This window comes from Asanoa sp. NPDC049573 (assembly GCF_040676615.1).
GTDB lineage: Bacteria > Actinomycetota > Actinomycetes > Mycobacteriales > Micromonosporaceae > Asanoa.
This window is the reverse complement of sequence record NZ_JBFAPI010000002.1, coordinates 457,033-547,691: the sequence shown is the minus strand read 5'-3', so window position 1 is coordinate 547,691 and position 90,659 is coordinate 457,033. Positions and strand designations below refer to the sequence as shown.

Annotated in this window: 92 protein-coding genes and 2 pseudogenes; 55 read left to right on the top strand and 39 right to left on the bottom strand. The window is 71.1% G+C overall.

The window, feature by feature from the left end; translation table 11 throughout:
* Positions 1 to 586: 586 nt before the first annotated feature.
* Both AB0J74_RS06205 and AB0J74_RS06200 read right to left on the bottom strand, forming a co-directional pair.
* Entirely contained in the window at positions 587 to 1,090 is a 504-nt protein-coding gene (locus tag AB0J74_RS06205) for a hypothetical protein (RefSeq protein WP_363445216.1), read from the bottom strand.
* Positions 1,091 to 1,162: 72 nt separating this feature from the next.
* The gene (locus tag AB0J74_RS06200; RefSeq protein ID WP_363445214.1) at positions 1,163 to 2,125 is read right to left on the bottom strand and encodes a Gfo/Idh/MocA family oxidoreductase; all 963 of its coding nucleotides are present in this window, start codon (positions 2,123 to 2,125) and stop codon (positions 1,163 to 1,165) included.
* Positions 2,126 to 2,164: 39 nt separating this feature from the next.
* On the opposite strand from AB0J74_RS06200, the gene AB0J74_RS06195 reads away from it, so the two are divergent.
* Complete coding sequence (locus AB0J74_RS06195) at positions 2,165 to 2,998, top strand: NUDIX hydrolase (protein ID WP_363445212.1); 834 nt, start codon at positions 2,165 to 2,167, stop codon at positions 2,996 to 2,998.
* Here AB0J74_RS06195 and AB0J74_RS06190 read toward each other — a convergent pair.
* The 7 genes from AB0J74_RS06190 to AB0J74_RS06160 all read right to left on the bottom strand — a co-directional run bounded on the left by AB0J74_RS06190 (position 2,985) and on the right by AB0J74_RS06160 (position 9,356).
* Positions 2,985 to 5,252 carry an excinuclease ABC subunit UvrA gene (locus AB0J74_RS06190; RefSeq protein ID WP_363445211.1) on the bottom strand — a complete coding sequence of 756 codons (2,268 nt, stop codon included), beginning with the start codon at positions 5,250 to 5,252 and terminating at the stop codon, positions 2,985 to 2,987. The genes AB0J74_RS06195 and AB0J74_RS06190 overlap by 14 nt on opposite strands.
* 31 nt (positions 5,253 to 5,283) lie before the next feature.
* Positions 5,284 to 6,078, bottom strand: coding sequence for a hypothetical protein (locus AB0J74_RS06185; RefSeq protein WP_363445209.1), 795 nt, complete (start codon positions 6,076 to 6,078; stop codon positions 5,284 to 5,286).
* Between the two features lie 68 nt (positions 6,079 to 6,146).
* The gene (locus AB0J74_RS06180) at positions 6,147 to 6,467 is read right to left on the bottom strand and encodes a DUF1416 domain-containing protein (RefSeq protein ID WP_363445207.1); all 321 of its coding nucleotides are present in this window, start codon (positions 6,465 to 6,467) and stop codon (positions 6,147 to 6,149) included.
* 5 nt (positions 6,468 to 6,472) lie between these two features.
* Entirely contained in the window at positions 6,473 to 7,321 is an 849-nt protein-coding gene (locus AB0J74_RS06175; RefSeq protein ID WP_363445205.1) for a sulfurtransferase, read from the bottom strand.
* A 151-nt stretch (positions 7,322 to 7,472) separates the two neighbouring features.
* On the bottom strand, positions 7,473 to 7,550 hold the full coding sequence (locus AB0J74_RS06170) for an Ms5788A family Cys-rich leader peptide (RefSeq protein ID WP_363445479.1): 78 nt from the start codon (positions 7,548 to 7,550) through the stop codon (positions 7,473 to 7,475).
* A 79-nt stretch (positions 7,551 to 7,629) separates the two neighbouring features.
* On the bottom strand, positions 7,630 to 8,412 hold the full coding sequence (locus AB0J74_RS06165) for a DUF2993 domain-containing protein (protein WP_363445203.1): 783 nt from the start codon (positions 8,410 to 8,412) through the stop codon (positions 7,630 to 7,632).
* 41 nt (positions 8,413 to 8,453) lie between these two features.
* Positions 8,454 to 9,356, bottom strand: coding sequence for a hypothetical protein (locus AB0J74_RS06160; RefSeq protein WP_363445201.1), 903 nt, complete (start codon positions 9,354 to 9,356; stop codon positions 8,454 to 8,456).
* A 243-nt stretch (positions 9,357 to 9,599) separates the two neighbouring features.
* On the opposite strand from AB0J74_RS06160, the gene AB0J74_RS06155 reads away from it, so the two are divergent.
* The 3 genes from AB0J74_RS06155 (at position 9,600) to mshD (ending at position 12,460) form a co-directional block, all read left to right on the top strand.
* Positions 9,600 to 10,307 (top strand): response regulator transcription factor, encoded by a 708-nt coding sequence (locus AB0J74_RS06155; protein ID WP_363445199.1) that lies wholly within the window; start codon positions 9,600 to 9,602, stop codon positions 10,305 to 10,307.
* A 169-nt stretch (positions 10,308 to 10,476) separates the two neighbouring features.
* Entirely contained in the window at positions 10,477 to 11,526 is a 1,050-nt protein-coding gene (locus AB0J74_RS06150) for a polysaccharide deacetylase family protein (RefSeq protein ID WP_363445198.1), read from the top strand.
* A gap of 16 nt (positions 11,527 to 11,542) precedes the next feature.
* Positions 11,543 to 12,460, top strand: a complete 918-nt coding sequence (gene mshD / locus AB0J74_RS06145; RefSeq protein ID WP_363445196.1) for a mycothiol synthase — start codon at positions 11,543 to 11,545, stop codon at positions 12,458 to 12,460.
* On the opposite strand, the gene AB0J74_RS06140 is transcribed toward mshD, so the two are convergent.
* Complete coding sequence (locus AB0J74_RS06140) at positions 12,452 to 12,949, bottom strand: anthrone oxygenase family protein (protein WP_363445194.1); 498 nt, start codon at positions 12,947 to 12,949, stop codon at positions 12,452 to 12,454. The two genes, mshD and AB0J74_RS06140, sit on opposite strands and share 9 nt — an antisense overlap.
* A 280-nt stretch (positions 12,950 to 13,229) precedes the next feature.
* On the opposite strand from AB0J74_RS06140, the gene pstS reads away from it, so the two are divergent.
* Genes pstS through AB0J74_RS06115 form a run of 5 tightly spaced genes read left to right on the top strand, consistent with a single transcriptional unit; the run spans position 13,230 to position 19,589 of the window.
* A complete protein-coding gene (pstS, locus tag AB0J74_RS06135; protein WP_363445192.1) occupies positions 13,230 to 14,336 on the top strand; it encodes a phosphate ABC transporter substrate-binding protein PstS in 1,107 nt (368 codons plus the stop codon).
* Between the two features lie 41 nt (positions 14,337 to 14,377).
* Positions 14,378 to 15,496 (top strand): phosphate ABC transporter permease subunit PstC, encoded by a 1,119-nt coding sequence (gene pstC / locus AB0J74_RS06130; protein ID WP_363445190.1) that lies wholly within the window; start codon positions 14,378 to 14,380, stop codon positions 15,494 to 15,496.
* 5 nt (positions 15,497 to 15,501) lie between these two features.
* Positions 15,502 to 16,581 (top strand): phosphate ABC transporter permease PstA, encoded by a 1,080-nt coding sequence (gene pstA / locus AB0J74_RS06125; RefSeq protein WP_363445477.1) that lies wholly within the window; start codon positions 15,502 to 15,504, stop codon positions 16,579 to 16,581.
* A 19-nt stretch (positions 16,582 to 16,600) separates the two neighbouring features.
* Positions 16,601 to 17,377, top strand: coding sequence for a phosphate ABC transporter ATP-binding protein PstB (pstB, locus tag AB0J74_RS06120; protein WP_363445188.1), 777 nt, complete (start codon positions 16,601 to 16,603; stop codon positions 17,375 to 17,377).
* A 55-nt stretch (positions 17,378 to 17,432) separates the two neighbouring features.
* Complete coding sequence (locus AB0J74_RS06115; protein WP_363445186.1) at positions 17,433 to 19,589, top strand: histidine kinase; 2,157 nt, start codon at positions 17,433 to 17,435, stop codon at positions 19,587 to 19,589.
* Here the strand turns inward: AB0J74_RS06115 and AB0J74_RS06110 are convergent.
* Complete coding sequence (locus AB0J74_RS06110; RefSeq protein WP_363445184.1) at positions 19,476 to 20,081, bottom strand: response regulator transcription factor; 606 nt, start codon at positions 20,079 to 20,081, stop codon at positions 19,476 to 19,478. The two genes, AB0J74_RS06115 and AB0J74_RS06110, sit on opposite strands and share 114 nt — an antisense overlap.
* 107 nt (positions 20,082 to 20,188) lie before the next feature.
* Between AB0J74_RS06110 and AB0J74_RS06105 the strand changes: the two genes are divergently transcribed.
* Positions 20,189 to 20,743 (top strand): dihydrofolate reductase family protein, encoded by a 555-nt coding sequence (locus AB0J74_RS06105; RefSeq protein ID WP_363445182.1) that lies wholly within the window; start codon positions 20,189 to 20,191, stop codon positions 20,741 to 20,743.
* Here the strand turns inward: AB0J74_RS06105 and AB0J74_RS06100 are convergent.
* Both AB0J74_RS06100 and mtfM read right to left on the bottom strand, forming a co-directional pair.
* Positions 20,724 to 21,317 (bottom strand): FABP family protein, encoded by a 594-nt coding sequence (locus AB0J74_RS06100; RefSeq protein WP_363445475.1) that lies wholly within the window; start codon positions 21,315 to 21,317, stop codon positions 20,724 to 20,726. The two genes, AB0J74_RS06105 and AB0J74_RS06100, sit on opposite strands and share 20 nt — an antisense overlap.
* Positions 21,314 to 21,418, bottom strand: coding sequence for a small membrane protein MtfM (mtfM, locus tag AB0J74_RS06095; RefSeq protein WP_275408206.1), 105 nt, complete (start codon positions 21,416 to 21,418; stop codon positions 21,314 to 21,316). The genes AB0J74_RS06100 and mtfM overlap by 4 nt, the downstream gene beginning before the upstream one ends.
* A gap of 23 nt (positions 21,419 to 21,441) precedes the next feature.
* Between mtfM and AB0J74_RS06090 the strand changes: the two genes are divergently transcribed.
* Both AB0J74_RS06090 and AB0J74_RS06085 read left to right on the top strand, forming a co-directional pair.
* Entirely contained in the window at positions 21,442 to 21,804 is a 363-nt protein-coding gene (locus AB0J74_RS06090) for a DsrE family protein (protein ID WP_363445180.1), read from the top strand.
* The gene (locus AB0J74_RS06085) at positions 21,804 to 22,424 is read left to right on the top strand and encodes an SAM-dependent methyltransferase (protein ID WP_363445178.1); all 621 of its coding nucleotides are present in this window, start codon (positions 21,804 to 21,806) and stop codon (positions 22,422 to 22,424) included. Before AB0J74_RS06090 ends, AB0J74_RS06085 begins: the two co-directional genes overlap by 1 nt.
* A gap of 47 nt (positions 22,425 to 22,471) precedes the next feature.
* Here AB0J74_RS06085 and AB0J74_RS06080 read toward each other — a convergent pair whose 3' ends face one another.
* Positions 22,472 to 23,905, bottom strand: coding sequence for an MFS transporter (locus tag AB0J74_RS06080; protein WP_363445176.1), 1,434 nt, complete (start codon positions 23,903 to 23,905; stop codon positions 22,472 to 22,474).
* 129 nt (positions 23,906 to 24,034) lie between these two features.
* Here AB0J74_RS06080 and AB0J74_RS06075 point away from each other — a divergent pair, with 129 nt between their 5' ends.
* The 7 genes from AB0J74_RS06075 to AB0J74_RS06045 all read left to right on the top strand — a co-directional run bounded on the left by AB0J74_RS06075 (position 24,035) and on the right by AB0J74_RS06045 (position 29,294).
* Positions 24,035 to 24,685, top strand: coding sequence for a helix-turn-helix domain-containing protein (locus AB0J74_RS06075; RefSeq protein ID WP_363445174.1), 651 nt, complete (start codon positions 24,035 to 24,037; stop codon positions 24,683 to 24,685).
* A 23-nt stretch (positions 24,686 to 24,708) separates the two neighbouring features.
* Positions 24,709 to 25,137 (top strand): Fur family transcriptional regulator, encoded by a 429-nt coding sequence (locus AB0J74_RS06070; protein ID WP_363445172.1) that lies wholly within the window; start codon positions 24,709 to 24,711, stop codon positions 25,135 to 25,137.
* The gene (locus AB0J74_RS06065; RefSeq protein ID WP_363445170.1) at positions 25,134 to 26,219 is read left to right on the top strand and encodes a folate-binding protein; all 1,086 of its coding nucleotides are present in this window, start codon (positions 25,134 to 25,136) and stop codon (positions 26,217 to 26,219) included. Before AB0J74_RS06070 ends, AB0J74_RS06065 begins: the two co-directional genes overlap by 4 nt.
* A gap of 22 nt (positions 26,220 to 26,241) precedes the next feature.
* On the top strand, positions 26,242 to 27,081 hold the full coding sequence (locus AB0J74_RS06060) for a 3-keto-5-aminohexanoate cleavage protein (RefSeq protein WP_363445168.1): 840 nt from the start codon (positions 26,242 to 26,244) through the stop codon (positions 27,079 to 27,081).
* 22 nt (positions 27,082 to 27,103) lie between these two features.
* Positions 27,104 to 28,054: an asparaginase gene (locus AB0J74_RS06055; protein ID WP_363445166.1), complete on the top strand. Its 951-nt coding sequence runs from the start codon at positions 27,104 to 27,106 to the stop codon at positions 28,052 to 28,054.
* 74 nt (positions 28,055 to 28,128) lie between these two features.
* Positions 28,129 to 28,728: a helix-turn-helix transcriptional regulator gene (locus AB0J74_RS06050; protein WP_363445165.1), complete on the top strand. Its 600-nt coding sequence runs from the start codon at positions 28,129 to 28,131 to the stop codon at positions 28,726 to 28,728.
* Positions 28,728 to 29,294: a hypothetical protein gene (locus AB0J74_RS06045; protein ID WP_363445163.1), complete on the top strand. Its 567-nt coding sequence runs from the start codon at positions 28,728 to 28,730 to the stop codon at positions 29,292 to 29,294. Before AB0J74_RS06050 ends, AB0J74_RS06045 begins: the two co-directional genes overlap by 1 nt.
* A gap of 63 nt (positions 29,295 to 29,357) precedes the next feature.
* Here the strand turns inward: AB0J74_RS06045 and AB0J74_RS06040 are convergent, their stop codons facing one another.
* The 5 genes from AB0J74_RS06040 to AB0J74_RS06020 are packed head-to-tail and all read right to left on the bottom strand — an operon-like array spanning position 29,358 to position 32,001.
* The gene (locus AB0J74_RS06040) at positions 29,358 to 30,095 is read right to left on the bottom strand and encodes an alanyl-tRNA editing protein (RefSeq protein WP_363445161.1); all 738 of its coding nucleotides are present in this window, start codon (positions 30,093 to 30,095) and stop codon (positions 29,358 to 29,360) included.
* Between the two features lie 11 nt (positions 30,096 to 30,106).
* Positions 30,107 to 31,000 (bottom strand): alpha/beta fold hydrolase, encoded by an 894-nt coding sequence (locus AB0J74_RS06035; protein WP_363445159.1) that lies wholly within the window; start codon positions 30,998 to 31,000, stop codon positions 30,107 to 30,109.
* Positions 30,997 to 31,311 (bottom strand): DUF2516 family protein, encoded by a 315-nt coding sequence (locus AB0J74_RS06030; RefSeq protein WP_363445157.1) that lies wholly within the window; start codon positions 31,309 to 31,311, stop codon positions 30,997 to 30,999. Before AB0J74_RS06030 ends, AB0J74_RS06035 begins: the two co-directional genes overlap by 4 nt.
* A gap of 46 nt (positions 31,312 to 31,357) precedes the next feature.
* The gene (locus AB0J74_RS06025) at positions 31,358 to 31,564 is read right to left on the bottom strand and encodes a hypothetical protein (RefSeq protein WP_363445155.1); all 207 of its coding nucleotides are present in this window, start codon (positions 31,562 to 31,564) and stop codon (positions 31,358 to 31,360) included.
* A 56-nt stretch (positions 31,565 to 31,620) separates the two neighbouring features.
* Positions 31,621 to 32,001, bottom strand: coding sequence for an MmcQ/YjbR family DNA-binding protein (locus AB0J74_RS06020; RefSeq protein WP_363445153.1), 381 nt, complete (start codon positions 31,999 to 32,001; stop codon positions 31,621 to 31,623).
* A gap of 46 nt (positions 32,002 to 32,047) precedes the next feature.
* Here AB0J74_RS06020 and AB0J74_RS06015 point away from each other — a divergent pair, with 46 nt between their 5' ends.
* Positions 32,048 to 32,530 (top strand): GNAT family N-acetyltransferase, encoded by a 483-nt coding sequence (locus AB0J74_RS06015; RefSeq protein WP_363445151.1) that lies wholly within the window; start codon positions 32,048 to 32,050, stop codon positions 32,528 to 32,530.
* 54 nt (positions 32,531 to 32,584) lie between these two features.
* Here AB0J74_RS06015 and AB0J74_RS06010 read toward each other — a convergent pair whose 3' ends face one another.
* Entirely contained in the window at positions 32,585 to 33,109 is a 525-nt protein-coding gene (locus AB0J74_RS06010; RefSeq protein WP_363445149.1) for a hypothetical protein, read from the bottom strand.
* A gap of 880 nt (positions 33,110 to 33,989) precedes the next feature.
* Between AB0J74_RS06010 and AB0J74_RS06005 the strand changes: the two genes are divergently transcribed.
* The 5 genes from AB0J74_RS06005 to AB0J74_RS05985 all read left to right on the top strand — a co-directional run bounded on the left by AB0J74_RS06005 (position 33,990) and on the right by AB0J74_RS05985 (position 37,560).
* Entirely contained in the window at positions 33,990 to 34,472 is a 483-nt protein-coding gene (locus AB0J74_RS06005; protein WP_363445147.1) for a hypothetical protein, read from the top strand.
* A 6-nt stretch (positions 34,473 to 34,478) separates the two neighbouring features.
* Positions 34,479 to 34,961 (top strand): hypothetical protein, encoded by a 483-nt coding sequence (locus AB0J74_RS06000; RefSeq protein WP_363445146.1) that lies wholly within the window; start codon positions 34,479 to 34,481, stop codon positions 34,959 to 34,961.
* Complete coding sequence (locus AB0J74_RS05995) at positions 34,958 to 36,142, top strand: hypothetical protein (RefSeq protein WP_363445144.1); 1,185 nt, start codon at positions 34,958 to 34,960, stop codon at positions 36,140 to 36,142. The genes AB0J74_RS06000 and AB0J74_RS05995 overlap by 4 nt, the downstream gene beginning before the upstream one ends.
* 80 nt (positions 36,143 to 36,222) lie before the next feature.
* On the top strand, positions 36,223 to 36,612 hold the full coding sequence (locus AB0J74_RS05990; RefSeq protein ID WP_363445142.1) for a hypothetical protein: 390 nt from the start codon (positions 36,223 to 36,225) through the stop codon (positions 36,610 to 36,612).
* Between the two features lie 60 nt (positions 36,613 to 36,672).
* Entirely contained in the window at positions 36,673 to 37,560 is an 888-nt protein-coding gene (locus AB0J74_RS05985; protein ID WP_363445141.1) for a hypothetical protein, read from the top strand.
* Here AB0J74_RS05985 and AB0J74_RS05980 read toward each other — a convergent pair.
* From AB0J74_RS05980 to mshA, 3 genes are all read right to left on the bottom strand, one after another.
* Positions 37,557 to 38,240, bottom strand: coding sequence for a peptidase E (locus AB0J74_RS05980; protein WP_363445473.1), 684 nt, complete (start codon positions 38,238 to 38,240; stop codon positions 37,557 to 37,559). The two genes, AB0J74_RS05985 and AB0J74_RS05980, sit on opposite strands and share 4 nt — an antisense overlap.
* Before the next feature lie 273 nt (positions 38,241 to 38,513).
* Positions 38,514 to 39,014: a YbjN domain-containing protein gene (locus AB0J74_RS05975; protein WP_363445139.1), complete on the bottom strand. Its 501-nt coding sequence runs from the start codon at positions 39,012 to 39,014 to the stop codon at positions 38,514 to 38,516.
* Complete coding sequence (gene mshA, locus AB0J74_RS05970) at positions 39,008 to 40,366, bottom strand: D-inositol-3-phosphate glycosyltransferase (protein ID WP_363445137.1); 1,359 nt, start codon at positions 40,364 to 40,366, stop codon at positions 39,008 to 39,010. The genes AB0J74_RS05975 and mshA overlap by 7 nt, the downstream gene beginning before the upstream one ends.
* 168 nt (positions 40,367 to 40,534) lie before the next feature.
* On the opposite strand from mshA, the gene AB0J74_RS05965 reads away from it, so the two are divergent.
* The 3 genes from AB0J74_RS05965 (at position 40,535) to AB0J74_RS05955 (ending at position 42,584) form a co-directional block, all read left to right on the top strand.
* A complete protein-coding gene (locus AB0J74_RS05965; RefSeq protein WP_363445135.1) occupies positions 40,535 to 41,347 on the top strand; it encodes an SDR family NAD(P)-dependent oxidoreductase in 813 nt (270 codons plus the stop codon).
* A 44-nt stretch (positions 41,348 to 41,391) separates the two neighbouring features.
* Positions 41,392 to 42,171 (top strand): class I SAM-dependent methyltransferase, encoded by a 780-nt coding sequence (locus tag AB0J74_RS05960; protein ID WP_363445471.1) that lies wholly within the window; start codon positions 41,392 to 41,394, stop codon positions 42,169 to 42,171.
* Between the two features lie 80 nt (positions 42,172 to 42,251).
* The gene (locus AB0J74_RS05955; RefSeq protein WP_363445133.1) at positions 42,252 to 42,584 is read left to right on the top strand and encodes a hypothetical protein; all 333 of its coding nucleotides are present in this window, start codon (positions 42,252 to 42,254) and stop codon (positions 42,582 to 42,584) included.
* A gap of 139 nt (positions 42,585 to 42,723) precedes the next feature.
* Here AB0J74_RS05955 and AB0J74_RS05950 read toward each other — a convergent pair whose 3' ends face one another.
* Positions 42,724 to 43,812 carry a UDP-N-acetylmuramate dehydrogenase gene (locus tag AB0J74_RS05950; RefSeq protein WP_363445131.1) on the bottom strand — a complete coding sequence of 363 codons (1,089 nt, stop codon included), beginning with the start codon at positions 43,810 to 43,812 and terminating at the stop codon, positions 42,724 to 42,726.
* 71 nt (positions 43,813 to 43,883) lie between these two features.
* Here AB0J74_RS05950 and AB0J74_RS05945 point away from each other — a divergent pair, with 71 nt between their 5' ends.
* From AB0J74_RS05945 to AB0J74_RS05930, 4 genes are read left to right on the top strand one after another with little or no spacing between them, the layout of a single operon-like run.
* A complete protein-coding gene (locus AB0J74_RS05945; RefSeq protein ID WP_363445129.1) occupies positions 43,884 to 44,645 on the top strand; it encodes a maleylpyruvate isomerase family mycothiol-dependent enzyme in 762 nt (253 codons plus the stop codon).
* 4 nt (positions 44,646 to 44,649) lie between these two features.
* Positions 44,650 to 45,678, top strand: a complete 1,029-nt coding sequence (locus AB0J74_RS05940; RefSeq protein ID WP_363445128.1) for a LacI family DNA-binding transcriptional regulator — start codon at positions 44,650 to 44,652, stop codon at positions 45,676 to 45,678.
* A gap of 58 nt (positions 45,679 to 45,736) precedes the next feature.
* Complete coding sequence (locus AB0J74_RS05935; protein WP_363445126.1) at positions 45,737 to 46,252, top strand: SigE family RNA polymerase sigma factor; 516 nt, start codon at positions 45,737 to 45,739, stop codon at positions 46,250 to 46,252.
* Positions 46,249 to 47,370, top strand: coding sequence for a hypothetical protein (locus AB0J74_RS05930; protein WP_363445124.1), 1,122 nt, complete (start codon positions 46,249 to 46,251; stop codon positions 47,368 to 47,370). Before AB0J74_RS05935 ends, AB0J74_RS05930 begins: the two co-directional genes overlap by 4 nt.
* Here AB0J74_RS05930 and AB0J74_RS05925 read toward each other — a convergent pair.
* Both AB0J74_RS05925 and AB0J74_RS05920 read right to left on the bottom strand, forming a co-directional pair.
* On the bottom strand, positions 47,350 to 48,573 hold the full coding sequence (locus tag AB0J74_RS05925) for an MFS transporter (protein WP_363445122.1): 1,224 nt from the start codon (positions 48,571 to 48,573) through the stop codon (positions 47,350 to 47,352). The two genes, AB0J74_RS05930 and AB0J74_RS05925, sit on opposite strands and share 21 nt — an antisense overlap.
* 40 nt (positions 48,574 to 48,613) lie before the next feature.
* Positions 48,614 to 49,903 (bottom strand): MFS transporter, encoded by a 1,290-nt coding sequence (locus AB0J74_RS05920; protein ID WP_363445120.1) that lies wholly within the window; start codon positions 49,901 to 49,903, stop codon positions 48,614 to 48,616.
* 152 nt (positions 49,904 to 50,055) lie between these two features.
* Between AB0J74_RS05920 and AB0J74_RS05915 the strand changes: the two genes are divergently transcribed.
* Positions 50,056 to 50,805 carry a phosphoglyceromutase gene (locus AB0J74_RS05915; RefSeq protein WP_363445118.1) on the top strand — a complete coding sequence of 250 codons (750 nt, stop codon included), beginning with the start codon at positions 50,056 to 50,058 and terminating at the stop codon, positions 50,803 to 50,805.
* Here the strand turns inward: AB0J74_RS05915 and phoU are convergent, their stop codons facing one another.
* Entirely contained in the window at positions 50,806 to 51,459 is a 654-nt protein-coding gene (gene phoU, locus AB0J74_RS05910) for a phosphate signaling complex protein PhoU (protein WP_363445469.1), read from the bottom strand.
* A gap of 221 nt (positions 51,460 to 51,680) precedes the next feature.
* On the opposite strand from phoU, the gene AB0J74_RS05905 reads away from it, so the two are divergent.
* Both AB0J74_RS05905 and AB0J74_RS05900 read left to right on the top strand, forming a co-directional pair.
* Positions 51,681 to 52,973 carry an ATP-binding protein gene (locus tag AB0J74_RS05905; protein ID WP_363445116.1) on the top strand — a complete coding sequence of 431 codons (1,293 nt, stop codon included), beginning with the start codon at positions 51,681 to 51,683 and terminating at the stop codon, positions 52,971 to 52,973.
* A 12-nt stretch (positions 52,974 to 52,985) separates the two neighbouring features.
* Positions 52,986 to 53,669 (top strand): response regulator transcription factor, encoded by a 684-nt coding sequence (locus AB0J74_RS05900; protein ID WP_363445114.1) that lies wholly within the window; start codon positions 52,986 to 52,988, stop codon positions 53,667 to 53,669.
* A 13-nt stretch (positions 53,670 to 53,682) separates the two neighbouring features.
* Here AB0J74_RS05900 and AB0J74_RS05895 read toward each other — a convergent pair whose 3' ends face one another.
* Positions 53,683 to 54,558 (bottom strand): hypothetical protein, encoded by an 876-nt coding sequence (locus tag AB0J74_RS05895; protein ID WP_363445112.1) that lies wholly within the window; start codon positions 54,556 to 54,558, stop codon positions 53,683 to 53,685.
* Between the two features lie 74 nt (positions 54,559 to 54,632).
* Here AB0J74_RS05895 and AB0J74_RS05890 point away from each other — a divergent pair, with 74 nt between their 5' ends.
* Both AB0J74_RS05890 and AB0J74_RS05885 read left to right on the top strand, forming a co-directional pair.
* On the top strand, positions 54,633 to 55,577 hold the full coding sequence (locus AB0J74_RS05890) for a Ppx/GppA phosphatase family protein (RefSeq protein WP_363445110.1): 945 nt from the start codon (positions 54,633 to 54,635) through the stop codon (positions 55,575 to 55,577).
* Positions 55,578 to 55,638: 61 nt separating this feature from the next.
* Positions 55,639 to 56,439: a sugar phosphate isomerase/epimerase gene (locus AB0J74_RS05885; protein ID WP_363445108.1), complete on the top strand. Its 801-nt coding sequence runs from the start codon at positions 55,639 to 55,641 to the stop codon at positions 56,437 to 56,439.
* Between the two features lie 28 nt (positions 56,440 to 56,467).
* On the opposite strand, the gene AB0J74_RS05880 is transcribed toward AB0J74_RS05885, so the two are convergent.
* Positions 56,468 to 57,001 (bottom strand): CGNR zinc finger domain-containing protein, encoded by a 534-nt coding sequence (locus AB0J74_RS05880; RefSeq protein ID WP_363445106.1) that lies wholly within the window; start codon positions 56,999 to 57,001, stop codon positions 56,468 to 56,470.
* A 137-nt stretch (positions 57,002 to 57,138) separates the two neighbouring features.
* Between AB0J74_RS05880 and AB0J74_RS05875 the strand changes: the two genes are divergently transcribed.
* From AB0J74_RS05875 to AB0J74_RS05850, 6 genes are all read left to right on the top strand, one after another.
* Positions 57,139 to 58,059: a proline dehydrogenase family protein gene (locus AB0J74_RS05875; protein WP_363445104.1), complete on the top strand. Its 921-nt coding sequence runs from the start codon at positions 57,139 to 57,141 to the stop codon at positions 58,057 to 58,059.
* 53 nt (positions 58,060 to 58,112) lie between these two features.
* Positions 58,113 to 59,423 carry a hypothetical protein gene (locus AB0J74_RS05870; RefSeq protein ID WP_363445102.1) on the top strand — a complete coding sequence of 437 codons (1,311 nt, stop codon included), beginning with the start codon at positions 58,113 to 58,115 and terminating at the stop codon, positions 59,421 to 59,423.
* A 203-nt stretch (positions 59,424 to 59,626) separates the two neighbouring features.
* Positions 59,627 to 59,833, top strand: a complete 207-nt coding sequence (locus tag AB0J74_RS05865; RefSeq protein ID WP_116068240.1) for a helix-turn-helix domain-containing protein — start codon at positions 59,627 to 59,629, stop codon at positions 59,831 to 59,833.
* A gap of 217 nt (positions 59,834 to 60,050) precedes the next feature.
* Positions 60,051 to 60,152: an AURKAIP1/COX24 domain-containing protein gene (locus tag AB0J74_RS05860; protein WP_007465623.1), complete on the top strand. Its 102-nt coding sequence runs from the start codon at positions 60,051 to 60,053 to the stop codon at positions 60,150 to 60,152.
* 113 nt (positions 60,153 to 60,265) lie between these two features.
* Positions 60,266 to 61,327 (top strand): NAD-dependent epimerase/dehydratase family protein, encoded by a 1,062-nt coding sequence (locus AB0J74_RS05855; protein ID WP_363445100.1) that lies wholly within the window; start codon positions 60,266 to 60,268, stop codon positions 61,325 to 61,327.
* 46 nt (positions 61,328 to 61,373) lie between these two features.
* Entirely contained in the window at positions 61,374 to 62,444 is a 1,071-nt protein-coding gene (locus AB0J74_RS05850) for a lysophospholipid acyltransferase family protein (protein ID WP_363445098.1), read from the top strand.
* Positions 62,445 to 62,570: 126 nt separating this feature from the next.
* Here the strand turns inward: AB0J74_RS05850 and AB0J74_RS05845 are convergent, their stop codons facing one another.
* The 3 genes and pseudogenes from AB0J74_RS05845 to AB0J74_RS05835 all read right to left on the bottom strand — a co-directional run bounded on the left by AB0J74_RS05845 (position 62,571) and on the right by AB0J74_RS05835 (position 65,883).
* A complete protein-coding gene (locus tag AB0J74_RS05845; protein ID WP_363445096.1) occupies positions 62,571 to 63,446 on the bottom strand; it encodes an HAD-IB family hydrolase in 876 nt (291 codons plus the stop codon).
* A 378-nt stretch (positions 63,447 to 63,824) separates the two neighbouring features.
* Positions 63,825 to 64,691, bottom strand: a pseudogene (locus AB0J74_RS05840) (DUF5667 domain-containing protein); the annotation flags it as partial.
* Between the two features lie 124 nt (positions 64,692 to 64,815).
* Positions 64,816 to 65,883, bottom strand: coding sequence for an ECF subfamily RNA polymerase sigma factor, BldN family (locus AB0J74_RS05835; RefSeq protein ID WP_363445094.1), 1,068 nt, complete (start codon positions 65,881 to 65,883; stop codon positions 64,816 to 64,818).
* A 457-nt stretch (positions 65,884 to 66,340) separates the two neighbouring features.
* On the opposite strand from AB0J74_RS05835, the gene AB0J74_RS05830 reads away from it, so the two are divergent.
* From AB0J74_RS05830 to AB0J74_RS05820, 3 genes are read left to right on the top strand one after another with little or no spacing between them, the layout of a single operon-like run.
* Positions 66,341 to 67,882 carry an AMP-binding protein gene (locus AB0J74_RS05830; RefSeq protein ID WP_363445092.1) on the top strand — a complete coding sequence of 514 codons (1,542 nt, stop codon included), beginning with the start codon at positions 66,341 to 66,343 and terminating at the stop codon, positions 67,880 to 67,882.
* Positions 67,875 to 68,117, top strand: a complete 243-nt coding sequence (locus tag AB0J74_RS05825) for a glutaredoxin family protein (RefSeq protein ID WP_363445090.1) — start codon at positions 67,875 to 67,877, stop codon at positions 68,115 to 68,117. Before AB0J74_RS05830 ends, AB0J74_RS05825 begins: the two co-directional genes overlap by 8 nt.
* Complete coding sequence (locus tag AB0J74_RS05820; protein ID WP_363445088.1) at positions 68,114 to 68,761, top strand: HAD hydrolase-like protein; 648 nt, start codon at positions 68,114 to 68,116, stop codon at positions 68,759 to 68,761. The genes AB0J74_RS05825 and AB0J74_RS05820 overlap by 4 nt, the downstream gene beginning before the upstream one ends.
* Here AB0J74_RS05820 and AB0J74_RS05815 read toward each other — a convergent pair.
* Together AB0J74_RS05815 and AB0J74_RS05810 are read right to left on the bottom strand one after the other, a co-directional pair.
* Positions 68,758 to 69,402: a response regulator transcription factor gene (locus AB0J74_RS05815; protein ID WP_363445086.1), complete on the bottom strand. Its 645-nt coding sequence runs from the start codon at positions 69,400 to 69,402 to the stop codon at positions 68,758 to 68,760. The two genes, AB0J74_RS05820 and AB0J74_RS05815, sit on opposite strands and share 4 nt — an antisense overlap.
* Before the next feature lie 58 nt (positions 69,403 to 69,460).
* A complete protein-coding gene (locus AB0J74_RS05810) occupies positions 69,461 to 70,768 on the bottom strand; it encodes a sensor histidine kinase (protein WP_363445084.1) in 1,308 nt (435 codons plus the stop codon).
* A gap of 300 nt (positions 70,769 to 71,068) precedes the next feature.
* Here AB0J74_RS05810 and AB0J74_RS05805 point away from each other — a divergent pair, with 300 nt between their 5' ends.
* The 6 genes from AB0J74_RS05805 to AB0J74_RS05780 all read left to right on the top strand — a co-directional run bounded on the left by AB0J74_RS05805 (position 71,069) and on the right by AB0J74_RS05780 (position 77,317).
* Entirely contained in the window at positions 71,069 to 71,824 is a 756-nt protein-coding gene (locus AB0J74_RS05805) for a redox-sensing transcriptional repressor Rex (RefSeq protein WP_363445082.1), read from the top strand.
* Positions 71,821 to 73,128: a glutamyl-tRNA reductase gene (locus AB0J74_RS05800; protein ID WP_363445080.1), complete on the top strand. Its 1,308-nt coding sequence runs from the start codon at positions 71,821 to 71,823 to the stop codon at positions 73,126 to 73,128. Before AB0J74_RS05805 ends, AB0J74_RS05800 begins: the two co-directional genes overlap by 4 nt.
* On the top strand, positions 73,125 to 74,051 hold the full coding sequence (gene hemC, locus AB0J74_RS05795; protein WP_363445078.1) for a hydroxymethylbilane synthase: 927 nt from the start codon (positions 73,125 to 73,127) through the stop codon (positions 74,049 to 74,051). The genes AB0J74_RS05800 and hemC overlap by 4 nt, the downstream gene beginning before the upstream one ends.
* Positions 74,048 to 75,628: a uroporphyrinogen-III synthase gene (locus tag AB0J74_RS05790; RefSeq protein WP_363445076.1), complete on the top strand. Its 1,581-nt coding sequence runs from the start codon at positions 74,048 to 74,050 to the stop codon at positions 75,626 to 75,628. The genes hemC and AB0J74_RS05790 overlap by 4 nt, the downstream gene beginning before the upstream one ends.
* A complete protein-coding gene (hemB, locus tag AB0J74_RS05785; RefSeq protein ID WP_363445074.1) occupies positions 75,628 to 76,611 on the top strand; it encodes a porphobilinogen synthase in 984 nt (327 codons plus the stop codon). The genes AB0J74_RS05790 and hemB overlap by 1 nt, the downstream gene beginning before the upstream one ends.
* Positions 76,612 to 76,837: 226 nt before the next feature.
* Positions 76,838 to 77,317 (top strand): helix-turn-helix transcriptional regulator, encoded by a 480-nt coding sequence (locus AB0J74_RS05780; protein WP_363445072.1) that lies wholly within the window; start codon positions 76,838 to 76,840, stop codon positions 77,315 to 77,317.
* A 48-nt stretch (positions 77,318 to 77,365) separates the two neighbouring features.
* On the opposite strand, the gene AB0J74_RS05775 is transcribed toward AB0J74_RS05780, so the two are convergent.
* The 3 genes from AB0J74_RS05775 to AB0J74_RS05765 form a co-directional block, all read right to left on the bottom strand.
* Positions 77,366 to 80,605 carry a lamin tail domain-containing protein gene (locus AB0J74_RS05775; protein WP_363445070.1) on the bottom strand — a complete coding sequence of 1,080 codons (3,240 nt, stop codon included), beginning with the start codon at positions 80,603 to 80,605 and terminating at the stop codon, positions 77,366 to 77,368.
* A 101-nt stretch (positions 80,606 to 80,706) separates the two neighbouring features.
* Entirely contained in the window at positions 80,707 to 81,726 is a 1,020-nt protein-coding gene (locus tag AB0J74_RS05770) for a GNAT family N-acetyltransferase (RefSeq protein ID WP_363445467.1), read from the bottom strand.
* A 72-nt stretch (positions 81,727 to 81,798) separates the two neighbouring features.
* Complete coding sequence (locus AB0J74_RS05765; RefSeq protein ID WP_363445068.1) at positions 81,799 to 82,977, bottom strand: lytic murein transglycosylase; 1,179 nt, start codon at positions 82,975 to 82,977, stop codon at positions 81,799 to 81,801.
* Between the two features lie 62 nt (positions 82,978 to 83,039).
* Between AB0J74_RS05765 and AB0J74_RS05760 the strand changes: the two genes are divergently transcribed.
* The 3 genes and pseudogenes from AB0J74_RS05760 to AB0J74_RS05750 all read left to right on the top strand — a co-directional run bounded on the left by AB0J74_RS05760 (position 83,040) and on the right by AB0J74_RS05750 (position 87,782).
* The gene (locus AB0J74_RS05760; protein ID WP_363445066.1) at positions 83,040 to 83,246 is read left to right on the top strand and encodes a zinc ribbon domain-containing protein; all 207 of its coding nucleotides are present in this window, start codon (positions 83,040 to 83,042) and stop codon (positions 83,244 to 83,246) included.
* Between the two features lie 274 nt (positions 83,247 to 83,520).
* A pseudogene (locus tag AB0J74_RS05755) lies at positions 83,521 to 86,289 on the top strand (adenylate/guanylate cyclase domain-containing protein); the annotation flags it as partial.
* A gap of 482 nt (positions 86,290 to 86,771) precedes the next feature.
* On the top strand, positions 86,772 to 87,782 hold the full coding sequence (locus tag AB0J74_RS05750; RefSeq protein ID WP_363445064.1) for a potassium channel family protein: 1,011 nt from the start codon (positions 86,772 to 86,774) through the stop codon (positions 87,780 to 87,782).
* On the opposite strand, the gene AB0J74_RS05745 is transcribed toward AB0J74_RS05750, so the two are convergent.
* A complete protein-coding gene (locus AB0J74_RS05745; RefSeq protein WP_363445062.1) occupies positions 87,779 to 88,813 on the bottom strand; it encodes a 2-oxoacid:ferredoxin oxidoreductase subunit beta in 1,035 nt (344 codons plus the stop codon). The genes AB0J74_RS05750 and AB0J74_RS05745 overlap by 4 nt on opposite strands.
* A complete protein-coding gene (locus tag AB0J74_RS05740) occupies positions 88,806 to 90,653 on the bottom strand; it encodes a 2-oxoacid:acceptor oxidoreductase subunit alpha (RefSeq protein WP_363445060.1) in 1,848 nt (615 codons plus the stop codon). The genes AB0J74_RS05745 and AB0J74_RS05740 overlap by 8 nt, the downstream gene beginning before the upstream one ends.
* Positions 90,654 to 90,659 lie beyond the last annotated feature (6 nt).

Below are 90,659 nucleotides of genomic sequence, written 5' to 3'. Positions count from 1 at the left end.
CTGGACGTCTGGGTGGGGGCCTGTCCGCGAGACCGCGGCGATAAGCGGTTGTTTTGTGGGCCTGGACGTCTGGGTGGGGGCCTGTCCGCGAGACCGCGGCGATAAGCGGTTGTTTTGTGGGCCTGGACGTCTGGGTGGGGGCCTGTCCGCGAGACCGCTGCGGTTGGCGGTTGTCTTTTGCGGGCCTGGACCTCTGGGTGGGGGCCTGTCCGCGAGACCGCGCGCGGTTGGCGGTTGTCTTTTGCGGGCCTGGACCTCTGGGTGGGCGCCTGTCCGCGAGACCGCGGCGCTTGGCGGTTGTCTTTTGCGGGCCTGGACGTCTGGGTGGGGGCCTGTCCGCGAGACCGCTGCGGTTAGCGGTTGTCTTTGCGGGCCTGCACGCGTGGGCGGCGGCCGGTTCGCCAGACCGCGGCGGTAGCGGTGGTCCTTGGGTCCCGGACGCGTGGGGGCCTGTCCGCGAGACCGCGCGCGGTTCGCGGTTGCGTCCCGGACGCGTGGGTGGCGGCCTGTCCGCGAGACCACGGTGGTTAGCGGATGCCATTGCGGCCTGGACGTGTGCAGGGACCTGTCCTCGAGACCGCGGTGGTTAGCGGGTGTCCTTGCGGGCCTGGGCGCGCTTGGTGGCGGCCCGGGTCGTGGCGTGGCGCTTGAGGCGGTCCGGCGTGCGATGGCTGCGGTCGGCGACCTGGTCGTCGCGGGGATCGCGGCGGCCGCCCGACGATGGGGGAGGCGGCGGCGGGGTGAACGTGGCCGCGCGGGCCTCGGCGATGCGCTCGGCCTTGAGTTCGCGGGCCGCGGCGCGGGCGGCCGCGGCCAAGCGGCGGCTCACCCGGGCCAGTGCGGCCTCGAAGACCTCGGCCTTGTCGCGGTCGCGGCTGCCCCTCGGGTAGGCCTTGCCGCGGGCCCCGGTGGAGCGCACCCGCTCCGCCGACTGGCGGCGGTAGAGCTTGGTGTATTTGTCCCGCGCCCGGCGCACCCGGGTGTGCAGCGCCACCAGCTCGTCTTCGTCGAGCGGGGCCAGCTCCTCGCCCGCGGTCTCCCGCACCAGCATCTGCTCGGCCTCGGTCATCGATCCGACAAGCGCCTGCATGGCAACCACCCCTCGTGCGAAGACTTCTCACCAATCTTCGCCGCGGGAGCGGGGCAACCGGGCCGGTTTGGGTTAGTACGTGACCCCGATCTGGGCGCGGATCTCGTCGAGCAGGCCCATCACCTCGAGCGTGGTGTCGTGCGGAATCAGGGGGCTCTCCAGCAGGCCGGCATCGAGGCAGCGCTGCACCTCGATCGCCTCGAACTGGTAGCCGTGGCCCTCCTGCGCGCGGGTGACCACAGACGGCGAGGCGCCCGGGCGGTGCAGCGTGTAGGACGTCGTGTGGAAGAAGTCCGGCAACTCGATCCGGCCGCCGGTGCCGGTGATCGTCGCCTGTACGCCGGTCGACCCCAGCAGGCCGCAGGTCAGCGACGCGACCGCGCCCGAGTCGTAGCCGAACAGGATGCCGGTGTTCTCGTCGGTGCCCTCTGGGCCGATCTTGGCCCAGGCCCGGACGTGGTCGGGCGCGCCGAGCACCAGGTGGGCCATCGTGACCGGGTAGACGCCCAGGTCGAGCAGGGCGCCGCCGCCGAGCTCGCGGGCCCGCAGGCGGTGGTCGGGCAGGAAAGGACCATAAATCCCGAAATCAGCGGATACGGTGGTCACGTTGCCGATCTCGCCGGCCGCGATCAGGTCCAGCACCGTGCGTACGGTCGGATTGATTCTGGTCCACATCGCCTCCATGAAGAAGACGCCCGCGTCGCGCGCGGTGTCGACCAGCTCGGCGGCACTGGCCCGGTCGAGCGTGACCGGCTTCTCGCAGAGCACCGGCTTGCCGGCCCGCAGGCAGGTCATCGCCGCCGCGTGGTGCGCCGCGTGCGGGGTCGCGACGTAGATCACGTCAACGTCGTCGTCGGCGGCCAGCGCCTCCCACGAGCCGTGCGCCCGGGGCGCGCCGAAGCGGTCGGCGAACGCCTTGGCCGACTCGATCGAGCGCGACCCCACCGCCGCGAGCTCGGCACCGGGCACGAACCGCAGGTCGGCGGCGAACTTGGCCGCGATCGCGCCGGTTGCCAGAATTCCCCATCGCGTCATGGCCCGCAGGTTAGCCGAGCCAACCGCTAGGCTCTGCCGGTGGTCGAGGAGTTCGAGGTGCCGCCGGAGATCGCCGACCACGCTCGGCGCTTCGCGGCCGAAGGCAGATCCCCCGCGGTGCCCCGCCTGGCCGCGACCGTCCTGCTGCTGCGCCCGACAGCGCCGGCGGGCACGACAGCCGGCGGCTTCGACGTCTACCTGATCCGCCGGGTCGCCGCGATGGCGTTCGGCGGGATGTACGCGTTCCCCGGCGGCGGCGTGGACCCCGGCGACTCACAGGCCGACCTCGGCATTGACCCGGCGGCCCTGGCGCAGCGGCTCGAAACCGACCCCGAGCGCGCCCAGGCGATCGTCTGCGCCGCCGCCCGTGAGGTCTTCGAAGAGGCCGGCGTGCTGCTCGCCGGCCCGACCGCCGACACCGTCGTCGGCGACGTCAGCGGCGACGACTGGGAAGCGGCCCGGCGCGCGCTGGTCGCCCGCGACCTCGGCTTCGCCGACCTGCTCCGGCAGCGTGACCTGACCCTGCGCGCCGACCTGCTGGCGCCGTGGAGCCGCTGGATCACGCCGGAGTTCGAGCCGCGCCGGTTCGACACCTACTTCTTCGTCGCCGCGCTGCCGGGTGGCCAGGTCACCCGCGACGTCTCCGGCGAGGCCGACCACACCATGTGGATCCGGCCGGCCGAGGCGGTGGCCCGGGCCGAGCGCCGCGAGGTGGCCATGCTGCCGCCCACCGTGATGACGCTCAAGCAGGTCGGCGCCTGCCCCGACATCGCATCGGTGTTCGCGGCCGCGGCCGACCGCGAGCCGGCCACCCCGATGACGCCTACGCTCGACCTCACCGGGGATCGCGGCCCGCGGTTCACCTACCGCTGAGGTCGCGCCGCACCGCCTCCGCCGTGTGGGTGTCGGCCTTGCACAGGTCGGCCGGCGTGCCGGTGAAGAGCACCTCGCCGCCCTTGGTGCCGCCCTCCGGGCCGAGGTCGATGATCCAGTCGGCGTTTTTGATCACGTCGAGGTTGTGCTCGATGACGACCACCGAGTTGCCCTGGTTGACCAGCCGGTCGACGATCGCCAGCAGGTGCGCGATGTCGGACATGTGCAGGCCGGTGGTCGGCTCGTCCATGACGTACACCGTGCCGGTCTTGTGCAGTTCGGTGGCGAGCTTGATCCGCTGGCACTCGCCGCCGGAGAGCGTGCTCAACGGCTGGCCGAGCCGCAGATAGTCGAGCCCCACGTCGTTGACCGCAGTGAGGATCGCCCGCAGCTTCTTCTCGGTGAAGAACTCCACCGCCTCGGCCGCCGTCAGTTCCAGCACGTCGGCGATCGACCGGCCCCGGAGGTGGTAGCCGAGCACCTCCTCGGAGAACCGCCGGCCGTGGCAGACGTCGCACGGCGACTTGAACCCGTCCATGAACCCGAGGTCGGTGTAGAGCACCCCGAGGCCCTGGCAGTTGGGGCAGGCGCCCTTGGAGTTGAAGCTGAACAGGCCGGCGTTGACGCCGTTGGCCTTGGCGAACAGCCGGCGGATGTCGTCCATCAGCCCGGTGTAGGTGGCCGGGTTGGACCGGATCGAGGCGCCGACCGCCGACTGGTCGATGTCGATCGCGTCCGGGAATCGGCCGAGGAACACGTCGTTGATCAGACAGCTCTTGCCGGACCCGGCCACGCCGGTGACCACGGTGAACACCCCGGTCGGGATGTCGACCGTGACGTTCTTGAGGTTGTTGACCGTCGCGCCGCGGATGGTCAGCGCGCCGGTCGCGGCGCGGGCGTGCGCCTTGAGCGGCAGCGCGTGCTCCATGCACCGGCCGGTCAGCGTCGGCGCGCCGGACAGTTCGGCGACCGTGCCGGTGAAGACCACCTCGCCGCCGTGTGCGCCGGCCCTCGGTCCCATGTCGACGACGTGGTCGGCGATGGCGATCACGTCCCGGTCGTGCTCGACGACCAGCACCGTGTTGCCCTTGTCGCGCAACTTGACCAGCAACTCGTTGAGCCGCTGCACGTCGTGTGCGTGCAGGCCGATGCTGGGCTCGTCGAAGACATACATCATGTCGGTCAGGCTGCTGCTCAGGTGGCGGACCATCTTGATCCGCTGTGACTCGCCGCCGGACAGGCTGGTCGTCTCCCGGTCGAGCCGGATGTAGCCGAGGCCGATGGTGACCAGGTTCTGCACGCGGTCGGTCAGGCTCTCCACGATCGGGCGCCCGGCCGCGTCGACGGTCGGCGCCAGCTCGCGCAGCGTGGCCAGCAGTTCGGTCGCCTCCATGGCCAGCAGATCGGTGATGTGATAGCCGGCGACCTCGGCGGCCAGCGCCGCCTGGGTGAGCCGGGCGCCCTTGCAGAGCGGGCAGGTGCCGGTCGTGACGAAGCGGAGGAGGACCGCCTTGTTGCGGTCGGACATCGCGCCGAGGTCTTTCTTGATGTAGAGCCGGTTGAACTTGTCGACCAGGCCCTCGTAGGTGGTGTTGATCTTCCCGCCCTGCCACTCGAGCGGGACCTTGCCGGTGCCGTGCAGCAGCCGCTCCATCTCCTCGTCGGTGAACTCGGCGAGCGGCTTGTCGGGGTCGTAGAAGCCGGAGTGCAGATAGCCGTTCAGATACCACCCGCCGGCGGCGAAGTCGGGGTGCAGGATGGCGCCGCCCTTGAGTGACTTCGACCGGTCGAGGAACTTGTCGAGGTCGATGGTGGTGACCTGGCCCAGGCCCTCGCACTCGGGGCACATGCCCTGCAGGTCGTTGAACGAGAACGCGTTGGAGAACCCGACGTAGGGCCGGCCGACCCGGGAGAAGAGCAGCCGGATCAGCGGGTTGATGTCGGTAATGGTGCCGACCGTCGAGCGGGAACTGCCGCCGAGCCGCTTCTGGTCGACGATGATGGCGGCCGACAGGTTGGCGATCGAGTCGACGTCGGGCTGGCCGTAGCTGGGCAGGAAGTTGCGGGCGAACGCGGTGAAGGTCTCGTTGAGCTGGCGCTGCGCCTCGGCGGCGACGGTGTCGAAGACGAGTGACGACTTGCCCGACCCCGACACCCCGGTGAACACGGTGATCTGGCGTTTCGGGATCCGGACGGCGACGTTCTTGAGGTTGTTCTCGCGGGCTCCGATGATCTCGATAAAGTCCGTCTGCACGCCGTACACTGTACGGAACGGCGCCGAGCGGTCAACAGAGTTTCGTCACGTACGCCCGGGTGTCGTGCCCGCCGGTCGGCAGCAGCGCGACCGCCTCGCTAGGGCCGCGCCGGTAGGCGTACGCCTTCGTGGTGTCCAGAACGAGGTCGCCGCCGTCGTGCGCGCGCGCCGCCGCGGGCCCGGCGGTGAGGCCGTGGCCGACCGCCGACGCCGTCACGGTGGGCCCGCCGGCCGGGCACTGCGCGAAGCTGATCGACTCGTCGTCGACCACGCTCGCGCCGAGCGCGGTGAGCAGGTCGCGGGGCCCTGCCTCCTGCGGATATTCCGGCAGCAGGTGCGCGACCGCGGTGTTCACCGGCCGGCAGCCGGTGGTCAGCGTGACCTGCACTTCCTCGGGCGAAATGACCTTGCCGCGGAGTGCGACGAACTCGCCGGCGTCGGCGCGCAGCGCCTTGCGGTCGGTGCTGACCTCGACCAGGTAGGACGCCGGATAGCCGGCGCCCAGCACGGTCAGGAAGTCTTCGGCGCCGCCGGCCGCGGTAAAGAAGCGGACCACGCCGGTGGCGGTCGCGCCGGAGCGCATCGGCGTGATGCGGCAGCCCTCGTTGATCGTGACCGGCATGATCACCGGGACGGTCCGGGGGCCGGCCTGGCCGACCGTCAACCCCAGCGCCCGGTCGAGCGCGCCGACCCCTGCGGCCAGGTCACGCTGCTCGCGCACGGTCGGCGGGTCGGTGCGATGCGAGACGACCGCGAGACCGCCGAGCACGAGGGCCCAGGCGAGCAGGCCGCCGAACACGAGGAGTCGTCGGCGCGTCGCGGTCACCGGGCCATGGTGACATGACGGCGCCCCGGCCGGTGGCCGGGGCGCCGTCGTCGAAGCGTCAGAGCGTCTCAGCCGACGCTGACACCGGTCTCGGTTACGCCGCGGACGGCGGTGACCGTGGTGTCGCCGTTGCCGTGCCGGGACAGCGCCCGCAGGGTCCAGGTGCCCGGAGCGGCGAAGAACCGGAACTGGCCGGCCGGCGAGGTGACCACCTCAGCGGCGAACTCACCGGTGGCGTCGAGCAGCCGGACGTAGGCACCGCCGACGACGGAACCGTCGGGCGCCGTCACGACGCCGGTGATCACCGTTTCCTTCTCGAGGTCGACGCTGGCCGGCATGGGCGCGGACTGGTCGGGTGCCGCGCAACTCGCGTCTACGGGAAGGGTCATGGTCGTCACGCCTTCCCCGGCTCGTCGCCGAGCGCGACCGGCACGCCGACCAGCGAACCGTATTCGGTCCAGGAACCGTCGTAGTTCTTCACGCTGGCGTGGCCGAGCAGTTCCTTGAGCACGAACCAGGTGTGCGAGGAGCGCTCGCCGATCCGGCAGTAGGCGATCGTGTCCTTGCTCTCGTCGAGGCCGGCCGCCGCGTAGATGGCGCGCAGGTCGTCGTCGGACTTGAAGGTGCCGTCTTCGTTGGCGGCCTTCGACCAGGGCACCGAGACCGCGGTCGGGATGTGACCGGCGCGCTGGGCCTGCTCCTGTGGGAGGTGGGCCGGCGCCAGCAGCCGACCGGCGTATTCGTCGGGCGAGCGCACGTCGACGAGGTTCTGCGTGCCGATGGCGCTCACCACCTCGTCGCGGAACGCGCGGATCGTGGTGTCGGGCTCCTGCGCGGTGTAGGCGGTCTGCTCGCGCGCGACGGCGTCCTTGACCAGCGGGCGGGCGTCGAGCTCCCACTTCTTGCGGCCGCCGTCGAGCAGCTTGACGTCGCCGTGGCCGTAGAGCTTGAAGTACCAGTAGGCGTAGGCGGCGAACCAGTTGTTGTTGCCGCCGTAGAGCACGACGGTGTCGTCGTTGCCGATGCCCCGCGCCGAGAGCAGCGCCTCGAACTGCTCCTTGTTGACGAAGTCCCGGCGCACCGGGTCCTGGAGGTCGGTCTTCCAGTCCAGCTTGATCGCGCCGGGCAGGTGGCCACCCTCGTAGGCGCTGGTGTCTTCGTCGACCTCGACGAACACCACGCCGGGGGCGCCGAGGTTCTTCTCGGCCCAGTCGGCCGATACGAGTGCGGTGTCGCGACTCATCAATTCACTCCTGTGTGTGGCTGGAGATGGTGGTGAGTAACGCGCGCGGGGGATGGTCGCCGCTCCACGCGCGTGACCCAGGACTAGGGATCACGGGTACGAGCGACGGCGGCACTGCCGGACGAGTTGGGGGAACCTCAGCTAGCCGCCGTCAGTTGACGGCGCAACACAGGCAGGTGGCCACGCGGCACAGGTCGACCGCGCGCCGTTTGGTGAGGAGCGTCCCCATGCGAACAAACGTTACCAGCCGTGCCCTGCGAGGTCACCGAGCTGACCACCATCCGGGAGTGCCGGAAGGGTGAGCCGGGTCACGAGCTGATCGGCACGTCGTTGGCCGTCGCGGTCACGGCCAGGCCCTCAGGAGTGGGGTGCACCTCTTTGAGCACCATCTGGAACGGCAGGGCCGGCACATCCACGTTGATCGAGATCTGCTTGATGAAGTTGCCGACCACCTGCTGCGCGAGCGGCACGGCCGGCAGCCCTTCGGCGGAGGCGTCGGCGAACCGGATCTGGATCTGCTTCCCCTTGATCGACAGTTCGGCCGAACCGTTGACGGTGAATCGCTGGCCCAGCACCTCGATCGGCGCGCTGGCCACCAACTTGCCCTCGCGCTCGGAGAGCTTGAGGCCGGGCTGGTCGATCAGCGCGGTGACGCTGTCATAGCTGATCGTGCCGGTGCCGTCGACGGTCTTCGCGACCACGTCGCCCTGGCCGCTGCGCAACGTGTCGATCGACGCCGCCACGTCGTGCGCGACCACGTCGAGCTTGGGCAGGCTGACCGAGTCGCCGTTGACGTCGCCCTTCACGTCGCGCATGACGATCGTGATCTTCTCGTAGTGGCCGGCCAGCACCTGGGTCAGGAACGGGAAGCCGCCGACCGACACCTCCGGCGGGGCGGCCTGCGCGTTCTGGGCGGTGATCTCCTGGCTGACCTGCTCGGCGATCTTCTTCTCGGCGAAGTTGGCGGCCACCCGGTCACCCACGACCAGGATCCCGGCGATCACGATCAGCAGCACCAGCAGCGTGATCAACACGCGCCGTCCGCGGCGACGGCGCGGGCGGGTCTCCTCCGCGTAGTAGGTGGTGGTCACCATTCCTCCTCGTTGTCTGGTCTCCTCCTTACCCAGCCGGGTCAGGTCAGGAACAGCACCGTCATGACGTACGCGGCCGGCGCGGCCAGGGCGAAGCCGCCGAGCGGACCCTGCATGTGCCGGGCCACCCACAGCGTCGGCGTGTCGCCGGCCATCTGCCGGCCCGCCTCGGCGTAGTCGACCGCGAGGTCGGCCAGCACCGCGAACACGGCGGTGACCAGGCCGACGACCGCGGCGCTGCTCGGGCTGAACGTGTAGAGGTAGGACCCGATGATGGCGCTGAGCAGCGTCCCGGCCATCGCACCGAAGATCACGCCGGCGGCGCCGCGGGCCACCTGCGGAGCCAGCCGCGGCTTCGGGTAGACCGCGTCGGCCAGCCGGGCGACGACGAGCGCGACCGCGCTGGACGTGACGCACAGGAAGATCACCTGGGTGCCCAGCGGCACCCGGCTCAGCATGATCAGCGCCGCGAACGCGACCACGCCGACGACCAGCGCCAGCGTGGCCCGCAGCGACTCGCTGATCCGCCGGCGGTCGGCCGGCCGGATGACCTGGCTGACCACCGTCGCGGCGATGCCGGCCAGGGCGATCAGGGCCAGCGTCGTCAGCCCGGGCTCGGCCGAGCGCACCGCGGCCAGGTCGCTCCACCCGGCCACGACCAGGCAGATCCCGCCGACCACGAGCAGCGCCGGCGGCCGGGTCGCCATCAGCCAGGCCAGCACGTAGAGCACCTGCACCCCGAGCAGCACCAGGGCGAAGGCGCCGCGGGAGCCAGGACTGCTCGACTGGGCACCGAAGACCAGCCCGACGCCGACGAGCGCGGCGAACGCCGCGATGGCGACCGACAGCGCCGGCCGGACCGGCGTGATCTCTATCTCGTCGAGATCGTCGTCGGTCGGTGTGACGGATTCGGCCGCCGCCTCCGTGGAACCTGAGGGGAACACGGTCCGATCGTGCCAGACCCGCACGAACCAGGGGCACTTCGCGGTGCCCGATCCGCCAGGTCGCTCAGATGAACGGACCGCCACCGCCCGGTTACGGCCTTCTCATCGGTTAAGCTCAGTTCGACTCGCGGAGGGCGTTTACGCAGGCGTAACACGGCTGCGCGAGGCTGGCACCACCCCGTCAGCGAAGCCGGGTTCCCCGCCGCGGCCGCCACGCCGCGTTAAGACGGAGGTGACTGACGCGTGGAGATCCTGCTGCTGGTGACCGCTCGCGCCAGCGAACCGTCGAGCGTGTTGTCCGCGCTCGACCTGCTGCCGCACTCGGTCCGCACCGCGCCCCGCGACGTGCGCACGTTGGTCAACGGCCCCAGCCCCGACGCCGTTCTCGTCGACGCCCGTTCCGAGCTGTCCGAGGCCCGGGCCACGTGCCGGATGCTGCACGCGACCGGGCTGGGCGTGCCGCTGCTGGCCGTGGTCACCGAGGCCGGCCTGATCGCACTCAACGCCGACTGGGGCGTCGACGACGTGGTCCTGGCCAGCGCCGGCCCGGCCGAGGTCGAGGCCCGGCTGCGGCTCGCGGTCGGCCGGCTGACCAACGCCACCAACGCCGCGAACGGCCTGATCCGGGGCGGCGAGCTGACCATCGACCCCGACACCTACGCCGCCAAGCTCAAGGGCCGCCCGCTCGACCTCACCTACAAGGAGTTCGAGCTGCTCAAGTTCCTCGCCCAGCACCCCGGCCGGGTGTTCACCCGCGACCAGTTGCTGCGCGAGGTCTGGGGCTACGACTACTTCGGCGGCACCCGCACCGTCGACGTGCACGTGCGGCGGCTGCGGGCCAAGCTGGGCTCCGAATACGAGTCGATGATCGGCACGGTCCGCCAGGTCGGCTACAAGTTCGTCGTGCCGCCGTCGCGGTCCCTACCCGACAACGAGCTGCTGTCGGTCTGATTCCGGCAAACCCGTTGGAGGCCACGCCGTAACTTCGGGGTGGCCTCCATCGTTTGTCCCATTCTGGTCATATAAAACCCGAAAAATTCATACGCTAGCGCCGTACCCGTATTGAGGAGGCGGCGGTGGCTGGGGTGACCTGCGCGCACGCGGTTGGCCGGTGGAGCTGATGAAGCTCGGACCCACCACCCGGACCCTCGGGCTCGTCACCGTCATCGTCTCGGCGATCCTGGGCAGCTCCTATCTCATCGGCAACGCCACACACGAGGACCACGACAAGGGCAGGACGGCGAGCGGCGAGTACGACGTCGACGCCGCGCGCGGCAACCGGCACCGCGGTGCCGCCGCCGACGACACCCCCGTCGCCACGCCGTCCCGCCGGACCGTGGCCGGCCGGGCCACCTCGCCGCCGAAGGCCGATGTGGCGCCGACCCAGTCGGGCGCGGCGCCGGGCGGCGCGGCACCACAGCGGCAGGGTGTGCCGGCCGCACCGCCCATCCCCGCCGTCTTCAACGAACAGGTCGTCGTTGGCCCGGGCAAGCCGCCGCTGATGCCCGACAGCGCCGGGCCGTTCGGCAGCCGGGTCACCACCGGGACGCTCCAGGTCGCGCTGACTTTCGACGACGGCCCGGACCCGAAATACACCCCGCAGGTGCTCGCGCTGCTCGACGAGTATCAGGTCAAGGCGACGTTCTGCCTGGTCGGCGAGATGGTCGAGCAATACCCACAGCTGGTGCAGGAGATCGTGGCCAAGGGGCACACACTCTGCAACCACACCTGGAACCACGACACCACGCTGGGCACCAAGTCGAAGGCGGCGATCCGGGCCGACATGGTGCGGACCAACGACGCGATCCACAAGGCGGTGCCGGACGCCAAGATCTCCTACTTCCGGCACCCGGGCGGCGCCTGGACCCCGGCGGCCGTGGAGGTGGCCAAGGAACTGGGCATGTCGGCGCTGCACTGGGCGGTCGACCCGGTGGACTGGACCGTCCCGGGCGAGAAGGCCATCGAGAAGGTCGTCGAGACCGACACCGTACGCGGCTCGATCGTGCTGATGCACGACGCCGGCGGCCCCCGTGACGGCACCGTCGCCGCGCTCAAGAAGATCCTGCCCGACCTGCAGGAGAAGCAGTTCGCGCTGGCGGCCCTGCCGCCCGGTGTCGATCCGCCCCTGCTGCACGGCCGCGATCTGCCCCTGCACCCAGGACAGGACTGACGGCTAACGTGATCACGTGACCAACGTGGAGCGGCTCGCCCATCTGGAGGCCGCTGACATCGCGGCGGTGCTCGACCTGGCCTCGCAGGCCAGTGACACCGACGGTGCCTACCCGTTCTCCGAGCACGTCGTGCTGCACATCCGGCATGGCGGCGAGCAGCACGCGGTGCACCTGGTCGTCCGCGGCCCCGACGGCTCGCTGGCCGGCTACGCCCACGTCGACACGACTGACGAGGTCGAGGGCGCGGCCGCCGAGTTGGTCGTGCACCCGCTGCGCCGCCGGCACGGCCTCGGTCGGGCGCTGGTCAACGCCGCGATCGAGGTGGCCGGGTCGCGACCGCTGCGCCTCTGGGCCCACGGCGACCACCCGTCGGCCGGCGCCCTGGCGGTAGAACTCGGCTTCAGCCGGGCCCGGGTGCTCTTCCAGATGCGCCGCTCGCTCTTCGCGCCGCTGCCCGAGCGCGACCTGCCGGCCGGGGTGACCCTGCGCGCCTTCGAGCCGGGCCGCGACGACGAAGACTGGGTGCGGGTCAACGCCCGGGCCTTCGCGCACCACCCCGACCAGGGCCGGTGGACCATCGACGACCTGCGCATCCGGATGGCGGAGCCGTGGTTCGACCCCGCCGGTTTCCTGCTCGCGGTCGACTCCGCGAGCGGCGCGCTGCTCGGCTTCCACTGGACCAAGGTGCACGGCAAGGGCGGGCACCAGCACGACCCCATCGGCGAGGTCTACGTGGTCGGTGTCGACCCGGACGCGCACGGTCGCGGGCTGGGCGGTGCGCTGACCATCGCGGGGCTGCGCTATCTGCGGTCGGCCGGGCTGGACCAGGCGATGCTCTACGTCGACGAGTCCAACACGCCCGCGGTCCGGCTCTACACGGGGCTCGGGTTCGCGGTGTGGGCGACCGATGTGAGCTATCGCCGCTCACAGTGACCGGCCGTATTCGGCCAGTGCGCCGATCAGGCTCACGAACGCCCCGCTGACCAGCCACGTGCGCACGTGGTTCCAGCGCACCCACCTCGCCTCGAACGCGACGCGTACCGCGTGCGGGTCGGTCATCCGCTCCGGGTCGGTGCCGGCCAGCAGGGCGTTGTTGAGCGGGATGTTGATGCCGAACGTCACAGCGAGCTGCGCGGCGTAGAGGACCGCGGCGGCGACGATCCACCAGACCGTGCGCTCGCCTGTGTTGAGCGCCAGCGCGACGAGCGTGAACAGCATCGCGCCCCCGAACGCGAACGCGAACAGGCCATTGAGGATCTTGATGTTGATCTCACGCATCGCGAGCACGAAGGCGCGGTCGTCGGTGCTGGCCAGGCCGCGCATCACCGCGACGGAGAACGCGTAGAAGAGACCGGCGGCCAGACCCGTCGCCAGTGCCGCCAGCGCCAGAAAGCCACCCCGCACGGTCAGCAGTTCGGTCATGCCCATCAGTCTCCGGGCCGCCGGGTGCGCGCTGCCATCGTCGAGACGCTCGCGCCCATACGCCAGCGTCTGCGGTCGGTTCACGGAATCGACATCCCTGGCTCAGCAGGTGGCCACTTTCCTAGCCGGAGCTGTTCACCGCCCGTTCACTCGGGTCCGGGGAGTCGGCTACCTATCCCTCTTAACTTCGCTGGTAGCCGGCCACGCGTCGGCTCAACCCCGGGGGCAGCGGCCTCCGGGATCCTACCGAAAAAACCCGTTTCGAAGGGATATCCCTCAGGTGAAGCTCCAGCGGCACGGCACCATCGCCTGCCTCGCTCTGACGGCGGCACTCGCGCTCAGCGCGTGCGGCTCCGACAACGAGTCGCCCAGCACGCCGGCGGCGAGCGGCGCCTCCACCGCGGCAGCGGACTGCGCTTCCGGCACGCTCAACGCGTTCGGGTCCTCCGCCCAGAAGAACGCCGTTGACGAGTGGCGCAAGGCCTACCAGCAGCAGTGCTCCGGCACGACGATCAACTACGAGCCCAACGGCTCGGGCGCTGGTATCCAGTCGTTCATCGCCGGCACGGCCGACTTCGCGGGTTCCGACTCGGCGCTCAAGGACGAGGAGCAGCCGAAGGCCGACGCCCGGTGCGCTTCCGGCCCGGCGATCCACCTGCCCATGGTGATCGGCCCGGTCGCGGTCGCCTACAACCTGCCTGGCGTCGACGGCTTGCAGCTCAGCGCCGACACCCTGGCGAAGATCTTCGCCGGCACCGTCAAGAAGTGGGACGACGCGGCGATCAAGGCCGACAACCCGAGCGCCACGCTCCCGTCGACCAACATCCAGACCGTGCACCGTTCCGACGAGTCGGGCACGACCGACAACTTCACCAAATACCTGAGCACCGTGGCCGAGGCCAACTGGACCTTCGGCAACGCGAAGGCGTGGAAGGCTCCGGGCGGCACCGGCTCCAAGGGTTCCGACGGCGTGGCCACCTCGGTGAAGAGCACCGAAGGCGCGATCGCCTACATGGAGTGGTCCTACGCCGAGAACGGCGGCCTGTCCAAGGCCAAGATCAAGAACGGCGCCGGTGAATACACCGAGCTGACCGCCGACGCGGCCGGCAAGACCATCGCCGGCGCTCAGGTCACCGGCACCGGCGACGACCTCAAGATGAAGATCGACTACGCCACCAAGACCGCGGGTGCCTACCCGATCGTCCTGGTGACCTACGAGATCGTCTGCAGCAAGGGCACCCCGGCCGACAAGCTCGCGCTGGTCAAGGGCTTCCTCAACTACGCCGCCGGCGCCGAAGGTCAGGGTTCGCTGACCGAGCTGGGCTACGCCCCGCTGCCGACCGAGGTGCAGACCAAGGTCGCGGCCGCGATCAAGAACCTGGCCTGAGAAACCTTAGGAACCGAACCGAAGACGAATCGAGCGAGCAGATGGCCGACAGGCACACCCGCTCGGGCGACGTCAGCACCGGGGGGCCGGGCGTGACCACCAGTCACGCCCGGCCCGCCGGTGCAACGGCGTCGACCGGCGTTCTCGACGGGCAACCGGGTGGCAACGCCCCGGTGCCGCCTGACTTCCGCACCAACGGTGGTGGCCTGGGCGGCGGCGGCGCTTTGCCGCGACGCAAGGGTTTCGGCGCCGAGTCTGTTTTCCGCGTCACGACGCTGGCCGCCGGCACGATGGTCCTGGTCGTCATCGTGGCGATCACCGTCTTCCTGATCGCGAAGGCGGTGCCCGCACTTCGTGCCGACAACACCAACTTCCTGACCACCAAGGAGTGGTTCGCCAACGACACGCCGCCGCACTTCGGCATCGCGGCGCTCGCCTACGGCACGGTCATCACCGCGGTGATCGCCCTGATCGTCGCCGTGCCGATCGCGCTGGGCATCGCGCTCTACCTTTCGCACTACGCGCACAAGCGGATCGCGACGACCCTCGGCTTCCTCATCGACCTGCTGGCCGCCGTACCCAGTGTGGTGTTCGGCCTCTGGGGTCTGATCGTCTTCGTCCAGCCGGTCCGCGACTTCTCGGTCTGGCTCAACAAATACTTCAGCTGGCTGCCGCTCTTCGGCGGCGACGGGCCGTTCGGCCGTTCGCTGATGCTCGGCGGGCTGGTCCTGGCCATCATGGTGCTGCCGATCATCACCTCGCTGTCCCGCGAGGTCTTCATGCAGACGCCGACCGCCAACGAAGAGGCGGCCTGGGCACTCGGTTCGACCAAGTGGGAAATGATCCGCACCGCGGTCCTGCCCTACGGGCGGCCCGGCGTGATCGCCTCGGTGATGCTCGGCCTCGGCCGCGCGCTCGGCGAGACCATCGCGCTCGCGATGACGCTGGGCTTCCTCAACGAGATCACGCCCAACCTGATCAAGAACGGCGGCAACACGATCGCCGCCAACATCGCCAACGGCTTCGGTGAGGCCGGCGAGATCGGCCGTGGCGCGCTCATCGCCTCGGGTCTGGTGCTCTTCACGATCACCCTCATCGTCAACATGATTGCCCGGGCGATCATCTACCGGCGTCGCGAGTTCACGGAGTCCGCCGCATGACCACGATGGCCACCGCGACAGAGTTGCCGGCTCCGGGTCAGGACCCGAAGCTGCACACGAAGAAACTGCCCACCGTCGCGCTGCTCGGCATCGCGGTCGTCGCCCTCGGCCTGTCGGCCGCGCTGGTCTACGGCGCCGGCATCGGCAACTGGGTGCTCGTCCTCGTCATCGGGCTGATCCTCTACCTGGCCGGCGTCTACATCGCGGTCAACGCGATCGAGGGACGGCGGTCGGCGCGCAACCGCACCTGGAGCGCCCTGATCCACTCGGCGTTCGTGCTCGCGGTGCTGCCGCTCGTCTCGGTGGTCTGGACGCTGATCTCCAAGGGCGCCGACCGCCTCGACGGCAACTTCTTCGGCACCTCGATGAACAACATCGGCGCACGCGACCCCGACGGCGGCGCCTACCACGCGATCATCGGCACGCTGGAGCAGGTCGGCATCGCGGCGCTGATCACCATCCCGCTGGGCATCCTCGCGGCGATCTACATCGTCGAATACGGCCGCGGCCGGTTCACCTTCGTCATCCGGTTCTTCGTCGACGTCATGACGGGCATCCCGTCGATCGTCGCCGGCCTGTTCGTCCTGGCCTTCTGGGTGCTGATCGTGTCGCCGTGGTTCAACGACGGCAAGCCGGCCTTCTCCGGCTTTGCGGCCGCGCTGGCGTTGAGCGTGCTGATGCTGCCGACGATCGTGCGTTCGACGGAGGAGATGCTGCGCCTGGTGCCGGCGCCCCTGCGCGAAGGGTCCTACGCCCTGGGCGTGCCCAAGTGGAAGACGATCCTGAAGATCGTCATCCCGACGGCCCTCCCGGGCATCGTCACCGGCATCATGCTGTCGATCGCGCGTGCGGCCGGCGAGACCGCGCCGGTGCTGCTGGTCGCCGGCGGCAGTGCCGCGATCAACTTCAACCCCTTCTCGGCGCAGCAGGGCTCGCTGTCGCTGTTCGTGTTCCAGCAGGCTGGCGACGCCTCGCGCTTCGCACCCGCCCGGGCCTGGACGGCGGCGCTCACCCTGGTGGCACTCGTCCTGATCCTGACCATCGCGGCGAAGCTGCTCGCCCGCCGCAACCGCATCCCTCGCTAGCAACTGAAGGACTGACAACATGGCCAAGCGTGTCGAAGCGACCGGGGTCACCGCCTACTACGGCTCGTTCAAGGCGATCGACAACATCAACCTGCGCGTCGAGCCGAAGACCGTGACCGCGCTGATCGGTCCGTCGGGTTGCGGCAAGTCGACCTTCCTGCGCTCCATCAACCGCATGCACGAGGTGCTGCCGGGTGCCCGGGTCGAGGGCAGCCTGACGGTCGACGACGAGAACATCTACGACAAGGATGTCGACGTCACGGCCGTACGCCGGATGATCGGCATGGTCTTCCAGCGTCCCAACCCGTTCCCCACCATGTCGATCTTCGACAACGTGGTCGCGGGCCTGAAGCTCAACGGCGTGCGGCGCAAGTCCGTGCTCCAGGACGCCGCCGAGAAGGCGCTGCGCTCGGCCAACCTGTGGGACGAGGTGAAGGACCGCCTCGGCAAGCCGGGTGCCGGCCTGTCGGGTGGCCAGCAGCAGCGGCTGTGCATCGCCCGCACGATCGCGGTCGAGCCCCAGGTGGTCTTGATGGACGAGCCCTGCTCGGCCCTCGACCCGATCTCGACGCTCGCGATCGAAGACCTGATGTTCAAGCTGAAGGACCGCTACACGATCATTATCGTGACGCACAACATGCAGCAGGCCGCGCGGGTCTCCGACCGCACGGCGTTCTTCTCGATCGACAAGACCGGCGACCCGGGCCGGCTGATCGAGCACGACTCGACCCAGAAGATCTTCAGCAACCCGAGCCAGAAGAAGACCGAGGACTACATCACCGGCCGCTTCGGCTGATCGCTCGTGGGCCCGCGACCGCCGGTCGCGGGCCCGACATCGATAGGCTCCCGCGATGTCCAGGACCAACCCGGAGCTGTGGCTCGCCCGGCTGGCGGCGACGGCGCTCGCCCTGGGCTTCGGCTTCGGTGGGCTCGTCGGCATCCTCGACAGCGCCCAGCCGACCGCCCATCGGCCGATGGCGCTCGCGCTGCTGGGCGCGCTGGTCCTCCTGCACGTGCGCAACTGCGTCCGCCCGGTCGACGGCAGCCGCCCCGCCGGGTGGCGATGGACGATCGCGGCCCAGGCCGTGCTGACCGGCGCCGGCATGATCTGGTTCGCCGACACCTGGTACGGCAACTCAGGGTTCCTGGCCGCGGCGCTGCTGTTGCTGATCCGCCCGCCGAGGCTGGCCTGGGCCGGTTTCGGCCTCGTCGTGGTCGCACAGTTCGGCCTGGCGCTGCCGGTCCGGCCGACGATCGGCGAGGCGCTCTATCTGGCGGTGGGTCACACGGCCTTCGTGGGCGTCGCGCTCTACACGGTCGCCCGCCTGGCCGACCTGGTCACCGACGTGAGCGACACCAGGCTGGCGTTGGCCGCCGCGGAGGTGGCCCGGCAACGACTGGCGTTCGGTCGTGAGCTCAACGAGCGGGTCGGTGCCACCATGCGCCGGCTGATCCGCCACAGCGAAGCCGTTCTGGCCCGGCCGGACACCGCCGCCGTGCGGGTCGAGTTGGACCAGGCACTCACCATGGCCCGCGCGGCGCTCAACGACACACGTTCGGTCGCCCACGACTACCGCGCCGCGACGTTGACGCCGACCGCGACCGCGACCGCGACCGCGACCGCGACCGCGACCGCGACCGCAACCGCAACCGCAACCGCGACCGCGACCGTGACCGCGACTTCGACGTCGACCGTCACCGCGGCCTCGACGTCGACCGCGACCTCGGCCTCGACGGCCGAAGCCACCGACGCCGCTCCCGACCCCGGCACCGATACCGCCACCGCGCGCCATCCGGCGGCCGACCTCGGCACCGCTGGTGTGGCGGCGCTCGGCATCACGGCGGTCCTGCTCATGATCGTCCCGACCGAGCTGCGGTGGGCGGCGCGGGTCGGCCTGTCGGCCGGCGAATGGGCCCTGCTGGCGCTGGCGCTGACCGCCTTCGTCGCCTGTTACCTGGCCGGCTGCCTGCCGGTGCGCACCGGCGGACGACCGCGCTGGTGGCCGGCGATCCTGCTCGCCACCGGGCTGCTGGCCGTCGCGCCGCTGGCCGTGCTCGCCTTCCCGGTCTGGCACGTGGCGTACTTCCTGCCGGGCCTGACCCTCGTGCTGCTTCGCGGCCCGCTGCGCTGGTTCGTGACCGTTCCGCTGGTCGGCCTCGACGCGGTGCTGTTCCTGTGGGACGCCAACATGGGCGTGCCGACGGCCCTGGGCCTGGCCTACGAGGCGGTCTGGTCCGGCGAGCGGGCGCTGCTGGTGTTCGCCCTCGCCGGCATGGCCGGCCTGACGGCCCGGCTGGTGGCGGCGCGGGCCGAGTTGGCGCGGGCCGCGGTGGTGCACGAGCGGCTGAGGTTCGCGCGGGACCTGCACGACCTGTTCGGATTCAGCCTTTCCGTGCTGGTGTTGAAGAACGAGTTGGCGGTCCGCCTGATCGATCGCGACGCCGGGCGGGCCCGGGCCGAGCTGGCCGCGGGCGTCGAGGCGGCCGAGCGGGCCCTGGCCGAGCTCGAGTCGGTCGCGCTGGGATATCCGGCGATGACCGTCGAAGCCGAAGGCCGCACCGCCCTGGCCGCGCTGTCCGATGCCGGCATCGCGGTCACCGGCGAGATCGCGCCGGGGCCGCTGGACCGGCAGACCGACCTGGTGCTCTCGATCGTGCTCCGCGAGGCGGTCACCAACCTGCTGCGGCACAGTTCGGCGCGGCGCTGCTGGCTGAGCGTCGGGCGCACCGCCACCGCGGTCCGGCTGTCGATCGCCAACGACGGTGCCGAGGGGGCCGGGGAGCCGAGCCCCGGCATGGGGCTGGAGAGCCTCAGCGGTCGGCTGGGCGCCCTGGGCGGACGGCTCACCGCCGAAGCCGCCGGCGATCGCTTCACGCTCGTCGCGACCGTGCCGTCAAAGCCAGCCCTGGTCGGTCGCGATGCGGATCGCGTCGACCCGGTTGCGCGCGTCGAGCCGGGTGATCGCCGACGAGAGGTAGTTGCGCACCGTACCCACGCTGAGGAATAGCACGCCGGCGATCTCGTCGGGTCCGGCGCCGGTCGCGGCCAGTCGCAGCACGTCCACCTCCCGCGCGGGCAACGGATTGTCCGGGGTCTCCAGCGCGGCCAGCGCGAGCTGAGGGTCGATCACCCGATCGCCCGCGGCGATCTTCCGGATCGCGTCCACGAGGGTCTGCGGCGCCGAGTGCTTGAGCAGAAAGCCCGAGACGCCGGCGGCCAGTGCCCGGCGCAGGTGGTCGGGCCGGGACAGGCCCGTCACCACCACCGTGCGGCAGTCCGGCAGCCGTTCCCGCAGCAGCTGCGCGGCCGAGATGCCGTCGAGCCCGGGCAGGTCGATGTCGAGCAGGGCGACGTCTGGCCGCACCCGGGTGGCGGCGTCGAGGATCTCGTCGCCGCGTTCCACGGTGGCCACCACCGTCAGGTCGTCTTCGAGTTCGAGCACCGCCGCCAACGACTCGCGCAGCAGCCGGACATCCTCGGCGATCATCACTTTGATCATGTGAGTTCCTCATCCGGAGTCGCTGAGCGCCGCACTACCCGCGGGGATGCCTGGACAGGAACTCTATCCACACGCCCGACAGCCGGGCCGGTGGAAGGAGAACGACGATGCGCAGGATCATCGCCTCGACATACGCGACGCTCGACGGCTTCATCGACAACCCGCACCTGTGGTCGATGAAGCACAACAGCCCGGACGCCATGAAGTACGCGCTCGAACTCGCCCTCGGCGCCGACACGCTGCTGCTGGGCCGGGTCACCTACGAGGGCATGGCGCAGGCCTGGCCGGCGATGGGCGGCAATCCCTACGGCGACCACGTGAACAGCATCGAGAAGTTCGCCGTCTCGTCGACCCTGCGCGAACCGGCCGACTGGCACAACTCCAGCATCATCCCGGCCGACGAACTGCACGAGCGGGTGACCGAGCTGAAGAACCGGCCCGGCAAGGACATCCTGATCTGGGGCAACGGCCGGCTCACCGACGACCTGGCGGCGCACGGGCTGCTCGACGAGTACCGCGTCTGGCTCTACCCGGTCATCAAGGGCAGCGGGCAGCCGCTGTTCGGGCCGGACAGTGTCGCCGCGCTCGAGCACGTCGACACCACGACGTTCGAGTCGGGTGTCGTCGTGCTCAGCTACCGGGTCAGCCGCCGACGCGGATGAGGCGGGCCGACAGGTGTGGCGACATCGCCTGACCGACGGCGGCCATGTCCTGTGCGTAGAGCAGCGCACCCTCGACGATGCCGAAGAGGCGGTGGCCGGCGGTGACCTCTTTTGCCGTCGGGGTGCGCAGGACCAGGTCGGTCGCCATCTCGACGCGGGTGCCGTCGATCTTGCCGATGTGCATCTCCATGATGCCGCTCGGCGTGGTGAACATGACCTCGAGTTCGCCGGTGCCCTTGCCGTCGACGATGACGGGGCGCCACCAGCCCGACTCCCGGCCGGCCGGCTTGACCGGCAGGTTGTCTTCGCCGATCACCCAGGCCCGCGACTCGTAGTAGAGGAACGGCCGCCCGTCGTGGGTGATCTTGATTTCCTGGCCGTAGTCGAAGTCTTCGATCGTCGGAAAACCGCCCCGCCCACGGCCGCGCCACAGGCCGACGTAGGGCAGCAGCGGCTGCAGGGCGGGGTGCAGGTCCGGGCCCTCGCGGAGGTCGTAGGTCTCCACGAACGGATATGGCTCCACCGGCGGGGCGTTGAGCCACGGCGGGGGTGCGATCGGGTTCTCGTCGGTCACCATCTGCCCCTTGCTACGCGTGCTGCCAGGTAGACCAGGCCACCCGCCAGCGCGCCAAAGCCCGCCACGAGCAGGCTGACGAACCCGATCTCGGTCACCACGCGAACGATCCTATGCTGAGGCAATGGCTCGTACGCTGATCGTCAAGGTCACCGCCGGGGCGGACGCGCCGGAGCGGTGTGCCCAGGCCTTCACCGTCGCCGCCACGGCCGTGGCCGCGGGCGCCGACGTCTCATTGTGGCTGACCGGCGAATCGGCCTGGTTCGCGCTCCCCGGCCGGGCGGAGACGTTCGAGTTGCCGCACTCGGCACCGCTGGCCGACCTGCTCGCCGCGGTGTTGGCCGGTGGGCGGGTCACGCTGTGCACCCAGTGCGCCGCGCGCCGGGAGATGACCGAGGCAGACCTCATTCCGGGCGTACGCATCGCGGGCGCGGCCGCCTTCGTCGAGGAGTGCCTGGTCGACGGCGTGCAGGCGTTGGTGTACTGATGGACTGGGTGCGGTGGCATTCCGCATACGCCGACCCGGCGTCGAGCCTGTCTCAGCGGTTGCTGGCGGTGCAGGCCCAGATCCGGGCGGCGCTGACCGCGGCTCCGGCCGGGCCGATCCCCGTGGTGAGCATGTGCGCGGGGGAGGGGCGCGACCTGCTCGGCGTGCTGGCCGACCATCCGCGCGCCGCCGACGTCTCGGCGCGGCTGGTCGAGCTCGACCCGGTGCTGTGCGAGTCGGCCCGGGTGGCCGCCGAGCCCCTGCCGTCACGGGTCGAGGTGGTCACCGCCGACGCCGGCTGGACCGACCCCTACGTCGGTGCCGTGCCGGCGCGACTGGCGCTGTTCTGCGGCGTGTTCGGCAACATCTCCGACGTCGACGTGGCCGCCACGGTGGCCGCGGCACCGTCTTTCGTGGCTCCGGGCGGCATGGTCGTCTGGACCCGGCATCGCGGCGCCCCGGATCTCGTGCCGCAGATCTGCGAGTGGTTCGAGTCGGCGGGGTTCGAGCAGGTGTTCGTCTCTCCGCGGGACGCCCGCTTCGGGCTCGGCGTGCACCGGTTCGTCGGCGCGGCCCGGCCGCTCGTCGCCGGCCATCGGTTGTTCGCCTTCCAGCGCTGAAACCGGGCCCTCCGTCGCGGAGGGCCCGGTTTCAAGGACACCAGCGGTCAGCGGCGGGCCTTCTTCGGGAGTAGGAAGCCCACGGCGAACGTCGCCGCGGTCAGGCCGAACGCGATCAGCGTCACCCGCTCCACGCCCACGTCGACGTGGCTGAAGAAGACCGTCCCGAGGATCGCGATGCCCAGCGCCGCGCCGAGCTGCTGCAGCGACTCGAGGATCCCGGAGGCCGAGCCGACCTCGTGGTCACGCACCTCGCCCATGATGATGTCGAACAGCGGCACGAAGATCATGCCCATCCCGACGCCGTAGACCAGAAGTGGCGCCAGCAGCTCGCGGGTGCCCACGCCCTCGAGCTGGAACACCGGGTAGAGCACGCCGATCCCGACCAGCATCAACGCCAGTCCGATGTGGAGGATCCGCCGGCCGAGCCGGTGCATCATCGTGCTGCCGAAGCCCGAGCCGAGGAACGCGCCGACCGCCCACGCCGCCATGGTCAGGCTGGCCTTCATCGGGCTGTAGCCGAGCACGAGTTGCAGGAACATCCCGACGGCCAGCGAGAACCCGGCGATCGCACCGAAGAACACCACCACGAACAGCACGCCCGAGGTGTACGAGCGGCGCGTGAAGACGCTCAACTCGACGAGCGGGTGCCGACCCGAGCCGGCCCGCGTCCGGCGCAGTTGCCGCACCGCGAACGCGCCGAACACCGGCACAGACGCGACCATCATCGCGAAGGTCCACAGCGGCCAGCCCAGTTCCCGACCCTGCACCAGCGGGAACACCAGCAACACCATGCCGACCGCGGCGGTCACGGCGCCCGTCACGTCGAGGCGGGTGCGTGCCCGGCTCGCCGGTGCCGCGGGCAGCGCGGCCCGACCGGCCAGCAGCGCGAAGATGCCGAGCGGCAGGTTGATCGCGAACACCATCCGCCAGCCGGTCCCGAACAGGTCGGCGTCGATCAGCGCGCCGGCCACGACCGGGCCGAGGATCGTCGAGAAGCCGATGATCGGGCCGAAGGTGCCGAACGCCTTGCCGATCTCGCGGGGCGGGAAGAGGTCGCGGATCAACCCGAAGCCCTGCGGCACCATCACGGCCGCGAACAGGCCCTGCACCACGCGGGCCGCGATCAGGCTCTCCGGCGACCAGGCCACGGCGCAGAGCAGCGAGGCGCTGACGAAGCCGACGACGCCGACCAGCAGCACCCGCCGCCGCCCGAACATGTCACCGAGCCGTCCGCCGGTCAGCAGCCCGACCGCGAGCGCCAGCGTGTAGGACGCCGCGATCCACTGCAGGCTGGTGAAGCTGCCGCCGAGGGAAGCCTGGATCGCGGGGGCGCCGACGTTGACCACCGTGGTGTCGAGCAGATTCATGATCGTCGCGGCCAGGATCGCGAAGAGGCCGAGCCAGCGGCGCGGCTGGCCGGCCGGGGTGGCGGGCGCGGGCGCTGGCGGGGCGAGGGGTTCGAGGACGACGGTGCTCACAGCAACCTCCGAGCGGAGCGGAATGAACTGTTCCGTCATGAGAGTAGCAGAGCGGAACGATCCGTTCCAGCAATTCGAACCGACCAGAACAGAACTCTTCGTTCCGCATAGGTGATAGCGTTGTCTGCCATGACGACCATCCCGCTGAGCGGCCGGCGAGCCCAGGCCGCACGCAACGACGCGGTGATCCTCGATGCCGCCCGCGAGGTCTTCGTCGCCGACCCGTCCGCGCCGATCGCCGCCGTGGCGCAGAAGGCCGGCGTCGGGATCAGCGCCCTCTACCGCCGCTACCCGAGCAAAGAGGAACTGCTGGCCAAGCTGTGCCTGGACGGTCTGCTGGCCTACGTCGCGATCGCCGAAGAGGCCAACGCCGCGCTCGACGCCGGGGCCGATCCGGCCGAGGCGTTCACGACCTTCATGGTTCGGGTGGTCGACGCCGACACGCACTCGCTGACCCAGCGGCTGGCCGGCACGTTCCACCCCACCGACGAGCACACCCGCGGCGCGATCCGGGCCGGCGAACTCAACCAACACCTGGTCGAGCGCCTGCACGAGGCGCGCGTGGTCCGGCCCGACTTCGCCCTGGCCGACCTGGGCCAGATCTTCGAGATGATCGCGGCCATCCGCTTCGGCGACGACGAGCGCCGCGGCCAACTCCGCCGCCGCTACCTGGCGCTGCTGCTGGCCGGCATCTTCCAGCCGGACGCCGCCCCGCTGCCCGGCCCGGCGCCCTACGTCGGCGAGTTCGCCGGCCGCTGGACCAAGAAGACCGAGGTCTGACAGCGGCGAACTATCATTCGAAGGTGTCGGATTCCTCGCTTGCCGAAGTTCTCCGCGCGCGGGGCCTGCGGCTGACCGCGCAGCGGCAACTCGTCCTGGAAGCCGTCTACCAATTGGGCCACGCCACTCCCGAGCAGGTGCACAACGCCGTCCGCGAGACGGCCGCGGGTGTGAACATCACCACGATCTACCGCACGCTGGAACTGCTCGAAGACATCGGGTTGGTTACCCATACGCACCTCTCGCACGGTTCACCGACGTACCACGCGGCGGGCGGCCATCAACACGTCCACCTGGTGTGTCGGTCGTGTGGCGAGGTGACCGAGGTTGACCCGGCGGTCCTGCAGCCGCTGGTCGACCAGTTGGCTGCCGATCGCGGCTTCCGGGTCGACGTCGGGCACGTGGCGCTGTTCGGCGACTGCGGCGGTTGTGAGGGGCAGGAGCAAGCATGATCGAGACACCCGGTGCAGTCGCTGTCGAGGCGATCGACGAAGACAGCGCCGACCGCGGGGTGGCCGCACACTACGGCGACCCGATGCGCGAGCAGCGCCTGCTCGCCACCGACGTCGGGCTGGTCGACCGTTCCAACCGGGGGATCATCGCCGTGCCGGGCGAGGAGCGGGCCTCCTGGCTGCACACCCTGACCACCCAGCACCTCGCCGACCTCCGGGCCGGGCAGGGCAGTGAGCTGCTGGTGCTGTCCCCGCACGGGCACGTCGAGCAGCACGCGGTGGTCGCCGAGGACGGCACCACCACCTGGCTCGACACCGAGCCGGGCGCGACCGCGGGTCTCCTGAAATACCTCGAGATGATGCGGTTCTTCACCAAGGTCGACCCGCGCGACGCGAGCGCCGAATACGCGATGTTCTCGCTGGTCGGCCCCAACGCCGTCGCCGCCGCGGCCAAGCTCGACGAGAGCCTGGGCACGTTGCGCGAGCCCGACGCGGTCGCCGTACCGGGCGCCAAGTTCTCGGCCGGCGACGCGCCGCCGCGGCCCACCACGATCTACGACGTGCGCCCGCTGCCCGGCGGCGGCTTCGCCCGGCGCACCGCGCTCGGCGTCGACTTCCTGGTGCCACGCGACCAGTTCGGGGCGATGACGCAGGCCGTCCGCGACCGGGGCGTCGCACCGGCGGGCCTGTGGGCCTACGAGGCCACCCGGGTCGCCGCGCGCATTCCGCGGCTCGGCTGGGAGACGGACCACCGCACCATTCCCGCCGAGGTCGACCTGATCGCGCCGGCCGTGCACCTCGACAAGGGTTGCTACCGCGGCCAGGAGACCGTCGCGCGGGTGCACCACCTCGGCCGCCCGCCGCGCCGCCTGGTCCTGCTGCACCTCGACGGCGTCACCACCGACCAGCCGCCGGCCCGGGGCACCGAGGTCACCGTCGACGGCCGCACGGTCGGCTTCGTCGGCACCGCCGTGCGCCATCACGAACTCGGCGCGGTCGCGCTGGCCGTGCTCAAGCGCAACGTGGCCGACGACGCCCCGCTCAAGGTCGGCGAGTCGACCGCGGCGATCGACCTGCCGTAAGGGGTCGTTCTAGGATCGCGCCATGACAACAACGACGTTGATCACGGTGGCGCCGACCGGGGCCGAGTCGGCCAAGGCCGACGTGCCGGCTCTTCCGGTCACGCTCGACGAGCTGGTCCTGACCGCCAAGGAATGTGCGGCGCTCGGCGCCTCGGTGATCCACGTGCACATCCGCGACGAGCAGGCCCGGCCGACGCTCGACCTCGGCCGGCTGCGGGAGACCGTCACGGCGCTGCGCGAGTCGACCGACCTGATCGTGCAGCTCTCCAGCGGTGGCGCGGTCACCGACCCGGAGGCCGACCGGCTGCGAGTGCTCGACGCCGCCCCCGACATGGCCTCCTGCACGATGGGCACGGTCAACTTCGGCGACGACGTGTTCCTCAACCGCTGGGAGTTCATCGTCGACCTGCACACCCGGATGCAGGAGCGGGGCATCGTCCCTGAATACGAGATCTTCGACCTCGGCCACCTCGCCGCGCTGGAGCGGCTGCTCGGCAAGCACGGGCTGCCGGCCGGCGGGCACGTGCACGTCGACTTCGTGATGGGCGTGCCGGGCGGGATGCCGGGCACCACCGCCGCGCTGGTCGCCTGCGCCAACGAGGTGCGCAACCTGCCCGAGGGCACCACGTTCTCGGCCACCGGCATCGGCCGCACGGCGATCCCGGTGCTGCTCGCGTCGCTGTCGGCCGGCGGGCACCTGCGGGTCGGCATGGAAGACACGGTCACCTACGCCAAGGGCCGCCCGGTCGAGTCCAACATGCAACTCGTCGCCCGCGCGGTCGGCTTCGCGCAACTGGCCCAGCGCCCGCCGATGACCCCGCTGGACGCGCGTGAGCTGCTCGGTCTGCCGACCAGCCGCTGAGCCGAGAGGTACGGTCGCTGGCATGGGCAAGTTCTACGAAGGCGGCGTACGCCTCGCCGAGGTCGTTCGTTCCGGCTTCCCGGAGGGTTACCACCACGGTTCCGTGGTGGTCCTCGACACGACCGGCACGACCGTCGCCACCGCCGGCGACGTCGAGTCGCCGATGTTCCCGCGTTCGTCCAACAAGCCCATGCAGGCGATCGGCATGCTCCGTTCGGGCCTGCGCCTCGGCGACCCGGCCGACCTGGCCCTGGTCTGCGCTAGCCACTGGGGCCAGGACATCCACGTCAGCCGCGTCCAGGCGCTGCTGTGGAAGGCCGGCCTCGACGAGTCGGCGCTGCGCTGCCCGCCCGACATGCCGCTCGACCCGGCCGCGGCCGCCGACGTGATCCGGGCCGGCGGCGGCCCGTCGCGGATCCAGATGAACTGCTCCGGCAAACACACCGGCATGCTGTTGACCTGCCAGGCCGCCGGTTGGCCGACCGAGGGCTATCTGCAGCCCGAACACCCGCTGCAACAGGCGCTGGCCGCCGCGGTGGCCGACGTCGCCGGCGAGGAGATCGTGGCCACGGCCGTCGACGGTTGTGGCGCCCCGCTGCTCGGTCTCTCGTTGACCGCGCTGGCTCGGGGCTTCCTGCGGCTGGTCGACGGCACTGTCGAGTCAGGACCGGCCGACGCGATGCGGGCCAACCCCGACCTGGTCTCCGGGCGCGACACCACGGAGAGCAACCTCATGCGGGCCGTTCCCGGGATGCTCGTCAAGGCCGGGGCCGAGGGGGTCATGGCGGTCGCCGTGCCCGGTGCGGGTGCGGTGGCGATCAAGATGGACGACGGTGCCCACCGGGGCAACCGGCCGGTGCTGGTCTCGGCGCTGCGCCGGATCGGCGTCACCGGTGCGGCCCTGGAAGAGGTCGCTGACGTGGCGGTTCTCGGCGGCGGAACGCGAGTGGGAGAGCTGCGCAGCCTCTGGTGAGACGCACGACACTTTGCTAACTGCGGTTAGCGTTTCGCTTGCAGGAGCTAGCAGGCGGCGCTACCGTCGTACCCATGCCCTCGAAAGATCTGCCCCGCGACGTCGGCGGGTTCATCCGCGATCTGCGGCGTAACGCGCAGATCTCGCTCCGGCAGCTCGCCGAGCAGGCGGGCGTCAGCAACCCCTACCTGAGCCAGGTCGAGCGCGGGCTGCGCAAGCCCAGCGCCGAGGTGCTTCAACAGCTCGCCAGCGCACTGCGGGTCTCCACCCCGGTGATGTATCTGCGCGCCGGCCTGCTGGAGGAGAAGGAGGGGTATGGCGTGCTGACCGCGATCGCCGCCGACTCCGAGCTCACGATCGCGCAGAAGCAGTCGCTCAGCCAGATCTACGAGACGTTCCGCCGCGAGAACGCGCGCCACGCGGAAGCGGAAGCGGAGACGGCCAAGCAGGCCGAAGCCGCGAGTGAGGCGGCCGCCCTTGCCGCCCGCGCAGCCGACGCCGCCGCGGCCGCGGCCGGTCGGGCCGCCGGTGGGCCCGCGGAGGCCCCGACCGGCTGGCCCGGCGAACCAGAAGCCACCCCAACACCGCCGGCGAAGAGCCGGCCGGTGGTCAAGAAAACGGCCAAGAAGGCCGTGAAGAAGGCGGCACCAAGGGCCGCCGAGGAGGAGAACTGATGTCCCAGCCGAAGACGACCCGCATTCCGGCACCGTTGTACGCGGCCGCCGGCGCCGGGGAGTTGGCGTTCCGCCAGCTGCTCAAGCTGCCGGCCTACGCCAACGACCTGGGTGACAAGGCCGCCAACAACGGCGCTGAGCTGCGCCAGCAGGTGATCACCACGACCGCCGAGCTGCAGAAGCGGGCCACCGCGGCCTACCGGCAGGCCAACGAGCGGGCGGTCAAGCTGCGCAAGGAAGACCTCGACATGGACCGGCTGCGCGATCTCGCCATGCGGCAGGCCGGGCAGTTCGCCGTCGGAGCGCAGGAGCTCCAGGAGCGGGCGATCTCGTTCTACACCCAGCTCGTCGCGCGTGGCGAGAAGGTCGTTGGCACCGGTGTGGTGCAGGCGGCCGACACGGTGCAGGCCGACATGATCGAGACCGAGAAGCCGGCCAAGCCGGAGAGCAACGGGCACACGCCCAGCAGCAACGGCCACGGCGGCCTCGGCACGTCGGAGACCAAGCCGATCGCGAAGAAGACCGTCACCCCGCCGAAGAAGAACACCACCCCCAACACCAAGTAGCGGCACGCGTCGCGAAAGAGGGGACCGACCCGGCCGGCCGGTCCCCTCTTCGCGTGCCTGGGATCAGTCGGCGATGCGTACGCGTACCCGCCGATTGGCCTTGCCCTTGCTTTCGACCTTGACGACCTGGACCCGGCCGATCTGGCGGGTCGACGCGACGTGTGTGCCGCCGTCGGCCTGCACGTCGAGGCCGACGATGTCGACGATCCGGATCTCCTGCTCGTCGGCGGGGATCAGGTTGGACTGGGTGCGGATGATGTCGGGCAACACCAGCGCCTCCGCCCGCGGCAGCACCTTCACGGCGACCGCCCGGTCGGCGGTGACCTCGGTGTTGACCAGCTCCTCCAGCTTGACCTTGAAGTCGGGCGGCACCTCGGGCAGGTTGAAGTCCATCCGCGCCTCGCCCGGCTCCATGTTGCCGCCGGTGACCAGCGCGCCGAAGTCGCGGAACACCACGCCGCAGAGCACGTGCAGCCCGGAGTGGGTGCGCATCAGCATCGTGCGGCGGGCGTCTTCGACAGCGCCGGTGACCGCGGTGCCGGCCGGCGGCAGCGGGTCGCCCTCGGCGGGCAGCAGGTAGAGGTCGTCACCCTTGCGGGTGCCGACGATCCGGGTCTGGGTGCCCTGCCAGAGCAGGGTGCCGTGGTCCGGCGGCTGGCCGCCGCCACCGGGGTAGAAGGCCGAGCGGTCCAGCACGATGCCCTCGTCGGGCGACGAGTGCAGCACCGTGCACTCCCACTCGCGCAGCGTCGGGTCGCTCAGGTCGAGACGGTGTGTGCGGCCATGTTCGGAAACGCCCATGACCGGGCAGACTACTCCGGCGCGTTGAGGAACTCGGAGATCCGGGCACGCAGGTCGGCCCGCGCTGTCCAGAGCACGCCGGGCCGGTCGTAGACGTGCAGCGTGGCGTTGGGCAGCACGGCGGCGAGCCGCTCGGCGACCGCGACCGGGTGCAACTCGTCGCCGGCGCAGCCGATCACCAGGGCGCGGGCAGCGACCCGGTTGAGCCGCGTCGGATCGGCGATGGCCACCTCTTCGGCCAGCGAGGCCAGGTCGGCGGCCAGGCCGTCGCGCATCAACTGGTCGATCCGCTGCCGCAGGTAGGCCCAGATGGCCGGGGTGCCGCGCAGGTTGGGCGGGATCTCCGTGGAGATCGCGTCGGCGACTGCGGAGACGTCGCCCGCCTCGACAGCGGCGGCCAGGGTGGCCAGCCGGATCTTGACGGCGGCCGGGCGCGGCAGGTCGAGCACCGCGGGCAGGAAGAAGACCAGCCGATCGAACCGGTCGGGGCTGTCGGCCACCAGTCGGGTCAGCGCCCCCGCGCCGAGGCTGACCCCGAGCGCCCGGGTCGCACCCGACAGGTCGGCGATCGCCCGCAGGTCACGGGCCAGGTCGGCGTAGGTCCAGGGCCCGGCGGGCGCGTCGGACCGGCCGTGGCCGCGGAACTGGAAGAAGACCCTGCGCCCGTCGACGGCGCTGCCCAGCGGGCGGGTGACCGCGATGCCGTTGGCCAGGCCGTGGGCGAACACCGTGGTCGGGGTGCCGGTGCCGGTGACGAGGCGCTCGAGGCGCACCCCGTGTGGGGTCGCCACCAGCTCGGTTTCGGGCTCGGGCAGCGTCGGGCGCCCGCTGCGCGGTGCGCTCGGGCCGGGGCCGTAGGTCCGCGGGCCACCGTCGGGCGGTGGTGGCCAGCGGAAGTCCCTCACCAGAAGCCTTTGCCGTCAGTCAGGTCTTTGAGCCCGACCCGCACGTCGAGCAGGTAGACAAGTGCGGCGCCGATGCCGACCAGCCGGAACAGGCTGAACGTGCCGAACGGCAGCAATGACAGCAGCAGGCAGATGCCCAGGATGGCCAGCCAGCCGCCCTTGGGCAGGGTGCCGATCGCCGGGAAGGCGTCGGTGCGTTGGGTCAGGCAGTGCACGAACGCCACACCGATCAGCACCAGCGAGAGGACCAGGAAAAATATGTTGATGCCGCCCAGGACATTGTCGTAGAAGATAGGCGCGCTCGTGGGCATGCCCCTAAGCGTACTTCCGCGACGGCGACCTGGGTGCCGCGCGCCGTCAGCGCTCGGGGATGTAGCGCCACGGCGGTTCACTGCCGGGCGCGTCATCGGCGACGTAGGTCTCGGTGACCTTGACGTCGCCGTCAGGCCCGGTCCAGCGCCACTCGTGGGTCAACGGGCTCGGCGGCAGGCCGTCGGTGATCGGCACCTCGATCTGAGTGCCGTCTTGCGGCCCGCCGATGACCGGAATCCACGCTTTTGCCATGCTCCGATCATCGCTGGGCGATCTCAGACCCGCAGCCAAATCGCGCCGATCTGCCCTTAGACCAGCGCCCCCAACTTCTTCGGCGCCATGATGCGGTAGCTCTCGGTCAGCAACTCACCCACCTCGACCCAATCGGTGCGGCGGCCGAACGTGATGCCGACCACGTTGCCGCCCCAGTCGGCCCGGAAGTAGGGAGGCCCCCCGTTGGCGAATGCGGCGACCTCGTCGTCAGGGGCCCGGAAGGTCATCACGACCAGCGGCTTGCCGCGGGCCCGGGGATGGTCGGGGTCGAGGGTGTAGACGTGGGCGAAGGTGCGCTGCCGGATCCGCCAGCGCACCCCGACCCAGGCCGCCTCTTCGTAGGCCTCGGGCAGCCCGAGACAGACCGGCCGAAGCCGGTCAAGAACCTGCGGTGGCACGTCGCCTGGCGCGGACACGGAAAGACCGTAGCGCCGCCCTCCGACACTTCCGTAGCCTCGGCGCATGCCGAACGTAACCCTCCGCCCGGCTTCAGACGACGACGCCGACACGATCGCGTCGATCTGGCGGTTGGGCTGGGCCGACGGCCATCTCGGCAATGTGCCGGATGCCTTGGTCGCCCTCCGCACGCCGGAGTCGTTCCAGATCCGTGCGGTCGAGGGATTGCCGCACACGACGGTCGCAGTCGTCGGCGAGGCGGTGGCCGGCTTCGTGATGGTGGTAGATGACGAGGTCGAGCAGGTGTACGTGGCCCGGGCCCACCGTGGTTCCGGCGTCGCGGGGGTGCTGCTCGCGGAGGCCGAGCGACTGGTCGCGGCCGAGGGTTATCGGGAGGCCTGGCTGGCGGTGGCGCCGGGCAACGCGCGGGCCCGAAGCTTCTACGAACGAAGCGGCTGGTCCGACGCGGGGTTGTTCGACTACCCAGCCAGCACCGCCGACGGTCCGATCCAGGTCCCTTGCCACCGCTACGTCAAGGCGGTCGGCTAGCGCGAAAGCGCCCCGCACCTCCGAAGAGATGCGGGGCGCGTGCCCTGCCGACGATTAGAGGGAGTTCGCGGTCACCTTCCACTTCGACGTCAGTGCCTTGCCCTGGCAATCGTTAGGGGCGCTGTCGGCGAGCCAAACCACCTCGACGATTCGGATCGTCGCCGTGCCATCAACGCCCCCGGACTTCGCCGGCACCGTGACGTTGTTCCCGGATCCGCCGGCGCCGTCATCGATGCTGACAGCGCCGACGTTCAGCGCAGTGGTGCAGCCGGCGGGTCCGCCAATCGTGAAGCTCACGTTCTGAACGTCAGTGTTGGTGACCTTTACCGGGACCTCGTTGGAGTTGTTGACCGTCATGACGATGCTGGCCTTGTGATTAGCGCCCGGCCACAGCGAGGTCTCCCCCGCCTTGTACTCGGTGGACGTGATCCCGACCGTCAACGGCGCCATGTCGGCTGCTGAGCCGGACACAGGCCCGGTGTTCACGAACTCGCTGAACGCGTAGGCAACGCCGCCTGCGCCGAGAACGCCAGCTACAGCAAGGGATGCGGCGAGGATTCGCTTGTTTCGCTTCTGCATTGGGAGAGTGCCTTTCGGGGCTTGCTGGCTTGACCGGCAAGTCGGGGACCAGCGGGGAAATGGGCGGGATCGCCGTTGCCGGTCCCGATGGGCCGTACTGGCGACACGAGCAACTTTGCCGTATCCAGGTCGAATGTCGGCATAGAGAACACGGTCCCTGGTTGTTCACCGACAAGCGGTTCTGCCGGTCGGACCAGGTGAATGGCGCCGCCGGACTGGATGACCCTGAATAGGTGACGAGGCAATAACGCGATTAATGCTCGACATGGGTGTCGGGATTCCGCGCTTGTTAAGCGCGCCTATTAGGAATTGAGTGGTGCTGAGAATTGCTCTCGGCGACCGCCGAAGAGCAGAGCGCCGACGGTTTGCGAGAACGGCTCGGAAAAATCGAAGATCCGCTGAAGCAGCAGGTCAGGGGCGCTATGGGCGTACTCCGCTGGTGGGGCCGGAAACGATGTGGTAGCCAGGTGTTTTCGCAGGTCAGGGCACATCTTCGCGATCACGAAACGTCTTTAAAGCGGACTTAACGGGCATATTGGGTCGCTCTAAGGGGTTAGGCCGTCAGGGCCTAGTTGGGGAATTTGTGCACAGAGAAGGTGGGACGGTTGCTTGTTGAGCAGAAAGCGTGGCCTCGGGCATTGTTGTTCTCGGCGCCGGACCGCCTCCACCGGGCCGGCGCCATCGAGATTTTCTTTCGCCCAATTGAGCACCGCTTTGAAAGGACCTTCCGGTATGCCACCGCGCGTCGAGATCGGGGCGAAGTCCGCCAGTCCGCGCGGCCGCGTCGGCTCAAATCTCGTGGCGACTGCCAGCCACTCCGGCCACAACGCGGCCTGACCGCCGAGCCGTCGAAACCGCACTCGGTAGGAGCGAACGTCCTATGCGCAACGTCTCTCAGCGCACCGCCGTCATCACCCTGGTCGTCGTCATCATCGCCGGCATCGCCAGTGTGGCCTGGGCGGCGTGGTCGGTCACCGGAAGCGCGACGGCGACCGTGGCCGCCTCGGAGGTGACCGCGTTGCAAGCTACGGCCAGGCCGACGGGTCACCTCTTCCCGGGCGGCAGTGCGGCCATCGAGGTCAGCGTCACCAACCCCAACGAGTTCGCCGTCGAGGTGCAGTCGTTCTCGCAGGATCCGCGGGTCACCGTCGACGCGGCACACGCCAAGGCCGGATGCGCGGCGAGCAGCGTGCGGCTCAAGCCGACCAAGTCTGCGATCGCCCAGCGGGTCGACGGCGACGGCGGCACGAAAACCTTCGTGGTCCAAGACGCCGTCGAGATGGTCGACAGCGCGCCGCAGTCGTGCCAGGGCGCGTCCTTCGAGATCACGCTCGCGCTGGCCGGCGTGAGCCTGCCGGACTAAGAGCCGGTGAAACTGCCCACGGCGCTCGGCGCCGTCGCACTGGCGCTCACCCTGGTGGGCGTGGCGGCCGGTTCGGCCGCCCAACCAGCCGGGGCCGACCTGCGCCTGTCCGGCGCGGGCCGGCCCTGGCCGGGCCTGCGACCCGACGGGCCGCGCACCTTCACCGTGGAAGGCGCGCCGGTCTCCGGCCTCTATCCGGGGGCAGAGCGGTCGGTGCCGGTGCTGGTGCGCAACCCCTACCCGTTCGACCTGCGGATCACCAGCCTCGGCGCCGAGGTGGCCGAGAGCTCCCGGCGGGAGTGCCCGGCCCGCCCGGGCAACCTGACCGCCGGCCCACACCAGGGCGATCTGCCACTGACGGTGCGCGCCCTCGAGGCGCGCCAAGCCGGTTCGATCCCGTTCCGGATGCCCATTTCGGTGACCGACCAATGCGTGGGGGCCACCTTCACCATCCGGATCACCGGTGTAGCGACGAAGGTGAACAAGTGAAGCGACTGATCGCCACCTCTCCGGCCGTGCTCGGCGGAATCGCGGCCGTCACCCTGGTCGCCGGTGCCGGCGCGGCCATCGCCGCGTGGCGCGTGCAGAGCGAAGAGGTCGTGCTGACCGCTGGAACGGCGACCCTGTCCAAGGGCAACAAACCGGTGGTCGCGGCCGACGGCAACCTCGTCACGGTCTCCTGGACGCCCAACACATTCGGTGAACGCAAGGTCGACAGCTATCGGATCAAGCGGTACGACCTGAGCGGCGCCGCGCAGCGGCCGCACGGCGACTGCGAGGAGAACGTCGCCAAGGAGACCTGCACCGACTCGAAGGTGCCGGCCGGATCGTGGCGATACACGGTGGTGCCGGTCAAAGCCGGCTGGACCGGGCCCGAGAGCGAGAAGAGCGACGCGGTGCTCGTGGCCGCCGACGGCAAGGCGGTGGTAATTCCCGACCCGCTGGTCGTCAAGTCCGCCGGTCCCGCCGCCGGGCCCGCGGTCGTGCGACTCGGTGACCCCGCCGACCCGACCGTCGCCACCACCGAACTGGCCAACCAACCGCCGATGTGGACGCTGCAACCCGGCGCGGACGGTGTGCTCGGCAAGGACGACACGCTGACCTATGCCGGGAGTGCGCCGGTCGACCCCGACTCGATCATCAAGGGTTGGGACGGCAAGGAGAAAGCGGTCACCGTGGTGGCCAAGGCCTCCCGGCCGGGCCATTCCGCCGCGCTCACCGTCGACGACGGGACCACGCGGGTGTTCGGGCCGCTGGCCGTGCCGGATCAGACGGTCGCGGCCGACACCACCTTCACCGCGACGCTCGCCGCCGGGCAGGGTCGGATCGTCGTCACGGTCGGTGCGCCGCAGGTGGCGCCGGGGCCCGACGAAGCGGCGCCCGCGCCGGCGCAGCCCACCGAGACCAGCCCGGGGCAGCCGGCGCAGGAGCCCGAGACGACGGGGCCGAGCGGGCCCGGTGATACGCCCAGCCCCACGGAGCCGAGCAGCGGCACCGAGGAGACCGTGACCGACCCGCCGACCGGCGGCACCGATCCGGGTGGGCCCACCGAGGGGCAGCCGGAGACACCGCTGACCGACACCGGCGCCGCCGGGACGCCGGCGGCGACCGCCCAGGTCACGCCTACGGCGACCGGTGACCCGGCCGTCGTGCTCCTCGCGGCGGTGTGACCGGGAAGGTCGACGAGGATCTGACGACCTGGGAGCTGACCGGCCGTAACCTGGCAGCGGCCCGGAGCGGTGTAACCGGTGTGCAGCTCACGCCGAAGAAGATCCTCGCGCTGATGCTCGGGATCGGCCTGCCCGTGGTGATCTCCGCCGGCTGGGCGCTCGGCCAGCGCGGGGCCGCGGAGCCCGCCGCCGACGGGGCCGGTGCGATGGGTGCCGCCCCCGAAGAGCAAGCGCCGACGCCGGCCGCGCAGTACGACGTCTACGACGACGGGCCGGTCGTGGTCCCGCTGGCGAGTACGGCCGTGACGCCCACGCCGGACCCGTCGGCCGGGGCCAGGACGACCGCCGGGCCCCGGCCGCATCCCAGCACCGCCACCAGCGTCGTGCCCGAGGACGAGACGCCGAGCCCGGAGCCGAGCGCCACCGAGGAGCCGACGCCGCAGCCGAGCGCGTCGGCGAGCGACGACTAGGGCAACGCGAAACCGCGCAAACCGCTCACCAGGGCGGGCGGCCGGCCGTACCTTCAGGGCATGGGGCTGGTCTTGGCGATCGTTTCGGCGATCTGCTACGGATCGGCTTCCGTCTTCCAGGCGATGGCGGCCCGGCGGTCGCCCGCCGGCGGCGAACAGGTCGACGCCAAGTCGCTGATCAGGGTGGTGGCGCAATGGCGCTACATCCTGGGCCTGGGGCTTGACGGGCTCGGCTTCGTCTTCCAGTTCATCGCGCTGCGCAGCGTGCCGATCTTCCTTGTCCAGGCGGCCCTCGCCGCCAGCCTGGCGGTCACCGCCGTGATCGCCATTCCGCTGCTCAAGCTCAGGCTGGGCGCCATCCAGTGGGGCGCGGTCGGCGGCGTCTGCGTCGGTCTCGCGTTGCTCGGCGTCTCGGCCGGCCACGAGAACGCCGACCAGCCCTCGTGGGGCTTCCGGATCGGCGTGACGATCGCCGTACCCGTGCTGGCCCTGATCGGTCTGGCCGCCCTCAAGCTCAAGGAGCCCGTGCGGGCCGCCAGCCTCGGCCTGGTCGGTGGCCTGTTCTTCGGCATCGTCGCGCTGGCCGCGCGGTCGATCTCCGATGTCGAGTGGACGGACTGGTTCACCGGGCCGGAGATCTACACCCTGGTGGTGGCCGGCGGCCTCGCGTTCGTGTTCTACACGATCGGCTTGCAGCGGGCCTCGGTGACGACGGTGACCGCCGGCCTGGTGATCGGCGAGACCGTGCTGCCGTCGGTGGTCGGCGTGATCGCGCTCGGCGACAGCACCCGCCACGGGTTCATCCCGGTCGCGGTGGTCGGTTTCGCCGTGGCGGTGGCGTCGAGCCTGATGCTGGCCAGGTACGGGAGCCTGGAGGAGCCCGACGACGAACCGGCGACCGCCGCGAAGGGGACCGGGACCGCCGAGTTGCAGGCCGACAGCCCCTAGATCTGCCGGGCGCCCAACGGCCGGTGCACGCCGGGCTCGACCCGGTAGGCGTCGGCGCCGGGCACCGAGGTGACCGCCTCGGCCAGCGTGGTGCCCACGAAGTGCAGGCCGGTGCCGTCGTCGGTGGCATACCCGGAGGGCAGCGTCCCGTCGTCGATCAACCGCTGGAAGAGCGCCCGGCGCGGCTGCGTCGTCGCGTCGTGGTGGACGCCGTTGCTGAAGGGCAGGAAGCCAAGCGCGTCGGTGACCGGGTCGAGGTCGTCGGAGAACGAGTCGGTGGTGCCGCCCAGGTGCCAGCAGATGCTGCCCGCGCTGCCGCCGCCGAGCACCACGCCGGCCTCCCAACACTCGCGGAGGATCTCGTCGAGGCGGTGCGCCCGCCAGACCGCCAGCAGGTTGACCACGCTGCCGCCGCCGACCCAGATCAGGTCCTGTGCCAGCAGGAAGGCCCGCACGTCGCGGACGTTGGGCTGGGGGAACAGGGTCAGGTGGCTGCCGTCGACGTCGGCGAGCACCGCACCGACGGCGGCCACCGCGGCCGGGTCGTCGCCGACGGCGGTGGGCACGAAGCAGACCTTGGGACGGCGGGCACCGGTCAGCGAGATCGCGTGGTCGAGTAGCGCGCTGCGGCGGTTCGGAGGTGTGGAAGCGGGCCGCGCGGTGGGTGAGACTGCGAAGATCTGCTGCGGACGGGACACGCTTTGATCATCTCAGAGAGCAACCGGCGGGGCAGACGACGCCCACCCCCGTAAGCGTCGCCCGCCCTCCGCCGGTGTCAGGTGGCCGCCGTCCCCCAACGGTTGGCCACCGTTCCCCCAATGCGTCGCTCGTCGCCGGCCTTGCGGCCTGCGGCTTCCCCCGAAACCCCTTCGAGCGTGGCGCCGTTAATCACGGTAGTTCTTCTCGTGATCGACGGACAAGCGAGAATCCTGTCTCGCCCATCACATCGGTCCTTACCGTTGGTCGGGGGCGAAGAGATGTGCGAATGCCTGGAGGTTGGCCAGCGACTCGCCGCGCTTGACCCGCCACTCCCACTCACGCCGGATCGCTGTGCCGAAGCCGATTTCCAGCATGGTGTCGAAGGATTCGTCGGCGTAGGTGAGCACCGCGCCGAGGAGCCGGTCGAGCTCGTCTTCGGTGACACCGGCGAGGCCGACCCGGCCCGTCAGATAGACGTCACCCACCACGTCGATGGAGAACGCGACGCCATACATCCGGGCGTTTCGCTGGAGAAGCCAGGCCCAGAGCTCTTCACGGTTCTCGTCGGGCTGGCGCATCACGAACGCCTCGACGCGTAAGGCGTGCTCGCCGACGATCAGGTTGCAGCTCGTCTTGAGCTTGTGGGTGCCGGGCAACGTCACCACGTAGGACAGCTCGCCGGTCGGCTCGACGGCGAGCTCCCGCTCGGCGCACACCCGCTCGATGAGCGCAGCTACCTCGGCCGGGCTCACCACGCGGTGGTGCCCGCGCCCAATGCCGCCGCGTCGCCCGCGAGCCGGGCGGTCAGCCGCTCCCGATGCTCTGTCACCGCCCCACCGTAAACCGCGAGCAGCCCGCTCGCCGTGCGCGACCAGGAGAACTCGCTGGCGTGCGCGACGGCACCACCGGACAGCTCGGCGCGCCGGCCGGGCTCGGCCAGCAGGCCGCCCAACGCCCGGGCCCAGTCGTCGGGGTCGTGCCCGTCGACCAGCAGGCCGCTGATTCCGTCGCGGACGGCGGTGACCAGGCCGCCGACGGCCGCGGCGACGACCGGGGTGCCGCAGGCCTGCGCCTCGAGGGCGACCAGGCCGAACGACTCGTTGTAGGAGGGCACCGCGACCACGTCTGCGGCCCGGTAGACGTCGGCCAGGTCGGAGCCGGTCTGCGGGGGCAGGAAGCGGACCGCGTGGCTGATGCCCAGCGAAGCGGCGAGCTCGATCAGCGCGGTCGGCCGGTCGAGGCCGGTGCCGCTCGGGCCGCCGACGATGACCACGGTCAGGTCGCGGGCGATCTCCGGGTCGCGGGCGTGCAGCGCCGCAGCCGCGGCGAGCAGCACGTCCGGCGCCTTGAGCGGCTGGATCCGGCCGACGAACGCGACGATGTAGCCGCGCTCCGGCAGGCCCAGCTGCCGCCGGGCGGCGAGTTGGTCGCCCGGGGTGAAGCGGTCCAGGTCGACCCCGGGCTCGACGACGCTGACCAGGTCGGGGTCGGCGCCGTACCGGTTGATCAGGTCGCGGGCCTCGAACGTCGTGTTGGCGACCAGCCGGTCGGCCTCGGCGACCACCTGCTCCTCGCCGACCACCCGGGCCAGCGGCTCGGGCCGGTCGCCGGACGCGAGCTGGGCGTTCTTGACCTTGGCGAGGGTGTGCGCGGAGTGCACCAGCGGCACACCCCAGCGCTCGCGGGCCAGCCAGCCGACCTGGCCGGAGATCCAGTAGTGCGAGTGCACCAGGTCGTAGTAGCCGGGCGCGTGTGCCGCCTCGGCCCGCAGCACGCCGGTGGCGAACGCGCACATCTGCGCCGGCAGGTCTTCCTTGGCCAGGCCCTCGAACGGACCGGAGATGACGTGCCGGACAGTCACGCCGGGCGCCATCTCGACCGTGTGCGGCAGCCCGCCCGAGGTGGCCCGGGTGAAGATCTCGGTCTCGACCCCGGCTTCGGCGAGCCGGCGGGCGACTTCGGTGACGTAGACGTTCATCCCGCCCGCGTCGCCCGTGCCGGGCTGGTCGAGCGGCGAGGTGTGAACGGACAGGGTCGCGATGCGTCGGGGGAGCGGCCAGGGCTGGGGACCTCGCTGCCGAACGACGCCGGACGGCGCCTGCTCCACATGTGCTCCCTTCGCGCGGGCCCATATCGCTGGGCGCCCATATACAAACCTTTCCCCCAGGCGACATCTTCCCCACGCACGAGTGGCTACGCCTACCCAGCGGCACGCATACGTGACCGACTTCATCCGCCCGTGAGGCACGACACGCCATGCGAGAGGATTGCGGGCATGCCGATCGCCATCGTCACGGGTGCGTCCAGCGGGATCGGGGCGGCTTCCGCCCGCCGGCTGGCGGCCGAAGGGTTCACCGTCGTCCTCGCCGCCCGCCGCGCCGACCGGTTGGCAGAGCTTGTGACGCAAATCACCGAGGCCGGCGGGTCCGCGGTCGCCGTGCCCTGCGACGTCACCTCCGACGAGTCGGTCGCCGAACTCGCGACCGCGGTCGCCGACCTCGCCGAGTCGGCCGGCCGCGAGGAGGGCGGCCCCGACGAACGGGTCACGCTGCTGGTCAACAACGCCGGCGGCGCTCTCGGCCTCGACCCGGTGGAGCACGGCTCGGTCGACGACTGGCGGTGGATGCACGAGGTCAACGTGCTCGGCACGTTGCGGGTGACCAAGGCGCTGCTGCCGCTGCTGGAGGCGTCCGAGGCCGGCACGATCGTGATGCTCAGTTCCACGGCGGGCTTCATCGTGTACGAGGGCGGTGGCGGTTACAGCGCCGCCAAGCACGCGATGACCGCGATGACCGGCACCCTGCGGCTCGAACTGGCCGGCCGCCCGGTGCGGGTGATCGAGGTCGATCCCGGGATGGTGCGCACCGACGAGTTCGCGACGAACCGGTTCCGCGGCGACACCGAGCGGGCGGCGGCTGTCTACGCCGGCGTGGAGATGCCCTTGACCGCCGACGACATCGCCGACTGCGTGGCCTGGTGCGCCACCCGGCCGCAACACGTCAACATCGACCGCCTGGTCGTCCGCCCGCTGGCCCAGGCGGCTCAGCACAAGGTGGCCAAGGGCCGCATCGGCCGCCAGGCCGATTAGCCAGCACAGTGGCAGGCAGAACCGGCCCCAACCGCCCGAGTGGCATGGTCACCCGTGGCACGACCAACCCGAACCGGCTGCGCCGGGTCGACAACTGGATCGCGGCCCACGCGGCCGGCGCGCTGCACGACGCCGCCGACCCACTGGTGATCGACCTCGGCTACGGCGCGACACCGGTGACCGCGGTCGAGTTGCGGGCCCGGCTGGCCCGGGTGCGACCCGACGTCCGGGTGGTCGGCCTGGAGATCGACCCCGAGCGCGTCGCCGCCGCCGAGCCGGCCGCGGACCCGCCCTTGCTGACCTTCGCCCGCGGCGGTTTCGAGTTGGCCGGGCTGCGGCCGGTGGTGGTCCGCGCGCTCAACGTGCTGCGCCAATACGACGAGGCCCAGGTGGCGCCGGCCTGGGCGACGATGACCGCCAGGCTGGCACCGGGCGGGCTGCTGGTCGAGGGCACCTGCGACGAGTTGGGCCGGCTGGCCGCCTGGGTCCGCGTCGACCACGACGGCCCCCGCTCGCTCACCCTGGCCGCGCGGCTGTCCACCCTCGACACCCCGGCAACGCTGGCCGAGCGGCTGCCCAAGGCACTGATCCACCACAACGTGCCGGGGCAGCCGGTGTACGACCTGCTCCGCGCGCTCGACGACGGCTGGCGCGACGCGGCGCCGTACGCGACGTTCGGTGCCCGGCAACGCTGGCGGCGCGCGGTGGCCGCGGTCAAGACCGGCGGCTGGCCCGTGCTCGACGGGCCGGCCCGCTGGCGACTCGGTGAGCTGACGGTCGCCTGGCCGGCGGTCGCTCCGTCAATGCCTGCAAAATTCCCTTAAGCGGACAGCGCTACCTAAATCGCCACAGCCTCGTTGGGAGGTTCGACAACAACCCATCACACAGACGGGGAGGACAGGCTGTGCGTAACCGGCTGTCCCTCATTCTTGCCGCCCTCGCACTCCTGGTGCCGGCCTTCGCGCTGACCAGCGTCGCGGCGCAGGCCGCACCGGTCACGTACGCGGCCGCGGCCCCCAAGGACTGCCCTGACGGCTCGGTGCAGAAGGACTACTACTGCGTGCCGACGGAGACCCCGCCGGAGAAGCCGGTGACGCCGGCGCCGACGCCGACGCTGCCGCAGACCGGTGCCAAGGCCGGCACGCTGGCCGGGATCGGCGGCGGCGCGCTGGCAATCGGCGCGGTCATCGCGCTCTGGGCCGTCGCCTCGCGCCGGCGGCACCGCTTCGAGGCCTGACAGTTCAAGGCTGACGGTTCGAGCTAGGAGCACAACACCCCCAGCCCGGTGCGTACCCGGGGGTCCAGTGGGGGTTACCGAAGAGGGCTCGCGCGCGAAAGCGCCGCGGGCCCTCTTCCATTGGGGGTAAGGAGGGGCCCTACAGCGAGCAGTTCACCAGGACGGGCTCGGGGTGCAGGGTCACGCCGAACCGCTCGTGCACACCGTCGCGGATCTCGCGGGCCAGGTCGAGCAGGGCCGCGGTGCTGCCCTGGCCGCGGTTGGTGAGCGCCAGCGTGTGCTTGCCGGAGATCGCCACGCCGCCGCGGCCGCCGTACCCCTTGGTGAAGCCCGACTTGTCGATCAGCCAGGCGGCGCTGACCTTGACCAGCCCGCCTGGGCCGGGCCACGACGGCGGGTCGCCGATGCCGGCGGCGCGGGTGCGCAGGAACTCGTAGGCGGCCGCGTCGAGCACCGGGTTCGTGAAGAACGAGCCGACCGACCAGGTGTCGTGGTCGGCCGGGTCGAGCACCATGCCCTTGCCGGCGCGCAGCGCCCGCACGGCGGCACGGGCCTCGCGCAGCGGAACCCGGTCGCCCTGTGCCACCGCCAGCGCCTTAGCCAACTCGGCGTAGCGGACCGGGGCCGACTCATTCGAGCGGGCCAGCCGGAAGTCGACCGAGAGCACCACCCAGCGGTCGTTGTGCTTGAAGACGCTGGTGCGGTAGGCGAACCGGCACTCGTCCGGCGTCATCCGCCGGACCGTGTCGTCGAGCCGGTCGTAGACCTCGACGCCGACGATCGTCTCGGCGACCTCCTGGCCGTAGGCGCCGACGTTCTGGATCGGCGTCGCGCCGGCCGAGCCGGGGATGCCGGACAGGCACTCGACGCCCGACCAGCCGGCGTCGACGGCGGTGGCGACGAACTCGTCCCAGGGCTCGCCGGCGGCCACCCTGACCACGACCGCGTCGTCGGTCTGCTCGAGCACTTCGGCGCCGCGGGAGCGGATCAGGACCACCGGGCCGGGGACGCCGGCGTCGCCGATGACCACGTTGCTGCCGCCGGCCAGGACCATCGCGGGTTGGCCGTTGCGCGCGGCCGCGCGTACGAAATGCACGATTTGTTGGGGATCTTCGGCCGTGTGCACCTGCCCCGCGGGACCGCCCAACCGCAGCGTCGTGTAGTCGGAGAGCGCTCGTGGGTCGAGCGGGCCCGCTGCGGTGGGAGGTTCGTGGCTAACGTCTGGCACGCTGTTCACCCTAGGCTGAGAGCCTCCGGCATCAGTGGCGACGGTCCGGCTGGGCACCTAAGGAGCACCCGATGACCAGACTGCACGGCACCAAGGATTTCTGGCTCGGAGCGCTGCGCTCGGAGGCGGCGGCGTTCGCGGCCGCGGTCGCACAGGCGCCGGCCGATGCTCCGGTGCCCTCCTGCCCGGGGTGGACCGTGACCGATCTCGTCCACCACGTCGGCGGCTGCTACGAATATGTCACCTGGCTCTTCGACCGGGGTGGCACCGAGCGGCCCGACCCGACCCGGGCGCCGGCGGCCCCGCCGGCCGACGAGGCGGCGCTGGCCTGGTGGCAGATGCGCTACGACACGCTGCTCTCCACTCTGGACGCCACCGACCCGGAGGCTCCGATGTGGAACTGGGCGCCGCAGACCAAGCGGGCCGGGTTCTGGCATCGCCGGATGGCGCACGAGACCGCCGTGCACCGCTGGGACGCCCAGATGGCCACCGGAGCGAGCGAGCCGATCGAGGCCAAGCTGGCCGCCGACGGCATCTCCGAGGTGCTCGACACCTGGCTGCCGGCCGGCCGGCGGCAGAGTGGCGAGCGCCCGCACGGCGTGGTGCAACTCCTAGCGGCCGACGCCGACCAGGAATGGCTGGTGCGGCTGCGCGGCGAGGGCGTCGCCCTGCTCGACACCGACACCATCCTCGACGCCCACGAACCGCCCGCCCGGGTGCACGCCGAGGGCACCGCGAGCGATCTGCTGCTGGCGCTCTACGGCCGGGTGGGTTTCGATGTGCTGGTGGTCAGTGGCGACCCGACGCTGCTGACGGCGTTACGCACGGGGTGATCTCTTGACCAGGGCGAAGAACGGCACGCGGGAGCGACCGACGCTGGAGGCGGTGGCGCAGCGCGCCGGCGTGTCCCGGGCCACCGTCTCGCGTGTGGTCAACGGCTCGACCACGGTCGCCGAACCGATCCAGGAGGCCGTCCGGCGGGCGGTGCGCGAGCTGGGCTACGTGCCCAACCTCGCCGCCCGCAGCCTGGTCACCCAGCGCACCGACTCGGCGGCGCTGATCCTGCCGGAGACGCCGACCCGGGTGTTCTCCGACGACCCGTTCTTCCACGGCATCATCCGCGGCGTCTCGATGGAGCTCGACGGGGCCGACAAGCAACTGGTGCTGCTGATCGCCGGTTCGACCGCGGGGCACGACCGGGTCGAGCGCTACACGATGAGCCGACACGTCGACGGTGTCATGTTCGCCTCGATGCACGGGGCAGACCCGCTGCCGGCCGCGCTGATCCGGATGGGCATCCCGGTGGTGTGCAGCGGCCGCCCGCTCGGCCGGATGACGGTCGAGGTCCCCTACGTCGACGTCGACCAGATCGGCGGCGTGGTCGCCGCGGTGCGGCACCTGCTCGACTCGGGCCGCAAGCGGATCGCGACGATCTCCGGCCCGCAGGACATGGTCGCCGGCATCGACCGGCTGACCGGCTACCGCCAGGCGCTGCGTGACTCGGACCGGCGCTCGATCGTGGCGATCGGCGACTTCACCCGCGAGTCCGGCACGGTCGCGATGCGCCAGCTCCTCGACGACGACCCGAAGCTCGACGCGGTGTTCGCGGCGTCCGACCTGATGGCACACGGCGCCCTCAAGGCGCTGCAGGAGGCCGGCCGGCGGGTTCCCGACGACGTCGCCGTGATCGGCTTCGACGATATCGAGATGGCGCGCTACACCGAGCCGCCGCTGACCACCGTGCGCCAGCCGATCCAGCAGATCGGCCGCGAGATGGCCCGCCTGCTGATGCGCCTCGTCGCGGGCGAAGACATCGAGCCGGTGACCATGCTGCCGACCGAACTGATCATCCGAGAATCCGCCTAGGGCTGCAACGGATCCACGCCGGCCCACGTTCTTAGCGTCGTGGATCTGTGGAGTCGGCGTGGACGCTGAGACGCGGCACGACTTCACCGTTTTCGTGGCCGACCGGTCCGCGGGCCTGTTCCGGTTCGCGATGGGTTTGACCGGGCATCCGCACCAGGCCGAAGACCTGCTGCAGTCGGCGCTGGCCAAGGCCTACCGGCACTGGCCGCGGGTGCGGCACGGCAACCCGGACGCCTATCTGCGCAAGGCGATGTGTCGCGAGCAGATCGACTGGTTCCGCCGGCCGAGTTGGGGGCGGGAGCTACCGAGCGACCGGTTGCCCGAGCGGCGGGTCGCCGACGGCACCGCCACGGTCGACCTGCGGCTCGCTCTGGGCCAGGCGCTGGGTCGGCTCAGCCCGAAGCACCGGGCGGTGCTGGTGCTGCGTTATCTGGAGGATCTGCCCGACGACGAGATCGCGGCCGTGCTCGGCTGCCGGCCAGCCACCGTGCGCAGCCTGGCCGCTCGCGGGCTGGAGCGGCTGCGGGTGCTCTGCCCGGAACTCGCCCCGCGGCTGGCCGAGGAGCGGCGATGAGCACCGAACTGCGCCGCGCCCTCCGCGAGCTCACCGACGTGCCGCCGCCGGCGGATCTGGCCGCGAAGTCGATCCGGCTCGCGGGGCGGCGGCGGCGCAACCGGGTGGTGGCCGCGGCCGTGGTCGTCGCGGTGGTCGCCGTGGGCGTGCCGCTGCTCCTGCGGCCCGACCGGGTCGACGAGCCGTCGCCGATCTCGCCGTCGGTCAGCCCGACCACCGCCACACCTCCCGCCGTCCCGGCCACGCCGCAGGTCGTCGTGTTCGCCTATGCCGGCGTGCTTCCCAAGCGGCCGACCGGCAACGAGCCGATCACTCCGGCCGACAGCACCTCCTACCTGCTGGACCGGGCCACCGGCGAATACCGGGCCTTTCCGTACGTCACGGCGCTGCCGTCGCCGGACGGCCGGCGGTTCTTCGTGGCCGACGGGGAGCGCGGCGGCGTCAAGGACGGCGCCGGAGGTGCGGTGCGCCGGGTCGACGCCTACGACAGCCACACCAACGCGGTCGACTGGTCGCCGGACGGCCGCCGGCTGCTGATCAGCTCCGTGGGCAAGGAGGAACCGGGCGGTTTCACGGTGGTCGACGCCGAGACCCTCACGGCCGGGCCGTTCGTGCCCATGACCGACATGCACCAGCTCAACGCCCGCGGCCTGGGCTTCTTCTGGGCACGGGACGGGCGCAGCATCGGCCACACCATCACGGCCGCGGGCGGTGAGGGCTATCTCGACCGCGACAAGACCCTCGCGATCCGGTTCTACGACCTGAAAGGCAAGACCCTGCGAACGATCGGGCTGACCGGCACCGCGGCCGTCCGGAGTACGGCCGCCGTGTCGCCGGACGGCAGCCGGGCGGCGGCTGTTCTCGACGTCGACAAGCTCGTCCGGATCGTCGACCTCACGACCGGCGAGGTGACCGCGGAGTTCCAGGCCGGCGGGGTGGCCGGCTGGTACGACGCCGACCACCTGGTGGCCCGCGACGACGACGCACTGGTCGTGGTCGACCTGTCCGGCCGGGTGGTGCGTTCGATTCCGGCGCCGAGTGAGCTGCTCGCCGGCTCCGAGGTGCACCTGGTGCGGGCCAGGGGACTGCCGGCCGCGTCAGCCGGCCACGCGTTCTAGCTGCCGGGTGGCCAGCGCCCGGCGCGCGGCCTCGCGGTCACGGGCCGGGCCGGTCAGCAGGTGGCCGGCCGCGGCGACCAAACCGATCGAACCGACCACGATCCAGTGCCAGCTGCCGAGGTGGTCGAGGCTGAGACCGCCCAGGGCCGGGGTGAGGAACGCGGCAGCCGGGAAGGTCAGGTTGAACACCGACTGGTAGCGGCCGCGCAACTCCTCCGGCGACAACTCGGCGTTGACCTCCGCGTTGGGCGGCGCGGCCAGCATCGAGCCGACCGTCCAGACGATCGCGGCGAGCAGGTAGACGGCCAGGTGGTCGGCGAAGGCCAGTGCGCCGAAGCCGATCCCGATCAGGCCGAGCGCGGTGGCCAGCACGGTGTGCTTGCGGTGGCCGTCGATCAGCGGGGGTACGAACAACTGGCCGACCACGATCAGCGCGGCGCTGATCGCGACCACCGTCCCGTACGCCGCCGGGCTCAGCCCGTCGGCCCGCATCGCCAGCGGCATGATCGTCGAGGTCTGCGTGGAGAGCGCGGCCAGCAGGAACGTCAGCCCGACGAAGACCAGGTAGGTGCGGTCGGTCAGCGCGGTGACCAGACCGCCGCGGTGCCGCGTGGCCAAGCCGCGCCGGAACGTCTCCGGCACTTTCCAGGCGATCACGATCGCGGTGACCACCGTGGCGCCGGCGTCGGCCAGGAACAGCGCCAGATAGCTGACCTGCGCGAGCAGGCCGGCCAGCAGGCCAGCCGCGGCCATGCCCAGGTTGAACGACCAGAACTGCAGGTTGAAGGCGCGCGACCGGCGGCTGGCCGGCACCACGTCGACGATCGCGGCCACGAATGCCGGCATCGGCATCGAGTGCACCAGGCCGAGGGCGACGGTGAGCACCGCGATCAGCGGCAGGTGCGTGGCGAATGCCAGAGCGGCCATCAGGCCGGCGGCCGCGGTGTGCGACCAGAGCAGGGTGGCCCGCCGTCCCCAGTGGTCGGCGAGCACGCCGCCGAGCAACGTGCCGGCGATGCCGCCCAGCCCGTAGCCGCCGACGACCAGCCCGGCCAGGCTGGCCGAGGCGCCGCGCTCGTCGGTCAGGTAGACCGACATGATCAGCATGGCGAACGCGCCGACCCGGTTGATGAGCATGCCGGACCAGAGGTACCAGTAGGTGCCGGGCAGGCCCCCCGCGGTATTCCGCAACCAGCCCCGCAACTCCGGCCTCCTTCAGTTAAGAAGCTTTACCGCACGGACGCTACGAAGCCGCGGAGGTCGGCGCCAGCGTGTCGCTCATCACGCCCGGCGGCGCCGGGGTCACGGCGTCGCGTGCCTCGCGAGTGGCCCGGGCGACCTCGGCCGCGCGCCGGTCCCGGCTGGGCCCGGCACCCAACGTGATCGCCGCCGCCAGGCAGCCGATCAGCGCGCAGCCCACCCACAGGGCGGTGTTGCCTAGTTGGTCGCGCACGAATCCGCCCAGCACCGGCGCGGTGAACCCCGCGATCGACCAGGAGAGGGCGAAGACACCCTGATAGCGGCCGCGGACCGACGCGGGCGCCAGGTCGGCGATGGTCGCCGCGTTCGACGGCGAGTAGACCATCTCGCCGAGCGTCCAGACCAGCACCGTCATCGCGTAGAGCCAGGCGCTGCCGGCCAGGGCGGTCAGGCCGAAGCCGACGCCCTGCACGATCGCGCCGATCGCGAGCACCCGGGTGCGGCTGTGCCCGGCGATCAGTTTGGGGACGAACAGTTGACCGAGCACGATCAGCACCCCGTTGAGGGCGATCACCCAGCCGAACGTCGACGAGGAGAGGCCGTCGTCGGTCATCGCGATCGGCAGCATCGAGACGTGTTGCAGGAAGACCATCGCGGCCAGCAGGTTGACCAGGGTGAAGACCACGAACACCCGGTCGCGGAGCACCACCCGCAGGCCGCCGCCGGCGCCGGGCACGCCGAGATGCTCGCCGGTCGGGCGGGTCTCCCGGATCTTGGTCAACACGATCGCCGCGGTGAGCAGCGTCGCCGACGCGTCGAGCACGAACAGCAGCAGATAGTCGAGGTGTGCGGCGAAGCCACCGACGATCGCCGACGACGCGAAGCCCAGGTTGATCGCCCAGTAGTTGAGCGAGAACGCGCGTACCCGGTCACGGTCGGGCACCACGTCGACCATCATCGCGGCGAACGCCGGCCGGGCCGCCTCGGCGAACGTGCCGAGCGCGAACGCGACGCCGGCGATCATCGCGAACGGCCGGGAGAAGCCGAGCAGCAGCATCATGCTGGCCCCGCCGACGTGTGCGAGCAGCAGCGTCGGCCGCCGGCCCCAGCGGTCGGCGAGCACGCCGCCGACCATCGTGCCGACGCCGCCGCCGGCGCTCCACAGGCCGACCACGAGGCCGGCCTGGATGTCGCTGAAACCGCGTTCCTTGGTCAGGTAGACGGTGAGGAAGATCAGTACGAAGCCGCCGAGCCGGTTGACCAGGGTGCCGCACCACAGATACCAGAACGTCTTGGGCAGTCCACCCGCCGTCTCGCGCAACCAGCCACGCACCAAGCCAAGCCCCCCGGGGTAATGACCGCCCGGCAACGGCGGCCTTACGCAACCTAAGTTGTGCGGGCCCTGGAAGTCACCTCCATTTCGACATGGCCCACGTCACCCCGGGTGGTTGCGGGCCCGCCGACCGGCTGCGCGAGGATGGCTGCATGACTGTGGGGACGTTGGTGCTGCTCCGGCATGGCGAGAGCGAGTGGAACGCGAAGAACCTGTTCACCGGGTGGGTCGACGTCGACCTCACCGACAAGGGCGAGACCGAGGCCCGCCGCGGCGGTGCGCTGCTGCGCGAGCACGACCTGATGCCCGACGTGCTGCACACCAGCGTGCTGCGCCGGGCGATCCGCACCAGCGAGTTGGCGCTGGGCGAGGCCGGCCGGTCGTGGATCCCGGTGCGCCGGTCGTGGCGGCTCAACGAGCGCCACTACGGTGCGCTGCAGGGCAAGAACAAGAAGCAGACGCTCGAGGAGTACGGCGAGGAGCAGTTCATGCTCTGGCGCCGGTCCTACGACGTGCCGCCGCCGCCGATCGACCCCGACGACGAGTGGGCGCAGACCGGCGACCCGCGCTACGCGACCCTGCCGCCCGAGCTGATGCCGCGCACCGAGTGCCTCAAGGACGTGCTCGTACGCACCCTGCCCTACTGGTACGACGCGATCGTGCCGGACCTGCTGGCCGGCAAGACGGTGCTGGTCGCCGCGCACGGCAACTCGCTGCGGGCCGTGGTCAAGCACCTCGACCAGATCTCGGACGAGGCGATCGCCAAGCTCAACATCCCGACCGGTATCCCGCTGCGCTACGACCTCGACGCCGACCTGCGTCCGGTCACGCGCGGCGGCGCCTACCTGGACCCGGAGGCCGCCGCCGAGGCGGCGGCGGCCGTGGCCAACCAGGGTCGTTAGCTAGTTCGTGACACCCGGCTGTTCGCCGGTCACCAGGTAGATCACGTGGTGGCCGGCGTTCACCGCGTGGTCGGCGAAGCGCTCGTAGAAGCGGCCGAGCAGGGCGCCGTCGATCGCGGTCTCCGCGCCGTAGGGCCAGTCGGGGCTGAGCATGACCTTGAAGAGTTCGACGTGCAGGGCGTCCATCGCGTCGTCGTCGCCCTCGAGCTCGGCCGCGCCGACCGCGTCGAGCTTGGAGAGCACGTCGGCGATCTTCGCGGCCATCTTGTCGGCCACGTCGGCCTTGGCCATGAAGACCGGCCGCAGCTCGGCCGGCACGGCCGGGGACGGGTGGCGGCGCAGGGCGGTCTTGGCCACGTGGTCGGCCAGGTCACCCATCCGCTCGAGGTCGGCGCCCACCTGCAGCGCGGTGATCAGCACCCGCAGGTCGCTGGCCACCGGCGCCTGGCGGGCCATGAGATCGGTCACCCGGTCTTCGACCTGGTGGTAGAGGGCGTCGACCTCAGCGTCCCGGGAGATCACGTCCTCGGCGGCGGCCCGATCGGCGTGCAGCAGCGCGGTCGTCGCCTGGCTCATCGCGGCGCGCACCGCCTCCGCCATGTCGACCAACAGTTGGCTGACGATGTGCAGGTCAGCGCGGAACTCTTCGCGCAAGGCCATCTCGGTGCTCCTGGAAACGGGGTGTCGGTGACAAAACGGGAGATGACCGGAGAGTAATATCCGGTCGGACGTTGAGCTATGTCCGGTTCACCGTAGGTGTATGTCACAGAACGCCAGTAAACGGGGCCGGACGGGCCGGTGAACATTGGGCGATCTGCGCCCGGTTTGCCCGGCCCGACCAGGCTGTTCGTAAACAATGACCCTACGATCGCCTCGTGGAATGGGCGATCGTGGCTGGCGTGTGCGCCAGCCTGTTGGCGGGCTTCGCCGTCGGATCGCTGATCCCGCGCATGAGGCGCCGGGGATCAGCGGCGGTTGCCGCTGCCCGGGCTACCGGCGACGGAAGGCAGGCGATCACCATCGACCGGCACGATCCGCAACCGGGGTTGGGTCGCAAGAGCCTCGATTCGCTGCGGGTCGGCGTGGTGGTGCTCGGCGGCGACGACAGCGTGATCCTGGTCAACCCATCGGCACGGGCGATGGGTCTGCTCCGCTCGGCGGGCACCCCGGGCAGCATGGTCGCGCACCCGATCATCCGTACCCTCGCCGGCCAGGTGCGCCGCTCCGGCGTCCGCCGCGAGGTCGAACTCGACCTGCCGCGCGGCGATGGGAGCGCGTCCGACCCGCTCGGCGTACACCTGCGCGCCGTGGGTCTTGGTGGCAACTTCGTGGCCGTCGAGGCCGCCGACGTGACCGAGGCACACCGGGTCAGCCGGGTGCGCCGCGACTTCGTCGCCAACGTCAGCCACGAGCTCAAGACCCCGATCGGCGCGCTGCAACTGCTCGCCGAGGCGCTGCTCGACGCCACCGACCCGACCAACGTGGGCCCGCAGCCCGGCGCCGGCCCCGAGGAGGACGTGGCCGCCGCCCGCCGGTTCGCGCTGCGCATCCAGCACGAGTCGACCCGGCTCGGCCGGTTGGTCAACGAACTGCTCGACCTGGCCCGGCTGCAGGGCGCCGACCCGCTGCCCGAAGCCGAACCGGTCTCGGTCGACTGGGTGGTCGCCGAGGTCATCGACCGCACCCGGACCACCGCGTCGGCCCGCGACATCGAGGTCGTGGTCGAGGGCAGGCGCGGGCTGACCGTCTACGGGAGCGACAGCCAGGTCGCCACCGCGATGGCCAACCTGGTGGAGAACGCGATCGCGTACTCGAAGGAGCAGACCCGGATCACCATCACCACCGCGCTCGACGACGACGCGGTCGTGCTCTCGGTGGCTGACCAGGGCATCGGCATCGCCGCCGACGAGGTCGACCGGATCTTCGAGCGGTTCTACCGCGCCGACCGGGCCCGGTCCCGGGCCACCGGCGGCACCGGCCTCGGCCTCGCGATCGTCAAACACATCGCCACAAACCATGGCGGTCGCATCGACGTTGTCAGCACACTCGGGGAGGGGTCGACGTTCACCCTCCGGCTCCCGGCGAGCCCGCCGGACGCCGCCCTCCCGCTACCCCCGTCAATTGAGATCGTGACTGGATCGGTCGAGTCGAGCCGATCCGAGCGGTAAGGAAGGAAGTCCGTGGCCCGCGTGCTCGTGGTCGAGGACGAAGAGTCGTTCTCCGATGCCCTCTCGTACATGCTCCGCAAGGAGGGTTTCGAGGTTTCGGTCGCACCGACCGGCACCTTGGCGCTGACCGAGTTCGACCGGACCGGCGCCGACATCGTCCTGCTGGACCTGATGCTGCCCGAGATGTCGGGCACCGAGGTCTGCCGTCAGCTCCGCCAGCGCTCGAAGGTGCCGATCATCATGGTCACCGCGCGCGACAGCGAGATCGACAAGGTGGTCGGCCTGGAGATCGGTGCCGACGACTACGTCACCAAGCCCTACTCGCCGCGCGAGTTGGTCGCCCGGATCCGGGCGGTGCTGCGCCGCCACGGCACGGAGACCACCGAGCCCGACACGCCGACCCTGGCCGCCGGCCCGGTGCGGATGGACGTCGAGCGGCACGTGGTGACCGTCGACGGCTCGGCCGTGCAACTGCCGCTCAAAGAGTTCGAGCTGCTCGAACTGCTGCTGCGCAACGCCGGCCGGGTGCTCACCCGGGGCCAGCTCATCGACCGGGTCTGGGGCGCCGACTACGTCGGTGACACGAAGACCCTCGACGTGCACGTCAAGCGGCTGCGCTCGAAGGTCGAGCCGGAGCCGTCGACGCCGCGCTTCATCGTCACGGTGCGCGGCCTGGGCTACAAGTTCGAGCCGTAGGCCCTGCCCTAGGTCAGCGCTTCTTCGGCGGGGTGGCGGGCTCGCGGCCGCCGTGGACCTCACGCGCCATCGGCAAGCGGCGCTTCGGGTCGGCCGGGTGCGGTGCCACCATGCCCCGGCGGGCCCGGGCGGCGCACAGCTCGGCCAGCTTGGCGTAGGCCGCCTTGCCGATCAGGGCGACCAGTTCGGGCTCGTAGGACTGCCACATCGGCTCGCGGCCGACATGTGCCTCCGGCGACGATGTGCACCACCAGTGCAGGTCGTGGCCGCCGGAGCCCCAGCCGCGGCGGTCGAACTCGGTCAGCGTGGTGATCAGGATCTTGGTGCCGTCGGGGCGCTTGTTCCAGTCCTGGTCGCGGCGCACCGGGAGCTGCCAGCAGACGTCGGGCTTGTATTCCAGCGGGTGCACGCCGTCGCGCAGGGCCTGGGCGTGCAGCGCGCAGCCGCCGCCGGCCGGGAAGTCGGCGTCGTTGAGGAACACGCACGGCCCGTCGTCGTCTCGCGTGGCCGTGCGCCGGGCCGGCGTCTTGCCGTCGACCGTGTCCATCTCCGTGTAGTTCTTGAACCCGCGGCGGTAGTGCTGCCAGGTCTCCGGCGTCAGCTTCTTGGCCGCGGCACGCACCCGGGCCTCGTCGTCGGAGTCGGTGAAGAACGCGCCGTGCGAGCAACAGCCGTCTTCGGACCCGCCCTCGATGATGCCGTGGCAGCCCTTGCCGAAGATGCACGTCCAGCGGGAGAGCAACCAGGTGAGGTCGGCACGGATGAGGTGCTTGGGGTCCTCCGGGTCGAAGAACTCGACCCATTCGCGCGGAAAGTCGAGGTCGACCTCCCGGCTGCGGGGTTCGTCGGCCGAGTCGACGAGAACGCGGAGTTGGTTGCGTGCTGGCACCTGACAAGACTACGCCCGAATAGGCTGCGAGCCTTGCGTGCCGCACGGCAACCCGCGCCCCATAAGGTGCGCACATGAGGCTGGGCGTGCTCGACGTCGGTTCCAACACCGTGCACCTGCTGTTGGTGGACGCGCACCACGGCGCGCACCCGTGGCCGGCGCATTCGGAGAAGGCGGTGTTGCGGCTCGCCGAGCAGATCGGTCCCGACGGCGCGCTCACCGTCGCCGGCGCCGACGCGTTGGTCAAGGCCGCGCACGACGCCCAGGTCAGCGCCAAGAAGCTCAAGGCCGACGACCTGCTGGCCTTCGCCACCTCCGCGGTGCGCGACGCCACCAACGCCCGCGACGTGCTGACCCGGGTGCGCAAGGAGACGGGGGTGCGCCTCCAGGTGCTCTCCGGGGCCGACGAGGCCCGGGCCACCTTCCTGGCCGTACGCCGGTGGTTCGGTTGGTCGGCGGGCCGGCTCCTGGTGGTCGACATCGGCGGCGGCTCGCTGGAAATCGCGGCCGGCATCGACGAGACGCCCGATCTCGCGATGTCGCTGCCGCTGGGTGCCGGGCGGCTCAGCCGGGAGCTGCTCGGCGTCGACCGCGACACCTCGACGCCGCCGTCGCCCAAGGCCGTCGACGAGCTGCAGCGCTACGTCGAGAAGCAGCTCGACGGCGCCGTCGCGAAGCTGGCCGACACCAAGTGGGACCGCGCGGTGGCCACCTCGAAGACCTTCCGCACGCTGGCCCGGCTGGCCGGTGCGGCGCCGTCCCGGCAGGGGCTGTGGGAGCCGCGCGCGCTGCCCGTGCACGGCCTGCGCCAGGTGCTCGGCTTCATCCGGCTGATCCCGCCGCGCCAGGTCTACGAGCTGGAGGGGGTCAGCGCCAGCCGGTCGCACCAGTTGCTGGCCGGCGCCGTGGTCGCCGAGGCGGTGCTCCGGCGGCTGCAGATCGACGCGGTCGACATCTGCCCCTGGGCCCTCCGGGAGGGCGTGATCCTGCGGCGGCTTGATCAGCTTGAATCGGCATAAACGAGGGATTTGCGGTGGCTCGTCCGAGTGAGTAGAGCCACGTAGGGCTACCCTGACAGTCGTGACCTCGCGTTCCCCCGTACTCCTGTCAAGCTCTTCGGTCTTCCCTGAGCCGACCGCGGCGGCCTTCGAGATGGCCGCGGCGCTGGGCTACGACGGCGTCGAGGTCATGGTCTGGACCGACGCGGTGAGCCAGGACGCCGGTGCCCTGCGCGGGCTCGCCGCCCACTACGGCGTGCCGGTGCTCTCCGTTCACGCGCCGTGCCTGTTGGTCACCCAGCGGGTGTGGAGCTCCGACCCGTGGGAGCGGCTGCGCCGCGCGGCCGAGCTCGCCGAGGCGGTGGAGGCGCCGACCGTGGTCGTGCACCCGCCCTTCACCTGGCAGCGCGACTACGCCCGGTCGTTCCAGCCGGGGCTGGAACGCATCGCACACAAGCACAGCGACCTGACCTTCGCGATCGAGAACATGTTCCCCGTACGCATGGCGGGCCGCGAGTTCGTGCCCTACCAGCCGGGCTGGAACCCGACCGAGGCCGGTTTCGACGCCTACACGCTCGACCTGTCGCACTGCGCGGCATCGCGCACCGACGCGCTGGCCATGGCCGACTCGATGGGCGACGGGCTCAAGCACGTGCACCTGGGCGACGGCAGCGGCGAGGGGCGCGACGAGCACCTGGTGCCCGGTCGCGGCAACCAACCCTGCGGCGAGCTGCTCCAGTCGCTCGCCGGGCGGGGTTTCCGCGGGTCGATCGCGGTTGAGGTCAACACCCGGGGCGCCAAGAGCCGCGCGGTCCGCGAGGCAGATCTTCGGGCCGCGCTCGAGTTTGCCCGCCAGCACCTTCCGGCACCGGCGAAAGTCTGACGAAACGCCGGCTGTCGGCCTGTGCCGGCTAGACGCCGGCCAACGTGGCCCGCTTGCGGGCCCGGTGTGCCGCCACGTGCGAGCGGGTGGCGCAGCGTTCCGAGCAGAACCGCCGGCAGTTGTTGGACGAGGTGTCCAAGTAGACGTTGCCGCACCGGTCGTCGGCGCAGACACCGAACCGGGCGCTGCCGTGGGTGGTCAGCCAGACGGCCAGGCCCCAGACCGCGGCGGCGAGGTATTCGGCGCTGGCCGACGCGCCGCGGCTGGTCACGTGCATGTGCCAGTCGCTGGCGTCGTGGCCGGAGATGCGCGGCTGGACCGGATGGTCCTTCAGCAGCGTATTGATCTCGTTGACCGCCTCGGTGTCGCGACCGGCGCTGCCGAGCAGGAAGACGTCGCGCAGCCGCTTCTGAGCACGCCGGAACGCCGCCACGTCACGCTCGGTGACCTCGTCGCGCATCCAGACGTTGTCAGAGGTGAAAACGGCCCGCAGGTCGTCGATCCCCTCCATCGGGGCGTTGACCAGGTCAACGGCGGTGCGCGCGTACGCATCGAAGTTCACCCGACAACCGTAGACGACGCGGAACCCGGGTGCCTCGTCCGTCGGGTCACTCTGCGACGGTGCCACTCCGCTAAGCGATCATGGTGGGACGAGGCGCTCGCCGAGAACCCCGCGTCCGTGGGCGTTACGCTGCCGTCATGCTCCGATCGGTCATCCTTGCCGCGTCCCGGTCATCCCGGGTCGAGCGGCTCGTCGAGACGGCTCCGCTTACCCGCGACGTCGTCCGCCGGTTCATCGCCGGCACCACTGCCGATGACGCCCTGCACGCCACCCGCGACCTGGTCGCCGGGGGCCTGCGGGTCACCCTCGACCACCTCGGCGAGGACACCCTCACCCCCGAGCAGGCGACCGGGATCAAGGCCGAATACCTGGCTCTGCTGTCCGCCCTGCAGGGTGCCGGGCTGACCCCGGCGGCCGAGGTCAGCGTCAAGCTCTCGGCCCTCGGCCAGAAGTTCGACGAGCAACTCTCCTACGACCTCGCGCGGCAGATCTGCGCCGCGGCGGCCGATGCCGGCACGACGGTGACCCTCGACATGGAGGACCACACCACGACCGACTCCACCTTGGAGATTCTCGCGAAGCTGCGGCTGGACTACCCGGGCACCGGCGCCGTGCTGCAGGCCTACCTGCGCCGCACCGAGGCCGACTGCCGCGAGCTGGCCGGGCCGGGCTCCCGGGTGCGGCTCTGCAAGGGCGCCTACAAGGAGCCCGAGTCGGTGGCGTTCCAGTCGGCCGTCGAGGTCGACAAGTCCTATGTGCGCTGCATGAACATCCTGATGTCGGGCGAGGGCTACCCGATGCTGGCCACCCACGACCCGCGGCTGATCGCGATCGGCGAAGACCGGGCCCGCTGGTTCGACCGGGCCCCCGACGCGTTCGAGTTCCAGCTCCTGCACGGGGTCCGCCCCGACGAGCAGCAGCGGCTGGCCGCCGAGGGCTACAGCGTGCGGGTCTACGTGCCCTACGGCGACGATTGGTACGGCTACATGATGCGCCGCCTCGCCGAGCGCCCGGCCAACCTGTTGTTCTTCGCCCGCGCGATGAAATCGCGAAAGTAACTCATCCGAACAGCTGATCCCTCGATCGGGTGGACGGCCTTAATCTCCCCCGGATGGCTGAGGAGACAGGTGCGCCGGCACCACGCCGGCGGTGGCCCCTGTGGCTCCCCATCGGCCTGGTGGTCGCGCTCGTGCTGTGTGTCGCGCCGGTCGCGGTCGGTGTGGTCGTCTTCCGCGGGCTGGGCAGCCCGGCCTGGACCGCGACCCCGGCCGCCAAGGCCGAGCCGGCGCGCAGTCCGGTCGCCGGCGACGCCGAGCGGGTCACCGCCGCCTGGTTGCGCGAGCGGATCGGCGACGCGCTGACCGCGCAGGGCGCCGCGCTGCTCAAGGGTGACCAGGCCGGCTTCCTCGCCATCGCCGACCCGGCCAGCCCGGCGGCGGCGACGCTGCGCCAGCAGTTCGGTTCGCTGCGGGCGATGAAGGTGACCCACTGGACGCCCACCGCCGACGCGATCCCCTCGTCGGTCGGCACCAACAAGTGGCGCACCCTGGTCGAGGTCGACCACTGCTTCGTCGAGCCCGGCTGCAAGCCAATGACCATCACCTACGGGACGGTCTGGACCGACACCGCGGCCGGGCTCAAGCTCGTCGGTGTCGAGCCGTCCATGTCGACCTACGACGGCCCCCGGCCCTGGGAGGTCGACCCGATGGTGGTCGCGACCGGCAAGCGGGTCATGGTGGCCACCACGCCGGCGTTGCGCGGGCAGCTCAAGACGCTGCTGGCCGAGGCGGAGAAGGCCGCGGTGGTCGCCGACCGCTACACGGTGGGCGGGCCGCCACCGGCACACTACGAGGTGTTCTACGCCGGCGCGGCGCAATGGAAGCGCTGGTTCGGCGGCAAGCGGCCGGCCTGGACCGCGGGCTACGCGCTGCCGGTCGGCGGGCGCCAGATCGACGTGGTCGTCAACGCGGCCGCGCCGCAGCACAACAACCTCGACGACCTGCTCCGGCACGAGATGACGCACGCCTCGACGATGCCGCCGACGGGCTTCCCGGCGTCGGCCTGGTGGCTGGTCGAGGGGATCGCCGAACTGGCCGGCTCGGGTGGCGCGTCGCCGCAGTCCTACGAGGGGATCGAAGAGGTGCGCCGGCTGGTTCGGGAGCGGAACTGGGCCGGGCCGCTGCAGGATCTCAAGATCGCTGACAACGCCGCCGACTGGGAGGTGGCCGGCGCTTACGGCGTCGGTTACCTGGCCGTCCGGCAGCTCGCGGAGCGGTTCGGCGAGGCCGACGTGCTGGCCTTCCTGAAGGCGCTCACCCACGACGGGCTGGAGATCGACGAGGCGAGCCAGGAGGTCTTCGGCGAGCCGTGGGCGCTGCTCAATGATCAATGCGTGGCGGCGGTACGGGCCGCGGCGGCGTGATCTTGGCAAGCTCGGCGTGATCTTGGGAATCGGCCCGTCTGAGATGTCCCCTTTAGGGGTAGATTTCGGGAAAACTCGGTGAGTTGGCTTGACGAACCATGATCAAAGCGGTGAAGGCATCGCGCCGGTAACAACCGCACCGCTACCGTACTAGCTACACGCGCGTTGACGGCGCGCGCCGGGGATGGATTGGTTGGTGAGCCATGGCATCACCACAGGCCGACAGGCTGTCGGAGGTCAAGTTCCTCACGGTCGCCGAAGTGGCGACTTTGATGCGGGTGTCGAAGATGACGGTCTACCGCTTGGTGCATTCCGGTGATCTCACCGCGGTGCGCGTCGGTCGATCGTTCCGGGTTCCGGAACACGCCGTGAACGAATACCTACGCGGCGCCTTCCAAGAGTCCGCATAAGAGCGACTGGGGAGCCGGCCGCGGGGCCTTCGGGCCCCGCGGCCGGGGTCGCTTTGGTCGGGGAGACGGTCGACGCGTACCCTGGATCGCGATTCTGACCCTGCTGTGGTGCAATGCGCCCGCAGGCCAGGTCGGATCCGAAGTCAGCTGGCCGTCGGCCTTCACGTCCCCGTGACGTCCGACGCATGTCGCACGTTCACTGGGAGAGGGCTGTCGTATGGGCTCGGTGGTCAAGAAGCGCCGCAAGCGTATGGCCAAGAAGAAGCACCGCAAGCTGCTGCGCAAGACCCGCGTCCAGCGTCGTCGTCTCGGCAAGTGACGTCGTCCCGGGCCTGAGGTCTGAGTTCGGGCCGCCGGCCCGGATCTGACGTCCAGACCTGCGGCACGGCGCGTCCGCGCGGCACCCTCCTGAGTTTCGAACCGGAGGCCAACGTGAGGTCGCGACCAACAGGCTCGGTTGTCGTCACCGGCGTCAGCCGGTTCCTTGGTGCGCACGTGGCCGCCCGGCTCGCCGCCGACGGCCGCATCGGCCGTGTCGTCGGGCTCGATCCGCATGCGCCGCCACCGGAGTTCGCCCACCTGCTCGACGGGGTCGAGCAGGTGCGCGGCGACGCCGGTTCGGCGAGCACGGTCATCGCCGACCTCGAAGCCGAGGCGGTCGTGCACCTGGCGCTGGCGACGGCGCCCGATCCGCAGAACGGCGGTCGGGCGGCGATGAAAGAGCAGAACGTCATCGGCACGATGCACCTGCTGGCCGCCTGCCAGAAGGCACCCCGGCTGCGCAAGCTGGTGATGCGCTCCTCGACGGCGGCCTACGGTGCGTCGTTCCGCGACCCGGCCGTCTTCACCGAAGACACCGAGCCGCGGGAGGTGCCGCGCGGCGGGTTCGCCCGCGACATCCTCGACATCGAGGGCTACGTCCGGGGGTTCCGCCGGCGGCGCACCGACGTCACCGCGACCGTGCTGCGGTTCACGCCGTTCATCGGTTCGGGCACCGACACCATGCTGACCCGCTATTTCGCGCGCCCCGTGGTGCCGACGGTCCTCGGCCGCGACCCGCGCCTGCAGTTCCTGCACATCGACGACGCGATCGAGATCGTGCACCGGGCGGTCCTCGACGACCATCCCGGCACGTTCAACGTCGCCGGCGCCGGCGTGCTCTCCCTGTCACAGGCGATCCGCCGCGCCGGCCGGATACCCGTTCCGGTCATCGAGCCGGGCCTGTCGGCGGCCTCCAACCTGGTGCGCAACCTGGGCCGCAGCGGCTACGGGCTCGACCAGGTTGACCTGTTCGTCCACGGCCGGGTGGTCGACACCACCAAACTGGTGCAGGAGTTCGACTACACGCCGCGCACCACCGCCGACGCCTTCGACGACTTCGTCGCCGGCCATCGCGGCGGTGCGGTGCTCCGCCGCGAACAGCTCGCGCTGGCGGAACGGGCCATCCTCGACGGGATCCGCCAGGCCCGCGCGACCGTGCAGGAGAAGCCATGAGGATTCTGTCGCGGGCCGGCCGCGCGCAGCGAAGCGAGGCACACGGATGACAGACGACCAGGGCCGCGCTGACCGGCCGCCGCGGAAGACCACGCACAAGGCCGTCCGCCGGACGCCGGCGCAGAAGACCAACGGAACCTCCCGCACCGGCCTGCCGGCCGGCGGTTTCACCGTCGATCCGCCCATTGCCAACGGCTCGGGTCCGTCGAGCCACCAGCACAACGGGCACAAGCCGTCGTCCGGGCCGTTGCCGCCGGCGGTGGCCGACGAGCCCGGCGACGTCTGGGACGACCGGGTCGCCAAGGGGTTGGCGTTCCTGCGCCGCCGGCTGGCTGGCGACTACGAGGTCGACGAGTTCGGCTTCGACGCCGAGCTCACCGACAAGGTGTTCCTGCCCTTGCTGCGGCTGCTCTACCGCGACTGGTTCCGCACCGAGGTCTTCGGTGTCGAAAACCTGCCGGTCGACGGCCCGGCGCTGGTGGTCGGCAACCACTCCGGCACGGTCGCGCTCGACGCCGTGATGCTGGCCACCGCCCTCAACGACCGCACGCCCAACCACCGGCACCTCCGCCTGCTCGGCGCCGACCTGGTGTTCCGGATGCCGATCGTGTCGGAGTTGGCCCGCAAGTCGGGCGGCACGGTCGCCTGCAACCCCGACGCCGAACGCCTGCTGCGCGGCGGCGAACTGGTCGGCGTCTTCCCTGAGGGCTTCAAGGGCGTCGGCAAGCAATACGCCCAGCGCTACAAGCTCCAGCGCTTCGGCCGCGGCGGCTTCGTCTCGGCGGCGCTGCGCACCGGCACCCCGATCGTGCCGGCCGCCATCGTCGGCGCCGAGGAGATCTACCCGATGCTCGCCGACATCAAGCCGCTGGCCCGGCTGCTCGGCATCCCCTACTTCCCGGTGACGCCGACGTTCCCGTGGCTGGGGCCCCTCGGCCTGCTGCCGCTGCCGAGCAAGTGGCTGATCGAGTTCTCCCCGCCGATCCCCACCGCGCACCTCACCGACCAGGCCGACGACCCGCTGGTCGTCTTCAACCTGGCCGACCAGGTCCGCGAGACGATCCAGCAGACGCTGCACACGTTGCTCGAACGCCGGCCTGACCCGTTCGGCCGCTGACGCTTGCTATGCACCCCATAGGCAGCAGCCCGACCCGTTCGGCCGCTGACGCTTGCTCTGCATCAAGATAGGCAGCAGCTGAACGAACGTTCAAGTGCTGCCTACAGGGGTGCAGAGCAAGGGAGATCAGCTGGTGCGGCGGCGGCGGCGGACCGCCAGGACGGTGGTGATCGCGCCGGCGACCAGGCCCGCGGCCAGCGTCGACGGCACCGCCACCTTGGCCGCCTTGCGGCCCGTGCGGAAGTCGCGGATGTCCCAGCCCCGCTCGCGGGCCGTGCGGTGCAGGCCGCTGTCCGGGTTGACCGCCACCGCGTTGCCGACCGCCTGGAGCATCGGCAGGTCGTTGACCGAGTCGCTGTAGGCGGTGCACCGGCGCAGGTCGAGGCCCTCGACGTTGGCGAGTTGGGCGATCGCGTCGGCCTTGGCCGGGCCGTGCATCAGGTCGCCGACCAGGCGGCCGGTGTAGGCGCCGTCGATCACCTCGGCCACCGTGCCGATCGCGCCGGTCAGACCCAGCCGCTGCGCGATGATCCGGCCGATCTCCACCGGCGCGGCGCTCACCAGCCAGACCCGCTCGCCGGCGTCGAGATGCAATTGCGCGAGCGCGCGGGTGCCCGACCAGATCCGCGGCGCCATCAGCTCGTCGAAGATCTCCTGGGTCAGCCGCTCGATGTCGTCGACCCGCCAGCCCTCGATGAACGCCAGGGCGACCTTCTTGGCGTGGGACATATCGCCCGCGTGCTCGGCCGCCAGCAGCCGGTAGCGGGCCTGCTGCCAGGCGAACCGGGCCAGGTCGGTGGTGGTGAAGTAGCGGCGCGCGGCCAGCCCGCGGGCGATCCAGTAGATCGAGGCGCCCTGCAGCATCGTGTTGTCGATGTCGAAGAACGCGGCCGTGCTCTTGTCGATGTCGACCTCGAGCGCCGCTTCGAGCTCGGCCTGGGCCCAGCCGGCGGTGTGGCCGTGTGCGTCGGTGCTGATGGTCAGCCGGTGCTCCGATGCCACGCAGATACCTCCGATTTGCCCGGCGGCGGCGGCGCCGCCGACAAGTCACCGCCTCATGCGAGGGTATCCGCCCGATCGCACCTCTTCAGCGATCGAGGCGTTCCCCGAGGTGGAGAACGCCCCGATCGTGGTAGGCCGTCAGGGGACGAGGCCGCCGAGAAGATCGCCGAGGTCTTCGACGACGTTGCCGTCGTGGCTCGGCGTCGGGGTCGGCGACGTAGCCGCCGGGCTGGACGCCGGCCGGTCGGCCGAGCCGGGTGCGGCGGGCGTGTCGGACGAGCCCGGCTTCGGGTCGCTCTTCTCCGGCCGCACGTCGTTGGCCTCACCCGAGCCGCCGTTCTGCGGCTGGGTCGCCGGTGCGTCGGCACCGGGGGTGCCCGCCGGGCAGGAACCCGGCAGCGGGCCCAGGGCGTCGGCCCGGGTGGAGGCTTCGGCATCGCACGCGAGCGAGCGGCGCAGTTCGTCGCTGCGCTTCTCCACCGACAGCAGCAGCCCGACGGAGGTCAGCGCGCGCTCGTGGCGTGCGTCGGTGGTGCCGTCGAGCAGGCTGCCGACCTCGGTGCGCTGCTTCTTGAGGAACGCGTCGACCGCGTCCAGCGCCGCCGTGTCGCGCCGCTGCGTCGCGGCCGTGTTGAGCAGCTTGACGCCCTCGGTCGTGTTGGCGTCCATATCGTCGAGCGCCCGCGCGAACCCGTCACCGTCGCTGACCGCGCGCGCCTCGGCGAGGCGGTTGCGGGCGAAGTCGAGGAACAGCTGGCCCTTGGACAGGTCGGAGCTGGCGAGTGCGAGTTGCGCCCGCTCGGTGGAGCGCTTGACACCGTAGAGCGCATCGCCCGGCACAGCGTTCTCGCTGGCCGCGGACATGCCCGAGATGGCGATCGCGCCGACGGCGACGCCGGCCAGGATCGCGCCGCGGGTGCGCAGTCGGCGGGCCCGTTGCTTCGGTGCGGTGGCCGCGGCCCGGAACGCCTCGAGATCGACGGTCGCGCCGGTGTCGGCTATGTTGCCGATCCCCTCGCGCTCGGCCGCGGCGACGAGCATCGCCCGCAGACTCATCCGGAACTCGGGATCGACGTCGACGTCGACCGAGTGCTTGAGCGCCGACACCCGATGCCCGACAGCCACGACATCCGCGAGATCGTTGTCGACCGGAGACCGCACGTGGTGACGACGGCCACCGTCGGCCTCGTCGAGAAGCTGGGCGAAGCGCTCGGCACGCCGCCGGTGGAAAAGCACGGAGTTCACCGCGGGCACCTCCCTTCGCTGGTTACGACAGTGATGCCGGGGCAGACGCCTTTCGGATCCACCACCGGTCGCATCGAATCCAACGTTCGGAAGGCACGAAAAGTTACGGGGCGGCCGCCACCGCTCACGGTTGGAACCCGTCCGGCAGGAGGCGGGCCAGCGCTCTGACGGCACGGTATTGCAGTGCCTTGATGGCGCCTTCGTTCTTGCCCATTGCCTGCGCGGTCTCGGCCACCGAGAAGCCCTGCAGGAAGCGCAGCACGATGCACTCCTGCTGCTCGGGGTTGAGCTGCTTGACGGCGGTGAGCAGGGCGACATTGGTGATGTGGTCGACCACCGCGGCTTCCGGGCTGCCCTCCGGACCGCGGTCTTCGCGGTCGGCGTCGAGCACGTCGCCGGTGGTCACCTCGAGCCGGTAGCGGCCCGACTTGAAGTGGTCGGCGACCAGGTTGCGGGCGATGGTGACCAGCCAGGCGCCGAGGTCGCGGCCCTGCCAGGTGAAGCTGCCGATGCGCTTGAGGGCCCGCAGGAACGTGTCGGAGGTCAGGTCTTCGGCCAGTTGCCGGTTGCCGACCCGGAAGTAGACGAACCGGAAGACCGTGTCGACGTAGCGGTCGTAGATCAGCCCGAACGCCTCGGCCTCGCCGGCCTGGGCCCGCTCGACCAGCGCCCACACCTCGGTGGCCGGATCGGAGGGGTCGGGGCGGGAGGGGAACGGCGGCGGCGTGCCGCCGGAGCCGCCGGTGCGCTGCTCGGTGATCGGCGGGACCACCGTGACCGCCGGGATGACGGCGGTCTCGCCGATCTCCGCCGGGCTCTGGCCCACGCCGGGCTGTGCGGGCATGGTGGGCCGGTTGGGCGTGCCGACCCGGCCGCCGCCGACCTGCTTGCTGTTGCTGCCGGGGCCCACGGGTCGCCCGGGGATGTCGGTGTGCGGCTTGTTGCGGGTCCGCCGGGCGCCCCCGTCGGCGACGGAACCGTCGCCACGCCAGGTGGATCCGTCGCCCCTGATATCGAGGCTGGACGTCCTCAGCCGTCCCGACGCGGTCGCGTCGGGAAGCCTTCCGGTCACGCTCCGCATCTCGATCAGCAGTGACCGCCGCAGGGCCGTCAGGCCGGCGTTGAGGGCGAGCCGGGCGTCGAGCAGCTCGCGGCTCATCAGGCCCTCACCGGCATAGCTGTAAGCCGTCACTTGCCGCCCTCCTGGCCGTGTGCCGGGGCACTCGGGCATAGGTGCTCATGAAGCGCGTCTATGGGCACAGCGGCCTCCTCGGGGATGAGGGGTGCGACTCACATACAAAAGGGGTGAGCCGACCCAAGGATGATAGGGGCCAACATCACCCACGTGTGGGGAGTCCGTTACACAGAGCCGAAGTATTTCCCGATACCACCTGAACGTGTCGCACATCTTGTCCGCTGCCGCATATAGGCCCCTCGCCAGAGCTACGGCCATCACCTGCGAAAAGCGGGCGACACGCCGAATCGCGACACGCCGATGTACGAGGGGCGGTTTGCCCGATCGGCGACACGCGGGCGCCTCGTCGGCTCGTGCTTACAGTCCCGTCGGTGGGATCGCGACGCACACTCGCACAACGCCGCGAACGTCACCCGTGGCCAGGTTCGGCGACACTGTGCCAGACTCTGCGTCCGTGGTGGACAGCCGTTCCGACACACTTGCCGACCGGGTGGCGGCGGCCGCTGCCGCGACACCCGACAAGCCCGCGTTGATCTGGCACGACACGACGCTCACCTGGGGCGAGCTCGACCGTCGCGTCAATGCCGCCACGACCGCGCTCACCGGGCTTAACCTCCCGACCGGCGCCAGGGTTGCGCTCGCGTTGCCGAATTCACCTCGCTATGCCGTGTCACTGTTCGCGATTCTGCGCGCCGGGCTGGTCGCCGTGCCGGTCAACCCGCACTACACGGCCCGCGAACTCGGCCACGTGCTCGCCGACTCGGGCGCCTCGGTGCTGGTCGCCAGCCCCGATGTGGCCCGGTTGGTCGAGGGCGTCCGCGGAGATCTGCCTGAGTTGGCGCGGGTACTCGAGAAGCTGCCGGACGATGGTCCGGCCGCGCCGCCGGCCGCGGCCAGGACCGGTGACGACGCTCTGGCCGTGCTGCTCTACACCTCGGGCACCGAGGGCCGGCCCAAGGGCGCGATGCTCAGCCACCGCGCCCTGCTGGCCAACCACCAGCAGGTCGACCAGATCACCCCGACCGTGGTCCGGCCCGACGACGTCGTGCTGCTGGCGCTGCCGCTCTTCCACGCCTACGGGCTCAACTCGGGGCTGGGCGCGGTCGCCTACCACGGCGCGACCGGCGTGCTGATCGAGCGCTTCGACCCGGCCGACTCGCTCGCCGTCATCGCCCGGCACGGCGTGACCGGGCTGGTCGGTGTGCCCTCGATGTTCCAGGCCTGGTCGCTGTTGCCCGACCTGGGTGAGTTGATGGCGACGGTGCGGGTCGCGGTCTCCGGCGCGGCGCCGCTGGACGCCGAGACCGCGGTGCGGTTCACCCAGGCGACCTCGCGTCCGGTCTTCGTCGGCTACGGGCTGACCGAGACCGCGCCGGTGGTCACCTCCACCCTGGCCAGTCCGGAGCCGAAGGCCGGCTCCATCGGGCGGCCCATCCCGGGTGTCGAGCTGCGCCTGGTGGCGCCGGACGGCTCCGCGGTGTCGGATCTCTCCGATGTGGATGGCGACGAGTTCGACCTGGAGGTCGGCGCGCCGGAGACCGACCCCGGCGAGATCGTCGTGCGCGGCGCCAACCTGTTCGACGGCTACTGGCCGGACGGTCGCGACGGGCCCGACGCCGACGGTTGGTGGGCGACCGGCGACATCGCCTACGCCGACGCCGACGGCGACCTCTTCCTGGTCGACCGCCGCAGTGAGCTGATCATCGTCAACGGCTTCAACGTCTACCCTCGTGAGGTGGAGCAGGTGCTGGAGGCGCATCCCGGCGTCGCCGAGGCGGCGGTGATCGGTGTGCCGCATCCCTACACGGGTCAGACCGTCAAGGCGTTCGTGGTGCGCGCGCCCGGCACCGATGTCGACCCGGAGGAGCTGCTCGGGCACGCGGAGCAGAATCTCGCCCGGTTCAAGATGCCGACCGCGCTCGAGTTCGTCGCCGAGTTGCCGCACTCGGCGATCGGCAAGGTGCGCAAGGCGGAGCTGCGGGGCGACGATGCCTAGAGTGGCTCTGGTCACCCGGGCCGACTGCCACCTGTGCGACGCGGCCCGCGCGGCGCTCGACCGGGTCGCCGCCCGCACCGGCGAGGAGTGGACCGAGCTCGACGTGAGCGACGACATCGAGCTCGAACGCGACTACGGCGACCGGCTGCCGGTAGTGCTGCTCGACGGGGCCGAACACGGCTACTGGCGGGTCGAGGAAGATCGGTTGACTCGAGATCTAGAGTCGTCCTCGTGACGCGTACGCACCTGGTCTGGGACTGGAACGGCACCCTGCTCAACGATTTCGACCTCGTGGTCGCCGCGACCAACCACGCGCTCGCCACGGTCGGCGGGCCGGCCGTGACGGCCGACGACCACCGCCGCCAGTTCATCCGCCCGGTCGCCGACTTCTACGCCGCCGTGCTCGGCCGCGCGGTCGACGCCGACGAGTTCGACCGGCTCGACGCGATCTTCCACGACGCCTACCGGGAGCGGCTGACCACCTGCGCGCTGGCCGACGACGCGATGACGGCGATGCGGTCCTGGGCGGGCAGCCAGTCGCTGCTGTCCATGTGGTTCCACGACGACCTGGTGCCCGCGGTGACGGCTTACGGCCTGGACGGCCGGTTCCGCCGGGTCGACGGGCTGCGGCCCGCCCTCGGCGGCGATCGCGCCTACAAGGCCGACCACCTCAAGTCGCACCTGGCCGCCCTCGGTCTCGACGGCGCGGCCGTGGTGCTGATCGGCGACTCGATCGACGACGCCGACGCGGCACACTCGGCCGGCGCGGCCTGCGTGCTCTACACCGGCGGGTTCACCGACGAGGTGCGGCTGCGGGCGTCGGGGCACCCGGTGGCCGGCACGCTCACCGACGCCGTCAAGCTGGCCGCCGAGCTCTAGCCCCGCAGGTAGGTCAGCACGGCCAGCACCCGGCGGTGCTGCTCCTCGTCGGGTGGCAATTGCAGCTTGGTGAAGATGTTGCGCACGTGCTTCTCTACGGCGCCGTCGCTGACCACCAGCTTGCGGGCGATCGCGGTGTTGGACATGCCCTCGGCCATCAGCCCGAGCACCTCGCGCTCGCGGGCGGTCAGCTCACGCAGCGGGTCGTCGCGCCGCCGCCGGACCAGCAACTGGGCGACCACCTCGGGGTCGAGCACCGTGCCGCCGCTGGCGACCCGGGCGAGCGCGTCGAGGAACTCGGTGATCGCCGCCACCCGGTCCTTGAGCAGATATCCGACCGCACCGGCCCGGTCGGCCAGCAGGTCGTCGGCGTAGGAGACCTCGACATACTGCGAGAGCACCAGCACCGGGGTGCCGGGCACCAGGCGGCGCGCCTCGACCGCGGCCTTGAGCCCCTCGTCGGTATGCGACGGCGGCATCCGCACGTCGACGATCGACACGTCTGGTTTCTCCCGGACGATGGCCTCGACCAGGCTCGGCCCGTCGCCGACCGCGGCGGCCACCTCGTGGCCGTGCTCGGTCACGAGCCGGACCAGGCCCTCACGGAGGAGCACGGCGTCGTCGGCGATCACAATGCGCACCGGTTGAGCCTAGTGAGAAGGGCCACCTCTCGATAAGGGGCCCTTCGCGATGGTGCGATCAGATCGGCAGGTTCGCCTGGATCAGCGTCGGGCCGCCGGTTGGGCTGGTCACCGTCAGCCGGCCGCCGGCGGCGTGCACCCGGTCGGCCAGGCCGGCCAGGCCGTGGCCCTTGGAGACGTGTGCGCCGCCCTCGCCGTCGTCGGAGATCTCCACCCGCAGCGCCTCACCCTCGCGGGTCACCGCGATCCGGCAGATCTCCGCCCGGCTGTGCTTGGCGACGTTGGTCAGCGACTCGGCGACCACGAAGTAGGCGGCGCTCTCCAGGGCCGGGTCGAGCCTGCCGTTCGGGGTGCCCAGCGCCGGGTCGATGGCCAGGTCGATCGGGATCACGCCGCGGCCGGCGAGCGCGGCCAGGGCACTGGGCAGGCCGCGGTCGACCAGGATCGGCGGTGCGATGCCGCGGGACAGCGAACGCAACTCGTCGAGCGTCTCGCGGGTCTGGGTGAGCGCCTCGTCGATCGTCCGGCGGGCCGCTTCGGGGTCGTGGTCGAACTGCTGCTGAAGCCGGCCCAGGTCCATCGCCAGCCGGACCAGTCGCTGCTGCGGGCCGTCGTGGATGTCGCGCTCAAGCCGGCGCAGGGCGGTCGCCTCGGCCGAGACGGCGGCGCGCCGCTGCCCCTCGAGCGTGGTGATCTTGCTGCGCATCTCGGCGACGCCGGTCAGCATCGTCTTGCCGAAGCTGGCCTGGAGCAGGGCCGCGCCGCGCACCACGATCGGCAGGATGAGCAGGAAGAACACCCCGATAGCGGTGTAGAGCAGCAGCCGCGGGCCGGTGCCGCTGCCCAGGCCCAGCAGGGTGTTGAGGTCGACCTCGTCGGGGTTGCGGGGGATCGCCCAGTCGTAGGCCCAGTAGGTGATGCCGCCCAGCGCCCCGGCCCACCAGACCACGGTGAGCACGAACGCGATGATCGACAGAGCGAACTTGACCACCGCGTGCACGGCGTCGAGCCACGACTGGCTGTCGCCGATGATCGCGATGACCCGGCGGAAGAGGCCCGAGCCGGGCTCGGCGGTGCGGTATTGGGGACGGACCCGGGGCAGCCGGAGCACCGGGCCGATGGCCAGCCGGTCGAGGTCGGCGAAGACCCGGGCGAGCAGCAGGGCGCCGGCCATCACGGGAAGGCCGATGCCGGTGACGATCAGGCCGGCACTGAGCACGAGACCGACCAGCACCGCGACGAATCCGGCGATCGCCAGCGGGAAGCCCACGATGACGTACGCCGAATCGGTCATGAGTTGGCGCAAGATGCCACGGTGGGCCACGGGAGAGGTTCCCGCGGGGCTGGAAACGACGGCTGTTGTCATGCCATCGACGCTATTCATCGGCCCCGCTCACCCCCATCCCGTCCGCTTGCCTCTTCAGGGTAGGGCTGTCCGTACCCCCGACCGGTACCCGTGCCTGGTGAGTGGTGGCACAAGTCCGTTTTACGCAATAATCGGGTCGGGGGATAGGTGATTGTCGAGCGACCAAGATCGCGATTTGTGCACGAGTTCACAAGCGCCTAGGCTGAGACCCCGACGAATCCCGTTAACACAGCCGGTCACCGCGCTTTGCCGCGGGCCCCCCGCTCGCGGGCCAGCCGGACGATCGCACCACGGAGTCGCATGAGCCAGCACCGCCCTGGAGGCCCCAACGGACGGTCCGGCGGCGTGCCCGCCCTACCGGACCTGCCCGAGGCGACGGTGGCCCGCCTGCCCGAATACCTTCGTGCGTTGCACGCCATCGCCGAAGTGGGCAGCGACACCATCTCGAGCGAAGCGCTGGCCACGGCGGCCGGGGTCAACTCGGCGAAACTGCGCAAAGACCTATCCCATCTCGGCTCGTACGGGACGCGTGGGGTCGGTTATGACGTGGCCCTGCTGATCGACCAGATCGAGTTCACCCTGGGGTTGACCCAGCGCCGCGCGGTCGCCCTGGTCGGCGTCGGCAACCTGGGCCACGCGCTCGCCGGCTATGCGGGGTTCGCCAGCCGCGGTTTCCGCATCGCGGCACTTTTCGACGCCGACCCCGAGCGGGTCGGCGAGCCGATAAACGGCCTCAACGTGTTGCACATCTCCGAGCTAGCGACCGTGGCGGCGGCCGAGTCGATCGCGATCGGCGTCATCGCCACGCCGGCAGCCGCCGCTCAGGACGTCGCCGATGCCCTGGTCACGGCCGGCGTCACCAGCATCCTCAACTTCGCGCCCTGCGTGCTTTCGGTGCCCGAAGGAGTAGACGTCCGCAAGGTCGACCTGGCGATCGAGCTGCAGATTCTCTCCTTCCACGAACACCGCAAGTCGGCCCTGACCGCCCTGCCGGGTGGATACGGGAGCCCCAACGGGCTCGCGGCGACCGGAACGGAAGAGGCGGTGGGCACATGAGCCTGATCGTGGTTGGCGCTTCCTACAAGACCACACCGGTCGCCGCGCTGGAGCGCCTCGTGGTGCCGGCGGCAGACCTCACCGGCACGCTCGACCAACTGCTCGCGCAGCCCTATGTGCGCGAGGCGGTGGTCCTCTCCACCTGCAACCGGGTCGAGATCTACGCCGCCGTCAGCGGTTTCCACGGCGGCCTGGGCGACATCTGCGCCGTGCTCGGCGAGCGCGCCGGTTCGGCGCCGGCCGAGCTCGCCAACCACCTCTACGTGCACCACGACGCCGCCGCGGTCGAGCACACCTTCCGGGTCGCCACCGGGCTCGACTCGATGGTGATCGGCGAGGCCCAGATCCTCGGCCAGCTCCGCGACGCCTACCACGTCGCCACCGAGGCCGACAGCGCCGGCCGCACCCTCCACGAGCTGATGCAGCAGGCGCTGCGGGTCGGCAAGCGGGCCCACGCCGAGACCGGCATCGACAAGGCCGGCCAGAGCGTGGTGACCGCGGCCCTAGACCTGGCCGCCTCGCACTTCCCCGGCGGCCTCGCCGACCGGCCCGCGCTGGTCGTCGGCGCCGGCGCGATGGGCGCCCTGTCGGTCGCCACGCTGTCGCGGCTGGGCGTCGGTCCGATCTCGGTGACCAACCGGGGCGCCGAGCGCGCGACCCGGCTGGCCACGGCCTACGGCGCCAGCGCCGTGCCGATCGCCGAGCTGTCCAGCCGGCTGGCCGAGGTCGACCTGGTGATCGCCGCGACCACGTCCACCGAGCCGGTGCTGACCCGGGAGACGGTTTCGGCCGCCCTGCCGGGCCGCACCAGCCCGCTCGTGCTGCTCGACCTGGCCGTGCCCCGCGATGTCGAGCCCGATGTCGCCGGGCTGCCCGGCGTCGTCGTAGTCGACATCGACACCCTCGCCGCCGAGCTGCGCGCCGGCCACCACGCCGCCGACGAGGCTGCGGTCGAGGGCATCGTCGAGGCCGAGGTCGAGTCGTTCGTGGGCTGGCTGCGCGGCGCCGACGTCGCACCGACGGTGGCCGCCCTGCGCACCCAGGCCGACGAGGTGGTCACCGCCGAGCTGGCCCGGTTGCGGCAACGCCGGCCAGACTTGAGCGAGGAGCAGCGGGCCGAGGTGGCGCACACCGTCCACCGGGTGGTCCGCCGGCTCCTGCACACGCCGACCGTCAAGGTCCGGCAACTCGCCGCCGCGCCCGGTGGCGACCAATACGCCACGCTGCTCCGGCAGCTCTTCGACCTCGAGGTCCCGCAGACCGCACAGGTCGACGACGTCCCACCGTTGGGAGACCCCACATGACCCCGTTGCGCCTCGGCACCCGGGGGAGCAAGCTCGCGCTTGCCCAGTCGGGCACCGTCGCGGCGGCGCTGACCGCGGCCACCGGCCGGCCCGTCGAGCTGGTGGAGATCACCACCGCCGGCGACCGGTCGACCGCGCCGGTCGCCCAGCTCGGCGTCGGCGTGTTCGTGTCGGCGCTGCGTGACGCGCTGATGGAGCGCCGGATCGACTTCGCCGTGCACTCCTACAAAGACCTGCCCTCCGCCGTGCCGCCGGCACTGCACATCGCCGCCATCCCGGTGCGCGAAGACCCGCGCGACGCGCTGGTCGCCCGTGACGGCCGCACGCTCACCGACCTGCCCGACGGCGCCCTGGTCGGCACCGGCGCGGTGCGGCGGATCGCCCAGCTCAACGCTTTGCGGCTACCCCTGCGGGTGACGCCGATCCGGGGCAACGTCGACACCCGGATCCGGCGCGTCACCGGCCCGGAAGCCGACCTTGACGCCGTCGTCCTCGCCCGGGCCGGGATCGCCCGCCTCGGGCGTGCCGACGAGATCACCGAAACGCTCGACCCGATGCTGATGCTGCCCGCGCCGGCACAGGGTGCGCTGGCGGTCGAGTGCCGCCACGACGACCATGACCTGGTCGAAGAGCTCGGAGCGCTCGACGACGGACCGACCCGGGCCGCGGTCACCGCGGAACGGGCGTTGCTGGCCACGCTGGAGGCCGGGTGCAGTGCACCGGTCGCCGCCTACGCGGAGCTCGCGGAGGGCGAGGACGGTGACGAGATCTACCTGCGCGGTGCGGTGATCAGCCCGGATGGCGAGCGTGCCATCCGGCTGTCGCGCACCGGGACGCCCGCCGCCGCCGCGGAGATCGGCAAGGCTCTGGCCGCCGAACTCCTCGACCGTGGCGCCGATACCTTGTTTGGGAGCACAGAATGACCCGCACCCGTAAGCCCGCCGGCCACATCGCGTTCGTCGGGGCGGGGCCCGGCGACCCGGGCCTGCTGACCCGCCGGGCGCACGACGCGCTGGTCGAGGCCGACCAGGTGATCTACGACCGCGGCGTGCCGGAGTCGTTGCTCGCGACGATCCGCGCCGAGGCCAAGGAAGACGCGCAGTTCACGCCCGCCGAGGGCGCGTCCGGAGACGTGGCCAAGGTGCTGCTCTCCGCCGCGCGCTCTGGGCTCTCCGCGGTGCACCTGGTCGCCGGCGACCCGTTCGGGCACGACTCGGTGGTCAAGGAGGTGCAGGCCGTCGCCCGCACCGCCGTGCACTTCGAGGTCGTGCCGGGCGTCGGCCAGGCCGAGGGGGTGGCCACCTACGCGGGCGTGCCGCTGCCCGGCCTGCGTACCGCCGCTGATGTGGATGATGTCTCGTCTCTCGACTTCGAGGCACTGGCCACCGCCGTCGCCCGTGACTCGCTGGCGCTCGCGGTCGACGCCGGTGACCTGGCGACGCTCCGCGACGGGCTGCTGGCCGCCGGCCTCGACGGGACCACCCCGGTCGGGGTGACCGGCGACGGCACCGGCGAGACACAGTTCACCACCACCTCGACGGTCGACAGCTTCGTCGCCGCCGCGCTCGGCTTCACCGGGCGCGTGGTGCTCACCCTGGGCGCCGGCGTCACCCACCGCGACAAGCTGAGCTGGTGGGAAAACCGGCCGTTGTACGGCTGGAAGGTGCTCGTACCCCGCACCAAGGAGCAGGCCGGCGCGATGAGCGCCCGGCTGCGCGCCTACGGTGCGATCCCGTGCGAGGTGCCGACCATCGCCGTCGAGCCGCCGCGCACCCCGGCCCAGATGGAGCGGGCGGTCAAGGGCCTGGTCGATGGCCGCTACGCCTGGGTGCTCTTCACCTCGGTCAACGCGGTCCGCGCGGTCTGGGAGAAGTTCGGCGAGCACGGCCTCGACGCCCGCCATTTCGGCGGCGTGAAGATCGCCTGCATCGGCGAGGCGACCGCCGACGCGGTTCGCGCCTTCGGCATCCAGCCCGAGCTGGTGCCCGCCGGCGAGCAGTCGTCGGAGGGCCTGCTGGCCGAGTTCTCCCCGCACGACGAGGTGCTCGACCCGGTGGGCCGGGTGCTGCTCCCGCGCGCCGACATAGCGACCGAGACGCTGGCCGCGGGCCTGACCGAGCTGGGCTGGGAGGTCGACGACGTGACGGCCTACCGCACGGTCCGCGCGGCCCCGCCGCCGGCCGAGATCCGCGACGCCATCAAGTCGGGCGGTTTCGACGCGGTCCTCTTCACGTCGTCGTCGACGGTCCGCAACCTGGTCGGCATCGCCGGCAAGCCGCACACCCGCACGGTGGTCGCGGTGATCGGCCCGAAGACGGCGGAGACGGCGACGGAGTTCGGCCTGCGCGTCGACGTCCAGCCGGCGCACGCGTCAGTCCCGGATCTGGTCGAGGCCCTGGCGTCGTACGCCGTGGAACTCCGCGAAAAGCTCGCGGCGATGCCGGCGAAGCAGCGCCGCGGCTCGAAGGTCCAGGGCCCGACCGCGCTGAGGTTCCGCTGATGTCCTTCCCGACAGTGCGCCCCAGGCGACTGCGGGTCAGCCCGGCGGTGCGCCGCCTGGTCGAGGAGACCAAGCTCGCACCGTCGGAACTGGTCCTGCCGATGTTCGTCAAGGAAGGCCTGACCGAACCGCGCCCGATCGCCTCAATGCCGGGTGTCGTGCAGCACTCCCGCGAGTCGTTGCGCAAGGCCGCGGCGGAGGCGGTCCGCGCCGGCGTCGGCGGCATCATGCTGTTCGGCGTCCCGATCAACAAGGACCCGGAAGGCTCCGGCGGCCTTGACCCCGAGGGAATCCTCAACGTGGCGATCCGCGACGTCGTCTCGGAAGTAGGCGACGCCACGGTCGTCATGGGCGACCTGTGCCTGGACGAGTTCACCTCCCACGGCCACTGCGGCGTCCTCGACGACCAGGGTCGGGTGGACAACGACGCGACCCTCGAGTCGTACGCCACGATGGCGGTCGCCCAGGCCTCGGCAGGCGCCCACATGGTCGGCCCGTCCGGGATGATGGACGGCCAGGTAGGCGTCATCCGCGAGGCCTTGGACGCGGCGGGTCACCAAGACGTCGGAATCCTGGCCTATGCGGTGAAATACGCGTCGGCCTTCTACGGCCCGTTCCGCGAGGCGGTCGAGTCGTCACTGGAGGGCGACCGGCGCACCTACCAGCAGGACCCGGCCAACTCCCGCGATGCCCTGCGCGAGGCGGCGCTAGACGTCGAAGAGGGCGCCGACATCGTGATGGTCAAGCCCGCCCTGACCAACCTCGACATCATCGCGGCGGTCCGAGCGGCCGTGAACATCCCGGTAGCGGCCTACCAGATCTCCGGCGAGCTCGCGATGGTCGAGGCCGCGGCAGCCAACCGCTGGGTAGACCGCGAACGCGCCCTGCTGGAAACCCTGACCTCGATCCGCCGCGCGGGAGCCCAGATCATCCTGACGTACTGGGCTGTCGAGGCCGCCGGCCTCCTCCGCTCCCGCTACTAGCCAGCGCCCCACTCGATCTCCCCGCGCCCGCCGCCGACCCCCTTGTTTCTAGGCTTTGCTTTGCACCCCTGTAGGAAGCGCGCCCTGACCAGGGCGCTTCCTACAGGGGTGCAAAGCAAAGCTTGTAAAACAGGTGGGGCGGGGTGGGTTGTCCACAGGGGTTTGGTTGTCCACAGGTTCTGTCGCGGCGGGGCTGGGTGGGCGGTGCAAGTTGCATGCTTTGGCGATGAGCAGGCAGGCCAGTCCCGCACTTGCGGTTTCCGGGCTCGTGCGCGCTGCGCGCCGGCGGGCCGATTTCAGCCAGCGTCAGTTGGCGACCAAGGCCGGCGTCAGCCACGGCACCGTCGCCAAAGTTGAGTCGGGCGAGTCAAACCCCAGCCTCGCGATGATGGAGCGCCTGCTCGGCGCCTGTGGGTTTCGGGTGGTTGTCATCGATCCGCACAATCGGCGGCTGTGGCCGATGATTGACAGTGACAACACAGTCAATGGGGGTGGGCGGCGGTTTCCTGCTCACCTTGACGTGATTCTCGATCCGGTGCGGGGCGAGTGGTGGGGTGACGCCTACGGGCTGGCTCGGCCGCCGGAGACGTTTTACCGCGATCGCCGGCTGCGGGATCAGCAGCGGTGGCGAAGTGTGTGGGAGGTCCGGGTCAAGCAATACCGCAATGTTCCGCCACCGCCGTTGCGGCCGGAGTGGTGCCTATAGCGAGGCGGCCCGGCCCGAAGGCCGGGCCGCCGTTGAGCGGGGAGCTCGCTAGTCGTCGTTGCGGATGGTGCCTACGCCGATCGGGTCCGCGAGGACCAGGCCGGGGATGCCGGCCACGATCAGGGTGAGGGTTTCGTCGCCCTCGCGCTGGCGGTCGCCCTTCACCGTTACGTCGACCGTGGTCGAGGTGGCGCCTGCCGGCAGGGTGCGGCAACCGACCACCGGGTCGTAGTCGGAGCCGGCCCGGGCCGTCAGGCCCAGCGTGGTGCCGCAGAGCAGCACCGGCTGGGAGAGCGGGCGGGAGACCGACACCGTGAAGCTCAGCTTCGTCGTGCCGGAGTTGCCCTCCGCGACCGTGGCGTCGGAGACCGAGAGCGATGCCCGTGACGAGAAGCGGGCCACCTGCGGGTCGTGGTCGCTGGAACCGCGCGAACCGTCGCCGTCGTAGTTGGCCGCCCAGTCGGCGTTGATGTGCGCCGCCCGCATCTGCACCAGGTCGCCGTGCAACGGCTCGTTGACGAACAGGTGGTCGAGGGTCTGGGCCTGGCCTTCGAAGGAGTACGAGTAGGCGCTGGCCGGCACGTCGTGCACCAGGTCTTCCCACAGGTTGTGCAGACCGGCGTCGTAGAGCGGTGCCAGTTGGTCGCCGGGGTTGGACTGCACCGGGTCGTCGGGGCGTGGGAAGACGTTGAGGTCTCCGCCGTAGACGACGCGGGCGTTCGGGTCCGACGCCTCGATCGCCTTGACGATCTCGGCGCCGTAGCCGGCCTGCTCGCGGCGCTGGCCGATGCGGCCGTCGGGGCCCGACGAGTAGTGGTTGCTGATCGCCCACAACACCTGGTGCTCACCGCTGCCGGGCGTCGCCGCCACCAGGAACTTGGCCACCTGCGGTGCCCGGGTGAAGACGTCGGAGCCGTCGACGCCGGTGGACGTGTCGACGTCAGCCGGGAGGTCGGCGTTGAGCGACTTCGGGTTCTGCACGTCGGTGTTGTAGGGCAGTGCGGGCGCGCGGTAGGTGACGCCCGAGTCGGCGCCCAGCACCGGGTCGCCGGCGCTGACCGGGGCCAGCGAGACGCGGTCGGTGCGGTAGAGGAACGCCGCGGTGATGCCGCGGTCGTCGGCGCCGTCACGGTCGAAAGCGGCGCCGTACGCCGGACCGCCCTTGGCCTTGATGGTCAGCGCCAGTTCCTGGATGGTGTCGGGCGCGCCGTCGGCGTTGTCGGTCGTGCCGCAGACCAGCGCCGCGCCGGAGACCGAGCAGATGTCCTGGTCTTCGGCTTCCTGCACGAGGATCACGTCGGGGCTGTGCAGGTCGTTGGTGACCTGGTCGGCGAGCGCGGCCAGTTGCGCGTCGTATTCGGCCTGGCTCAGCGGGACATAGTCGAACGGCGGTGAGACGCCGGGGCAACCCGTGTTGCCCAGGAAGTCGCAACCGTCGAAGGGGTCGTCGCGGAAGTCATAGAGATTCTCGACGTTGTACGTGGCCACCGCGTACTCCGTCTGACGGTTGGCGGCCTTCGGCGGGTTGTTGGTCGACGGGTCGGTGCCGCCCGCGAAGGTCACCTGCTCGGGCTGGATGCCGAACTTGTCGAACGAGAAGTAGAGGCCACCGACGGCGTCCGCGGTGAGCTTGTCGAAGGTGTGCGCCGGCGGGAGGAGCGTGGTGCTGTCGCCGGAGCGGTCCTTGACGCCCATCGAGCCGAACATGATCCGGTTGCCGTTCTCGTCGTCGAACCGGGCCGGGTCGTTGTCGAGCGGGTGCGAGTCGCGGAAGACCCGCCGGGCGTACGGGTCGGCGCGGTCGAGCAGCGGGTCGTCCTTGTCGATCACCCACACCTCGGAGTCGGCGGTGCTGGCGAACACGTCGCGGCCGCTGACCGCCTGTGCGCCAGCCCGGACCCGCATCCGCATGCCCTCGTGCCGCTCCCAGAACCGGTCGGCGGCGGCCAGGTCGACCGGCGGCACCGCGTCGGTGACGGCGACGTCGGTGTCGACGTCGAGCCCGCTGGCCAGCTTCGACACCAGCGAGGCGCTGGCGATCTCGGTCAGGTTGAAGTATTCGGTGACCCGGCCGCGGAGCACGATCTCGTCGCCGACCACCGGCTGGTAGCCGCCGATCAGCGTGGTGAACGTGCTGGTGTAGACGAACACGCCGTCGGAGGTCAGTGGGTCGCCGTCGTCGGCACCGCTGCGGCTCTGCAGGAAGAAGCCGTATTGCAGGGCGCCCGCCTCGGTGCGCGAGAGGGTCCGCTGGGTGACGACGCCCCGGATGTCGTAGAGCTGTGCGCTGTTGCCGCTGGCCGGCGCGAGCGGCGAGCGGTCGAGCTTGCCCTGCTCGGCGTCGGTCGTCTGGCCCTGCACTTCGCCCACCGTGAGCACGTGGTTGACCTGGACGGTCAGCGTGCAGGACGCGGTCGTGCCACCCTCGTCGCGCGAGGTCACCACGACCGCGTAGCTGCCGCCCGGCAGGTCGGCGCTGGCCGTGATGGTCGCCGTGGCGCTCCCGCCTGGACCGCTGAACGCGGTGCGGCTGATGCTGCCGGCGGTCGGCGTGGGTGTCACCGAGGTGATGTCGAGGTCGACGATCGTGTCGTCGGGGTCGGTCGCCGTGACGTCGCGGGTGGCCGCTGTGCCGGCCGCCGTCACCAGCGCGTTGCCACAGGTGAGCACCGCGGGCGCGTCGACCGGCCCGCCGCCGGTCGAGTGGCTGCCCAGGCCGCCGAACGTGTCGCCGGCGAAGCCGTCCCACTCGGTCGCGGGGTCGAACGCGTTGCCCGGGTCGGTGTCGCCGGTGGTCACGGTCGCCTTGCGGCGCAGCGTGTTGTCGGCGGTGCTGGTCAGGCCGGTGCCCCACTCGGTGCCGGGGTCGACGCCGACCTGGCCGAGCGAGTCGACGACGGCACCGCCCTTGCTGAGCACGATCGCGTCGTCGCCGTTCCACAGGCCCGAGCCGGTGGTGGCGTCGGCCTGGGCCAGGATCTCGGGGACGGAGGCGGAGTGGGCGAACACGAACACGTCGCCGTCGGCGACCGTGCCGGTCAGCGCCGCGTTGAAGCTCGCCGTGGTCGAGCCGTTGAAGTAGACCTGGAGCTGGTAGCCCGCCAGGTCGACCGGTGCGCCGGTGCCGTTGTAGATCTCGACGGCCTTGTTGTTGGACGAGCCCTCGACGTATTCGGAGATGAGCAGGTCGGTCGGTGCCGCGAAGGCACTGTTCGAGACGCCGATGAGTGCGGCGGTCGCGGTCAGTGTCGCGGCCGCGAATATCGCGGGCGCGCGGAACGAGCGCAAAGCAGCCTCCGGGGGTGGTGGGGGCACAAGGGATGGATCAGAATCCTGAATGGAACGAGGGTTTGTCTAGCAGCTCTTGGTGGCGATCGCGTGTCGCGCCGCTAAACGCCGTGCTCGAGGCGGCGCAGGATGTCGGCCAGGTCGGCGCCGTATTCATACCATTCGCGGTCGGCCTGGAAGCCGAGCTCGGCGTTGACCTTGAGCATCGACTCGTTGGCCTGTGCGTTCCAGGTCTGCACCTCGGCCAGCTTGGGCTCGGCCGACCGCAGCTCGAAGAGCATCCGCGCCTTGATGGCCCGGTCGATGCCGTAGCCGCGGTGGTCCTGCACGACGATCGTGTCGTATTGGTCGGCCCGGGTGGGGTGCTGCGCCGGCACGACGACCTCCGTGAGGCCCGCCACGTCGCCGGTCTTCTCGTGGATCGCGAGCACGATATAGGGCTTCATGCCCCGGCGGTGCAGGCAGTCGAGGCTCGCGCGTAGTCGTTGTGGGTCGTAGGAACTCGGGCGTAGGTCGAGGTCGCCGTCGTCGATCTCGCGCAGTTCGGCCTTGGCCTTGGCGTAGGCGTCGAGCAGGTCGTCGGGTGGGCCGCCCGGGCAGAACTCGAGACGATAGCCGGCGCCGATGCCGCGGGCCATCTCGCCCAGCGACAGCCAGTCGACGGAGTTGAGCCGGAGCACACTGCGGGTCTCGGTGTATTCGCGGACGAATCCCACCGATTCGAAGAAACTGACGGCCGGAGTGCCGCCGACCACCTCGGCCCCGATAACGGAAAAGCCTTCGTGATATGTCTTGCGGGCGGCCTGGGCGAGCATTTCCCGGGCCAGCCCGGCCCGCCGGGCCTTCGGGTGGATCAACAGTTCGACCACGCCGATGTCGCCCAGGAGCAGCACGTTGGCGTGCCCGACCACCCGGGGTGGCCCGCCGTTGTCGCCGGGTTCCTCGGCCAGCCAGGAAATGCGTCGCTCACCGGGCATCGTCTCCGCGAGGTATTCGCGAAGATAACTCTCTTGCCACAGTGGGTCATCCGGCAGGTCCGCCATGAGCACCGCATTCAGGCTGTCCAACATCGACCTGAGCTCATCGGCGGAGGCGGTTTTGGGATCCCACTCGCGCACCATCACCTGTCTAGCTTGCCGCTAACGGGTCCGAGGCGAAAGGCCTTAGTTCTCCAAAGTGCCGAAGCCATTACGCTACGTGCGGCTCTTGGCGCCATAGTCGTTGGCCGCGTTGAACACGTCTTGCGCGTATCGCCGCACGTCGTTGTAGCTGAGGATGGCACCCCACCAGTCTTGGGCGTTGCTGAGGTCTCGACCGTTTCCGCACAGATAGTTAGCTGCTGCGAGGGCTGCGTCGTCGATGTCGTGGGGATCCTTGATGCCGTCGTTGTCCGCATCCGCCCCGGAACTGGCCCAGGTGCTGGGGATGAACTGCATCGGCCCGACCGCGCGGTCGTACGTCGGATCGCCGTCGAGTTGGCCGTCGTCGGTGTCGGTGATCCGCATGCGGTCGCCCTGGCCGTCGAGCGGCAGGCCGATGATGTGCGGGAAGGTCTGGCCGTTGGAGGCGAGCGTCGAGCCGTTGGCCGTGCCGTGCGCCGACTCGACCTTGCCGATCGCGGCCAGCGTGGTCCAGGAGATGTGACAGGCCGGGTTGTTCTGGCCGGCGACCAGTTCGGCGTAGCCGTAGGCGCGGACGGCCGTGGCGCTGATGCCGGTCTTGCCGGCGACCTGCTGTGCCCAGGTGGTCAGCACGTCGGCCGGTTGGGCGCCGCCGGCCACCGGTGGCGGGGTGGCGGCGGCGTCGGTGGTCGCGGTGGCGGTCGGGATCGGGAAGACCGGCTCGGTCGGCGAGACGCCGGTCGGCAGGCCGGTGCCCGCGGTGGCCGACGGATCGCTGGCGGGCGTGCCGGCCGGGCTCGGGTGTGCGGCCGGCGGCGCGTTGGCCGGCAAAACCACGGCACCGGCCACGGTGGTGACGCCGATCAGGGCGAACAGCAGCGTCCCGGGGAGGACCAGTCGGCCGGTCGGGCCGCGCGACCAGCGTCCGAATGCGGCGGTACGCGCTTTGATGGCGGCACCGGCGGCGGCGCCACGCTCGGCCGGGCGCTCGATGCCGGGCGGCGGGCGCTTGGCGGGGTCCCACTCGGAGCCGAGGTCGATGTCGACCTTCGGCGGCGCCGGCTTCGGCACCTCGGCCTCGGGCGCGGCCGGCTCGGGCACCTCGGCCTCGGGTGCGGCGGGCTCGGGTGGGTCGGCCTCGACGGGATCGGGCGCGACGGGCTCGGCCTTCTTGTCGCCTGGCGCGCGCTGGTCGGGCACGGATGCCCGTAGCTTCGCAGCAACCGTCGGCGACTCCTCCCCGGCACCCACGTGAAAGAGCCTACCGATCCGGGTGGCTGTTGCGGCAAGGCGTAGGCCGTACCCTGTCTGGCATGCCCCGGTATGAGTTCCGCTGCCGCGCCTGCGGCAGCACCTTCGAGGTCAACCGTCCGATGGCCGAGGCCGGCGCGCCCGCGCAGTGCCCGGCCGGTCACGACGACACCGTCAAGCTCCTTGCCGTCGGCGGGCTCGGCGGCTCCGCGTCGGCCCCGGCCGGCGGTGGTGGCGGCGGCTGTTGCGGCGGCGCCTGCGGTTGCTGACCCGCACCCCTAGCCACACTTCCCGGCGCCGGTCGATCATCCGTTGGTCCGGTTAGGACTGCCCGACGGTGCCGCAACCACCCACCAGACACCTCGTTACTCAGCCGGATACCCGCGGCCGGACACCCGCGGTTAACCCTGGCGTAGCACGTCGCTCCTGGTGGGAGCGGGTTTTCGACCTTGGGCCCCGCCGGGCCAAGCCGAACCTACGATGCGCCGGCGGACCGGAGTGCGGCAGCATGGAGCCGACTTCCAGGGGGCGGAGGTTTCAGGCGTGCCGGGACGAGTTCACCTTCCGAGCGGGTTGGTGACTTTCTTGTTCACCGACATCGAGGGCTCGACCCGTCTTGCCCAGATGCTCGGTGCGGGTTACCGGCCGGTGCTCACCGAGCACCGGCGACTCTTGCGCGCCACCCTCGCGTCGAGCCACGGCGTCGAGTTGTTCACCGAGGGCGACTCGTTCTTCGTGGCGTTCGACGACGCCGGCGCCGCGCTCGATGCCTGCGTCACCGCGCAGCGGGCCCTGGCCAACCACGAATGGCCGACGCCCGCGGCCACGCCGAAGGTGCGGATGGGCCTGCACACCGGCCAGGCGGTGCCGCTCGCCGGTGAATACGCCAGTCCCGAGGTGCACCGGGCGGCTCGCATCGCCGCGGCCGCACACGGCGGCCAGGTGCTGCTCTCCGCCGCGACCGTGCGCCACGCCGCGCCGCTGCCCGCCGACGCGTCGCTGATCGACCTCGGCCTGCACCGGCTGCGCGGCTTCGACGACCGGGAGCGCCTCTTCCAGTTGGTCGCGCCGGGCCTGGCCCGCGACTTCCCGCGCCCGCGCACGGTCGACGAGGCGGCCCACAACCTGCCGACCCAGGTGACCTCGTTCGTCGGCCGGCAGACCGAGCGGGCCGAGCTGTCCGCGCTGCTGCGCGACAACCGCCTCGTCACGGTCGTCGGCGCGGGCGGTGCCGGCAAGACCCGGATCGCCGTCGAGGTGGCCGGCAAGCTCGTCGACTCCTATCCCGACGGTGTCTGGTTCGTCGACATCGCCACCGTGACCGACCCAGGCCTGGTCGCGTTCGCCGTCGCCGCCGTCTTCGGCCTGCGCCCCGAGCCCGGCCGGCCGATGATCGACACGCTGGTCGACTACGCCGCCGGCAAGCGGATGCTGCTGATGCTCGACACCTGCGACGCCCAGCCCGGCGCGTCCGCCGAGGCGATCTCCCGCCTGCTCACCGGCGGCAACGCGCTGCGGGTGCTGGCCACCAGCCGTGAGCCGTTCGGGCTGCCCGGTGAGGTGGTCTGGCGGATCCCGCCACTGTCGACCGAGCCGCCACCCGGCGGCGGCCCCAGCGACGCGATGGCGCTGCTGCTCGACCGCACCGCGGCCGCCCGCGGCGGGCGCCGGGGTGGCCTGACCGAGTCGTCGGAGTTGCACCGGGTGGTGTCGCGGCTCGACGGTCTGCCCCTGGCGATCGAGTTGGCCGCCGCTCGGCTCCGGGTGCTGTCGGCCAGCCAGCTCGCCGAGCGCCTCGACGACGTGCTCGGCACCCTCGACGCGGGCCGCGACGACGACGACGCCTATCCGACCGTTCCGTTCAGCGGCGCCGCCGGCAACCAGGAAGACACCGTCGACCTCAACGCGGCGGCGCTCGGCGAGGCGCGCAGCGCGCAGACCAGGGCCGCGTTGCGCTCGGCGACCCAGCGGCACGCGACCATGCAGGCGACCGTCACCTGGTCCTACCGCACCCTCGGCCCGCGCGCCGCCCGGCTGCTGCGCTGGCTCTCGGTCTTCGCCGGCCCGGTCGACCTGGCCACGGTCGAGTGGCTGCTCGACGACGACCCGCTCGACCCGCTGGCCGTGCTGGTCGACAAGTCGATGATCCAGGTCGAGCCGCACGGCGCGGCCAGCACCTACCGGATCCTCGACCCCATCCGGGCGTACGCGGCCCGCCGCCTGGTCGACGCCGGTGAGGAGCGCGGCGCCCGCGACCGGCACGTCGCCTGGTGCGGTCACGCGTTGCAGCGGGTGTTCCACGGCGCCGACGGGCGCCCGGTGACGCTGTCGCTGGCCGCCCTGGACCCGCTGGCCGACGAGGTGCGCGCCGCGCTGCGCTGGACCGCGACCGGCGGCAGTGCCCGGTTGGGCCTGCGGCTGGCCAGCGGTCTCGACCAGTGGTGGCGGGAGCGCGGGCTGGCCCGGGAGGGCCGGCTCTGGCTGTTCCGGCTCTACGGCCGGATCGCCGAGACCGGCGAGCCGATCCCCGACGCCGAACTCGCGGCGGCCTACCACATGCACTCGCAGCACGCCGCCGCCGACGGCGAGTTCGCCGAGGAACTGCGCTTCGCGCAGCGGGCCGAGGTGGCCGCTCAACAGGCCGGCGACGCGGGGCTGCTGGCCCGGGTGATCGCCGGCCGGGCCGGCCCGCTGATCGACATGGGCCGGTTAACCGAGGCCGAGCGGGCCAGCCGCGACGTGATGGAGTGGGCCAACAGCAACGGTGTCGGCAACGACGCGCTGGTCGCCGTGCTCAGCCTGGCCGAGTTGCTGTGGCAGCGGGGCGCCCTCGACGAGGCGGCCGAGTTGCTCGGCGCCGCCCGCCCGATGGAGGCGGCCCGTCCCGCCGAACGCGGCCGGCGCACCGTCGACATGCTGCTCGGCATGGTCGCGCTGGCCCGCGGCGACCTGGTCGCCGCACACGACCACCTGGTCGTCGCGCTGCGCTCCCGGATGGCCTACGGGTTCCGGGGCAGGGCCTGCGACAGCCTCAACGCGATGGCGGTCCGCTGCGCGCACGGCGGCGACCCGAAGACGGCGGCCAAGCTGTTCGGCGCCGCGCAGGCGACCCGCACCACCCAGCGCGGCGCGGGCGGCCTGTTCGCCGCCTACTGGTCGCGCGAGCAGGCGGCCACCCGCGCGGTGCTCGGCGACCCGGCGTTCGACGCGGCCTACGGATCCGGCGCCGAACTGACCCTGGAGCAGGCGGCAACGGTCGCGCTGGCCGTCGAACACCCCGACCTGGCCGCCGGTTCCAGCCGGTTCGCGGCCGAGCCACCCACCGACCCTGATGCGGGCCCGCTGGGCGCCGAGCCACTGGGCGCCGAGCCACTGGGCGCCGGGCCCCTGGGCGCCGGGCCCCTGGGCGCCGGGCCCCTGGGCGCCGAGCCACTGGGCGCCGGGCCGCTGGGCGCCGGGCCGGTGAGCGCCGAGCCCCGCCGCCCCGCGGACGCCGCCCGGCCGGCCGAGCCGCGGCGCCGCAACGACCAGCGGCTCGCGGCCGAACCGGCGCGCGACGGCGAGATCGACACCACCGTGGTGATCCGGGAGGCCCGCGCCGGTCGCTCCCGGGAGAGCGGGATCGAACCGCAACCGCCGCATCCGCGCCGCTCCCGCACCTACCGCGGTGCGCTGATCGGCGACGCCGACACCGCCGACCGCGAGAGCTAGCGCACGTCACCCTCCGTACCCCCGCCTTCCCGGCCACACGCCCGTGAATGGCTTGGCTATGGTGTGGGCGTGCGGGAGACGGCGTGATCCACTTTCCCCGGGTGCGCCAGAGTCCATTGCGCGCACTCGGCATCCGGCTGGCCGGTGCGGTCAGCCTGGTTCTGCTCATCGTGCTGGTCGTCTACGTCGACCGGGGCGGCTACCGCGACATCACCGACACGCCGCTGTCGCTGCTCGACAGCGCCTACTACGCCGTGGTGACGCTGTCCACGACCGGCTACGGCGACATCACGCCGATCAGTGAGTCGGCCCGGCTGGTCAACGTCCTGGTGATCACGCCGGCCCGCGTGCTGTTCCTGATCATCCTGGTCGGCACCACCCTCGAGGTGCTCACCGAGCAATACCGCACCAACCTGCGACTGACACGGTGGAGGAAGAAAGTGAAAGACCACGTGATCGTCTGCGGGTACGGGACGAAGGGGCGCAGCGCGGTCAACGTGCTCCTGGAGAACGGGCTCGACAAGCGCAAGATCGTGGTCGTCGAGAACAGCCCGGCCGCGCTGCGGTCGGCGATCGCCAACGGCCTGGTCGGGGTGGAGGGCTCGGCGACCCGCTCGGCCGTCCTGCTGGAGGCGCATGTCAAAGACGCCAAGGCGGTCATCATCGCGACGCACAGCGACGACGCGGCCGTGCTGGTGACGCTGACCGTGCGGCAGTTGACGGCCGGGAAGGTGCGGATCATCGCCGCTGCCCGGGAGGCCGAGAACGCGCCGCTGCTGCGGCAGAGCGGCGCACACCACGTGATCGTGTCGGCGTCGACCGCCGGCCGGCTGCTCGGCCTGTCGACCTCGGCGCCACCGCTGATCGACGTGGTCGAAGACCTGTTGACCCCGGGTCAGGGCATGGCGCTGGCGATGCGGTCGGCCGAGCGCCAGGAGGTCGGCCAGGCGCCGCGCGAGCTCGACCCGCTGGTGATCGCGCTCGTGCGGCGCGGCAAGGTGGTGTCGCTGGCCGAGCCGGCCGGCCTCACCGTCGAGACCGGCGACATGCTGGTCTACGTGCGTGACGACCGGCCGACCGCGGCGGCCGGCTAGAGAATCGTCCAGGTGTCGCCGGCGGTGAGCAGGCCGGCGAGCTGCTCCTCGGGCGTGCCGGTCGCCTTGGCCATCGCGCTCTCGGTCTGCGACCGGACCCGCTCGTCGTAGGACGACCGCTCCACCTTGCGGAACACCCCGATCGGCGTGTTGCGCAGGTCGAGGCCGGGTAGCCGGGACAGCGCGAACGCGTAGGCCGGCTCGGCCACGGTCGCGTCGTGCACCACGATGTCGGCCGGGTCGACGGTCGCCGTCTCGCGAACTTCGAGGCCGAAGCCGCCGGGCGGGTGCACCACGCACGACTGCCCGTCGCTGCCGAAGGTGATGGGCTGGCCGTGCTCCAACCGGATGATGTATTCGTCGCGGGTGGCCGGGTCCTTGAGCGTCTCGAAGGCGCCGTCGTTGAAGATGTTGCAGTTCTGGTAGATCTCGACAAACGCGGAGCCCTGGTGCTCGGCCGCGGCGCGCAGCACCGACTGCAGGTGCTTGCGGTCGGAGTCGATGGTGCGGGCGACGAACGTCGCCTCGGCGCCGAGTGCCAGCGAGAGCGGGTTGAACGGCGAGTCGGCCGAGCCGACCGGCGTCGACTTCGTGACCTTGCCGAGCTCGGAGGTCGGCGAGTATTGCCCCTTGGTCAGACCGTAGATCCGGTTGTTGAACAGGAGGATCTTCAGGTTGACGTTGCGGCGCAGCGCGTGGATCAGGTGGTTGCCGCCGATCGAGAGCGCGTCGCCGTCACCGGTGACCACCCAGACCGACAGATCGGGGCGGCTGACCGACAGGCCGGTCGCGATCGCCGGCGCGCGGCCGTGGATCGAGTGCATCCCGTAGGTGTTCATGTAATAGGGGAAGCGCGACGAGCAGCCGATCCCGGAGACGAACACGGTGCGCTCGCGCGGGATCTGCAGCTCGGGCATGAAGGACTGCACGGCGGCCAGGATCGCGTAGTCACCGCACCCGGGACACCAGCGAACCTCCTGATCGGACTTGAAGTCCTTCTGGGTGAGCTTCACTGCGACGGGATCAGCCATTTTTGACGACTTCCTCGAGCATGGACTCCAGCTTGGCGGCCGTGAACGGCAGGCCGCTGACCTGGTTGTAAGGGATGGCGTCGATCAGGAAGCGGGACCGGATCACGTGGGCCAGCTGGCCCAGGTTCATCTCCGGAATGACCACCCGGTCGTATCGCCGGAGCACTTCGCCGAGGTTGGCGGGCATCGGCGAGAGGTGCCGCAGGTGTGCCTGCGCGATCGGCAGGCCGCGGTGGCGCAGGGCCCGGCAGGCGGCGCCGATCGGGCCGTAGGTCGAGCCCCAGCCGAGCACCAGCGTGCGCGCGTCGCCGTCGGGGTCTTCGACCTCGATGTCGGGCACCGGGATGGCCTCGATGCGAGCAGCGCGGGTGCGCACCATGAAGTCGTGGTTGGCCGGGTCGTAGGAGATGTCGCCGGTCTTGTCGGCCTTCTCCAGGCCGCCGATCCGGTGCTCGAGACCCGGCGTGCCCGGGATCGCCCACGGCCGCGCCATGGTGACCGGGTCGCGCAGGTAGGGCAGGAAGCTCTTGCCGTCTTCGCTGTTGGGCTCCGTCGCGAACTCGACCCGCAGGTCGGGCAGCGTGTCGACGTCGGGCAGCAGCCACGGCTCGGAACCGTTGGCGACGTAGTTGTCGGACAGCAGTATCACCGGCGTGCGGTAGGTCAGCGCGATCCGCGCCGCCTCGATCGCGGCGAAGAAGCAGTCGGACGGCGACCGCGGCGCGACGACGGCGACCGGCGCCTCGCCGTGCCGGCCGAACAGGGCCATGTTGAGGTCGGCCTGCTCGGTCTTGGTCGGCATGCCGGTCGACGGGCCGGCCCGTTGCACGTCGATGATCAGCAGCGGCAGCTCCAGCGCGACGGCCAGCGAGATCGTCTCGCCCTTGAGCGCGACGCCGGGGCCGGACGTGGTGGTGATGCCCAGGCTGCCGCCGTAGGACGCGCCGAGCGCGGCGCCGATCGCGGCGATCTCGTCTTCGGCCTGCATGGTGGTGATGCCGAACCGCTTGTGCTTGCTCAGCTCGTGCAGGATGTCGGACGCCGGGGTGATCGGGTAGGCGCCGAGGAACACCGGCAGGCCCGAGCGCACACCGGCGGCGACGAGGCCCAGCGAGAGCGCCTGGTTGCCGGTGATGTTGCGGTAGGTGCCGGGGCTCATCTTGGCCGGTTTGACCTCGTAGCGCACGCCGAAGTCTTCGGTCGTCTCGCCGAAGTTCCAGCCGGCCTTGAACGCCGCGATGTTGGCCGCGACCAACTCGGGCCGGGCGGCGAACTTGCGCTCCAGGAACCGGATCGTCGACTCGTAGGGCCGCGAGTACATCCACGAGAGCAGGCCCAGGGCGAACATGTTCTTCGCGCGCTCGGCGTCTTTCTTCGAGACCGCGTGCTCGGCCAGGGCGCCGATCGTCATCGAGGTCAGCGCGACCGGGTGTAGCGCGTAGCCGTCGAGTGAGCCGTCGTCGAGCGGGTTCTCGGCGTAACCGACCTTGGTCAGGTTGCGCTTGGTGAACTCGTCGGTGTTGACGATGATGTCGGCACCGCGGGGCAGGTCGCCGACGTTGGCCTTGAGCGCGGCCGGGTTCATGGCCACCAGCACGTTGGGCGAGTCACCGGGCGTGAGGATGTCGTAGTCGGCGAAGTGCACCTGGAAGCTGGAGACACCGGGGAGGGTGCCGGCGGGAGCGCGGATCTCGGCGGGGAAGTTGGGCAGCGTCGAGATGTCATTTCCGAGCTGAGCGGTCTCCGAAGTGAACCGGTCGCCGGTGAGCTGCATGCCGTCGCCGGAGTCGCCAGCGAAGCGGATGACCACGCGATCCAGTTGACGGACCTGTTTGGCCACGATTAG

Coding starts and splice junctions, on each gene's coding strand:
- AB0J74_RS06205 (WP_363445216.1), bottom strand. CDS start 1,090: ATGCAGGCGCTTGTCGGATCGATGACCGAGGCCGAGCAGATGCTGGTG.
- AB0J74_RS06200 (WP_363445214.1), bottom strand. CDS start 2,125: ATGACGCGATGGGGAATTCTGGCAACCGGCGCGATCGCGGCCAAGTTC.
- AB0J74_RS06180 (WP_363445207.1), bottom strand. CDS start 6,467: ATGACCCTTCCCGTAGACGCGAGTTGCGCGGCACCCGACCAGTCCGCG.
- AB0J74_RS06175 (WP_363445205.1), bottom strand. CDS start 7,321: ATGAGTCGCGACACCGCACTCGTATCGGCCGACTGGGCCGAGAAGAAC.
- AB0J74_RS06170 (WP_363445479.1), bottom strand. CDS start 7,550: ATGGGGACGCTCCTCACCAAACGGCGCGCGGTCGACCTGTGCCGCGTG.
- AB0J74_RS06150 (WP_363445198.1), top strand. CDS start 10,477: ATGAAGCTCGGACCCACCACCCGGACCCTCGGGCTCGTCACCGTCATC.
- AB0J74_RS06140 (WP_363445194.1), bottom strand. CDS start 12,949: ATGACCGAACTGCTGACCGTGCGGGGTGGCTTTCTGGCGCTGGCGGCA.
- pstC (WP_363445190.1), top strand. CDS start 14,378: ATGGCCGACAGGCACACCCGCTCGGGCGACGTCAGCACCGGGGGGCCG.
- pstA (WP_363445477.1), top strand. CDS start 15,502: ATGGCCACCGCGACAGAGTTGCCGGCTCCGGGTCAGGACCCGAAGCTG.
- pstB (WP_363445188.1), top strand. CDS start 16,601: ATGGCCAAGCGTGTCGAAGCGACCGGGGTCACCGCCTACTACGGCTCG.
- AB0J74_RS06115 (WP_363445186.1), top strand. CDS start 17,433: ATGTCCAGGACCAACCCGGAGCTGTGGCTCGCCCGGCTGGCGGCGACG.
- AB0J74_RS06110 (WP_363445184.1), bottom strand. CDS start 20,081: ATGATCAAAGTGATGATCGCCGAGGATGTCCGGCTGCTGCGCGAGTCG.
- AB0J74_RS06105 (WP_363445182.1), top strand. CDS start 20,189: ATGCGCAGGATCATCGCCTCGACATACGCGACGCTCGACGGCTTCATC.
- AB0J74_RS06090 (WP_363445180.1), top strand. CDS start 21,442: ATGGCTCGTACGCTGATCGTCAAGGTCACCGCCGGGGCGGACGCGCCG.
- AB0J74_RS06085 (WP_363445178.1), top strand. CDS start 21,804: ATGGACTGGGTGCGGTGGCATTCCGCATACGCCGACCCGGCGTCGAGC.
- AB0J74_RS06075 (WP_363445174.1), top strand. CDS start 24,035: ATGACGACCATCCCGCTGAGCGGCCGGCGAGCCCAGGCCGCACGCAAC.
- AB0J74_RS06065 (WP_363445170.1), top strand. CDS start 25,134: ATGATCGAGACACCCGGTGCAGTCGCTGTCGAGGCGATCGACGAAGAC.
- AB0J74_RS06060 (WP_363445168.1), top strand. CDS start 26,242: ATGACAACAACGACGTTGATCACGGTGGCGCCGACCGGGGCCGAGTCG.
- AB0J74_RS06055 (WP_363445166.1), top strand. CDS start 27,104: ATGGGCAAGTTCTACGAAGGCGGCGTACGCCTCGCCGAGGTCGTTCGT.
- AB0J74_RS06050 (WP_363445165.1), top strand. CDS start 28,129: ATGCCCTCGAAAGATCTGCCCCGCGACGTCGGCGGGTTCATCCGCGAT.
- AB0J74_RS06045 (WP_363445163.1), top strand. CDS start 28,728: ATGTCCCAGCCGAAGACGACCCGCATTCCGGCACCGTTGTACGCGGCC.
- AB0J74_RS06040 (WP_363445161.1), bottom strand. CDS start 30,095: ATGGGCGTTTCCGAACATGGCCGCACACACCGTCTCGACCTGAGCGAC.
- AB0J74_RS06030 (WP_363445157.1), bottom strand. CDS start 31,311: ATGCCCACGAGCGCGCCTATCTTCTACGACAATGTCCTGGGCGGCATC.
- AB0J74_RS06025 (WP_363445155.1), bottom strand. CDS start 31,564: ATGGCAAAAGCGTGGATTCCGGTCATCGGCGGGCCGCAAGACGGCACT.
- AB0J74_RS06015 (WP_363445151.1), top strand. CDS start 32,048: ATGCCGAACGTAACCCTCCGCCCGGCTTCAGACGACGACGCCGACACG.
- AB0J74_RS06010 (WP_363445149.1), bottom strand. CDS start 33,109: ATGCAGAAGCGAAACAAGCGAATCCTCGCCGCATCCCTTGCTGTAGCT.
- AB0J74_RS06005 (WP_363445147.1), top strand. CDS start 33,990: ATGCGCAACGTCTCTCAGCGCACCGCCGTCATCACCCTGGTCGTCGTC.
- AB0J74_RS05985 (WP_363445141.1), top strand. CDS start 36,673: ATGGGGCTGGTCTTGGCGATCGTTTCGGCGATCTGCTACGGATCGGCT.
- AB0J74_RS05965 (WP_363445135.1), top strand. CDS start 40,535: ATGCCGATCGCCATCGTCACGGGTGCGTCCAGCGGGATCGGGGCGGCT.
- AB0J74_RS05960 (WP_363445471.1), top strand. CDS start 41,392: ATGGTCACCCGTGGCACGACCAACCCGAACCGGCTGCGCCGGGTCGAC.
- AB0J74_RS05945 (WP_363445129.1), top strand. CDS start 43,884: ATGACCAGACTGCACGGCACCAAGGATTTCTGGCTCGGAGCGCTGCGC.
- AB0J74_RS05930 (WP_363445124.1), top strand. CDS start 46,249: ATGAGCACCGAACTGCGCCGCGCCCTCCGCGAGCTCACCGACGTGCCG.
- AB0J74_RS05915 (WP_363445118.1), top strand. CDS start 50,056: ATGACTGTGGGGACGTTGGTGCTGCTCCGGCATGGCGAGAGCGAGTGG.
- AB0J74_RS05890 (WP_363445110.1), top strand. CDS start 54,633: ATGAGGCTGGGCGTGCTCGACGTCGGTTCCAACACCGTGCACCTGCTG.
- AB0J74_RS05875 (WP_363445104.1), top strand. CDS start 57,139: ATGCTCCGATCGGTCATCCTTGCCGCGTCCCGGTCATCCCGGGTCGAG.
- AB0J74_RS05870 (WP_363445102.1), top strand. CDS start 58,113: ATGGCTGAGGAGACAGGTGCGCCGGCACCACGCCGGCGGTGGCCCCTG.
- AB0J74_RS05865 (WP_116068240.1), top strand. CDS start 59,627: ATGGCATCACCACAGGCCGACAGGCTGTCGGAGGTCAAGTTCCTCACG.
- AB0J74_RS05860 (WP_007465623.1), top strand. CDS start 60,051: ATGGGCTCGGTGGTCAAGAAGCGCCGCAAGCGTATGGCCAAGAAGAAG.
- AB0J74_RS05850 (WP_363445098.1), top strand. CDS start 61,374: ATGACAGACGACCAGGGCCGCGCTGACCGGCCGCCGCGGAAGACCACG.
- AB0J74_RS05825 (WP_363445090.1), top strand. CDS start 67,875: ATGCCTAGAGTGGCTCTGGTCACCCGGGCCGACTGCCACCTGTGCGAC.
- AB0J74_RS05810 (WP_363445084.1), bottom strand. CDS start 70,768: ATGACAACAGCCGTCGTTTCCAGCCCCGCGGGAACCTCTCCCGTGGCC.
- AB0J74_RS05805 (WP_363445082.1), top strand. CDS start 71,069: ATGAGCCAGCACCGCCCTGGAGGCCCCAACGGACGGTCCGGCGGCGTG.
- AB0J74_RS05800 (WP_363445080.1), top strand. CDS start 71,821: ATGAGCCTGATCGTGGTTGGCGCTTCCTACAAGACCACACCGGTCGCC.
- hemC (WP_363445078.1), top strand. CDS start 73,125: ATGACCCCGTTGCGCCTCGGCACCCGGGGGAGCAAGCTCGCGCTTGCC.
- AB0J74_RS05790 (WP_363445076.1), top strand. CDS start 74,048: ATGACCCGCACCCGTAAGCCCGCCGGCCACATCGCGTTCGTCGGGGCG.
- hemB (WP_363445074.1), top strand. CDS start 75,628: ATGTCCTTCCCGACAGTGCGCCCCAGGCGACTGCGGGTCAGCCCGGCG.
- AB0J74_RS05780 (WP_363445072.1), top strand. CDS start 76,838: ATGAGCAGGCAGGCCAGTCCCGCACTTGCGGTTTCCGGGCTCGTGCGC.
- AB0J74_RS05770 (WP_363445467.1), bottom strand. CDS start 81,726: ATGGTGCGCGAGTGGGATCCCAAAACCGCCTCCGCCGATGAGCTCAGG.
- AB0J74_RS05760 (WP_363445066.1), top strand. CDS start 83,040: ATGCCCCGGTATGAGTTCCGCTGCCGCGCCTGCGGCAGCACCTTCGAG.
- AB0J74_RS05745 (WP_363445062.1), bottom strand. CDS start 88,813: ATGGCTGATCCCGTCGCAGTGAAGCTCACCCAGAAGGACTTCAAGTCC.